At 44.3% G+C, this 115,343-nt stretch carries 93 protein-coding genes, 1 tRNA gene, 1 pseudogene and 1 riboswitch (2 of these 96 cut by a window edge); of the genes and pseudogenes, 44 read left to right on the top strand and 51 right to left on the bottom strand.

Translation table 11 applies throughout. The features are described from left to right. Positions 1-317 carry the 3' portion of a YgiQ family radical SAM protein gene (locus AB6D93_RS01265; RefSeq protein ID WP_017067347.1) on the top strand. It extends 1,981 nt beyond the left edge of the window, so 317 of the gene's 2,298 nt are visible here — the last part of the coding sequence; the start codon falls outside the window, past its left edge; it ends in the stop codon at positions 315-317. A gap of 85 nt (positions 318-402) precedes the next feature. On the opposite strand, the gene AB6D93_RS01260 is transcribed toward AB6D93_RS01265, so the two are convergent. The 3 genes from AB6D93_RS01260 to AB6D93_RS01250 are packed head-to-tail and all read right to left on the bottom strand — an operon-like array spanning position 403 to position 3,357. Continuing rightward, a complete protein-coding gene (locus tag AB6D93_RS01260; RefSeq protein ID WP_017062031.1) occupies positions 403-867 on the bottom strand; it encodes a GtrA family protein in 465 nt (154 codons plus the stop codon). After that, positions 854-2,341: a glycosyltransferase family 39 protein gene (locus AB6D93_RS01255; protein ID WP_017063527.1), complete on the bottom strand. Its 1,488-nt coding sequence runs from the start codon at positions 2,339-2,341 to the stop codon at positions 854-856. The genes AB6D93_RS01260 and AB6D93_RS01255 overlap by 14 nt, the downstream gene beginning before the upstream one ends. After that, the gene (locus AB6D93_RS01250) at positions 2,338-3,357 is read right to left on the bottom strand and encodes a glycosyltransferase family 2 protein (protein ID WP_017062033.1); all 1,020 of its coding nucleotides are present in this window, start codon (positions 3,355-3,357) and stop codon (positions 2,338-2,340) included. Before AB6D93_RS01250 ends, AB6D93_RS01255 begins: the two co-directional genes overlap by 4 nt. Positions 3,358-3,482: 125 nt before the next feature. On the opposite strand from AB6D93_RS01250, the gene AB6D93_RS01245 reads away from it, so the two are divergent. The 4 genes from AB6D93_RS01245 (at position 3,483) to AB6D93_RS01230 (ending at position 7,480) form a co-directional block, all read left to right on the top strand. Beyond that, entirely contained in the window at positions 3,483-4,160 is a 678-nt protein-coding gene (locus tag AB6D93_RS01245; RefSeq protein ID WP_017062034.1) for a response regulator transcription factor, read from the top strand. Continuing rightward, positions 4,157-5,443, top strand: coding sequence for a HAMP domain-containing sensor histidine kinase (locus AB6D93_RS01240; RefSeq protein ID WP_102332476.1), 1,287 nt, complete (start codon positions 4,157-4,159; stop codon positions 5,441-5,443). Before AB6D93_RS01245 ends, AB6D93_RS01240 begins: the two co-directional genes overlap by 4 nt. A 138-nt stretch (positions 5,444-5,581) precedes the next feature. Next, positions 5,582-6,517, top strand: coding sequence for a pyridoxal-phosphate dependent enzyme (locus AB6D93_RS01235; RefSeq protein WP_102332477.1), 936 nt, complete (start codon positions 5,582-5,584; stop codon positions 6,515-6,517). A 225-nt stretch (positions 6,518-6,742) separates the two neighbouring features. Continuing rightward, complete coding sequence (locus tag AB6D93_RS01230; RefSeq protein WP_102332478.1) at positions 6,743-7,480, top strand: dienelactone hydrolase family protein; 738 nt, start codon at positions 6,743-6,745, stop codon at positions 7,478-7,480. 75 nt (positions 7,481-7,555) lie between these two features. Here AB6D93_RS01230 and AB6D93_RS01225 read toward each other — a convergent pair whose 3' ends face one another. The 6 genes from AB6D93_RS01225 to AB6D93_RS01200 all read right to left on the bottom strand — a co-directional run bounded on the left by AB6D93_RS01225 (position 7,556) and on the right by AB6D93_RS01200 (position 15,104). Continuing rightward, the gene (locus AB6D93_RS01225; protein ID WP_102332479.1) at positions 7,556-8,809 is read right to left on the bottom strand and encodes a D-amino acid dehydrogenase; all 1,254 of its coding nucleotides are present in this window, start codon (positions 8,807-8,809) and stop codon (positions 7,556-7,558) included. Positions 8,810-9,034: 225 nt separating this feature from the next. After that, positions 9,035-9,961 carry a LysR family transcriptional regulator gene (locus AB6D93_RS01220; protein WP_017062039.1) on the bottom strand — a complete coding sequence of 309 codons (927 nt, stop codon included), beginning with the start codon at positions 9,959-9,961 and terminating at the stop codon, positions 9,035-9,037. 251 nt (positions 9,962-10,212) lie between these two features. Then, entirely contained in the window at positions 10,213-11,427 is a 1,215-nt protein-coding gene (gltS, locus tag AB6D93_RS01215) for a sodium/glutamate symporter (RefSeq protein WP_017072261.1), read from the bottom strand. 254 nt (positions 11,428-11,681) lie between these two features. Then, positions 11,682-11,772 (bottom strand) — tRNA-Ser (locus AB6D93_RS01210). Between the two features lie 180 nt (positions 11,773-11,952). Then, positions 11,953-12,402 carry an L-alanine exporter AlaE gene (locus AB6D93_RS01205; RefSeq protein ID WP_017062062.1) on the bottom strand — a complete coding sequence of 150 codons (450 nt, stop codon included), beginning with the start codon at positions 12,400-12,402 and terminating at the stop codon, positions 11,953-11,955. Positions 12,403-12,650: 248 nt separating this feature from the next. Further along, complete coding sequence (locus AB6D93_RS01200; protein WP_102332480.1) at positions 12,651-15,104, bottom strand: hybrid sensor histidine kinase/response regulator; 2,454 nt, start codon at positions 15,102-15,104, stop codon at positions 12,651-12,653. A 171-nt stretch (positions 15,105-15,275) separates the two neighbouring features. Between AB6D93_RS01200 and AB6D93_RS01195 the strand changes: the two genes are divergently transcribed. Next, positions 15,276-15,848 carry a UPF0149 family protein gene (locus tag AB6D93_RS01195; RefSeq protein ID WP_102332481.1) on the top strand — a complete coding sequence of 191 codons (573 nt, stop codon included), beginning with the start codon at positions 15,276-15,278 and terminating at the stop codon, positions 15,846-15,848. Between the two features lie 75 nt (positions 15,849-15,923). Here the strand turns inward: AB6D93_RS01195 and AB6D93_RS01190 are convergent, their stop codons facing one another. The 17 genes from AB6D93_RS01190 to aspS form a co-directional block, all read right to left on the bottom strand. Further along, positions 15,924-16,955, bottom strand: coding sequence for a potassium channel family protein (locus tag AB6D93_RS01190; protein WP_017063519.1), 1,032 nt, complete (start codon positions 16,953-16,955; stop codon positions 15,924-15,926). 175 nt (positions 16,956-17,130) lie between these two features. Then, on the bottom strand, positions 17,131-18,192 hold the full coding sequence (gene nadA, locus AB6D93_RS01185; RefSeq protein WP_017062067.1) for a quinolinate synthase NadA: 1,062 nt from the start codon (positions 18,190-18,192) through the stop codon (positions 17,131-17,133). A 209-nt stretch (positions 18,193-18,401) separates the two neighbouring features. After that, entirely contained in the window at positions 18,402-19,184 is a 783-nt protein-coding gene (ybgF, locus tag AB6D93_RS01180; RefSeq protein ID WP_102332482.1) for a tol-pal system protein YbgF, read from the bottom strand. Positions 19,185-19,217: 33 nt separating this feature from the next. Then, positions 19,218-19,760, bottom strand: a complete 543-nt coding sequence (gene pal, locus AB6D93_RS01175; RefSeq protein WP_017062069.1) for a peptidoglycan-associated lipoprotein Pal — start codon at positions 19,758-19,760, stop codon at positions 19,218-19,220. A gap of 113 nt (positions 19,761-19,873) precedes the next feature. Further along, positions 19,874-21,226 carry a Tol-Pal system beta propeller repeat protein TolB gene (gene tolB / locus AB6D93_RS01170; RefSeq protein ID WP_017062070.1) on the bottom strand — a complete coding sequence of 451 codons (1,353 nt, stop codon included), beginning with the start codon at positions 21,224-21,226 and terminating at the stop codon, positions 19,874-19,876. Positions 21,227-21,238: 12 nt separating this feature from the next. Next, entirely contained in the window at positions 21,239-22,306 is a 1,068-nt protein-coding gene (gene tolA / locus AB6D93_RS01165) for a cell envelope integrity protein TolA (protein ID WP_017062071.1), read from the bottom strand. Positions 22,307-22,319: 13 nt separating this feature from the next. Beyond that, a complete protein-coding gene (gene tolR / locus AB6D93_RS01160) occupies positions 22,320-22,763 on the bottom strand; it encodes a protein TolR (RefSeq protein ID WP_017062072.1) in 444 nt (147 codons plus the stop codon). A gap of 3 nt (positions 22,764-22,766) precedes the next feature. Then, the gene (gene tolQ, locus AB6D93_RS01155) at positions 22,767-23,450 is read right to left on the bottom strand and encodes a protein TolQ (protein ID WP_017063515.1); all 684 of its coding nucleotides are present in this window, start codon (positions 23,448-23,450) and stop codon (positions 22,767-22,769) included. Beyond that, positions 23,440-23,877, bottom strand: coding sequence for a tol-pal system-associated acyl-CoA thioesterase (gene ybgC / locus AB6D93_RS01150; protein ID WP_017062074.1), 438 nt, complete (start codon positions 23,875-23,877; stop codon positions 23,440-23,442). Before ybgC ends, tolQ begins: the two co-directional genes overlap by 11 nt. A 172-nt stretch (positions 23,878-24,049) precedes the next feature. Further along, positions 24,050-24,352, bottom strand: coding sequence for a cyd operon protein YbgE (gene ybgE, locus AB6D93_RS01145; RefSeq protein WP_017067532.1), 303 nt, complete (start codon positions 24,350-24,352; stop codon positions 24,050-24,052). Beyond that, positions 24,345-24,452: a cytochrome bd-I oxidase subunit CydX gene (gene cydX / locus AB6D93_RS01140; RefSeq protein WP_000270284.1), complete on the bottom strand. Its 108-nt coding sequence runs from the start codon at positions 24,450-24,452 to the stop codon at positions 24,345-24,347. The genes ybgE and cydX overlap by 8 nt, the downstream gene beginning before the upstream one ends. 31 nt (positions 24,453-24,483) lie before the next feature. Further along, positions 24,484-25,620, bottom strand: coding sequence for a cytochrome d ubiquinol oxidase subunit II (gene cydB / locus AB6D93_RS01135; RefSeq protein ID WP_017067531.1), 1,137 nt, complete (start codon positions 25,618-25,620; stop codon positions 24,484-24,486). A gap of 13 nt (positions 25,621-25,633) precedes the next feature. Then, the gene (gene cydA, locus AB6D93_RS01130; RefSeq protein ID WP_102332483.1) at positions 25,634-27,220 is read right to left on the bottom strand and encodes a cytochrome ubiquinol oxidase subunit I; all 1,587 of its coding nucleotides are present in this window, start codon (positions 27,218-27,220) and stop codon (positions 25,634-25,636) included. Positions 27,221-27,772: 552 nt separating this feature from the next. Then, complete coding sequence (gene ruvB, locus AB6D93_RS01125) at positions 27,773-28,789, bottom strand: Holliday junction branch migration DNA helicase RuvB (RefSeq protein WP_017062078.1); 1,017 nt, start codon at positions 28,787-28,789, stop codon at positions 27,773-27,775. Between the two features lie 103 nt (positions 28,790-28,892). Then, positions 28,893-29,504: a Holliday junction branch migration protein RuvA gene (gene ruvA, locus AB6D93_RS01120; protein ID WP_017062079.1), complete on the bottom strand. Its 612-nt coding sequence runs from the start codon at positions 29,502-29,504 to the stop codon at positions 28,893-28,895. Between the two features lie 153 nt (positions 29,505-29,657). Continuing rightward, entirely contained in the window at positions 29,658-30,179 is a 522-nt protein-coding gene (gene ruvC, locus AB6D93_RS01115) for a crossover junction endodeoxyribonuclease RuvC (RefSeq protein ID WP_008219936.1), read from the bottom strand. 159 nt (positions 30,180-30,338) lie between these two features. Further along, a complete protein-coding gene (gene aspS, locus AB6D93_RS01110; protein ID WP_065585130.1) occupies positions 30,339-32,111 on the bottom strand; it encodes an aspartate--tRNA ligase in 1,773 nt (590 codons plus the stop codon). A gap of 314 nt (positions 32,112-32,425) precedes the next feature. Between aspS and AB6D93_RS01105 the strand changes: the two genes are divergently transcribed. The 6 genes from AB6D93_RS01105 (at position 32,426) to AB6D93_RS01080 (ending at position 38,893) form a co-directional block, all read left to right on the top strand. Then, positions 32,426-33,331: a DUF72 domain-containing protein gene (locus AB6D93_RS01105; protein ID WP_102332484.1), complete on the top strand. Its 906-nt coding sequence runs from the start codon at positions 32,426-32,428 to the stop codon at positions 33,329-33,331. A 139-nt stretch (positions 33,332-33,470) separates the two neighbouring features. Further along, a complete protein-coding gene (gene cmoA / locus AB6D93_RS01100) occupies positions 33,471-34,199 on the top strand; it encodes a carboxy-S-adenosyl-L-methionine synthase CmoA (RefSeq protein WP_017062083.1) in 729 nt (242 codons plus the stop codon). Positions 34,200-34,385: 186 nt separating this feature from the next. Continuing rightward, positions 34,386-35,357 (top strand): tRNA 5-methoxyuridine(34)/uridine 5-oxyacetic acid(34) synthase CmoB, encoded by a 972-nt coding sequence (gene cmoB, locus AB6D93_RS01095; RefSeq protein WP_017062084.1) that lies wholly within the window; start codon positions 34,386-34,388, stop codon positions 35,355-35,357. A 288-nt stretch (positions 35,358-35,645) separates the two neighbouring features. Beyond that, a complete protein-coding gene (locus AB6D93_RS01090) occupies positions 35,646-36,386 on the top strand; it encodes an ATP-dependent zinc protease (RefSeq protein ID WP_065585129.1) in 741 nt (246 codons plus the stop codon). Positions 36,387-36,403: 17 nt separating this feature from the next. Next, complete coding sequence (locus AB6D93_RS01085; protein WP_065585128.1) at positions 36,404-37,909, top strand: inactive transglutaminase family protein; 1,506 nt, start codon at positions 36,404-36,406, stop codon at positions 37,907-37,909. A gap of 3 nt (positions 37,910-37,912) precedes the next feature. Beyond that, on the top strand, positions 37,913-38,893 hold the full coding sequence (locus AB6D93_RS01080; protein WP_029235672.1) for an alpha-L-glutamate ligase-like protein: 981 nt from the start codon (positions 37,913-37,915) through the stop codon (positions 38,891-38,893). A gap of 124 nt (positions 38,894-39,017) precedes the next feature. Here the strand turns inward: AB6D93_RS01080 and fdhF are convergent, their stop codons facing one another. The 5 genes from fdhF to cmoM all read right to left on the bottom strand — a co-directional run bounded on the left by fdhF (position 39,018) and on the right by cmoM (position 51,114). Beyond that, positions 39,018-43,247: a formate dehydrogenase subunit alpha gene (gene fdhF / locus AB6D93_RS01075; protein ID WP_102332485.1), complete on the bottom strand. Its 4,230-nt coding sequence runs from the start codon at positions 43,245-43,247 to the stop codon at positions 39,018-39,020. Between the two features lie 374 nt (positions 43,248-43,621). Beyond that, positions 43,622-48,082: a chromosome partition protein MukB gene (gene mukB, locus AB6D93_RS01070; protein ID WP_102332486.1), complete on the bottom strand. Its 4,461-nt coding sequence runs from the start codon at positions 48,080-48,082 to the stop codon at positions 43,622-43,624. Beyond that, complete coding sequence (mukE, locus tag AB6D93_RS01065) at positions 48,079-48,885, bottom strand: chromosome partition protein MukE (protein WP_017067527.1); 807 nt, start codon at positions 48,883-48,885, stop codon at positions 48,079-48,081. The genes mukB and mukE overlap by 4 nt, the downstream gene beginning before the upstream one ends. Continuing rightward, positions 48,866-50,203: a chromosome partition protein MukF gene (mukF, locus tag AB6D93_RS01060; protein ID WP_017055049.1), complete on the bottom strand. Its 1,338-nt coding sequence runs from the start codon at positions 50,201-50,203 to the stop codon at positions 48,866-48,868. Before mukF ends, mukE begins: the two co-directional genes overlap by 20 nt. Positions 50,204-50,328: 125 nt before the next feature. After that, positions 50,329-51,114 carry a tRNA uridine 5-oxyacetic acid(34) methyltransferase CmoM gene (gene cmoM, locus AB6D93_RS01055; RefSeq protein ID WP_017063509.1) on the bottom strand — a complete coding sequence of 262 codons (786 nt, stop codon included), beginning with the start codon at positions 51,112-51,114 and terminating at the stop codon, positions 50,329-50,331. A 115-nt stretch (positions 51,115-51,229) separates the two neighbouring features. On the opposite strand from cmoM, the gene elyC reads away from it, so the two are divergent. Beyond that, positions 51,230-52,081 (top strand): envelope biogenesis factor ElyC, encoded by an 852-nt coding sequence (gene elyC / locus AB6D93_RS01050; RefSeq protein ID WP_102332487.1) that lies wholly within the window; start codon positions 51,230-51,232, stop codon positions 52,079-52,081. A gap of 166 nt (positions 52,082-52,247) precedes the next feature. Here elyC and torR read toward each other — a convergent pair whose 3' ends face one another. Next, positions 52,248-52,961 (bottom strand): two-component system response regulator TorR, encoded by a 714-nt coding sequence (torR, locus tag AB6D93_RS01045; RefSeq protein ID WP_017067841.1) that lies wholly within the window; start codon positions 52,959-52,961, stop codon positions 52,248-52,250. A 285-nt stretch (positions 52,962-53,246) separates the two neighbouring features. Here torR and torD point away from each other — a divergent pair, with 285 nt between their 5' ends. The 5 genes from torD to AB6D93_RS01020 all read left to right on the top strand — a co-directional run bounded on the left by torD (position 53,247) and on the right by AB6D93_RS01020 (position 57,368). After that, a complete protein-coding gene (gene torD / locus AB6D93_RS01040; RefSeq protein ID WP_102332488.1) occupies positions 53,247-53,894 on the top strand; it encodes a molecular chaperone TorD in 648 nt (215 codons plus the stop codon). A 315-nt stretch (positions 53,895-54,209) separates the two neighbouring features. Further along, positions 54,210-55,214, top strand: coding sequence for an HTH-type transcriptional repressor PurR (gene purR / locus AB6D93_RS01035; RefSeq protein WP_102332489.1), 1,005 nt, complete (start codon positions 54,210-54,212; stop codon positions 55,212-55,214). 170 nt (positions 55,215-55,384) lie between these two features. Then, positions 55,385-55,470: riboswitch (cyclic di-GMP riboswitch) on the top strand. Between the two features lie 127 nt (positions 55,471-55,597). Next, entirely contained in the window at positions 55,598-56,188 is a 591-nt protein-coding gene (locus tag AB6D93_RS01030; protein ID WP_019820997.1) for a TfoX/Sxy family DNA transformation protein, read from the top strand. A 134-nt stretch (positions 56,189-56,322) separates the two neighbouring features. Continuing rightward, positions 56,323-57,003 (top strand): TVP38/TMEM64 family protein, encoded by a 681-nt coding sequence (locus tag AB6D93_RS01025; protein WP_059020315.1) that lies wholly within the window; start codon positions 56,323-56,325, stop codon positions 57,001-57,003. 47 nt (positions 57,004-57,050) lie between these two features. Then, a complete protein-coding gene (locus AB6D93_RS01020; RefSeq protein WP_102332490.1) occupies positions 57,051-57,368 on the top strand; it encodes a DUF2007 domain-containing protein in 318 nt (105 codons plus the stop codon). 131 nt (positions 57,369-57,499) lie between these two features. Here AB6D93_RS01020 and AB6D93_RS01015 read toward each other — a convergent pair whose 3' ends face one another. The 4 genes from AB6D93_RS01015 to topA form a co-directional block, all read right to left on the bottom strand. Next, positions 57,500-58,297 carry an alpha/beta fold hydrolase gene (locus AB6D93_RS01015; RefSeq protein ID WP_017062100.1) on the bottom strand — a complete coding sequence of 266 codons (798 nt, stop codon included), beginning with the start codon at positions 58,295-58,297 and terminating at the stop codon, positions 57,500-57,502. Positions 58,298-58,582: 285 nt separating this feature from the next. Then, positions 58,583-60,037 carry a glycogen synthase GlgA gene (gene glgA / locus AB6D93_RS01010; protein WP_102332491.1) on the bottom strand — a complete coding sequence of 485 codons (1,455 nt, stop codon included), beginning with the start codon at positions 60,035-60,037 and terminating at the stop codon, positions 58,583-58,585. Then, entirely contained in the window at positions 60,027-61,256 is a 1,230-nt protein-coding gene (glgC, locus tag AB6D93_RS01005) for a glucose-1-phosphate adenylyltransferase (protein WP_080582251.1), read from the bottom strand. The genes glgA and glgC overlap by 11 nt, the downstream gene beginning before the upstream one ends. A 525-nt stretch (positions 61,257-61,781) precedes the next feature. Continuing rightward, positions 61,782-64,412 carry a type I DNA topoisomerase gene (gene topA, locus AB6D93_RS01000; RefSeq protein ID WP_048612738.1) on the bottom strand — a complete coding sequence of 877 codons (2,631 nt, stop codon included), beginning with the start codon at positions 64,410-64,412 and terminating at the stop codon, positions 61,782-61,784. Between the two features lie 439 nt (positions 64,413-64,851). On the opposite strand from topA, the gene AB6D93_RS00995 reads away from it, so the two are divergent. Further along, entirely contained in the window at positions 64,852-65,097 is a 246-nt protein-coding gene (locus AB6D93_RS00995) for a YciN family protein (protein WP_017062104.1), read from the top strand. A gap of 61 nt (positions 65,098-65,158) precedes the next feature. Here AB6D93_RS00995 and aroA read toward each other — a convergent pair whose 3' ends face one another. Further along, the gene (gene aroA / locus AB6D93_RS00990) at positions 65,159-66,439 is read right to left on the bottom strand and encodes a 3-phosphoshikimate 1-carboxyvinyltransferase (RefSeq protein ID WP_017062105.1); all 1,281 of its coding nucleotides are present in this window, start codon (positions 66,437-66,439) and stop codon (positions 65,159-65,161) included. Positions 66,440-66,601: 162 nt separating this feature from the next. Beyond that, positions 66,602-67,057, bottom strand: a complete 456-nt coding sequence (locus AB6D93_RS00985; RefSeq protein WP_050634895.1) for a glycine zipper 2TM domain-containing protein — start codon at positions 67,055-67,057, stop codon at positions 66,602-66,604. Between the two features lie 53 nt (positions 67,058-67,110). Between AB6D93_RS00985 and aat the strand changes: the two genes are divergently transcribed. From aat to infA, 3 genes are all read left to right on the top strand, one after another. After that, positions 67,111-67,821 carry a leucyl/phenylalanyl-tRNA--protein transferase gene (aat, locus tag AB6D93_RS00980; RefSeq protein ID WP_017063504.1) on the top strand — a complete coding sequence of 237 codons (711 nt, stop codon included), beginning with the start codon at positions 67,111-67,113 and terminating at the stop codon, positions 67,819-67,821. Next, positions 67,821-68,519 (top strand): arginyltransferase, encoded by a 699-nt coding sequence (locus tag AB6D93_RS00975; protein WP_017062107.1) that lies wholly within the window; start codon positions 67,821-67,823, stop codon positions 68,517-68,519. The genes aat and AB6D93_RS00975 overlap by 1 nt, the downstream gene beginning before the upstream one ends. A gap of 81 nt (positions 68,520-68,600) precedes the next feature. Beyond that, positions 68,601-68,819, top strand: coding sequence for a translation initiation factor IF-1 (gene infA, locus AB6D93_RS00970; protein ID WP_001040192.1), 219 nt, complete (start codon positions 68,601-68,603; stop codon positions 68,817-68,819). 187 nt (positions 68,820-69,006) lie between these two features. Here the strand turns inward: infA and clpA are convergent, their stop codons facing one another. Both clpA and clpS read right to left on the bottom strand, forming a co-directional pair. Next, the gene (gene clpA, locus AB6D93_RS00965) at positions 69,007-71,280 is read right to left on the bottom strand and encodes an ATP-dependent Clp protease ATP-binding subunit ClpA (protein ID WP_017062108.1); all 2,274 of its coding nucleotides are present in this window, start codon (positions 71,278-71,280) and stop codon (positions 69,007-69,009) included. A gap of 39 nt (positions 71,281-71,319) precedes the next feature. Then, positions 71,320-71,640, bottom strand: coding sequence for an ATP-dependent Clp protease adapter ClpS (clpS, locus tag AB6D93_RS00960; protein WP_004737430.1), 321 nt, complete (start codon positions 71,638-71,640; stop codon positions 71,320-71,322). Positions 71,641-72,225: 585 nt separating this feature from the next. Between clpS and cspD the strand changes: the two genes are divergently transcribed. Continuing rightward, positions 72,226-72,447, top strand: a complete 222-nt coding sequence (gene cspD / locus AB6D93_RS00955; protein WP_004736548.1) for a cold shock domain-containing protein CspD — start codon at positions 72,226-72,228, stop codon at positions 72,445-72,447. A gap of 326 nt (positions 72,448-72,773) precedes the next feature. Here the strand turns inward: cspD and AB6D93_RS00950 are convergent, their stop codons facing one another. Further along, the gene (locus AB6D93_RS00950; protein WP_017067848.1) at positions 72,774-74,999 is read right to left on the bottom strand and encodes an NADP-dependent isocitrate dehydrogenase; all 2,226 of its coding nucleotides are present in this window, start codon (positions 74,997-74,999) and stop codon (positions 72,774-72,776) included. A 321-nt stretch (positions 75,000-75,320) separates the two neighbouring features. Here AB6D93_RS00950 and AB6D93_RS00945 point away from each other — a divergent pair, with 321 nt between their 5' ends. After that, positions 75,321-76,049 (top strand): pseudouridine synthase, encoded by a 729-nt coding sequence (locus tag AB6D93_RS00945; RefSeq protein WP_102332492.1) that lies wholly within the window; start codon positions 75,321-75,323, stop codon positions 76,047-76,049. Between the two features lie 58 nt (positions 76,050-76,107). Here AB6D93_RS00945 and AB6D93_RS00940 read toward each other — a convergent pair whose 3' ends face one another. Both AB6D93_RS00940 and AB6D93_RS00935 read right to left on the bottom strand, forming a co-directional pair. Then, entirely contained in the window at positions 76,108-76,815 is a 708-nt protein-coding gene (locus tag AB6D93_RS00940) for a DUF2057 family protein (RefSeq protein ID WP_017062111.1), read from the bottom strand. Positions 76,816-76,892: 77 nt separating this feature from the next. Next, positions 76,893-77,885: a porin gene (locus tag AB6D93_RS00935; RefSeq protein WP_102332493.1), complete on the bottom strand. Its 993-nt coding sequence runs from the start codon at positions 77,883-77,885 to the stop codon at positions 76,893-76,895. 513 nt (positions 77,886-78,398) lie between these two features. On the opposite strand from AB6D93_RS00935, the gene dinG reads away from it, so the two are divergent. The 5 genes from dinG (at position 78,399) to AB6D93_RS00910 (ending at position 83,276) form a co-directional block, all read left to right on the top strand. Continuing rightward, on the top strand, positions 78,399-80,474 hold the full coding sequence (gene dinG / locus AB6D93_RS00930; RefSeq protein ID WP_102332494.1) for an ATP-dependent DNA helicase DinG: 2,076 nt from the start codon (positions 78,399-78,401) through the stop codon (positions 80,472-80,474). A gap of 128 nt (positions 80,475-80,602) precedes the next feature. Continuing rightward, positions 80,603-81,382, top strand: coding sequence for a TSUP family transporter (locus AB6D93_RS00925; RefSeq protein ID WP_017062114.1), 780 nt, complete (start codon positions 80,603-80,605; stop codon positions 81,380-81,382). Positions 81,383-81,404: 22 nt separating this feature from the next. Further along, positions 81,405-81,953 carry a primosomal replication protein gene (locus AB6D93_RS00920; RefSeq protein WP_017062115.1) on the top strand — a complete coding sequence of 183 codons (549 nt, stop codon included), beginning with the start codon at positions 81,405-81,407 and terminating at the stop codon, positions 81,951-81,953. Next, positions 81,943-82,113 (top strand): pleiotropic regulatory protein RsmS, encoded by a 171-nt coding sequence (rsmS, locus tag AB6D93_RS00915; protein WP_017055021.1) that lies wholly within the window; start codon positions 81,943-81,945, stop codon positions 82,111-82,113. The genes AB6D93_RS00920 and rsmS overlap by 11 nt, the downstream gene beginning before the upstream one ends. A 29-nt stretch (positions 82,114-82,142) precedes the next feature. Continuing rightward, the gene (locus AB6D93_RS00910) at positions 82,143-83,276 is read left to right on the top strand and encodes a cupin domain-containing protein (protein WP_102332495.1); all 1,134 of its coding nucleotides are present in this window, start codon (positions 82,143-82,145) and stop codon (positions 83,274-83,276) included. Between the two features lie 112 nt (positions 83,277-83,388). Here the strand turns inward: AB6D93_RS00910 and AB6D93_RS00905 are convergent, their stop codons facing one another. Continuing rightward, positions 83,389-85,506, bottom strand: a complete 2,118-nt coding sequence (locus AB6D93_RS00905; protein WP_102332496.1) for a methyl-accepting chemotaxis protein — start codon at positions 85,504-85,506, stop codon at positions 83,389-83,391. Positions 85,507-86,005: 499 nt separating this feature from the next. Between AB6D93_RS00905 and emrD the strand changes: the two genes are divergently transcribed. From emrD to xthA, 3 genes are all read left to right on the top strand, one after another. Beyond that, the gene (gene emrD, locus AB6D93_RS00900; RefSeq protein WP_017065927.1) at positions 86,006-87,211 is read left to right on the top strand and encodes a multidrug efflux MFS transporter EmrD; all 1,206 of its coding nucleotides are present in this window, start codon (positions 86,006-86,008) and stop codon (positions 87,209-87,211) included. Between the two features lie 348 nt (positions 87,212-87,559). Further along, positions 87,560-89,650 (top strand): S9 family peptidase, encoded by a 2,091-nt coding sequence (locus AB6D93_RS00895; protein ID WP_170967425.1) that lies wholly within the window; start codon positions 87,560-87,562, stop codon positions 89,648-89,650. Positions 89,651-89,819: 169 nt separating this feature from the next. After that, positions 89,820-90,626 (top strand): exodeoxyribonuclease III, encoded by an 807-nt coding sequence (xthA, locus tag AB6D93_RS00890; protein WP_010437369.1) that lies wholly within the window; start codon positions 89,820-89,822, stop codon positions 90,624-90,626. A gap of 71 nt (positions 90,627-90,697) precedes the next feature. Here the strand turns inward: xthA and AB6D93_RS00885 are convergent, their stop codons facing one another. The 4 genes from AB6D93_RS00885 to AB6D93_RS00870 form a co-directional block, all read right to left on the bottom strand. Beyond that, positions 90,698-91,375 (bottom strand): ABC transporter permease, encoded by a 678-nt coding sequence (locus AB6D93_RS00885; protein ID WP_017063494.1) that lies wholly within the window; start codon positions 91,373-91,375, stop codon positions 90,698-90,700. A 2-nt stretch (positions 91,376-91,377) separates the two neighbouring features. After that, positions 91,378-92,118 carry an ABC transporter permease gene (locus tag AB6D93_RS00880; protein ID WP_017063493.1) on the bottom strand — a complete coding sequence of 247 codons (741 nt, stop codon included), beginning with the start codon at positions 92,116-92,118 and terminating at the stop codon, positions 91,378-91,380. 79 nt (positions 92,119-92,197) lie between these two features. Further along, positions 92,198-92,968 (bottom strand): ABC transporter substrate-binding protein, encoded by a 771-nt coding sequence (locus AB6D93_RS00875; protein ID WP_010437364.1) that lies wholly within the window; start codon positions 92,966-92,968, stop codon positions 92,198-92,200. Positions 92,969-93,104: 136 nt separating this feature from the next. Continuing rightward, complete coding sequence (locus AB6D93_RS00870) at positions 93,105-93,875, bottom strand: ABC transporter ATP-binding protein (RefSeq protein WP_004736532.1); 771 nt, start codon at positions 93,873-93,875, stop codon at positions 93,105-93,107. A gap of 799 nt (positions 93,876-94,674) precedes the next feature. Between AB6D93_RS00870 and AB6D93_RS00865 the strand changes: the two genes are divergently transcribed. From AB6D93_RS00865 to AB6D93_RS00845, 5 genes are all read left to right on the top strand, one after another. Beyond that, a complete protein-coding gene (locus tag AB6D93_RS00865) occupies positions 94,675-96,216 on the top strand; it encodes a DUF3360 family protein (RefSeq protein ID WP_008220142.1) in 1,542 nt (513 codons plus the stop codon). A gap of 307 nt (positions 96,217-96,523) precedes the next feature. Next, the gene (gene pflB, locus AB6D93_RS00860) at positions 96,524-98,800 is read left to right on the top strand and encodes a formate C-acetyltransferase (RefSeq protein WP_017063492.1); all 2,277 of its coding nucleotides are present in this window, start codon (positions 96,524-96,526) and stop codon (positions 98,798-98,800) included. A gap of 200 nt (positions 98,801-99,000) precedes the next feature. Continuing rightward, positions 99,001-99,990 (top strand): lipid A deacylase LpxR family protein, encoded by a 990-nt coding sequence (locus tag AB6D93_RS00855; RefSeq protein WP_102332498.1) that lies wholly within the window; start codon positions 99,001-99,003, stop codon positions 99,988-99,990. 164 nt (positions 99,991-100,154) lie between these two features. Further along, positions 100,155-100,895, top strand: a complete 741-nt coding sequence (pflA, locus tag AB6D93_RS00850) for a pyruvate formate lyase 1-activating protein (RefSeq protein WP_010437353.1) — start codon at positions 100,155-100,157, stop codon at positions 100,893-100,895. Positions 100,896-101,118: 223 nt separating this feature from the next. Further along, the gene (locus AB6D93_RS00845) at positions 101,119-101,619 is read left to right on the top strand and encodes a YfbU family protein (protein WP_017066932.1); all 501 of its coding nucleotides are present in this window, start codon (positions 101,119-101,121) and stop codon (positions 101,617-101,619) included. Positions 101,620-101,727: 108 nt separating this feature from the next. Here the strand turns inward: AB6D93_RS00845 and AB6D93_RS00840 are convergent. After that, positions 101,728-101,868 (bottom strand): annotated as a pseudogene (locus tag AB6D93_RS00840) (MipA/OmpV family protein); the annotation flags it as partial. A 379-nt stretch (positions 101,869-102,247) separates the two neighbouring features. On the opposite strand from AB6D93_RS00840, the gene AB6D93_RS00835 reads away from it, so the two are divergent. The 3 genes from AB6D93_RS00835 (at position 102,248) to AB6D93_RS00825 (ending at position 107,155) form a co-directional block, all read left to right on the top strand. Then, positions 102,248-104,182 carry a PrkA family serine protein kinase gene (locus tag AB6D93_RS00835; RefSeq protein WP_017062132.1) on the top strand — a complete coding sequence of 645 codons (1,935 nt, stop codon included), beginning with the start codon at positions 102,248-102,250 and terminating at the stop codon, positions 104,180-104,182. A 127-nt stretch (positions 104,183-104,309) separates the two neighbouring features. Then, positions 104,310-105,581: a YeaH/YhbH family protein gene (locus tag AB6D93_RS00830; RefSeq protein ID WP_017062133.1), complete on the top strand. Its 1,272-nt coding sequence runs from the start codon at positions 104,310-104,312 to the stop codon at positions 105,579-105,581. A gap of 11 nt (positions 105,582-105,592) precedes the next feature. Continuing rightward, a complete protein-coding gene (locus AB6D93_RS00825; protein WP_050634858.1) occupies positions 105,593-107,155 on the top strand; it encodes a SpoVR family protein in 1,563 nt (520 codons plus the stop codon). Positions 107,156-107,299: 144 nt separating this feature from the next. Here AB6D93_RS00825 and sohB read toward each other — a convergent pair whose 3' ends face one another. Then, positions 107,300-108,367: a protease SohB gene (gene sohB, locus AB6D93_RS00820; protein WP_065583981.1), complete on the bottom strand. Its 1,068-nt coding sequence runs from the start codon at positions 108,365-108,367 to the stop codon at positions 107,300-107,302. Positions 108,368-108,504: 137 nt separating this feature from the next. On the opposite strand from sohB, the gene AB6D93_RS00815 reads away from it, so the two are divergent. The 4 genes from AB6D93_RS00815 (at position 108,505) to AB6D93_RS00800 (ending at position 114,786) form a co-directional block, all read left to right on the top strand. Beyond that, positions 108,505-109,245 carry a YciK family oxidoreductase gene (locus tag AB6D93_RS00815; protein WP_017629695.1) on the top strand — a complete coding sequence of 247 codons (741 nt, stop codon included), beginning with the start codon at positions 108,505-108,507 and terminating at the stop codon, positions 109,243-109,245. A gap of 154 nt (positions 109,246-109,399) precedes the next feature. Next, on the top strand, positions 109,400-110,107 hold the full coding sequence (gene imuA, locus AB6D93_RS00810) for a translesion DNA synthesis-associated protein ImuA (protein WP_102332499.1): 708 nt from the start codon (positions 109,400-109,402) through the stop codon (positions 110,105-110,107). A gap of 3 nt (positions 110,108-110,110) precedes the next feature. Beyond that, complete coding sequence (locus AB6D93_RS00805) at positions 110,111-111,580, top strand: DNA polymerase Y family protein (RefSeq protein ID WP_102332500.1); 1,470 nt, start codon at positions 110,111-110,113, stop codon at positions 111,578-111,580. A 113-nt stretch (positions 111,581-111,693) separates the two neighbouring features. After that, entirely contained in the window at positions 111,694-114,786 is a 3,093-nt protein-coding gene (locus tag AB6D93_RS00800; protein ID WP_102332501.1) for an error-prone DNA polymerase, read from the top strand. 333 nt (positions 114,787-115,119) lie between these two features. On the opposite strand, the gene AB6D93_RS00795 is transcribed toward AB6D93_RS00800, so the two are convergent. Next, positions 115,120-115,343 carry the final stretch of a chemotaxis protein CheV gene (locus AB6D93_RS00795; RefSeq protein WP_017062139.1) on the bottom strand. It continues 718 nt past the right edge of the window, so 224 of the gene's 942 nt are visible here — the last part of the coding sequence; its start codon lies beyond the right edge, outside the window — the gene reads right to left on this strand; the stop codon is at positions 115,120-115,122.

Here is a 115,343-nt window from a genome sequence, read left to right as displayed (position 1 = left end):
AACGCTTTGCGACTAAGCACAGTAAATCTCAGCCAGGTCTTGGTGGCGAAAGCCCACGTAACCACTCTGGTAAGAAACCGGGTGGCAAGAAGCCGAATGGTAACGGCAACGGTAGCCAAGGTAATGCTAACCAAGGTGGCGGTAATGGCAATGCTCGTAAACCAGCGACTGGCTTCATTAAGAAAGGTCCTGGTGGTCAGCAATCACAAGGTAATGGCGGCGGAAATGGCAAACCAAACCGTAACAAAGCGGGCAATGGTCAAGGTGGCAAACCTGCAAGTAACGGCAAGAACCGCCAGCGCGCAGCACAACGCTAATATCGCGAACCGATTGACTTCGCTATCGTAAAAACACAAAGCGCAGCTATTTAGCTGCGCTTTTTTGTGTCTGTTACAAGATAGCCTAACGAGCAAACACCCAATACTGACTAAGCAAATAGTTACTGACCATGCCCACCAAGATGCCAACCGCCATTGCGATAAACACTGCCCCAGTAAATGCAGGCAGCAATTCAGTCATCAACTTAAAGCACAGCAAATTAGGTATCGCCGATATTGATGCAGAGAACATGAACTTTTGCCATTGAATCAGCTTTTCGGACCAATTCCCCTGCCCTTTGAATTCAAAGGTCAACACTCGATTTCCAAACCAAGTTGTCGTTGCTGCAACGATGAAAGAGCCAATTCGAGCACTCATTAACGGCAGCCCAATAACGTAATGCAGCAACGCAAACACGGCACAATCGACAACAAAGCCACCCGACCCCACCATAGCGAATTTAATCATCTTATGATGAGGTTGTAGTTTTTGGTTTAGCACGTCGAACTTGTGGCTAAACAGTCTCGATGACGAGTTAAAATTGAACATCGCCATCACTTCGAATATGGCTCAACGATAGATTTGGTTTGATGTTTTGGCTATGACAACTAAATAGAGCGCGCTTGATCTTCACCGTCGGCTCTAAAATACAGGTCAACGCATTGTCTTTAATCTTGGTTTCCACTTCCGCTCTTTTACCAATCAGATAGAACTTGTCGATACCATCTAACTGCTTAACATCAAGTAGCTTTTTCGCTTGTCCATGACTGTAAAATTGCCCAGAGAACGGTCGTTTACCGATGTAAAAGCTCGGCGCTTCATCCGTGATCTGCTCGAAGATAATACGGTCACTTTTCTCGTTCGCTTTGCCTAGGTTGAGGTAGACCATCGCAATCATTAACAGCACAGGTAGCACCAAAGCCACACTCGAGAACCACTTCTTATCTTTTTCTACCACAAGCGTTGCCACCAGCAAGCCAAGGGCTGGAATACCCGGTAGGACGTAAGCTGGAAGAATATTACCCGCCATAGTGAAAAGAATTAGAGGAGAGACCAACCAACACACAAGGAATGAAAACAACCCACTATGTTCAGCGTTAACTTCTGCGATTTTCTTACGACGGGCGAAAGTCAAAATAGGCAACACAATCGACCACGGCGCAGCCGCTTGAATCCAGAAAATCCAAATCATGCCTCTTGCTTGGTCATGGGCAGAACCGTATAAATCGCCCTCCCAACCACTCACAACAAAACGCTTAAAGTGCTCGCCAACAATAAAGTAATCAATAAAACCCGGTGTTGCCATTTCAGCCATGATGTACCACGGCAAAGCAATCGCTAGCATCACGCCTAAGCCTGACAACAGTGGAAAGCGTTGCCATAACACTTTAAAAGCGCCAAAAAATCCATGTTGCAATACTAACCAAGGGAAAACGGCGATACCCATAATCACAATCGCTACCGGCCCTTTTGCCAGCAAGCCTAGTGCTAAGCCAATGAAACCGACATAGCCCCAAGACCGATTAGTCTTCGCGCTCCCTTCTCCCTTCGAACCCTCTCCTCCTAACCAACATAGGTAGAAACCTAACATGGCTATGGTCATCGCTAACGTTAATGCCATGTCAGTCATAACAGCACCCGCCGCGATAGAGAAAATCCCACATGTCGCCAATACCACGGCCGCCACCAAGGCACTTTGTCCGGTGCGCTTAGCCATGTACGCAACCAACAAAATCGTCGCAAAACCTGCTAACCAGTGTGGCGCACGCACAGCAAACTCACTCAAACCAAACAGCTCAATGCCAATCGCGCTCATCCAGGTAAACATCGGAGGCTTACCCCAGAAAGGGATGCCGTAATCAAATTGAGGGGTTAACCAATTGCCGGTTTCTACCATCAAGCGAGCCATCTCACCGTAGCGCGCTTCCGTAGTGTCCATTAAAGGGTATGTCGCCAGAGATAAGAGCCTTAGAACCAATGCAAAAGCCAACAAATACCATAGGTGCGTTCGGTTCAGGCTCATGCTGACTCCTCTAATTTAAAATGTGTTTTTAATGCTGGGGTATCGACCACCGATTGAATCAGATACAAAGGGCGGTTCTTGGTTTCAATGAAAATACGACCTATGTATTCCCCCATTAAACCAATACTCAGAAGTTGAATGCCGCCAAGGGCAAGTTGAACCACCATCATGGATGGGTAGCCAGTAATAGGCTCACCAAACATCATGGTTTTGAACACGATGAAGACGCCATACACAAAAGCGGTAAGCGCCACTAATCCACCAACGGCCGTCGCAATACGCAGTGGGCGGATAGAAAATGATGTGATGCCATCCATCGCCAATCCGATGAGTTTCAGGTAGTTCCATTTCGTCTCGCCACAGAAGCGAGCATCGCGCTTAAACTGAATCGTTGCTTGTCTAAAACCTGGCCATGAAAAGATGCCTTTCATGTAACGGTTACGTTCAGGCAGTTGGTTGATATGGTCGACAACCTCTCGGCTTAACAGTCGGAAATCACCGACATTTTCTGGAACATCGATCTTCGCTGCCACGTTCATGACTTTGTAAAAGCTTGCTGCTGAAAACTTCTTAAACCACGTTTCACCATCACGCTGGCTGCGCTGCATATTCACAACGTCATAGCCTTCGCGCCACTTGGCAACCATTTGTGGGATCAGCTCCGGCGGATCTTGCAGGTCTGCGTCTAACAAGATCACCGCTTGTCCTCGGCAATGCTCAAGACCAGCACTCATGGCTGACTCTTTACCAAAGTTACGGCTTAAACCAATCACAGAAATTGAGCTATTGATTGAAGTGAATGAACTCACCAAGTCCAAGCTGTTGTCTTTGCTGCCATCGTCGACATAAACAATCTCACTCGTGATCGGTAAGCTATCAAGCACCTTGGTAAGGCGAGAGTGGAACTCTTCCAATACCTCTTGTTCATCGTAAAAAGGCACAATGATAGACAAAGAGACCGCAGGATTGATCTGCGATGTAGATATCTTAGGGCGGCTAATATGAAGTTCAGACATAATACGTTCTTCTATTTTTTAATCTGAAGCCAATCTACCCTCCCATAAGTGAAAGTTATGTTATTGACATATTTTTCACGCTCACTCAGGATAATGTTACTGTCTATTTCTGTATGAGAATCAAAATGAAACGAGTTCTATTAGTCGAAGATAACCGTGAAATTGCAGGTGTCTTGTTTGATTATTTTGAGTGTATTGGCATGGAACTCGATTACGCAGACAACGGTGAACTTGGCCTACAACTCGCGTTGGAAAACTCATTTGATATCATCATATTGGATCTAATGTTACCGAGAATGGACGGCCTAACGGTTTGTAATAAACTGCGAGACCAAGGTAACGCGACACCTATTTTGATGCTGACCGCCTTAGATAGCCGAGAAGATATGCTGAAAGGCTTTGAACACGGTGCCGATGATTACCTCACCAAGCCATTTGATTTGGATATTCTAGAAGCAAGAATGAACGCGTTAGTCCGTCGTTACCGCGGAAAAGTCGCCTCTTCAAAACTTCAGTTCGATGAACTCACCATCGACCAAAAAACCCGTAAAGCTTACCGCCAAGATAAACTACTAGCGCTCAACCCAACCACTTACACCATACTTGAGATGCTGTGCCAAAGCGCACCTGAAGTAGTCACTCGTGAAGCTATTTCCTACAAGTTATGGGAAGAAAACGAGCCCAACAATGATGTGTTGCGCAGTCACATTTATCAGTTACGTAATCAACTCGACAAGCCTTTCGACACTCAGATGTTAATTACGGTGCCTAAAGTTGGCTTCCGATTGGAGCCATCGAATTGATTTCAAATGTTCTTACAAGCACAAAAACCCTAACGGGCCGCTTAGCGGTTTTCTTTGGGTTAATGGCCGTAATTGTGTCGGCATTTGTCTATGTGGTATTTATCACAGCCCTGTACTTGTCGGAAGACCGCGTGGGTGAAAGACGCATCCTAATTGACCGCAACTATGCAGTCGGGTTATTCCAGTCAGGTGAAAGTGGAGAGCTTCGTATTGATGACCTGACTATCGCTTACAACGATCTTTCCTATCTACCGAAAAAGTATTTAAAGTATATTGAAGGCAAAGAAAATTTCATTGGTGAGGTCGGTGAAGATCCAGAATCTCGCATGGTCTATGTAGGCGAGTATACTCATGAAGGTAGAACTCACCCTATTGTTCTGCTTTCTGAAATAGACCGTGTCGAGCTTAGTGTCTTTGAGCTCGTTTATGCCACCACATTTGTATTAGCCCTTCTCTCTATTCTAATATTCAGCTTCGGAGCTCTGCTCTATCGGTTGTCTAAACGGCTGATTGAGCCCTTCAACTCCCTGTCTGAACAGCTTGAATCCAATAAGCTCAATCTAAACGAAGAATTTGGAGTGAATGACGATGCGGCGGTGGAGTTTCGTCAGTTGACGGATCAACTCAATCAATACAGAAGAGAAATCAATTCTCTAGTAAAACGCGAGCAAGCTTTCGCACGCTACTCAAGTCATGAACTAAGAACTCCGTTGACTGTTGCTCGTGGTGCGAATAAATTACTTTTAAGAAGCGAAACCACGGAATTTCAATCTCGCCAGGTTGAACGTATTGATGATGCTATTGTTCAGATGTCAGAGATGGTCGACGCCCTGCTCGGTTTAGTCCGTTATGAGAGAGACAGTGACGACGCACCTCTGCGCTTGTTTAGCCAGCAAGAGCTAGAAGCCATCATTTCCAAGAACTCATTACAAGCGGATGAAAAGGAAATCGAGATATCCTTACACGTTCAATCAGAACCAACTATTCAAGCCACCAGCGCAATAATGAATATGTTGATCGGCAACTTGTTGAGGAACGCCATTGCAGCGACTAATAGTGGCACCGTAACGGTCACTCTGTCCCACGAGAGTGTTGTGATTGAAGACCAAGGAGAAGGCCTCCAAGAACAATACAATCCAAATGGGCATGGGTTAGGTTTATTGATTGTCGAGGACTTATGTCAACGCTTCCAATGGGGCTTTGAATTGGTCAATCGCAGCTGTGGTGGATGTACCGCTAAGATCACCTTTCAAACCGATCTATCCGCATCCACCCCAGAGTAAATGAGTTCATAGTTCGAAGCTCAATATCGAACGAAAACTTGATTTAGTTGGTTTACAGCGGTCCCTAGCTACTAGATACTCGTCAGTCCTATTTGAACTATAAATGCTGGCTCTGAGTCAGCATTTTGTCTAAGTGCGATGAAACTAAATAATAGCCCTGTAACTCAACATCAATACAACGAGCACACCTTTTTCTTAAAGCGTGACGATCAGCTTCACTCCCACTTTTGCGGCAACAAAGCCAGAAAGTTCATGAAGCTACTGGAAGACGATAGCCCAAACACCACCACTCTAATAAGCTATGGTTCCGCTCAGGCTAACTCCTTGTTCTCACTCGCCGCACTTGCGAAAATCAAAGGCTGGACGCTTGAGTTTTACGTCGACCACCTGCCTCAATGGCTACAAGAACGCCCACTCGGCAACTACCGTGGCGCTATCGATCTCGGGGCTAAGGTTATTTCAGTCAAAGAAACAGGCTCTGAGCTTCATCCACACGAGTATATTGAGCAAGTAAGACAACCTGACTCACAATGCATTGTGTTACCAGAAGGTGGACGCTCTCAGCTTTCTGAATACGGCGTGAAGCAACTGGCGATTGAAATACTCAGCTGGACGCGTTTCGAAAACAAACACGATTTCGTGGTAGCACTTCCAGCAGGCACAGGCAGTACTGCTCTCTATCTTCATAAGCATTTAAAACTGCACAACATCCCGGTCTTAACGTGTGCTTGTGTCGGTGGTAGCGACTATTTAACGCAGCAATTTAATGAGCTAGGTGAAACCGAACATCCACAGATCTTATCGCTCGAAACCAAACACCACTTTGGAAAATTGTATCAACAGGATTATCAAACTTGGTTGGATCTACAAGAGCAAACCGACATCGAGTTTGACCTGCTTTACGACCCATTGATGTGGCAATGCTTAGAACAATGGCAAGAAGATAACCCAACTAAAACCATTATCTACATTCACCAAGGCGGCATCTTAGGTAATGAGTCGATGTTGCCGCGCTATCAACGTAAGTACCCAGAACTTCGAAGTAGTCACACCGCTGATAACGCTACTTGGTAGTAATCCGTTCTTTTCTACTCTAATACCCCCCGCGTTTCTGCGGACCTGAGAATTTCTCAGCACATCATGAACAGCCATCGCACTCCCTTTCGATGGCTGTTTATCAGTAATCGCCACCTGCTATCCCTGCCATACATTTCAAGTTAGAGACATAAATCTGGCGAGAATCATCGCGTTATCTATACTTTCGATTGGAACGTCAATTGTCATCGAAAGGAATTACGCATGCGAAAACTCACTACGCTCGGCCTGTTTTCAGTTTTACTGCCCTTCTCTGCGATTTCAGGAGAAAACGTCACTTATCAAGTCGATGGGATGGATTACGAAGGTTATTGGAGTGAAGCCAGTGACCAAGCGCCTTTGGTACTGCTAATACACGATTGGGATGGCTTAACCGATTACGAAAAGAAACGTTCTGAGATGCTCAACGAACTCGGTTACAACGTGTTCGCCATCGATCTATTTGGTAAAGGCATTCGCCCGACCGAAGTGAAAGATAAAAAGCAACACACAGGCGAGCTGTACAAAGACAGAGAGAAAATGCGTGCGCTACTCAACGCAGGAGCCATGGAAGCGAAAAGGCTTGGTGGTAACTTAGATAACAACGTGATGATGGGTTACTGTTTTGGTGGCGCAGCCGTTTTAGAAGCCGCTCGTGCGGGTATCCCATCGAAAGCTTATGTTACCTTCCATGGCGGTTTATCGACACCAAAAGGGCAAGACTACTCTGAGACAAAAGCTCCTGTTGTCGTGTTCCATGGCACAGCTGACGCCATGATCTCAATGGAAGATTTTGGCAGCCTCGCCGCTCAACTTGAAACAACCAAGGTTCCGCATGAAATGATCACCTACAGTGGGGCGCCGCATGCCTTTACCGTGTTCGGCTCTAATAATTACCAAAATGAAGCTGACCAAAAATCGTGGGAACGATTCACTCATGTGTTAGAAACCACCACCCGATAAGCCGCGACACTCAAACCAAATTAGCCCATGCTTAATAAACATGGGCTAATTCGTATGACCAAGGATTTGGATGAACTACATGTAACGATGGATGCTCAAGTCGTCTGCTTTTATATCGCAATCAGAGCCACTGACCACGCTTGCCAAGATCTTTCCTGAGCCACATGCCATTGTCCAACCTAATGTCCCATGTCCAGTATTTGTAAATAGGTTCTTGATAGGCGTCTTACCGATAATAGGCGTACCATCCGGCGTCATTGGTCTTAACCCAGTCCAGTATTCAGCCTTAGAAAAGTCACCCGCTTGTGGGAAAAGATCTTTAATCACCATATCAATCGTGGCTTTGCGTTTTTCAGGGATAAGGTAATTAAACCCCGCAAGTTCTGCCGTCCCTGCAATGCGAATACGATCATCAAATCGCGTCATCGCTACCTTGTAAGTTTCATCCATCACAGTCGAGGTTGGTGACTTATCTACATTCACGATCGGCAGTGTTAGCGAATAGCCTTTCACTGGATAAACCGGGATCGACAAATCGACTTGCTTCAACAGTTCTCGAGAATAGCTTCCTGAAGCGACCACGTAAGCATCCGCTTTGAACTCGCCTTGAGTCGTTGTAATACTCTCAATGGTTTGATTCTGATGATTGAGCCTAACCACTTCGGTATTAAACACGAACTGAACGCCGAGTTGCTTGGCTTTTTCGGTCAAGGTTAAACAGAACTGATGACAATCACCGGTTTCATCGTGTGGTAAATACAGGCCGCCCACCAGCTTGTCTTTAACGTCTGCTAAACCAGACTCCACTGACAGACACTGTTCAACATCAAACAGCGAGTGTTCGATTCCACTCTCTGTTAATAGCTTCATATCCTGCTGAATAGCGTCCAATTGTTTTTCGCTTCTGAATACTTGCAAGGTGCCTTTCTGCCGGCCCTCATAAGCCAAATCTTCACTGATTCTTAGATGAGTCAGGCAATCTCGGCTGTAGTTAGCGACTCGTAACATCCGCGATTTATTCTGTGCGTACTTGGCTTCATTACAGTTGGCGAGCATCTTAGTCGCCCAAGACATTAACTCTGGAGAAAGAGAAGGCTTCACTTTAAGTGGCGCATGTTCTTGGGTAAGCCATTTCATCGCTTTCAAAGGGATGCCCGGTGCCGCCCATGGTGATGAATAACCGTAAGAAATTTGCCCGGCATTCGCAAAACTGGTTTCTTTGCCACTGCTATCTTGACGATCAATAACCGTGACCGAGTGACCTTCTTTTGCCAAGTACCATGCGCTGGTCAATCCAATAACACCACTGCCAATTACAATAACTTCCATTCTCTTCCCCTAATGCCTGACAAAGCCAAATCTGTCGAACACAGCTGTCAGTCTAAAACTCGTTTCGTTAATAATTTGTAACTTATTCCGCACGTGTTGACTTAACAATAGAGAGAGCGTTGACAAAAACTCAATTCGACTTAAAAACGAATTCGGCAGTTTGAAAGTGTGATATTGGCGGTATTTGAAAGCTTAGGTAGGAGTCGCTAAGTAAATCAACTAAGCCTAGATATTGTAAGCGTCATGGCTCAAGAAAGTGGCGTTCTCGAGTAAGAAATCCAACAAGGTTTCGGCTTGTAGCGTAAGTGCACGGCCTTTCAAAGATTGAACCTTAACCGTCGCCTTCGATAGCATCTCCAACTCGGTCGCAACCACTTCAATCTGCCCTGACTTTATTTCATCGATCACAGTGAGCTTAGGCATAAAGGTGACGCCCAACCCTGCTGAAACGAAGTTAGTCAGTGCCGTGACTGAGTTAGTTTGAAGTTTTGGCTGCAAGGTAAGATGGGAAATTTGTTCAGCCTGCTTTACTAGCCTCCCCATACCGGTCGAGTTATCGATCAAGGCGAGAGAAGCGTCTTGAATATCTTGCATTACCACTGGTGCTTCTTTCATCGTAAGGAAGTGCCCCTTCGGAGCAATCAATTCGAGCGGATGGCTGCGTTCAACGTGGGAGTGCAGTTTAGGGTGCGGTGCAGACGCATAGGTTATCGCAAAGTCTATCTGTTGATCTTCCAACATCTTGACTGCATCCAATGCCCCAGCGATCTCAATAGAAAGATTGATATCAGGATAACGAGTCATGAAGGTTTGCATCGGTTTTGACACCAAGTTGGTAATAAATCCTTCACCGATAGCAATGCTGACATTGCCTCCTTTGAGGTTTTTAAGCTTAGTTAGTCGAGCAAGTACAGCGGCCTCTCCACGAACAATGGAACGGTAGTAATTCAGCAGTTCATTACCCGCTTCGGTTAACAGTGATTGGCGGTTGTTGCGCTCCCATACTTTCATTTCCGCTTGCGCTTCTAACTGTGTCAACATCCGACTCATCGCGGCAGGGTCAACGTTCATCATCTTAGATGCCTTACGTAACGACCCATATTTTGACAACGCATTTAAATACTCAAGAGCACGGATATTAAAGTGGTGCATTCAACTTCCTTGTAATTCAACTGACACTTAATCAAGCGTCTCACAAATTTGCTGCGAACATTTATCCCAATTTATCAAGATCGTAATTGCTCTTACTAACTTGTGCACCGAGTCACTTCAAGACATCACATCAAAGGCTGATATACGTGTTTTAGCTTGCTGTCGATAAAACAAAGGCGACGACTTTCGTCATCGCCTTTGTGGTCATTATCCCGATGTAAACCTCAAGCAGTCAATAACCGGTCACTTCACTACAGACCAACAAAGAAACTGATCACCAATGCGTTGATCAAATCAACAAAGAAACCACACACTAATGGCACCACAATGAACGCTTGTGGGCTTGCGCCATAGCGGTGAGTTACTGCGGTCATGTTCACAATTGCTGTTGCGGTCGAGCCTAGAGTGATACCACCAAAGCCTGAACATATCACCACAGAGTCGTAGTTTCTTCCCATCAAGTAATAAACGACAAACACAGTAAACAGCAGCGAAAGTAAGATCTGGATACTCATGACAACAGAGATATAGCCAAACAGTCCATCGAGGTCCCAGATACGTAACCCCATCAATGCCATGGTTAAGAACATGCCTAAGCAGATATCAGAGATCATCGCTAAGCCTTTTCGGCCTTGAGCGATTTTCTCTTGTGTACGACGTTTCTTAAACAGTGCGCGACCAACGTTTCCGATTAGGATACCTGCGATCAAACAGCTAACGAATAACGGCAGTTTCAAACCCATTGAGTCGATAACTTCACTCAAGCTGTAACCCAGCATCAGTGTTAAGTTAAGAATCAACCATGCCCACAGAACGCCGTAGTGGCTTAGCTCTGTTTTTGTTTCACTCTCTTGGAATGCACCAACCGTAACCTCTTCTTCATTAGAAGGGCTTACTTTGTGTTTATTGAGCAGGTAGTTGGCAATCGGGCCACCAATCACACACGCTGCAATTAAACCAACCGTGTTTGAAGCGACACCAAGTTCGAGCGCGTTAGCAATACCAAACTCTTCCACAAACATTGGTGCCCACGCTAACGTTGTTCCTACGCCGCCTATCAAACTAACAGACCCAGATAGCAAGCCTGCTTTAGGATCCATTCCAAAGCCAGAAGCGACTGCCATTCCGACTACGTTTTGCAACACGATAAAAATGGCAGCAAGACACAGTAGGATGAACAACGGTCGCCCACCTTTAATCAGTGTTTTAATATCCGCTTGTAGCCCGATGCCAGCAAAAAAGTAGAGAAGCAAAAAGTCTCTGACATCTAGGCTAAAGGTGATTTGGATTTCAAAAATATAGTAAAGCGCCGCTACGGTCGCTGCGCAGACAAAGCCACCAATCACAGGCTCTGGCAGTGAATACTTTCTTAATACTTCAGATCGCTCAATCAAACCTTTACCGATAAACAGTAATGAAATCGCGATCGTAAAAGAGAGCATTGGAGAAACTAGGGTTTCTGTCATGAGGCTATGGGTTCCTAATAGTTAGATTATTCATAATATTGCGTACTATTAATAATCTAGATTCAGGCCAAAAAATCAAGCGATTATCGATGATAAAAACATCTAATATGGTTAATTCTGCGACGGTATTAATAGAGGTAATAACTATAAAGAAATGATTAAAGGAACGGATACTAGGGAGATATACAGATGAGGTGGAATATAGGGGCTCTAAAACGAGAAAACCCCAGCATTTCTGCTAGGGTTTTGAATAGTGGTGGAAGGATGGGGATTTGAACCCCAGATACGCTATAAACGTATACTCGCTTTCCAGGCGAGCGCCTTAAGCCACTCAGCCATCCTTCCACAAATTGTGTGTTGAGCATGTCACTCAACGAGGCGCTACTTTATTGATTCTGCTTGCTTTGGTCAAGGGGCATTCTCAAAAAAAGTGCCTTTTTCGGTTTGTTCGATTACAAATTAACTCATTAGATCAAAAACAAACCAAATTTCATTCTTTCGCTGCACTTACGCTTGTTGCTTTTCTTAAGCTTGTTGATAGTAGCCAGGAACTCGAAACCATTTACGACACATATCGAGGAAGTAGCCGTAAAGTACGCCCATACCGCACGAGATAACTGCATTACTGGTGACAGCCGTAACGATCTGGTCGCCTGAAGCACCCACTGCCAACAAAATACCCGCATACACTGGAGACTGGAATAACACGTATGCCATCAAATCAGACAAGTTTTTCATCAATGAGCTTTCTGAAAGTTTTGCACCATTGCGTAAGAACCAATCACGAAAAACGCCATAAGGCCAAGCGATAGCAATGTTTACAGGAATAGATAACGTTCGAGAAGCAAGAGATTGCTCAAACGTCATACCAGAAATAAACACTTCTACGATCATGCCAGAAATAAAACAGAAAACGACCATAGCAAATGTATCCGCAGCTGCGTTTCGAATACAAAATGGACCACGAGACTTCATTGACGACAAACCTAAAATATATCACTGCTTAATTAGTGATTTAGTAACATATAAACAAGGCACATTTGCACCTCACCAGATAATGTCACTATTAAATCACAAGATTAGTAGTCATACACTCCAAATTAAAAATCAAGTTGTAAATTAACAACCAAAAACCACTTTAAAAGCAGTCACTTTCACCAAAAAATCCAACCAAGGTCAAATATTGGACAGTTCGTCATTTACTTACCGTAATTAAACAACATTTAAGCCATAGGTAGATTTACAGTAATGATATTAATGACATCTTGTGTAGGTGGTGATCCTAAAGCAACCTGCTCTAACGCTTTATCGACTTGTTCAGTAAGTTCCGCGTTGTTCATAGCTTCAACGTGGACACGTAGGCTCTCTAGTGCAAATTGAATCAGTTCTAGGTTGTTGTCTTCTAGCGCCACATACAACGTCACTAACAGCTCTTCAGTGTTATCTTTGTTGCGAAGATCAGGTTTAGGCAGTGACTCGCTTTTACTTTTCGAATCGTGTGGTTTTACGTCTTGGCTTTCGAGCTCATCCGCTTTTACTTCATGGTATTGATAAAGCTTATTTGAATAGCGGAACAAGGCATCATCCAGTTCACGCTCGTCAATCGGCTTAGCAATAATATAATCCACACCTGCCCCCAACATACGCTCACGAGTCTCTTTAAAGACATCAGCCGTACAACCAAACACCAATACCGATGACACATCGCCTATCAAAGCACGAATAGCAGTGGTTGATTCAACGCCATCCATCACAGGCATATGGTTATCCATGAGCACCAAATCAAAGCGCTCAGCAACCACGGCTTGTATCGCAAGTTCACCGTTTTCGACGCTCTTACAGGTAAAGCCTTTACTGCTCATGAAGGCTTCAATGATCACCGTGTTAGTTCGGTTGTCCTCGACGATCAGTACCTTTAAGCCAGAGTAGTCCAACTTCTTATGTGGCAAACTCTCGATTTCTCCTGGCTGACATGGCTGAATCTTCAAGCGAACATCAAAACTCGTGCCTATCCCTTCTTCACTGGTGACGGTAATACTGCCATCCATCAACTGGGCAATTTTCTTCACAATCGCGAGGCCAAGGCCAGTACCGCCAAAACGCCTTGTGGTCGAAGACTCCGCTTGTTCAAACGGTTTAAAAATACGCTTCTGAGCTTCTTTAGAAATACCAATTCCGGTATCACGAACTCGAATGCTCAGATAGGTGTCACTCCCCTCTACAACTTCTTTCAGGTACACCTCAACAAAGCCTCTGGAGGTGAACTTCACCGCGTTGTTCAATAGATTAAACAAAATTTGGCGAAGGCGAGCTTTATCTGAGAAGTACCAACGACCCGAAGTCACCTCAGAGTACACTTTGAATTGAAGCCCTTTCTCGGAAGACAATGTGTAGTAAACACTGTTAATACTGCCGATGATCGAATCAAGCGGGAAACGCGTTTCATCAAGATCCAACCTGCCCTGCTCGATCTTCGAGAAGTCTAAGATCTCGTTGAGTAGAGTCATCATATGATCGCCGGACTCATACAAGCTCTTAAGATGCTTCTCTTGTTCAGAATTTAGAGGCGTTTTTAATAGGATTTGAGCGGTACCCAATACCCCATTCATCGGAGTGCGAATTTCATGTGACAAGGTCGCAAGGAAAGCGGTTTTTGCATTGGTGGATGCTTGAGCTTTAACCTTTTCCGCTTCGAGATAAATGGTCTTTTCGTTGAAGGTTTTAATCAAATGGCCGATTTCGTCATCACTCGGGTAATCCACATCAATGATTTCGCCGGCTTTCGAGCTATCAACCTGTGCTGCAATCCTTGTGATTGGACTAATCAAATAACGGTTCAATAAGTAATACCCCGCCATGACACAAAGTAGCAATAGCGGAACAATACCGCCTTCAATGCTCATCACCTGACGAAACACTTCGTCTTCTACTCGTGATTTGGAGTTCACCACATCCACTTGCCAGCCGAAATCACCAAATTGATTGCTACTGATGTAAATGCCTTCAACGAGATTAAAGTTATGCGAAACCAACACTTGGTTAAGCTTATCTCTGAGCGTAATGCCAAGGTTGTATTCTTCGGCGTGGTTCTTGATAAAACCAAGCAGCTCTTCGAGCGAGAGATCCACCGTGGCAACACCGGCAAAAGTACCGTCGTAATAATAAGGGGAAGACGCCGTAATCATTCGAACGTGTGTGTATGGATCGATATACACATCGCTCCAAGAGATCGTGCCTTGTTTTTGGTTGACGACAGAGGTGTACCAATACTCTTCTTGATAAGGGGCATTTTTGGGGTTGTTGTAAGAATATATCTGATCGATTCTTCCATCGTCGGCTTTATTAAAAAAGTAACTGTTGAGAAGCTTTTTAGAATCGAGCGCATAAGGTTCAGGCCAAATACCGGCACTGACAATTGTATCGTCGCTCGCCGCCAACATGGACTTAAATAGCGGAATAACATCATCACCGTTACGATGCGCTTGAACAAACCCAACGAGACTGTCTACGAAGCCTCGAGAACTACTGAGTGGCTCTGTAATCAATGCGGATAACAGTTGCGTACGCAAGTCGAGGTTTTGTTGTAATTTGGCGCGCACAGGGGATTCTACGACGTAATACGTCACACTACCGACAATGGCAATAAACATCGCAAGGTATAATCCAAGCGCTACCATGCTTTTTTTCTTTAAAGACGACCGTATCTGCATAATTCTTTTATTGTTTTCTTTTCTGTTAAACCTAGTGTTTATCATCCATGACATCAAGCCTTTTTAGATTGAAGCTTGATTGGCACAAGTTCATTGGTACTATAAGCGCAAATATGTTCCCTTTTACGGTACCTCACTTTGACTTTACAAGATATTCTTGCGCTTCCAGAGTTGGAAGGAAAGCTAATCACAGAACACAAAACAATGGGCTTTGTCACTGCAATGGCAGCGGCACCGAATGTGTTAACCCCGCATGAGTGGCTACCGTTCTTATGGGGTGGCGAAGAAGTCGCACCTTTTACGGATGGTGAACAGCTAGAAAGCTACATTGAAGTTATCATCGAGCTTTGGAATAAAACCCGCCCAGAACTGATTGAAGGGACTTGGGTTTGGCCTGAAGCTTGTCAATTAGACGACGAAGAAGAAGTGGTGAACACTGCCGCTCGTGATTTTTGTGAAGGCTTGCTTCAAGGCTGGCAGATTGCTCGCGACGATTGGGAAACACTAATGCCTGAAGAGAGCGAAGATAACGCACTCGTTGGCGGTGTCCTGCTGTCACTGAGCATGCTTTACGATCCAGAAACGTCAATTGCTACGCTTGCAGAGCAAGGCATCGAAGGCCTAGAGCAGTTCGAAGAGATCTTTAACGCTGTTCCTGTGATGCTTTGCGGACTAACGCAGCGTGGCATTGCACTGGCTGAAGCTCAATAACAGTTAGCTTTATACAAGCCAAAAGGCCTCATTATGAGGCCTTTATTAGTTTTCAGACGAAATAAAATAGTCGCTTTAGAAGCCTTTCCAATCGAAGTCATCAATTCGCTCATCAGCAATATAAAACAGCTTAGTGCCACTGCTGACCACTTGATCTAACTCTGGGTTGAGTTCAATACCGCTCCCCGTATCAATGGCGATCAGAGTTGCTTGATACTTCTCTTTAAACACTGAGAAAATAGGCGCGACGGTGACAGACTCAGCGTCTTCAGGGAAATACGTTGAATACTGTGTCATGCCTCTTGTTGAGCTCAATAATTCTTGGTGAAGCGCACTGGAACCTGGGTCTACCGCAGCCTTTGCTAGCATCTCAGCACCCACCGCTGGAATACATTCTGAGTTAGGGCAATGCTTGTGTAACAAATCGCTCAGCGCTTCATCTTTAAAGTAAACAAGAAGGTGCGCTTTAGGGTTTCGGTTGGCACAGTAAAGCGCCGCAGATAACGTAATGTCGTCTTCTGGGTTATCAATCAGGATGCAACTTGCAGACTCAATGCCCGTTTTCTCCATCTCTTTGCCATCGGTGTAGCTGTTTACTTTGACGAAATTGATTTCACCGGGTAACGGGTTCTCGATATCTGAACGCGTACATAGCACGATTGGTCGTTTACCCGTTTCTTCGTGTTGTAGCATGCGGATGAGATGAATGGTTCTTTGCTCATTCCACCCCAACATCAAAATGTGGTTGTCCACTCTAACTCTCCTTTTTCCTAGCAAGCCCGCTCGCCAATATTCAACACCTTCTGTCGCCACTTTACCGAGCAACGCGGCAAAAAGGCTCAACCCGCCTGGAATCACAAATAGAATAACGATCCACTGCCCCGCTACCGTGGTCGGTGATAAATCACCATAACCAACCGTAGAAGCCGTCACCACCAAGTAGTAAGCGAATACGGTAACCGAACTGGTTAAATCTGTTTCACCCGCCAAATACAGCATCGACCACGATAAAGCGATGTAGCCAAGAAAAGTGAACAGTAAGTTTTTGCCATTCAAAACAAAGATGTTTGCTTTGATCCAGCGTTTGAGTTGTAACCAGATTATCATTCGAGCCTCTAATCTTTTCCTCTTACTTACATGCTAGAAAAAATACGCGATATCAACAAGATGTATCATCAGAAAAAGATACATGACCACAAGATTGATATTGGCGGCCTATACGCAGATACAAAAAAACCAGCACTATTGGCTGGTTTTTTTATTGGTTAGATAAAAGAACGACTTACGCGTTACCTTTTACCTGCACATTTAACTGCTCTGCAAAATCTAGCATGCGGTTCAATGGAATAAGAGACTTCACGCGTAATTCGTCAGAAACGAAGATTTCGTGTTGCTCACCACCATTCTCAAGCGCGTTTTCAATCGCTTCAAGGCCGTTCATTGCCATCCAAGGACAGTGTGCGCAGCTACGACACGTTGCACCAGCACCCGCTGTCGGCGCTTCAATCAGCTCTTTTTCAGGAACCAATTGCTGCATCTTGAAGAAGATGCCTTTGTCTGTCGCAACAATCATCTGTGGATGAGGCAGCTCTTTTGCTTTCTTGATCAGTTGGCTTGTTGAGCCTACAGCATCAGCCAGTTCAACCACGCTTGCTGGTGATTCTGGGTGAACCAAGATAGCCGCTTCTGGGTATACCGATTTCATTTTCTTCAAAGCATCAGCTGAGAACTCATCATGAACGATACACTCACCTTGCCAAAGCAACATGTCAGCGCCAGTTTGATTTGCGATGTAAGAACCTAGGTGACGGTCTGGCCCCCAAATAATGGGTTTGCCTTCAGCGTCTAGGCTTTCAACGATTTCTAAAGCGATGCTCGACGTAACTACCCAGTCTGCACGAGCTTTAACAGCTGCAGAGGTGTTCGCGTATACAACCACAGTGTGGTCAGGGTGAGCATCACAAAATTCTGTAAATTTGTCAGCTGGGCAGCCAAGATCAAGCGAACATTCAGCTTCAAGTGTTGGCATTAAAATGCGTTTTTCAGGAGTAAGAATCTTTGCAGACTCACCCATGAAACGAACACCAGCGATGATCAAAGTGCTTGCTGAGTGACGGTTACCGAACTTAGCCATCTCTAATGAATCGCCAACGAAACCACCAGTTTCTTCTGCCAGAGCCTGAATTTCAGGATCGGTGTAGTAGTGTGCAATTAGAACTGCATCTTTTTCTTGAAGTAGTTTTTTGATGTTTGCGATGTGGGCCTGTTTCTGAGCGTCGCTCAATGGAACTGGCTTAGGCGGAAACGGGTAAACTGTATCGATTTTATCTAGTATATGACTCATTGCTCTTGCTCTACGCAACTTCTTCCGAGAATCCGAGTATTCTACACAGGACAGCGATTGGGATCAAAAAGGATTGGTTGCAAGCGGTGACTAGCTAATGCTTAAAACGCATAAACAAGGCGATGTGTTGTCATCACTAGCAAGAGAAGTAAACACTAAACGGAAGTGAACAGGTATAAAAAAGAGGCGCCTAAGCACCCCTATTTTGGTTATAAGTGGGTTTTGGCCACTTTAGCCGAAGCACTGTTTGGGTGCTCGGTTACGACTTGTTGGTAATATTTCTTAGCTTGCGTCGCGTTGTTGTTGCGCGCTGCTATGTCACCAAGCTTAACCAGTGCATCTGCTCGCTTGTTTGAGTCTTTGTACGACACAACAGCAGCGAAGCTCTTCACGGCTTCTTTATCTTGCTTCTTAGCGAAATAAAGCTGACCTAACCAGTAATGTGAGTTAGGTGTGAAGGTAGAATCTGGGAAGTCTTTTTGAAACTTTTGGAATGCAGCGATAGCACCCGTGTAGTCTCGTTGCTTTAGAATCATATCTACAGCATTTTGATAAGCAGTTTGCTCATCCACATCAGTACTGAACGTACCAGAAGCGTCTTTAGAGCCTTCGCTCGCCGCCACTGCTACCGTTGCTGTTCCTGCTGCTTTCACCTCGCCTCTTACGCGATCCAGTTCAATGAACAGTTCACGCTGACGCTCTAGCATTTGCTTCATATCGTAGCTGTTTCGTTCCAGATCACCACGAAGTTCACTGATCTCCAGTGCCATGTCGTCGATTTGCTGTTGCATTTGAAGCTGAACGAGATTGCGATTTTGAAGCAGGCGCTCTAAACGCTCAATATCTGATTCGTTAGATGCTGTTCGAGAGGAAGATGATGAATTGGTTGCGGTGCTATTGAGATCGGATACTGGAGCTGGTGCAGCGAACGCGGTGTTCGCTGCACTTGCCAGTAACGAAAGCAAAATGACTCGCTTTGTGTTACTGAACATGAGGCAATTCCTCAATTATATAGTCTACTAAAATTAGTAAACTAGTACTGCGCGACGGTTTTTAGCGTACACATCTTCAGATTGACCTAGAAGAAGTGGCTTCTCTTCACCGTAGCTTACGATAGAGATTTGGTCAGCTTGAACACCTAGAGCTTGTAGGTATTTCGCTACAGCTTGTGCACGACGCTCGCCAAGTGCGATGTTGTACTCAGGAGTACCGCGCTCATCAGCGTGACCTTCGATAGTAACGTTCATGTCAACGTTCTTAACTAGGTATGCTGCGTGAGCTGCTAGCATTTCTTCGTAATCGCCAGCGATAGTAGAGTTATCGAATGCGAAGTAGATTGTTTGAGTTTCACGTAGCGCTTGCTCTTTAAGCTCTTGCTCAGACAGTTGACCGTTAGCGTCAATTGGCGTTACAACAGTTGTGTCTACATTGCCTTCTGAACCTGAAGTTGTTTGGTTGCTTTCAGTACCAGATGTTGCAGATGTTGCTTCATCAGTTGAGCTACATGCCGTTACTGCCATCACTGGTAGTGCAATCATCAAGCCTTTAAGAACTTTGTTAAGTTGCATCTTTTTTTCCTTACGTTATCAAACTTAGTTTCTACAGCGACTAAGAGTGCTATAGATAGTTAAATGCCACAATAGTTAACACTATCAATAGCTAAAAGAATATGTAATTTTCCCTAGAGGAACGGTGACCATGCAGGCGCTCTTACGCGTCCGTTAGTTGCCGGTAATCTAGCTTTAAAACGTCCATCGATAGAAACCATCGATAGTACATTTGTTTTGTTGTAAATAGAGCTATAGATAACCATACCTCCATTCGGTGCAATACTTGGAGACTCATCTAACAATGTTTTTGTTAGTACCTGAACCGCACCGGTTTCCAAATCTTGCTTAGCCAAGTTAAAACCTGAGTTGCTGCGATTCACCATGATCATGAATCGACCATCAGGAGTGATCTGGCCACCTAAGTTTTGGCTACCTTGCCAAGTAATACGAGAAGTCGAATTATTGGACAAATTTACATTATAAATCTGTGGTTTACCACCACGATCCGATGTGAAAATAAGAGACTTGCCATCTGGGTGCCAGAATGGTTCAGTATTATTCGAACGGCCGCGGGTAATTTGAGTCAGCTTACGGCTAGCAAGGTCAAGTGTGTACACCTGAAGGCTGCCCGTTTTCGACAATACCAATGCCAATGTTTTACCATCTGGCGAGAATCTTGGCGCACCATTGTGACGAGGGTATGACGTCACTTTCTCACGTTCACCCGTGTAAATATTCATGATGAATATTTCAGCTTGGCCATTCTGGAAGCTCACATAAGCTAGCTTTTTGCCGTCTGGTGACCATGCTGGAGACATGAGAGGCTGCTTAGAACGAAGTACTAAACGCTCGTTAAAGCCATCGTAGTCAGCAACACGAAGTTGATAGGGGTACTTGTCTTTATCGTTCACTACCACGTAAGAGATACGAGTTAAGAACGCGCCTTTCTCACCAGTTAGCTCTTCATACACTAGGTCTGAGATACGGTGTGCGTACTCTCTCAAGCGATTACCAGGAACCGTAGCCTTCTTATTGAATAGAACGTGATCTTTAGAAAGCACTAATTGGCCTTCATCACTCAGCGCACGACTTTGTCCTTTGGTCAGTTGACCACGAACAATGTCGATCAATTGGTAATTCACCACATACTGCCCTTCGGCATTTTTAGTGATACTACCGGTAAGCAATGAGTCAACACCTAGGTTAGTCCAAGCATCAAAGTTAACCTCAGTTTCGCTGTAAGGCGTTTGAGGCATTTTGCTTGTCGCAACTGGGCTGAATTTACCACTGCGCTGTAAGTCAGAAGCGATAACCGCTGATACATCGTGTGGCAATGGCTCTGAGCCTTCCCAACGGAAAGGTACAATAGCGATAGGTCTTGCAGAGTTAATACCGTCTGTAATAACCAGCTCCAGCGCTGCATGTGCAAACTGGCTGCTTGTAGCTATTAAGAAAACAAAACTCAGTAATAGTTTCTTTAACACAAGTTCGTCCTTTTACTCTGGTGATACAGTTAAGTTAATGTCTTTCAGTGAGTTCACAATGTCTGGGTCTTTAGGCAACGGGTAAGATTGTACTTGTGCCACCGCACGCTTGGTTGCTGCACATAAACGGCTATCGCCATCTAAGATACTCAAACTACCCAATATCGCGTTAGAGCCCGTTGGAATCAGCTTAAGGTTCACTCGACATGAGCGTCCTCGATAGCTGTCTTCTAACAACAGGTTCTGTTGAATCAGTTGGGTATAGATAGCCCCGTAACGTTGCGCTTCATCAGTGATAAATTGTTGTCTTGCTGAAGAGTTTTGAGTCGCTTCCGTTTCAAGCCCAGCAAAGATATCGTTCAATGCGGCTTCTTGTTGTTTACGCTCTTTTTCTGCTTTTGCTGCAGCTTCTTTTGCCTTACGGGCTTTCTCTGCTGCGGCTGCCGCTTCTTTCTCTTTCGCTATGCGTTGCTTTTCCGCGAGTTCAGCGGCTTCTTTCTCTTTACGAGCTTTGTCTGCTGCCTCTTTCGCTGCTTTTTCTTTTGCCACGCGTTCTTGTTCAGCTTTTGCGATTGCCGCTTCTTTGGCTTTACGCTCGTTCTCGGCTTTCACTAACGCAGCTTCTTTTAGCTTACGGTCAGCTTCGGCTTTAGCGGCTTTCTTTTGCTCTTGCTGTAAACGCGCTTCTTCAGCTTTGCGTTGTTTCTCTTTCTCAACTCGACGCTTTTCAGCTTCACGAGTTGCTTTAGCTTCTTTCGCTTGCTGTTCTTTTAGCTTGCGAATATTTTCTTCTTCAGCTTTACGATTCTTTTCAAGTCGTTCGCTTTCACGTCTTAGTTTGTCAAGACGCTCTTGCTCTTTCTTGCTTGCCGCTTCTCTTTGTTGACGAATCTGTTGAGCTTGCTGGCGAACCAACTGAGGATCAATCACCACTGCTTGAACCATCTGCCCTGTAGGCTTTGGCTCTGACATCGTGAAATCCGCCCCCCAAATGAGCGCAACGAATAAAATGACGTGCAGCCCAAGAGAAATAAGAAGCGGTGATCTGAAATTATTGGATTTTTTATTATTCGCTTTCATGAATGCTACGGAGCTATTCCCTTATATCCGTTAAAAGGCCAACCTTTGGCACACCTGCACGGCTTAATTCATCAAGTAATAAAACCACTTCAGCGTATGGCGTTGCGGCATCACCGCCAACCGCCACTGGAGAATTCGGCTTCAAAGACAACTCAGCTTTTACTCGGACGATAATATCTTCCATGGATAAGCCACGTTGTACTTCTTCGTCATTCACGCTCAAACCAAGCTCACCGTCTTTGTTCACTTCAACGATAATAAAGCTCGCGTTGTCGTCACCCAGTAGGTCTTGTGCCGATTTAGCCGTTGAAGCCTGAGGCAATTCAACGTCGACACCTTGAGTAACAAACGGCGAAGTCACCATAAAAATGATCAGCAAAACAAGCATAACGTCGATGTAAGGTACAACGTTAATCTCTGCTGTCATTTTGCGTTTTTTAGGTTGGTATCCAGCCATCTATTATTCCCTGCCAGCCATCGCTTGACGGTGAAGAATACTGTGAAACTCTTCAGAGAAAGTCGCGTAGTTGTGTTCTAGCTTGCCTACTCGGCTGCTGAAGCGGTTGTACGCCATTACCGCTGGAATCGCAGCGAATAGACCCATTGCTGTTGCGATCAGTGCTTCTGCAATACCAGGAGCAACCATTGCGAGCGTCGCTTGCTTCACTTCACCTAATGCGATGAATGAGTGCATGATGCCCCAAACCGTACCAAATAGGCCGATGTATGGGCTGATAGAGCCAACGGTCGCCAAGAAAGGTAAGTTAGTTTCTAGTTCATCAATCTCACGAGCAACGGCAACGCGCATCGCACGGCCAGTGCCTTCCATAATGAAGTCAGGTGATGTTGCATTCGATTTACGAAGGCGAGCGAACTCAGTAAAGCCTGCGTAGAAAATTTCTTCAGTACCAGAAAGCTCGTCTTTGCGTTTGTTGCTCTCTTGGTACAGTTTTGCAAGATCAACGCCTGACCAAAATTTGTCTTCAAACACTTCTGTTTGTTTAGAAGCTTGAGATAACACTTTACTTCTTTTTATGATCATCGCCCAAGAAACAACAGACATGCCCATAAGAGTCAGCATGACCATCTTAACTAGTAAACTAGCTTCTAAAATTAGGCCTAAGATTGAGATTTCAGCAGTCACTATTCGTTAGCTCCGTGAGAATAAATGTTGGCATTGCTTTGGGTTTCATTTTTTGATTATCGATACATGCTACCTTAACCATTGCTTTACACAATGCCTTGCCATCAGGATTTACGATCTCTTGACAGAAGACCAAGGTAGCTCGCTTCAACTCGTAAATATTTGTAATGACTTGTAAAGAATCATCAAGACGCGCGCCTTGAATAAAATCAATGTCCATATGTCGGACTACAAAACCGATGTTTTGTTCTAACAATACTTGCTGAGAAACGCCAATTGAGCGCAACATCTCAGTTCGAGCGCGTTCGAAAAACTTAAGATAGTTTGAATGGTATACAACGCCACCCGCATCGGTGTCTTCGTAATACACAGTCACTGGCCACGTAAATAGCTTAGATAATCCCTGCAATTTGCTACCACAATCCAAAACGATAAAGATCTCACTATAACCTAACTCCTTATCATTAATAGTATATCGCTGTGAATTTTTTGATTTGAGAGACGAAAAAAAAGGCCATCTGTATAAGATGACCTCTTTTTGGCTAAAAACCCAACAAGTATAAAGGCTCACGTTGTTATGAACCTAAATCCTTTGCCTTTTATAGAAGGCGCAGCGTCGTTAGGTAGAGCAAAATTGTGAGTGAAACATATGGGCTAAACAGTAGCTGCCACATCCAAGCTCTTGGCTTAAATCCGATACCGTAAACCATGCTTGAGCATACTGCCCAAATGAACATTGGCCCGATGATCGCGTTAAAGCCACCGATGCTTGTCGCATACGCTTCAGGATCCCACATCACTAAACCCACATGCATGAAACCCAATACTAGGGATAAGGCTCTAAGCAGAGTCTTATCCATTGGTTGATGCAGCTTAGCGATTTGCTCTGCGAGATTACTCACTGTCTTTGTCCATCATTTCTGAATGCTCTAGCCATAGAGCATTGATGATGCCGAATGCACATGCTAGAAGTACACCCAAAATCCATGCGAAATACCACATAAAATTTCTCCTAAGTTATTTAACTTCTAGCTTAGTAAGCTGAAACGTCGTTATCTTCGATGTGTTTCTTATCTAGACGACCGAACATTTTGTAGTATGTCCAAGTTGTGTAGCCAAGAATCACAGGAACCATTACCGCCGCAACGACAGTCATAAGACCAAGCGTTAGCTCACTCGCTGTTGAATCCCACATAGTCAAGCTTTGGTTAGGGTTCAGGCTTGATGGCATTACGAATGGGAACATTGCAAAACCAGCCGTTAGAATAACACCAGCGTTCGATAGGCTTGAGAACAAGAATGCGAAACCACCACGCTCAAAGCGAGATGCAATCACAGCAAGCAGTGGCATTGCTACACCAAGGATCGGCGCAGCCCACATTGCTGGATAAGTTTCGAAGTTTGTCATCCAAGCACCCACTTGAAGTGATACTTCTTTGTTTAGTGGGTTTGAGTCAGCAAACGTATCGATAGTGCTCGTAATTACATAGCCTTCGATAGATTGAACCCAGAAACCACCAATAACGAATAGAGCAATAGCAATTAGGCCAGTGATCTGAGCAACGTTACGAGCACGAGCGTGCAGCGCTTCTGTTGTCTTCATTTGAAGCCATGTTGCACCTTGCATCACGAACAACATCAGAGCCAACACACCACAAAGCAATGCAAATGGGTTAAGCAGAGCGAAGAACGTACCATGGTACTTAGACATCATAAATTCGTTCAGTTCAAATGGAACACCTTGTAGTAGGTTACCAAATGCCACACCGAAAATGATTGGTGGTACTGCGCCACTAAAGCAAAGTGCATAGTCCCAAGTTTTGCGCCATTTTGGATCTTCGATCTTAGAGCGGTAGTCAAGTGCAAGTGGACGTAACCAAAGCGCTGCTAACGTCGCGTACATTGCGAAGTAGAAGCCAGAAAACGACGTTGCGTAAACCAGTGGCCATGCAGCAAACAATGCACCACCCGCAGTGATAAGCCAAACTTGGTTACCATCCCAGTGAGGGGCAATCGTGTTTAGCATAATACGACGTTCAGTGTCGCTCTTACCGATAACAGGTGACAGAGCGGCAACACCCATATCAAAGCCATCAGTTACGGCGAAACCAACCAGTAGAACACCGATCAATACCCACCAAATAAGTCGTAAGCTTTCGTAATCAAACATAATATTCCCTCACTTATACTTCAACTGAACGGCTAACTTTGTCTTCAACAGAGTTATCGTTTTGTTCGAAGTGGTAACGGCCTGTCTTCAAGCTACTTGGACCTTTACGTGCGAATTTCAGCATTAGGTAAACTTCAGCAATCAAGAACACTGTGTAAAGTGCCAGGATAGCGAATAGAGAAGTCCAAAGCTGTTCAATAGTCAGTGCTGATGCAGCAACGTTAACCGGTAGGATTTCACCAACCGCCCATGGTTGACGACCAAACTCAGCAACGAACCAACCTGCTTCAATCGCAATCCAAGGAAGTGGGATTGAGAATAGCGCAGCTTTAAGTACCCATGGTTTCTGTTCGATTTTCTGACGACACGTTTGAACAAACGCAGCACCGAATACAAACAGCATGATGAAGCCACAAGCAACCATCAGACGGAATGACCAGAATAGAGGCCAAACTGTTGGGATAGAATCATCCGCAGCCATTTGGATTTGGTCTTCAGTTGCATCAACAACGTCGTCTGTGTAGCGCTTAAGAAGCAAGCCGTAACCTAGGTCACCTTTCACTTCGTCGAACGCAGCCATGTTTTCTTCAGACTTATCGCCTGCACGTAGATTTTCAAGCAGCTCGTACGCGTACATACCAGTACGGATACGATCAACGTGGTCATCACGTAGGTCACGTAGGCCCGTTACTTCAGTATCAAGCGAACGCGTTGCGATGATACCCATTACGTAAGGAATTTTAATTGCGTAGTCAGTATTCATTGTCTCTTGGTTTGGAATACCAAAAACAGTAAATGCGGCTGGTGCTTCTTCAGTGTGCCATTCCGCTTCTACAGCAGCGAGCTTCACTTTTTGAACTTCACCAAGCTCGTAACCAGATTCATCACCTAGTACGATTACTGACAAGATCGCCGCCATACCGAAAGACGCTGCAATCGCGAAAGAGCGACGAGCAAAGGCAAGGTCACGACCTTTAAGAATGTAGTATGAGCTGATACCAAGGATGAACATTGCACCCGTTGTGTAACCAGAAGCTACTGTGTGTACGAATTTAACTTGTGCTACTGGGTTTAGTACAACTTCAGCGAAGCTCACCATTTCCATACGCATAGTTTCAAAGTTAAATTCCGCACCCACTGGGTTTTGCATCCAGCCGTTTGCTACCAAGATCCAAAGCGCAGAGAAGTTAGAGCCAAGTGCTACTAACCAAGTTACCGCTAAGTGCTGACGCTTTGACAGTCTGTCCCAACCGAAGAAGAATAGGCCAACAAAAGTAGACTCTAGGAAGAATGCAACAAGCGCTTCGATAGCTAGCGGAGCACCAAAAATGTCGCCAACATAGTGAGAATAGTAAGACCAGTTAGTACCAAACTGGAACTCCATGGTTAAGCCTGTCGCTACACCAAGAGCAAAGTTAATACCAAACAATTTACCCCAGAACTTGGTCATGTCCTTGTAAATTTGCTTGCCAGTCATTACATAAACTGACTCCATAATGGCAAGTAGAAATGCCATACCTAAAGTCAGTGGAACAAATAGGAAGTGATACATCGCTGTAAATGCAAACTGCAATCGCGACAGATCAACAACATCAATCATGGTAACTCCTTTGTGTCGGCTGAATGACACTTGTGTGATTATTCACCGCAAAAATCCATGTTAAAACAATTTATGTAATTGTTATTACAAATTGAAATTTGTAGCAAAAACGTACCGTTATAGTTAGATTATTGTTAAGCATGAGCTAATATAGCTGGCGCTAATATTACTGGTAAAATCAGTATGTTTCAAAAGGTTTATGGGAGAACCCTGCGTTGATTTGTATCAAATTTATTTGAGCAAATTAGAGTTATTTTTGTACAATTATGATTAAAATCACACCAATTATGCTTATCTTAATAACAGCGCATGATATCTGTGACAAATGCTCAGCACCGCCTCAACATCCGAATTACAACTACCTATAAAGTATTAACAAAAAATATGACAACTTATTTCATTTCCTGTTATCTAAATCAAACCTGAAATCAAAGTTTCCATTTTTGAAGCTCCCTTTTCGATCTTTTTATCGACTCGCTCAAAGAGTTGTTATTCAGTAAAAAGCAAAAAAAACCAGCGCTTATGCAACTGGGATCTTTAAAAATGAATAATTTAACGATTGGAGGGTTTATCTATTCCAAAGTGTAAATACGCTCTGTCGGTCGCGATTCGACCTCTTGGCGTCCTTTGTAGGTAACCTTGTTGAATCAAGTAAGGTTCTAACACATCTTCAATAGTGTCTCTCTCTTCACCAATCGCGGCAGCCATGTTGTCGATACCTACCGGACCACCACCAAACTTCTCCATAATCGCCAGCAGAAGCTTTCTATCCATGTAGTCGAAACCTTTAGCATCGACATCCAACATGTTTAGCGCTTTGTCAGCAACCTCCGGACAAATATGCCCGTCGCCTTTTACTTCCGCATAATCACGAACACGGCGCAGTAGACGGTTAGCAATACGTGGCGTACCACGAGCTCGGCGAGCAACTTCTAGCGCCCCTTCGGACTCCATAGAAAGACCAAGGCAATCTGCACTGCGCTGAACGATGTTTTGTAGATCTTCAACCTTGTAGTACTCAAGACGCTGAGTAATACCAAAACGGTCACGTAACGGCGATGTCAGTGAGCCAGCACGAGTGGTTGCGCCAATCAAAGTAAAAGGAGGAAGGTCAATCTTGATAGAGCGTGCCGCTGGGCCTTCACCAATCATGATATCTAATTGGTAGTCTTCCATTGCAGGGTACAACACCTCTTCAACCACAGGGCTTAAACGGTGAATCTCATCAATGAACAGGACATCATTTTCTTCGAGATTGGTCAGTAACGCCGCTAGGTCGCCTGCTTTTTCTAGAACAGGGCCTGAAGTCGTACGAATGTTGACATCCATCTCATTGGCAACAATGTTCGCCAACGTGGTTTTACCCAAGCCTGGAGGGCCAAATATCAACAGATGGTCGAGCGCCTCGTTACGCAGTTGTGCCGCTTTGATGAAAATCTCCATCTGGCCACGAACGTGATCCTGACCTTGATAGTCAGCCAGTGCTTTAGGGCGTATTGCACGATCAATGACATCTTCATCTTTGAATACTGGGTTATCCGGTGCAATAAGGCGATCGGCTTCAATCATAAATTCTGCTATTCCTAACTATGCTCTTGTTGACTCTGCGCTTCTTGACTCTGTGTAAAGGCAAAGTGAATGAGTCTATTTTGTCGAACAAGTATATTGGGTATTAAACCATCGATTTCAGAGCTTCGCGAATCAACTGTTCGCTGGTCATGCCATCTTTAGCCACTTGAGAAACCACCTTGGAAGCTTGAGTCGGCTTGTAGCCTAATGCAAGTAGCGCACTTACCGCTTCTTCTTCCGCGTCGTGAACGGTTGGCATAGAATCAATCGGAGCTGCATCTGTCGCTGGAGTAAACAAGTCACCCGCGCCCCACCCTTTCAGGCGGTCTTTCATTTCAACAACCAGACGTTCAGCGGTTTTCTTACCCACACCCGGAAGTTTAACCAGCGTCGAGATGTCTTCACGTTCAACACTTTGAACAAACTGGCTAGCCGTCATGCCTGAAAGAATGCCAAGGCCTAGCTTAGGGCCCACACCGTTCGCTTTGATCACTTCACGGAACAGCGCACGCTCTTTAACCGTGTTAAAACCATAAAGTAGCTGCGCATCTTCACGTACAACAAAGTGCGTGTAGATGATTGCCTCTTCGCCCACGTTTGGTAATTCGTAAAAACAGCTCATTGGCATTTGAACTTCATAGCCAACGCCACTCACTTCGATTAGTAATTCTGGTGGCTGTTTTTCTATTAATGTACCGCGTAGACGTCCGATCACAATTCACTCTCTTGATGGAATATAATTTGAGGGACAGAATATAAAAGAACTGGATGCTTATCCAGTTCTTTGTGTTTATTAAGATGATTTATTTAAGCTTGCTTAGCTTAAGAAACCGAATGATTCTGTCTTCAGAAACGCCATAGCCTATGGTTATCGGTAACGCCCTTTTCTTGCTCCTGTTGCTTTACCCGCAAGCGCTATCAAAGTTTTATTGGTGTTGGCGTGAGTGATCGCTACGCCTAGAGCATCGGCAGCATCGGCCTGTGGTTTAGCGGGTAACTTAAGCATGCTCATCACCATGTTCTGAACCATCGACTTATCTGCACCACCATTACCCGTCACCGCTTGCTTAATTAAACGAGCCGCGTATTCATGAACAGGCAAATCCGCATTTACAGCCGCTACGATCGCGCTGCCCCTAGCTTGCCCAAGCTTAAGCGCTGAGTCTGCATTCTTAGCCATGAAGACCTGCTCTATCGCAAACACATCCGGTTGGAACTGAGTAATAATTTCGCTCACACCTGCATAGATCTGCTTGAGTCGACCCGGCAACTCTTTTTCTGAGGTGCGAATGCAACCACTCCCTAAGTAATATAGGTGGCGGCCATTTTGACGAATAACACCGTAACCGGTAATGCGTGAGCCAGGGTCAATCCCTAAGATAATAGACATAACTTCAAATACTGATTATTTATACATGCTTTATGAGCTTAGTATATCGAACGCAAAAAAAAATGCCCGTCAAATTAACGGGCATTTTATTGTTCTACTACAAAATTTAGCTCTATCGAAAACTCAAAGCTTCAGTAGAAAGTTAGGCTAATCGCTTGATTAGTCTTCTTTCTTCGCTAGTTTAACTGCGATTGCTAGCTCTTCCAGTGATGCTGGGTTCGCTAGGCTTGGCGCGTCTGTCAGTAGACATGCTGCAGCTGTTGTTTTCGGAAATGCGATAACGTCACGGATGTTCTCAGTACCACAAAGCAGCATTGCTAGACGGTCAAGACCGAATGCTAGACCAGCGTGCGGTGGCGTGCCGTACTTAAGCGCTTCAAGTAGGAAGCCGAACTTCTCTTGTTGCTCTTGTGCTTCGATACCTAGGATACCAAATACCGCTGTTTGCATTTCTGCGTTGTGGATACGTACAGAACCGCCGCCTACTTCGTAGCCGTTGATTACCATGTCGTATGCATCAGAATTTGCTGCTGCTGGGTTCGCTTTTAGCTCTTCCGCGTTCACACCTAGTGGTGATGTGAATGGGTGGTGCATTGCGTGTAGGTTACCTTCGCCGTCTTCTTCGAACATTGGGAAGTCAACAACCCACAGTGGAGCCCATGCAGATGTGTCTGTTAGCTCTAGATCCGTACCTAGTTTAAGACGAAGTGCGCCCATTGCTTCAGCAACGATGCCCGCTTTGTCTGCGCCGAACAGAATGATATCGCCAGATTCAGCTTGAGTACGATCTAGAATACCGTTGATTACGTCTTCGCTTAGGAATTTAGCAACTGGAGATTGAATACCTTCCATGCCTGCAGCACGGTCGTTAACCTTCATCCAAGCTAGGCCTTTCGCGCCGTAGATGTTTACGTGTTCAGCGTAGCCGTCGATTTGCTTACGAGTTAGCTTAGCACCACCTGGAACACGGATAACTGCTACGCGACCTTTTTCGTCGTTAGCTGGGCCAGAGAATACCTTGAATTCAACATCTTTAACCAAGTCAGCAACGTCCACTAGCTCTAGTGGGTTACGTAGATCTGGCTTATCAGAACCGAAACGACGAATCGCTTCAGAGAAAGGCATTACTGGGAATTGACCTAGTTCAACATCTAGAAGTTCTTTCCACATATCGTGAACAAGCTTCTCAGTCACGTTACGTACTTCTTGAGAAGTCATGAAAGATGTTTCGATATCGATTTGAGTAAATTCAGGCTGACGGTCAGCACGTAAATCTTCATCACGGAAACATTTAACGATTTGGTAGTAACGGTCAAAACCAGACATCATCAGCAGTTGCTTGAAAAGCTGAGGAGATTGAGGAAGTGCGTAGAAGCTACCTTTGTGAACACGGCTTGGTACTAGGTAGTCACGAGCACCTTCTGGTGTCGCTTTCGTTAGTACTGGCGTTTCGATGTCTAGGAATAAGTTCTCATCTAGGAAACGACGAACGAAGCTAGAAGCACGTGCACGAAGCTTAATACGGTCGCTCATTTCTGGACGACGAAGATCGATGTAACGGTACTTAAGACGCTGCTCTTCAGAGTTCGTTTGGTTGAAGTCTAGTGGAAGCGCTTCTGAACGGTTAATGATCTCTAGACCCGTCGCGTAAAGTTCTACTTCACCAGTAGCCATGTCTTTATTTACTTGGCTGTCCGGACGAACTCGTACTTCACCAGTAAACTTGATACAGAATTCATTACGCAGTTGGTTAGCGATCGGGAAGATATCTTTCATATCTGGATCGACAACAACCTGAACGATGCCTTCACGATCACGCATATCAATAAAGATAAGACCGCCTAAATCACGGCGACGGTTTACCCAGCCGCACAATTCTACAGTTTGTCCCGCCAGGGACTTGTTCAGGTTACCACAGTAATGGGTACGCATAATGAATTTCCCAATCTCTTAATTATTTACTAATTTCCAAGCTGTCAGTGGTCATTCCACACAACAGAGCAAAGGAACATTTATACGCGGAAACTCGCTTAAAATCGACCTTCCACATTCGAATTTATTGTGTTTTATCTGGCTTTGCTGCTTTTTAGCCCATCAAGTGCGCAAAGATTCATCAAAACCGAAAAAATTGCGATAATTATATCTCGAAAGTACCTTAATCAGCAAAACTCTCGTAAAGTAGATTTTCGTTTCAACCCAAAAACTTTTTGTAATGACTGATGGCGTGATGGATAACGGTGTAATAGATGGATAATCGTGTAATAACAACAGAAACTTTACCTCTAAGACTTGGATTAACTATGTGGTCTCATTCTGAGTGGCAAAATCAGTTCTACGGTAAAGGCACCAAGCCTGCCGAACGCTTGGAAAAATACACCCAAGTTTTCCATACCGTTGAGGGCAACACCACCTTTTACGCTACGCCAAGTATGTCTACCGTTCACAATTGGAAAGCCGCCAGTCACGATGATTTCAAGTTCACCTTCAAATTGCCCAAATTCATCACCCACCAGCAACAACTGAGACACTGCCAAGCCGAACTCAAAGAGTTCTTGATGACGATGTCGCCACTGCATGACCGTATTGGTCAATGGACGATTCAGCTGCCGCACAGTTTTGAGCCCAGCATGCTGCCTGCCCTACAAAAGTTTTGCACCTTATTCCCAAAAGATATGCAGCTTGGCGTCGAAGTTCGACACTTAGGTTTCTTTGATAAGGGCGATGCGGAAAAACGCTTCAACCAATGGCTGGTTGAGGAAGGCATCAATCGCATCATCATGGACAGCCGCCCCGTTTTCTCTGCGCCACCCACCACAGAAGCGGTGATCGATGCGCATCAGAAAAAACCGCGTGTTCCTGTTCATGCAATTGCTACCGCCAATAACCCGATGATTCGATTTATTGGTCACCCAGACCAAGAACCTAATATTGAGTTTTTTAAGCCTTGGTTTGCCAAAATCCCAAACTGGCTTAATGAAGGCAAGCAGCCCTATTTAATGATCCACACCCCAGACAATAACCACGCACCTGAACTTGCGATTGCTATTTATAAGAGGCTACAAAAGCAAGTCTCTGAAAATACATCATTATTACTGCCCGAACTGGCTCAGTTTCCAGCTCAAAAAGGCAATCACCAAATCTCGATGTTTTAACCTCTCACTTGTAAGTAGCTTCGAACCTTGAGCTAAATCTCAGTTTTCGTGACAGTGGCGTTTTTTTTACGTAAAATACGCCCCCTTTTATTTGGTACGAATTTTGTGCCAATTACGCTGACTGTCGAGAGAAAATGCTATGAGCAACACAGACAATATCTTTTCCGCTCCTATTGATAAAATTGGAGACTTCACCTTTGATGCAAGGGTTGCTGAAGTATTTCCGGATATGATTCAACGTTCGGTGCCTGGCTATAGCAATATCATCTCTGCAATCGGCATGCTGGCTGAGCGCTTTGTAAAGCCACACTCAAATATTTACGACCTTGGCTGCTCGCTTGGTGCTGCGACACTTTCTATGCGTCGTCACATTCAGCAAGAAGGCTGCACGATTTTCGCGATCGATAATTCAGAAGCCATGGTTGAGCGCTGCAAATTGCACGTAAATGCTTACCGCAGTGACACACCGGTAGAAGTGATTGAAGCCGACATCCGTGAAGTGGAAATCAAAGACGCTTCTGTTGTGGTGCTTAACTTTACGCTGCAATTTCTTTCTCCAGACGATCGATACGCTCTGCTTGAGAAAATTCATGCTGGCTTGCGCCCAGGCGGGATCTTAATCCTGTCAGAAAAATACGTATTCGAAGATGAAAGCTCAAATGAACTGCTTATCGACCTGCACCATGATTTCAAACGTGCTAACGGGTACAGCGAGCTAGAAGTAAGTCAGAAACGTAGCGCAATTGAAAACGTGATGCGCCCGGATTCGATCCCTGTTCACAGAGAGCGATTTGATAAGATTGGCTTCTCAAGCAGCGAAGTCTGGTTCCAATGTTTCAACTTTGGTTCAATGTTCGCGATAAAGTAAACATTTTAGATTACGTAACCGTCGCGACACCGTTAGCACGTACTAAAATGTCATCCTCAAGAGCGAGGAACAAACGAATTGGGGATCTCTTATCAAACACGATAAACGAGATTCCCTAGCATGTTTGTCCACACTCTTAATGGAGTGACAAATTTAATTTCTACACCACCAACTCAGTGAAAACCTATGTTTAATTTTGCCAATTTTTATCAACTTATTGCCCAAGATACTCGCCTTCAGCCATGGCTAAATGTCCTGCCACAGCAACTGACCGATTGGCAAAATGCAGAGCACGGTGACTTTGACCGCTGGCTACGTGCACTAAACAAGATTCCACAAGACGTGCCAGATCAAGTTGACCTGAAAAATTCAGTGACGATTGGTAGTTCTACGCCATACCACACAGGCGAACTGAAAAAGCTAGAAAGCTTATTGAAGACTTTCCACCCGTGGAGAAAAGGTCCTTACACGGTTCACGACATTCATATCGATACAGAATGGCGCAGTGACTGGAAATGGGATCGTGTGCTTCCACATATCTCACCACTTAAAAACCGTTCTGTGCTCGATGTAGGTTGTGGCAATGGTTACCACATGTGGCGCATGCTTGGCGAAGGCGCTCGTCTTACAGTAGGTATCGACCCTTCTCACCTTTTCTTGGTTCAGTTTGAAGCGATCCGTAAGTTGATGGGCGATGACCAACGTGCGCACCTTTTACCTCTAGGTATTGAACAACTACCAAAACTGGAAGCGTACGACACTGTATTCAGCATGGGCGTGCTATACCACCGTCGCTCTCCGCTTGATCACTTGATTCAACTGAAAGACCAATTGGTGTCTGGCGGTGAATTAGTGCTTGAAACCTTAGTGATTGAAGGCGATGAAAATGCAGTTCTGGTTCCTGTTGACCGTTACGCGCAGATGAGAAACGTGTACTTCTTCCCCTCTGCTCGAGCTCTGAAACGCTGGCTTGAACAGGTCGGCTTTGAAGACGTGCGCATCGTGGATGAGAATGTCACGACAATCGGCGAGCAACGCACGACAGAATGGATGACACACAACTCTCTACCAGATTACTTAGACCCGAATGATCCAAGTAAAACGGTTGAAGGTCACCCAGCACCAAGACGTGCCATTCTTGTGGCGACCAAGCCATAAATGTGATGCCCGAAAGCCATTATTTAGCCGATAACAGAGTAATGGCTTTTTGGTGGCTACAGCGCCACCTTTTGCTTCGCTGTGAGCTTTCACAAAAATGCGCGCAAATTGAACAAAAATTGACTTATGCTTAATAAGCGAGCTATTTAAAATTACAATAATTGGCGTAGCGCTCACATTGCGATTCAATATGACCAGACTCTTACAATAGGATGCTTCACGCATCCTTTTTTGTGGGCTAAACTTCTAAATAGTCTGAACTATTCTCTAATTTCCAAAGGTTTTTTTATGTTTAAGCGATTATCGCCTATTGTGGCGGTTGGTTTGCTCTCTGGTTGTACCCTTACTAACGGTGCTGCCTACCACCAAGAAACTCTCGATGCTATTGCCCGCTCAGAGACAAACATCGCAAATAAGGTTCAAAATCTTGAACTGCAAGTCAGTAATCAAAGTGATTACATTGAAAGCTTAGAAGACGAAATCATCACCCTTTCAAATCAGTTAGATGTTCATCTAACAAGCATGGAACACAAAGTCATTGAAGAGCTAGAGGAAGAAGAACCCGTGGCAGTTGCAGCGGCTCCTATCGCTCCTACCTCACAACCGACTATCCTTGGCGGAATCGAAAAAGTGTCTATCGACTCAATCAAACAAAGCTTTGATGCGCGAGTGGATACCGGCGCAACAACCTCTTCTTTGAATGCCGTCGATATTAAAGAATTCGAACGAAATGGTAAGAACTGGGTTAAGTTCCACCTAGAAGACCAAGGACAAGCGGCAGAAGACCAAAAATGGATTGAAGCGCCTGTTGTACGTTATGTGAAAATCCGCCAATCAACGAATGATCAGACAGAACGTCGAGCTGTGATTGAATTATGGGTTAAAGTTGGAAAAATCCATGAAAAAGCGCAATTTACATTGGCGGATCGCTCTCAAATGAGTCACCCTGTATTACTAGGGCGCGAATTTATCAAAGACATAGCGCTAGTAGATGTAAGTAAAAAGTACGTACAAACGGAAGTTAAATAACAATAGTAGGGTAAGCTATGACGTCAAGAATTCCATTTTATATCTCTATATTCCTGCTTATCGTGGCAGGCATAACACTGAGTATGTTCAGACATACGACCTACGGTGTACCTTGGACTCCAGGGGAAACCAGGCAGGTTTGGGACGTTGAAGCTCGTATTGAGTTCAACGCAGTAGGCAAAGAAGCAAAAGTTTCCTTAGCGGCTCCTCATACTCAGTCTAACTACACACTTATCGGCGAATCGGCTTCATCACCAGGTTACGGTATTTCTTACTTAAATACTGAGTCAGGTCGTCGTGCAGAGTGGTCTATTCGTTACGCAGATGGCCCTCAAACCATCTACTACAAGACACAATTCCTAGTCGACAACCAAGCTAAAGTGAACGACACACCACCAGAAGGTGAAGTGGTTCAACCAAGCTTCGACGGCCCGGAAGAAGCGGCGTCTCTAGCTCTTATTGACAGAGCAACAAAGCGTTCTGCAGACAATCTAACGTTCACTCGTGAGCTCATCAAAACACTTAATGATCCAGACAGTCAAAACTCTGCGCTGATTCTGAACAACATGACCAAAGTGGAAGCGACACACAAGCTACTTTCAGCAGCGAAAATACACAACAAAGTGGTTGGTGTTATCGAGCTAGAAGATGGCCGTCGTCGTCAATCAATTCAGAACATGATTCAGATTTGGGATAACGATGAGTGGATCCTATTCTCTCCTGAATCCAGCGAACAGCAAGTTCAACCAAACCTACTTATCTGGGACGAGTCAAACGTTTCTCTACTGGATGTAGTTGGCGGTCAAAACAGTAAAGTTCACTTCTCTATGATTGCTCAAGAGGTTTCACCAACTGAAGCAACCAACAGTAAAGTCTCGGCTGACCAGCTGTTAAACCTATCGATTCATAGCCTACCGCTAGAAGAGCAAGCGATGTTTAAAACCATCATGCTGATTCCTATCGGTGCACTTATTGTTGTGTTCTTGCGTGTCATCATCGGTTTGAAAACGTCTGGTACCTTCATGCCAGTTCTGATTGCGGTAGCCTTTGTACAAACACAACTGGTAACGGGTATTGTTGGCTTCCTGCTTATTGTAGGTACGGGTCTGATTATTCGAAGTTACTTGTCCAAACTCAACTTGCTCTTGGTAGCCAGGATATCCGCCGTAATCATCACGGTAATCATGATTATCTCTGTGTTTACTGTAGTCGCGTTTAAAGTGGGTCTGACTGAAGGTCTATCTATTACGTTCTTCCCTATGATTATCCTATCTTGGACTATCGAACGTATGTCTATCCTATGGGAAGAAGAAGGCGCGAAAGAAGTAATGCTGCAAGGTGGTGGTTCTCTATTCACTGCGGTTCTTGTTTACTTAGGCATGACTAACCCGTTCATTCAGCACTTAACGTTTAACTTTATTGGTTTACAACTTGTTATTCTAGCGACCATCTTGCTACTAGGTAACTACACAGGCTACCGTCTAACTGAGCTTCGTCGCTTTAAACCGCTAGCGGAGGACTAAGTTATGTTTGATCAGTTTACTTCACCGTTTAGGTTGAAAGACAAAGGCATAATGGGAATGAACAAGCGTAACCATAGTTACATTGGTCGCTACAATGATCGTTCCAAGTATCCACTCGTTGATGACAAGCTTAAGACTAAGATCATCGCTGAACAGGCTGGCGCTACGGTGCCAAAGCTGATTGGCGTTATCGGTCACCAAGCTGAAGTAAAAACAATCCACAAGATGGTAAAAGAGTGGCCGGGTTTCGTAATCAAGCCAGCTCAAGGCAGTGGTGGTAAAGGTATCCTTGTTGTGACTTCTCACAAGGACGGCGTTTACACTAAGCCATCGGGTTCTACTATCAATGAAGAAGACGTAGAGCGTCACATAAGTAACGCTCTCGCGGGTCTTTTCTCACTCGGTGGTAAGAACGATGTTGCTGTAGTTGAAAACCTCATCAAGTTTGACGAGTGTTTTGACGGCTTCAGTTACGAGGGTGTACCAGATGTACGAATCATTGTATTCAAGGGCTACCCTGTAATGGCGATGATGCGTCTATCGACTTCGGCTTCTGATGGTAAAGCTAACTTGCACCAAGGTGCTGTGGGCGTAGGTATTTGTATCGCTACGGGTAAAGCCGTTCGTGCGGTTCAATTTGACCACCCAGTGACTCACCACCCAGATACGGGTAAAGAGTTGGCGCTACTACAAGTACCCCATTGGGAAAAGCTGCTGACACTTGCATCAAGTGCTTGGGAAATGACAGGCCTTGGTTACATGGGTACGGACATGGTTTTAGACCAAGAAGAAGGCCCGATGGTACTGGAGCTAAACGCTCGCCCTGGATTAGCAATACAGATTGCAAACGGCGCAGGTTTATTACCTCGCTTGCATCATATTGAAAACCTGGGCACACCGGCTGAATACCCAAAACCAGCAGAGCGCGTTGCCTACGCTGCTAAGCAATTTGGTGTTCACGGTAGCGAAATTGTTCAAAACTAAGCTCATCTAAATTAAAGCGAAACGACTCAGTTATTGATACTGAATCTAGCTCGATAAAAAGGCCGCATAACTCTGAGAGTTACGCGGCTTTTTAATGCCAGCCGTCTTCACCGAGCTAATATGATTAAGCCTCTGTTACTTCACACTCAGGCTCACGAATAGGATCAATACGCACAGCCGCCACCTTAAATTCAGGGATCTTCGCGTGTGGATCAGTCGCTGTGGTAGTCAAACGGTTAACTGGTGATTCAACAAAATGGAATGGAATAAATACCACACCCTTTTGCATTCGTTTAGTCACAAAGGCCGCGATTTCGATTTCACCACGACGTGTTGAGACCTTAAGCATCTGACCATTCGAGATACCTAGCGCTTCAGCATCATGAACACTCACCATGGCACGCGGCCCTGCTAAGTTATCCAACCCTTTTGTTTTACGTGTCATGGTTCCGGTGTGGAACTGTTCTAGAATACGGCCTGTCGTTAATACTAACGGGTATTCCGCATCCGGTAGCTCAGCAGCGTATCTAAACGGAATCGCCTCCATTTGACCACGCCCACGCGTAAATTGGGTCTGGTGCATGATACGTGTGCCATCAGGGTTGTTCTTATTACTTGGCCATTGCACGCCGTTCACCGTAATGTTCTCCCAACGTAAACCACCATACTGTGGCGTGACACGTGCTATCTCATTGGTGATATCAGCAACGGTTTTGTAGTCCCAACCGCCGCCCATTGCATTGGCTAGCATTTGAATAATCACCCAATCTTCTTTCGCGTCACCGGGCGGATTAACAGCAGGATTAATACGTTGGACTCGTCGCTCTGTATTGGTGAAGTGGCCAGACTTTTCAGCAAACGAACAAGACGGCAGAACCACATCGGCATACTGAGCGGTTTCGGTTAAGAAAATATCTTGAACCACTAGGAAATCTAACGCTTCAAGGCCTTCAATCACATGCGCTTGATTTGGGTCGCTCAACACTGGGTTCTCACCCATGACATACAGACCACGAACATCTCGATGGCACGCTCCATCAATAATTTCGGTGAGCGTTAACCCCGCTTCCGCTGGTAAGTCAGAAACACCCCACTCCATCGCGAATTTTTGACGAACTATCGGATTATACACTTTCTGATAACCTGGAAGGTTGTTCGGCAATGCCCCCATATCACACGCGCCCTGAACATTGGATTGACCACGTAATGGGTTGATACCACCGCCTTCGATACCAATGTTGCCACACAATAGTTGTAGATTAGCGATTGAACGTACGTTGTCGTGGCCAGTGGTGTGTTGCGTAATACCCATAGAATAATACACTGCGGTGCGTTCTGCAGTACCAATCAAGCGAGCCATCGCGAAGATATCTTCCGCTTTCACGCCAGTCACCAATTCGACTTTATCAAGTGAGTAGCTTGGTGACATGACTTCTTGCAATAAGGTATCAAAGCCGTCAACACGATCATCAATATAATCTTGATCGTACCAACCGTGTTTGATGATCTGCTGCATCACACCATTAATCAGCATCACATCGGTGCCCGGTCGGTGCGCTAAATAAAGCTCAGCGTGGTCAGCAATATCGATTCGTTTTGGATCAGCAACGATCAATCGTGCTCCACCATGCCTCACCGCTTGCTTGATGTGCGAGCCAATAATTGGGTGTGCTGAAGTAGTGTCTGAACCGATAATAAAGATCACATCTGAGTGCTTGATACTTGGAATATCATTGGTCATTGCACCGCTGCCCAGCGAAGCCTCTAAACCGGTAACAGTAGAAGCATGACAAAGACGTGCACAGTGATCGACGTTATTAGTGCCTAATTCACGGCGTATGAATTTTTGGAAGGCATAATTGTCTTCATTGGTAGTTTTCGCCGACGAGAAGCCCGCCAAAGCATTGCTACCAAAGCCCTGTTTAATCGCGGTAAATTTATCAGCAATGAGCTTAATCGCTTCTTCCCAACTTGCAGGTTGCAACCAGCCATCTTTACGAATTAATGGTGTGGTTAAACGCGCATCACTGCCCACAAAATCGAAGCCGAATCGCCCCTTAACACACAACATGCCTTCATTAACCGGAGAGTCTCCGCCTTCGATATAGCGGATTTTGTTTTTCTGCTCATCGATATGCATGGTTAGCTTGCAGCCGACACCGCAATAGGTGCAGATGGTATCGACTTTCTTGAGTACGTCTGTGTCTCCCTGCTTTCTGTCGCGAGCATCCACCATTGCACCGGTTGGACACACCTGAATACACGATCCACATTGAACGCAGTTTGAGTCGCCCATTAAGGTCTTATCTGCCCCAAAGTTAGGGCGACATTCAGGTCTTGATGCAGGTTTGCCATCCGATTGATTCATGAAGCTTAGAACGCCATGAACATTCTGTTCTCGACATGCTTGAATACACTGGCCACAACTAATACAGCGGTTGGCGTCAAAGATAATGAACTCAGAACTGTCATCGACCGAAAATTTTTGCCTTGTTAACCCGACCTTCGCTTCTTCAGCACGAATCGCCTGCCAACTCTCATTCGAAGCCACATCGATTTTGTACTCTGGATGCGTTTGCGTTGCTTTGTATTCAGTCGAGTAGTCTCGTAGGTCGCAATCTGTATTAGCTTGGCAGCCACACTCTAAACATCTTGCAGCTTCAGCGATTGCATCGGCATTATCAAACCCTGTTTCTACTTCATCAAAGCTTTGTTCACGCTGCTCGGGCGTTAGTTCTGGCATGATCTTACGAGCCATGCGTTGTATCGACTGGTATTGCTCAGGATCCACCGCTTTGAGCTGTTTGTGCTTTCTTGAGTTAAACGGTTTGGCTGGAATATTGTCCATATCACCATGGAAGAAGCGATCGATCGCTTGTGCAGCAATACGCCCATCCCCCACCGCTTCGACTGCGGTTGCAGGGCCGCGTCGGAAATCACCAATACTGAAAATATTTCCGGTTCCGGTATGCATGGTTTGTGGATCAGCATCTGCGGTATTCCAACGAGTAAGAGGAATATCAATCGCTTCATTGTCCATAAAGCTCAGATCAGGCTTTTGCGACACGGCAGCAATAACCGTATCAAACGCTTCAACAAAGAACTCGCCCGTTGGTTTAGGGCTGCGGCGGCCTGAAGCATCAGCAGGACCCAAAGCCATTCGTTCTAATCGTATTTCTGATACATGACCATTTTCATCGGCTATGTTTTCTGCAGGGTTGGTTAAGAAGTGGAACTTCACACCCTCATGTTCAGCTTCTTCGATTTCGTAATCTTCTGCTGGCATCTCATCTCGAGTACGACGATAAATCAGCGTAGTATCCGCGCCATCACGAACTGCGGTTCGAGCACAGTCAATCGCTGTATTACCGCCACCGATCACGGCAACCTTTTTACCAGTGACGTACTGCTGATCGGTCACGTAATCTTTCAGATAATCGACACCCAAATAACAACCTCCGAGTTCGCTACCCGGGTAATTCATCTCGACCGCTTGCGATGCACCAACGGCTAAACAAACCGCATCAAAATCGTTACTTAAATCAGACAGTGTAAAATCAACACCGAGTTTTTTACCGCACTCAACCACCATTCCGTTGCGACACATCAACTCGATTTCTTTATCTAGAATCGACTTAGGTAAGCGATATTCAGGGATACCGTAACGCAGCCAACCACCCGCTTGCGGCATCGACTCATAGACACTGACATCATAGCCTTCGTTAGATAGGTAATAACCCGCCGTAAGCCCACCGGGGCCACTACCAACAATAGCAATGCTCTTGCCTTTATTTGGCTTCTTCGCTGGCATGTAGCTCTCTTGAGCCGCTAGATCCGCATCGGCAGCGTGTCGTTTGAGTTGGCGAATCGCAATGGATTCATCGACCAAGTTACGACGACATTCGGTTTCACAGAAAGCAGGACACACACGACCAATTGAAAGCGGCATTGGCAATGTCTTTTTGATCACTTCAATCGCTTTAATGTGATCATTTTGAGCAATATGGTGCAGGTAAGATTGGATGTCGACCCCAGCAGGACAGGCTGTTTGGCATGGCGCCTCACAGTCAGCGTAGTGATCGGTCATGATGCGATTCAACGCTTCTTGTCGATGATTCGTTAACTGTTTTGACTGAGTGGTAATATTCAGCCCATTAGACACTTCAAGCTCACAAGAGCGAGTAACACCAACGCCATCAACTTCCACAACACACAAATCACACGGCACTTTATCCGCTGTTTTATTCAAACCACATAAAGATGGGATTTCCAAACCACATGTTTTTGCCGCTTCAAGAACGGTTTGTCCTTGCTCGACGATTCGATATTTCCCATCAATAACGATTTGAATCATACCTAAGTCCTACCTTTACCTTTCGCACACGCGAGTTATCAACAATTAAAATTTAAGTAATACAATATTATTAATATTATTAAATCTATGTCATTACCATACATTATTTGTGGTTTTGTGCGTGTGACCTCAAACAAGTTCCATTGATAATAACCATAATGTATGAGTGGTCTTATCAGTGTCGACGAAAGGATTAAGCGGGAGGGGTTCTGCTGTAGAAGTAAGAAGTAAGAAGTAAGAAATTAGATTCAAGGTACAAAAAAGCCCCTAATGATTAGGGGCTTTGAACAAATATCATTGAGTCGCTTTCGAGCTTATAGCTAAGCTATCAAGGTTATTGCTCGGCTATCAAGATTATAATTCGGCTATCAAAGTTATTGCTCAGTTTCTTCGATAAGCTCTTGCACCGGAGATGCTGGTTTGTTTTGAGCAAAACCGCGCAGGCCAACAACATGTACGTGTTCGTGGTCTTTGAAGACCTTACGAACCAGTTTGTAGGTTGTACCTTTCTCTGGGCTAATGTTTTCAGGTGCTGCAATCAGAAGTTGCATACCCAAACGGTCACACAGTTCAAACAGCGTAGAGATCGACTTAGAATCCAAACGTGCTGCTTCATCAAGGAACAACAAACGACATGGAACGATGTCTTTACTGCGAAGTCGACGAGATTCCTCTTCCCAGCTCTGAATAACCATCAATAGGATTGACTGACCCGTACCGATCGCCTCACCCGTAGACAATGCGCCCGATTCAGCTTGTAACCAACCATCTGAACCACGGTTAACTTCAACACTCAGCTCTAGGTAGTTACGGTAATCCAGTAGCTCTTCACCAAGAACCTGTGGAGAACGTTGACCCATATCGATATGCGGGTTCACTCGTTGGAACAACTTCGCCATCGCTTCTGAGAAGGTAAAGCGCGTTGATTCAAACAAGTCTTTGTGTTGCTCTTGTTGAGTTGCTAGCCCTGATAGCAAGATCTCGTGGCTTTCACGGATCTTAACGTTCAGACGTACGCCTTTAACCTGACCAAAGTAAATGTTAGACAAACCTTGGTTCAGCATTCGAATACGGTTCTGCTCGCGCTGAATCGTTTTCTTGATGATGCTTGCTACGGACTCAGAGCTGATTGCCAGGCGATTTTCACGCTGCGTCAACTCTTCTGTTAGTCGAGCTAGCTCCACTTCCATCTCTTCGATTGCTTCAACCGGATCATCCGTGTGAATAATATCTTGGCGAATACGCTCACGAAGGTGTTGGTAAACCGCAATGTAGAACAGAACTTTACGCTCTGGATGCGCGTTGTCTTCAGATAGACGCAGCGAATCACGCAGGTCGTCATTGTCGGCTACCGCCAGACGTAGCGCACCCAGTGATTTATCCGACATAGAGCGAAGCTCGCCTGCCGTTAGATAAGCCAGTTCACGTTTATGCAGACGACGTTCAACATCATTCTCACGCGCTAAACGAAGTACTGAACACCAACCCGCTTTCGCTGCAACAACGAAGGTACGAAGCTCTGTGTACTCTTTCTGAACTTTCTTAAGACGCTTAGCCAAAGCTTTCATCTCAAGTTCAGTTGATGTAATCGTACGCTCGTATTCACTCTTACGGCTGCGAGATGTGTGCAAACGCTCTTGAAGCTCGTCACGACGACGTACAGCACGCTCTTCAGCGCCTTCATCAGCATTGACACCAAACTCTTGCAGCTCTTGTTTGAACTCTTGAACCGTTTCTTGCTTCGCTTGATGTGAGCTCTTCAGTGCTGCCAAAACTTGGTTGTATTGGTTCATCTGTTCGCGAGCTTGCTTCAAGCCATCACGGCCTTTAGTTCGAGCTTGTTCAGCTTGAACCAATTTCGCTTTTAATTGCTCGCTCAGTTCGCTGCTCTTGTTTAGAAGATCAACAGAATCCGCATAGGCAAAGTAGTGACGACGTTCAATCAAGTCAGACAGAGCAAACACTTTACCTTTCAGGCTTTGTAGAGCTTGGTCAGCTTGTTGGTATTGTGCTTCTAGTGTCTCGAACTGTTCAGGGTCTGCGTCTAGTGCAGAAACAATCTGCTCTAACGAAGCAAGTGCTTTGCCATGGTTGTTCAAGTACGACTTAGCTTCGCTCAAGCGCTCTAGTTGCGCTTCTAATTCAGCTAGGCGTTCAGCCAATGTTTCGTCTTCTAAAATACGAACCATTGGTGCTAATTTGTCTAGCGCACCAAGTGCCTGCTTGCTTTGTAGAAGCTGACTGCGTTGCTGCTGCTCTTTAGAGTTAAGCTCAGCCAGAGAACGAACAATTTGATTACGCTTATCACGAATCGCAGCAAGTGCTTGCTCTGGGTCTGCGTTAAACGCAACGTGCAGGTGCTTCGCAACAAAGCTGTTGAATGCTTGGTATAGGCGATTCAGTTTTTGAGAGTCAAACGCTGCCTTCGCGTGGTTTTCAACCACAACGTCACGCTCTTCGCGCAATTTCTCTAGACGTTGTTCACGAGCCGCACGGCCAAACAGTGGGATCTCAGGGAAACGAGAGTAACGCATTTGGCGATCGTTCAGCTGAACACACACTGCGCCTTCAAGCTCATCGGCATTGAATGAACTGTCATCAAACGCGTCGACATCGCCTTCTAGGATGTAAAGGTCTTCTGGACAATCATCAAGATCCACCAGCTTCTCTTTAATACCATCAAGATCAGAAACCACAATTGCGTGACGAGCCGGGCCGTACATCGCACTGAAGTACGGCGCATCACCAATAGTGATATCATCGTAGATCTCAGAAAGCAGCACGCCACCAAGCGTATCCGCTAGGCCTTTGAGGCGAGGATCGTTAGAACCACCTGGAGACGCTAAACGCTCAATTTCGTGCTCAAGTTCAGCTCGGCGCGTAGCCAACTGATCTTTTGCTACCGCTTGAGATTTCTCATCTTCAAGCACTTGTTGCATTTGAGTCATCACCGCTTGGCTATCTTCTAGCTCAGCGTCGGTTTGATCTCTTAATGCTTCAAGCGCATCGTTTGCCGTGATCCATGCTGGAGCAATAGACTCAAGTTTTTGAATCTCTTGATCGTGGTTTTGTTGTACACGACGTTGCTCACTCTTCGCTTCACGCAGCTCTTCTTGAGCGTACTCAAGAGACTCGATCTGCATAGCATGACGTTCACGTTCTTCATCGAAAACCGCTTCGTCAGTCAGTGAGATGTTGTGTTGCTTTTGGTATTCAGTCGCTAGCTCTTTTGCTTGACGCTGCTGAGCCACATCACGAGCCATATCGCGGTGCTGAGCACGCCACTGCTGTTCATTTTCAACAACGTGTTTTGCGTTACGGCCTTTTTCTAAAGCTTGCTTAGCGCTTTGAGACGCTTCTTTACGCTCAACGTCACCCACAATACTTTTAACAAGAGCGAGCGCTTTGTCGAACTGCGCAGAAGCAGCAGAAGACATGTCTAGTTTATGTTTAGTAGACAGCAGCGTTTGAGTGCTTGATTCTTCTTGTGCTTTTAGCTCAGAAACCAGAGTTAGTGCGCTTTCTGCCGTAATAGACTCATCACCAAGTAGCTGCTTAGTTTTCTCTAATGCTTGAACCGCTTGCTGGTATTGAAGTGCACGAGTCTGCTGAACATCCAATGCTTGTTGGTAATCAGCAAGCTGAGTTTTCAGGCTATCCACTTCTTCTTCAGTGATGGTTGCCTGCTCTTCAGCAAGAAGTACTCGTTCTTGAGCTTCTTCAACCACCATAATCTGCTCTTCTAGACGCTCATTCAGCTCTTCTAGATCTTCGCTGTAGCGGGCAATTTTCTCTTGCTGACGAAGTGCAGTTTGAACTAATTGCAGATGATCCGAAGCCGCTTGGTAATCTTGCTCTAGTGCTGATTCTTGATCGACAAGTAACTCTAGTTCTTCTTGAACGCGGTTCAACAAGTTGTTTTGATCAAGCAAGGTTTCACGAGAACCAAACAGCTCACCACGGAACTTCATGGTTTGATCAAGCTTGTTGCGACGATCGTTAGCATGGCGCATGTAATCTGCTGCCACGTAGTTCGTAGATTCAGTGATCAAGTGCTTAAACAAATCACGATCCGACTGAGTCGTTTTGATCGCTTCTAGCGTCATACGGTTTTCGCGTAGTGCTGATTCCATGTCTTGGAACGCTTTCTTCACACCACCATTTTGCGGTAACAGATAATCACGCAGAGAACGCGTAATCGCACTTGAGATACCACCGTAAAGTGATGCTTCAATTAGGCGATAGAACTTAGAACGGTCGCTGCTGTTACGTAGTTTCTTCGGTACCACACCGTATTCAAACATTTGCGAGTGGTAATCAACAATCGAAGAGAAGGCCTTAAAATGCGTGCCTTCGTATTGTGCAACCGCCGCTTTCACGTCGTTCAACTGACATACGCGAGCGTGGCTGTCTGAAACGTTCTGAATCAACACATCCGTTGGTTTCACATGGCTTGGAAGGCCTTGGATAACGAACGGTTTAATGTCGACTTTCTTATCACGACCCGCGACTTGCTGCAGTTTTACTGCAAACAATAGACGCTGATTACGAGAGTTCACAACATCTAGTGCGGCATAACATGCGCCTGGCTGAAGCTTACCGTAAAGGCCTTTATCACGAGATGACTGTGAGCTACCCGCTTCCGTTGTGTTACGGAAATGCAGAAGGCTTTGGTCAGGGATCAGTGCTGTGATGAATGCCGCCATTGTGGTCGACTTACCCGCACCGTTACCGCCAGAAAGCGTTGTAACCAATCCATCAATATCAAAAGTACGCGCAAAGAAGCCGTTCCAGTTGACCATGGTTAATGATTGATACTTACCTCTTTCAATCATGCTTCACCTTCTACTTTTGTTTGTTCGCCAGCATTTGACTCAAGGTCAAAGTCAGCTTGATCGTTAAAAATGTCTTGTTGACCGTTTTCGTCTACGTCTGCATCTACTTCTGATGTGGCTTCCGCTTGTTCTTCATTCAACAAGCTACCTTGGTTAGGCTCTTGGGTATGCACCACAGCTTCACCATCACGGATAAGACGTAACTGCGCTTCTTTCATATCATCGCCAACACGAACGTCAGCGCCAAAACGGAATACCGCTTCGCTGATACGGAACTTGCCGGTTTCACCAATCGCAATCAGCATGCCGATACGGCGTAAACGACGTAGAGAAGTACGTACTTTTTCGAACAGCTTTTCTTTATCTAGGTCAGAACCAGACGCACGGTTGGTTGCTAGCTTCATGAGTTTTTTCTCATCCGCTAACGACATCAACTCATCAAACAGTTCTTGGTTGGTGAAGATACCTTCATGAGCAAGACGTTCTGGGCTTAGGTATAAGAAACACAACACCTTTCCAACCAACATGTCGAGCTCAGACAACACACTACGACCAATCAGAGACGTAGAACGCGGACGCAGGTAATAGAAACCTTCCGGCGCTTTTACCAATTCCGTATTGTAGCGTTGATAGAAATGCTGAAGCTCAACTTCAAAATCAGACAGCAACGCGTGGTTATCTAGGTCTTCTGTTGAAACATGCTTACCTGAACGCAGCATGCTATCTAGCGCAGGGAACAGTGGGTTCGCTATCGCTTTTACCAGTTTCTCTGGCATGTAATCATCAGTACTTGTTAATGACATTTGCTTGTACCTTTGCACCGAAATCGTTAATTGCCTGCCAATCTGGCTGAATAGCCTGATAGTCAGACTCTGAGTAACCTAAGCGCACGGCTTGGTCGACAACAATTCTGGCTAAATCAAAATGGTGTGTGCGAGGGTGTGCAGCGAGGTAATCGCGTAACACAAGGCCAAGATCAATTGGCGCGCCTTGCTGTTTGTGAGCTTTTAACATCTCTGCAATTCGATCTGAAAGCAGGTCATTTACTTGCTCAAATTCTTCGTACTCTACGTCGATTGGTGCTTGTCCCATCACTTCGTCATCACGAAGCACGAGCGCTTCATCACGAAGATCCGTCAGCTTCTCAGCATCGGCGTAGGTCAATAACCAAGGCGCATCAAAGTAGTCAGTGACTGACTGACGCAAGCGCTGGCTAAAGGCGCGGTTTTTATCCATATCAATCGCGGTACGGATGAACTTGTGAACATGGCGGTCGTAGCCGATCCATAAATCGATGGCTTGTTGGCCCCAACTGGTGATTCGGTCTAGCTTCATCTGCAAGCCGAACAGGGTTTCGCCAACGAACTCGAGTTCATCGTCACCGTAAACAATTTCTTGAATATCGAGGATCTGTGTTTGCAGTTCATCCCCCGCCGCTTGCAAGGTGTCTTGCAATTCTTTTAGTGTGGACGAGGTTTCTGAAAGCAAGGTTTCACAGTTGTTAATCGCCTCTCGCCAATCCTTGTTTAAAAGGTCGGCAATTTGCTGTTTAACGGTTTGCTGCTGCTCATCCATAACACGTTGGTTAAGATCAATCTGATCGAAAATTTCACCAACAGAATACTTGAGCACGCCGTAAACATTCTTTCTCCAATGTCCTGGAGTTCCGCCTTTTTGTGCTGCTTCAATGGCTTTTGCCATCTCGTCCGCAACCATAGAAAGCTGGATAGACAGTTTTAACTTAGAGAACTGACGGTGGCGTAAGTAATAATCTGAAATACCAATCGCCAATGGTGATAAGCGATAAATACTCGCACCATCGGTGATTTCGCTGGTAAAGCGGCTAATCAACTTCTGTTTAACTAACTCGTTGATGGCATTGTTGGCACGAAACGCGGACGCTTCGCCAGTATCTTCAAACAGTCGAGTGACGATGGTAAATGCATCGTGCAGTTCACCCTCGCCCAACTCTTCATCGAACCTTTCATTGCTTAGTACTGCGATAGCAATCAAAAATGCTAAGCGCTCTGGTGGCAAGTTTAATGAAAAATCATGCTGCTTGACCCAGCCCACCAACTCATCAATTGGCTGCTCTTCGGCAGTTTGAGTCATTTCACTCATTGTGGTTCCTGTTACTGTTCTTCGTCATATCGAATGTATTAGATATGACGCCTATTTCTTTATGACGCGGGCTTCTTACGATTGCATAGCGCATGTTGTGGCTTCTTTTACCACATTCACCGCTGTTATTGCGCAGGTTTTTGAGCCCAAACGTGAATATAACGGCCTAGTGACAGATATGGCTCTTGACGACATAGCTGTTTTTCCAGTTCCAATACATCTTCAAATTGGTAATCGCCCATGTACTCCATATTACCTATGTAGTCACTGAAAGAGCGAATGCCTGATTTACCACAGATTTCTAGACCAGCGTCTTCTATCCATTGATAAACCTCTTCCGGCTTCAAGCCTTTTTGTGGTTGCAGCTTAAACCGTTTTCGATGTGGCATCCCATTCAATACATGAGGAATGTTGCCACAAATCACATTTTTCAGGACTAATCCGTGGTGGTTGTAAAACATTATCGAGGCAACACCACCTGGCTTAACTTGTTCAAGCAATAAATCAAGCGCCTCTTTAGGATCGGCTAACCATTCCATTACGGCATGAAACATCACAAAATCGACTTTCTCATCGAGATGTTCTGCGACTTTTTGTACCGGTGAATGAATAAATCGATATTGCTCTAGCAAACCCGCTTCGCTGATACTTTCTTCGGCGAGCTTCAGCATTTCAGAAGAGAGATCACACAGAGAAACGTTATGCCCAAGCGACGCAATTTTTTGCGACATCTGCGCAAGGCCGCCTCCAGCATCAAGCACATGCAGCGGCGAAGCTGATTGCTCAAACTTGCTCAAAGCTTGTTCTAAATCTTCCCATACGATGATCTGACGGATCTCTCCTTTGTCAGAGCCGTAAATATTTTTTGCAAATTTGTGGGCAATATCGTCGAAATTACGGTCTTCAGTCACGGCTACTTGAGTTATTATGTCCTATCGTGCCTGCTATTCTGTCACAGGAATTTCAGGAATAAAGAGGCGATGTCTCTTTTTACTACTAAGTGATGTTTTTTCGGACTATTCGGATATGTTTGAGCTGAAAAAAGTAGTGTCTTCGCTATTGATGCCACTGCCAGCAATGTTAATTCTCGCTTTTCTGGGTTTAGCCCTAGTGATGTTTACTACCAAAAGGAAGACTGGTTGCCTAATCACCCTCTCAGCCCTATGTGGTATTTTCCTAATCGCTTTCCAGCCAGTTTCTAGTCAACTTTTAATGCCAATGGAAAGGCAACACACCGCATTTTTACCTGTCGATGAAACCGTCGATTACGTGATGGTTCTTGGAAGTGGTCACGTCGTAGACGACCAAATTCCACCGACATCAGAACTTAGCCGCACCGGCCTGATGCGTTTAAGTGAAGGGATTCGTATTCTACGCCTCTACCCTGGTGCAAAACTCATTTTGTCTGGCTATGGCGCAGGCACTGAAGTAAGTAACGCAAGAATGATGGCTAAAGTGGCTTTAGCACTTGGCGTAGCAAAGCCCGACATCATTCTGCTTGAAACCGCAAAAGACACTTGGGAAGAAGCCCGCCAAGCCGCTGCGTTCGTTAAGAATAAAAGAATGGTGTTGGTGACTTCAGCGAGCCATATGACTCGCGCACTGAACGAATTCAATGCTGCTGGAATGAAACCACTGCCGGCACCAACTAACTACCTTGCACAAGAAGGTATAGTTGAGCCGTGGGAAAAGTACATGCCGAAAGCGCTATACCTTGAGCAGACTGAGCGTTACTGGCACGAAACCATGGGATTGGTTTGGCAAAGCCTGCGTGATTGGCTAGATACAAGCAATGACATTGTTGAAGAGCCTGTTATTCCAGAAGCTTCCAGCTTAATTGAAGATGACGGTGAAGTTTCCGCGGCTCAGCCTCAATAAGCCCATTGAATCTTTAAACTCATCTTAAGCATACAGAGTCGCCAAGTATTTGTAGATTCTCTGGTTGTTAACAGTAAAAGCTGAGTAATAAAAAAGCCGATACATCAATGATGTCTCGGCTTTTTACGTTTAAATGTCGTTGTTAATTAATCACTCCCGAAGGAAATCAATCACCAGCGAACATGTAACCTTCACCGTGAACCGTCACAAAGATTTGTGGGTTCTTAGGATCGAACTCCATTTTTGCACGCATACGACGAATCAGCACGTCGATAGTACGGTCATTAGGCGCGTCCACTCGGTGGCTAATCATATTCAAAATACGTTCGCGGCTTAATACTTGATTAGGGTAAGAAGACAAAGCCACTAGCAGTTCGTATTCTGCTTTGGTCAGTTTCACTGGTTCGCCGTTCTTGCTTAACGCACGACGAGGGATATCAAATGTCCACTCACCAAAACGAACCACAGACTCATCTGATGTTTCTTCTACAGCGCCCGCTGCTGTTTTACGAGCAGCAGAGATACGCCAAAGTAGGTTTTTAACTCGAACTAATAACTCGCGAAGTTCGAAGGGTTTAGTAACGTAATCGTCAGCGCCCATTTCAAGGCCTACGATCTTGTCGATGCTATCCGTGCGTCCAGTAACTAAAATAATTCCAATGTCTGATTGACTGCGTAATTCGCGAGTTAGCATCAATCCATCTTCGCCTGGTAAGTTGATGTCCAGCATAATGAGGTCAACGTTGTTTTCTTCTAACACGTTTCTCATTTGAGCGCCGCTTTCTGCTTCGCTCACTGTGTAACCCTCGTTCTGGAAGTATCCAACCAGTTTACTGCGGGTTACCACATCATCTTCTACGACTAATACGTGATAGCTCATCTACACCACTTTTCTTATTTAATAGTTTCAGTGACTATTCTATTCATAACTAGTAACAATTCTAGTGGTACAGAAGATAAAAGCCAGAAACATGGATTTTTTTTGATACAAGACAATCTTAAACCTTGCTATTTATCGTCCATCGCAATTCAATATAGGCATTACTACTAACGAGTAACTTTGCGTTTCGCAAATAACCTTGTTATTCAGCCTTGGTGTGCTTATGCCCAAGTGACTTCAAGATGCATATAAGCAACATCACAAGACTAAGTCAGGATCTAACAAATGAAAGATACGAAAGCGTTCAACGAGCAAAGAGCAGAAATATACTGGTGGCTATCAAGCTTATTTGCCAAAGAGCTCACTCAAGAAGAACTCGATCACTACCACTCTGTTGAAATTCGTTCTTTCCTAACTGGTTTAGGCGAAAATGAGACACTAAAGCCAGCGATTGATAAGTTAGTGGATGCGCTGAACCGCCTACAAACTCGTGAAGATGCTCAGCTAGAACTGTCTGCAGACTTTTGCGATCTTTTCTTAAAGACAGATAAGCACGGCGCTCTTCCTTACGCTTCTATGTATATCGGCGAAACTGGCCTTTTGAATGATAAGCCAGCAAAAGATATGGAAGAGATCATGGCTAAGCACAACTTAATCGTGAACCAAGATCTAAAAGAGCCAGCAGACCACATTGCTATTGAACTCGATTTCCTTGGTAACTTGATCATTCGTTCAAACGAAACAGATATTGAAGAAGAGCTAGAGAAATTATTTGCCGTTCAACAGCAGTTTATCGAACAACAACTGCTGACTTGGGTACCAAAGTTCAACGTAAAATGTCATGACGTTGATGAATTCGGTTTCTACGCTAGTGTCTCATCTTTGCTACTCGCATTCTGTCAATTAGACACTCAATATTTAGCTGGTGAATAGCTTCTTGGATGACTAGGTAAATAAATTCAGTAGAATGTGACAATTCACCCGGATTTCTGGGTGAATTTTATTGCGAGTAATTTCTAGTCAGTCTAAAATTGTGACCGCAAACGATAAAATATGAAACATTCACGAAATGCTATGCTTATTAAAGTTCAGAGCATTTCGGTGTTAAGACAAGCCGCTCAATAGCGGTTTTTTGTTTTTTAGCACTTTAGTACCCAAAGAGCCCTACAAATTTAAGCTCTTAGTTAGGTAGCTTAACGGCTACTTTATTCCGTACTTTGGGAAAGTAGCTTCTAATAGGATAAAACCATGGCCACTATAAAAGATGTCGCTCGCTTAGCCGGCGTATCAACAACAACCGTTTCTCACGTAATCAACAAAACTCGCTTTGTTGCAGAAGCAACTCAAGAAAAAGTAAACAAAGCCGTAGATGAACTGAACTATGCACCAAGTGCTGTTGCTCGTAGTTTGAAGTGTAATACAACACGCACCATCGGCATGCTAGTGACTCAATCAACTAACCTATTCTTCTCTGAAGTTATCGATGGTGTTGAGAGCTACTGCTACCGTCAAGGTTACACTTTGATCCTGTGTAATACGGGCGGTATCTATGAGAAGCAACGTGACTACATTCGAATGCTTGCAGAGAAACGTGTAGATGGCATCTTAGTTATGTGTTCAGACCTAACTGAAGAACTAAGAGAGATGTTAGACCGTCACGCTGACATCCCTAAAGTTATCATGGACTGGGGTCCTGAGAGCTCTCAGGCTGATAAGATCATCGATAACTCAGAAGAAGGTGGCTACCTAGCGACCAAATACCTTATTGAACGCGGTCACTCTAAGATTGCATGTTTAAGTGGCCACTTAGACAAAGCAGCATGTGTTGAACGTATTGCCGGTTACAAGCGCGCACTCAACGAAGCAAAGATTGCTGCTGATGAAAATATGATCATCGAAGGCAACTTTGAGTGTGATACGGCTGTTCTTGCTGCAGAACAAATCGTTGAGATGGAAGATCGTCCAACAGCGGTATTCTGCTTTAACGATACAATGGCACTCGGCTTAATGAGCCGCCTGCAAGAAAAAGGCATTCGCATTCCAGAAGATATCTCAGTGATCGGTTACGACAACATCGAACTGGCTGAATACTTCTCTCCGCCGCTAACGACCGTTCACCAACCAAAACGTCGTGTTGGTAAGAATGCATTCGAAATTCTATTAGAGCGCATCAAAGACAAAGACCACGAAAAACGCGTCTTCGAAATGCACCCTGAAATTGTTGAACGAAGTACAGTTAAAACGTTAAATTAGTTGATAATTCGAGTTTAATTTCATCAAGCGCACCTTTAGGTGCGCTTTTTTTATCAGCAACTATAATGAACCCTTATGCATAAATGAAAGATCATTAATTGAAGCAATGTCACATTTTGAAATATCAACTGTGAGCTTCATTCAACAAAAACTTTATTCTATTCAATCAGTCACGCACAGGGCAAACCACTCGAAAGAGTGAGACGCAAAGCTTCCGGCCTAAACCACTCGTTGGTATGGTAGCGGGGTTACCGATGGCAAAATGCAGTAACTACTAATAATTTAGTAATTTACGGCTTATTGACAATTTAATTGCAACATTTTGCTAATCTCTCGGACCTGCTTATTTGGTGGCGTAGTTCAAATACACCGAGATAAATAACATGGATAAACCGATACTAAAGGACTCGATGAAGTTATTTGAGTCCCTAGGAAAAATAAAATCACGCTCAATGTTTGGTGGCTTCGGTCTTTTTGCTGATGACACTATGTTTGCTCTGGTTGTAAATGACCAGTTGCACATACGCGCAGACAAAGGCACAACGAAACAATTCGAACAACAAGGGTTTCAACCGTACGTCTACAAAAAACGTGGTTTCCCTGTCGTTACTAAATATTTCGCTTTACCTGAAGGCCTCTGGCAAGACCAAGAGAAAATCTTGCAGCTTGCAACCACGTCTCTAGGTTTTGCTAAAGAAGAAAAAGCTGAGCAGTCTTCTGCTAAGCCGACCCGACTCAAAGATCTGCCTAATCTTCGACTCGCTACCGAGCGTATGTTGAAAAAGGCAGGGATCGATTCTGTAGAACGTTTATATGAATCTGGCTCTGTAAACGCATTTAACGCCATCAAAGAATCGCATGCGTCTTCTGTCAGTATTGAACTACTTTGGGCGCTAGAAGGCGCGATTAATGGTACACATTGGTCTGTTATACCGCAGCAGCGTCGCGAAGAGCTTATCAATCGCGTCAATTAACATTGTCAGTGCAATCTATATACATAACTAAGCCGCATTTACTGCGGCTTTTTTTATATCTGCTGAAAGTTAATCTATGCTTTGCCTGTCTATCTATACTATCGGTATGCATTGAAAATTTAGAGGAAGTATCAATGAGTAAGAAAATGATATTGGGTATTGTGTTGGTCGTAACCATCGTCTTGTTAGGCATCAATTTCGGCCAGTACTTAACGCTTGAAAATGCTAAGGCCCAACAAGCTGTGTTAAATGACTACATTGACAGCAACTTTATTGCGGCTGCCGCTATCTATTTTGTCGCGTATGTAATGATTACAGCTTTCTCCATTCCCGGTGCCGCTGTTGTGACCCTATTAGGGGCCGCGCTATTTGGCTTCTGGAACAGCTTGCTGCTGGTATCTTTCGCAAGTGCGATCGGTGCGACCTTAGCCTTCTTAAGTAGCCGTTACCTGTTGCGTGACTGGATTCAAACCAAGTTTGGTGACAAATTGGCGACGATTAACAAGGGGGTTGAAAAAGACGGCGCATTTTACCTGTTTTCTCTGCGTCTGATTCCTGTATTCCCATTTTTCCTTATCAACCTATTGATGGGTCTAACACCCATGTCAGTGAGTCGTTACTACCTTACGAGTCAAATCGGGATGTTACCGGGGACGGCGGTTTTCTTGAATGCTGGTACTCAGCTCGCAGAAATTGATTCACTTTCGGGCATCGTCTCCCCTTCAGTACTATTGTCATTTGCGTTATTGGGTATATTCCCAATAGTGGCTAAATGGTTGATGGGTAAGTTTCGTTCAGCGCCCGTAGCTGAATAATTTATAATAACTAAATAACACAGATAGCCGAATAAGGTTCTAATTCAATGAAAATCTTCAGTGCATCGAATCCGACAGAAGCTCATATCATCTGTGGGTTGTTAGAAAGCGAGAATATTGCCTGTGAAGTCCGTGGCGAGGGGTTGTTCGGATTGAAAGGGGGAATCCCATTCACTGAAGAAACTGACCCTTACGTATGGTTATATGAGCCAGAATTGGCCAGTAAAGCTCGCATGCTTGTCAATGACTACCAAAAGCAGCAAGATTCGATCATCTATGAAGAGTGGCGTTGTGGTGAGTGTCATGAAGTCAACGAAGCGCAATTCGGCTCTTGCTGGCAGTGCGGTGCTGCCTCACCTGAATAGCAGGGTTTCAGTGACCTGATAGAACGATTCGGTCAGATACCTCCTCCAATTAAAAACGGGAAGCTAAAGTTAGCTTCCCGTTTTTATTTCAATTCGATTAACTCATCATCTTTGATTTCACGCCTAGAAAATCACTGAATTTGTTTTTGAATAAACGCAATCGAACGCTGATTAAACTCTTCAGGGTTTTCCACGTTACACACGTGTCCACAATTCGGAATTTCTACTAGCTCACTCGACTCATGCGCTGCGACCATTTCTTTTACAGGCTTGATGAACATGTAGTCACGTTCTCCCATTAAATAAAGGGTTGGGATCGGCAATTCTCTGTCTTTGAAATACTTCATCAATGGGTTTACATCAGCCGTTAAGATAAACCAACGCTTAAACTCTTTTTGACACAGCTTTTTAGCTTCGCGGATAAAAAGATGACGAGACTCTTTTTGGCTCTTTTGTGGCATCACAACATAAGCAAAAAGGCTGTATAACCACATGTAAGGAATGATGTGCTTGCTGAGGTTACCCAACTTGATTAACACTTGAGAGCGAGTATTTAGCTTGGTGACAGCGCCACCCAGTACCATTGAACGTACACGGCCAGCCGCTAGTTCCGCAACGTTACGCACAATAATCGTGCCCAAAGACATGCCAACGAAATGTGCAGAACGGATTTTAAGATGGTCTAACACTTTAAGAATATCAAGCGTCACCGATTTGAACGTATAGCGATTCGAAATCAGCCCTTTAAGTATATTGTCTGATTTACCGTGCCCTCTCAGATCAATGAGAAGTAAGTTGAAATGCTGTTTATACGCTTTGATCTGCTTGAACCAGATGGAGGAACTGCCTCCTGCGCCATGCACAAATACAACCCACTCATCGCTCGTAGGGTGAGTAAATGTTTTATGAAATAGTAAACTCTCAGACATACCTATCGCTTTAATTATTGGAATGGAGCTATGCCTCATCACGAGGCGATGACTAAGGATATCACGCTATTAAGAACTTTAAGTGATAATAGTGTCAAACCTATCATTAGTCATGTGAATACCTACCTCACCTTTTCTACCTGACTAAAATGAGTTTGCAAGCTTTGTCTTCGTAAACGTGATGTGCTCTGACCAGGAAACAAAAAGGCACTCTACAATTAGAGCGCCTTCATTTATTACGAGCGGTTGTTGCTCGCCAGCTAATTTTAAGACTAAGTCAACAAGTTAAAGTGCTGAATGGTACATATCCAAGTATTCTTTAGCCGCATCTTCCCAACTAAAATCTTGCTGCATAGCATAAAGCTGAGCACGCTTAATTTCAGATGGGTTTTGTGCGTAAAGCAGTAATGAACGATGTAACACAGCCAATAACGCCTGCGGTGTTGGCTCTTCAAAAGCAAACCCAGTCGCGACTTCAGGATCCTCATCGTAATCATTCACACTGTCTTTTAAACCTCCCACAGAACGAACAATCGGCAAAGTACCGTAAGCCATGCTGTAGATTTGGTTTAAGCCACACGGTTCAAATTCCGAAGGCATCAAGAAGAAATCAGAGCCTGCTTCAACCAAGTGCGCAAGTTCATTATTGTACGCTTCCACGAACGAGAACTTATCTGAGTGAAGCGCTGATAGCTCTTTCAATTGACTCGCTAAAACCGGATCGCCAGTACCGACAATCACGATCTGCAGATCATTTTTCAAAAACTGTTCGATGATAGGCAGTAAGTAATGAACACCTTTTTGATTCGTCAAGCGACAAACCATGCCATAAACCGCGCAGTCGGCAACGGGTAAACCTACATCTTGTTGCAGTTTTTGCTTACAAGCTGATTTTCCGCGAGCCATGCTGTGCTTGGTCGCTTTGTATTTACGAGGCAGGAAAGCATCAGTTTCCGGATTCCAAGCCCCGTAATCACACCCATTCAAAATGCCGAACAGATCAGCCGATCTGTGTTGGAATTCTGCAGCCATACCGTGGCTACCTAATTCCGTTTTCAACTCTTCTGCATAGGTAGGACTTACTGCGTTCACTTTATCCGCGCACATCACACCAGCTCTTAGCATAGTGACATGAGTGTCACTCACTGAAGCTTCAGGCGCATGGTAACTGTGCATCTCTGGCAGGAATTGAAGTTCATCGTATGCGAACACACCTTTGAAAACCGCATTGTGGATCGAGATAACACTGCGCGTATTTTCAAAGAAATCGTGTTCTTGATAACGCGATTTAAGCAAGAAAGGAACGAAACCAGTATGCCAGTCATTTGCATGAATGATATCCGGTTGAAAACCAAGCTTAGGAAGCATATCAAGACAGGCTGCACTAAAGAACGAGAAGCGCTCTCCGTTATCAGCATAAGCTTGATTGTTTTCTGCGTACATTTCCGGGCGGTCGAAATACTTGGCACATTCAATACCAAAAACTGGAACGCCTTCTACGCTCAGTTTTTTAACTTGATAAGCCGTATGAGGCCAATGATCGAGTTCAGTCGATAAAATAACTTCTGCTGAATCAATGTTTGGAATGTTTCTATATGCGGGGATAGTCACTCGAACGTCCTGTTCGAGTGTTTGCAACGCTTTCGGCAGTGCCTTGGCTACATCAGCCAAGCCACCACTTTTAATCAAGCCTTCAACTTCAGACGCTACAAAAAGTACCGAGAGAGTCTTAGTAACCAACTCGTGCTCCTTTAGAAATCACTACAACACCATCGTCAGATACGTGGTAATGCTTTTTGTCTTCTGTCAGATTCACACCAATCTGTGTACCCGGTGCGATGTCTGCATCTTTATCAATGATAACGCGGCGCAAGATACAACCCTCACCCACTTTTACATCACCGAGTAAGATACTTTCGCTGATATCACACGCTGATGCGATATTGCTGCGGAAGCCCAATACACTCTTTTCAATACGCGAACCACGTACATAACTACCGCTACACACAAGGCTATCAATGATCTGAATTCGACCATTTGCCGAATCAGTAAACGTAGCTGGTGGTAGTGGCGGGTAATAAGTGTGTAGAGGCCATTTACGGTTGTATAGCGAGAATGGCGCATCTTTCTTAAGAAGGTCCATGTGCGCTTGCCAGTACGCGTCAATCGTACCTACATCGCGCCAGTAAACTTCTTCTTTCTCACCAGTAATACGGTTGGTGCTGAAATCATAAACAAACACATCACCACGTGGGAACATGTTTGGAATAATGTCTTTGCCGAAATCGTGTGTCGAACCTTCTCTATCAGCATCTTCCGTTAGTTCGGCAAAAAGCTCTTTCGCTTCGAACACGTAGTTGCCCATTGAAACGAGCGCTGATTCTGGATCGCCCGGGATCGACTTCGGATTTGCAGGTTTCTCTTCAAAGCCAATCATACGGCCGTCAGCATCAACCTCAATAACACCGAATTCTGATGCTTCAGCTAGCGGCATGCGCAATGCTGATACTGTTAGAGCCGCTTTCTTCTCTTTATGGAAATCAAGCATCTGTTTGATGTCCATCTTATAGATATGGTCTGAACCAAAAATACATACTTGATCAGGTTCTTCCAACTCCATAAAGCCCATGTTTTGGTAGATAGCATCTGCTGTGCCTTCATACCAACGCTTTCCTTTACGCATTTGCGCAGGAATTGGGTCGATAAAACGGTCTGTTATGCCACTGATATTCCAGCCTTTTTTCATATGGTGGAACAGTGACTGTGACTTAAATTGTGTTAATACGTAGATCTTCATTAGATCAGCATTAACGAAGTTGTTCAAAGCGAAATCAATTAAGCGGTAACTACCACCGAAAGGAACCGAGGGTTTGCTGCGAGATTCAGTTAAAGGTCTTAAGCGAGAGCCTTCACCACCAGCAAGAATCATTCCCAATACACCAGCCATTTTATTCTCCATATATCTATAGCTTGTCGATGTTAGTACTCGTAGAGGTATCTTCCTCTGGGGGATGAGCACCAACACTTATTTCGGTATTTAGCGAATATCCATTCACATACAGTGACAATATCCTAAGCCAAACGTTGTTATGTGTGCACTATTCTTTGCACTTGGTTTTATATACGTTATCGACTTTTCGGCCGAATTCAATTTTTAATACGCCATTCTGTGGTACGTAAGCTGATTGCTTTCCTAAGACTTAAAGCAGCTCACACTACACCGTCCAGACGAAACATTACATTAACACCCGACACACATCAGGTATACAACTAAACGCTGATCTGTGAGTTACAATATTTTAATTAAGTTACATTCTCGTTAAAGTTGCATAAGAAGATATGATTAATTACCGCCATTAATTTCGCGGTGTGAATTTAATAAATTCCGGCCGACGAAATACTAAGTCAACAAGTCGCATATTTAGTCATATTGAGATCAAAAAAAAAGCAGCCATTAGGCTGCTTTTTCATCAATAACGTTCAGTTACTTCTCTTTAGGCTTTTTACGCTTATCCGTAACTTCCCACTTACCGTCGATGTACAACGCAGTCCAACCGGACGGTTTTCCATCTACTTCAGTACGAACGTAGTTTTCTTTAGTCTTACGACTAAAACGAACCACTGTCGGCTTACCATCAGGGTCAGCAACTGGCGCTGATGCTAGGTATTGGAACTTAGGTGAGATACGGTCTTTAAAACGAACCAACTCTTCCACTAATGGTGCACGTGTTTCACGTGATTTAGGGAAGTTGCTCGCAGCCATAAATAGACCAGAAGCACCATCACGAAGAACAAAGTACGCGTCTGAATTTTCACATGGAAGTTCAGGGAAATGTACCGGGTCTTCTTTCGGTGGCGCAACTTCGCCATTTTTTAGAATCTTACGAGTGTTCTTACAATCGTCATTGGTACAATCCATGTATTTACCAAAACGACCGTTCTTCAGAACCATGTCAGAACCACACTTGTCACACTCAACAAGTGGACCATCATAGCCTTTCACTTTAAATTCGCCGTGCTCAACCACATAACCTTCACAGTTCGGGTTGTTACCACATACGTGCATCTTACGCTTATCATCGATTAGATAAGCATCCATTGCCGTTTCACAAATAGGACAACGCTTTTTAGCTCGAAGTGCTGCTGTTTCAACGTCTTCTTCAAGCACGTTGATAATGCCTTCTTCATCACCAAGGTTGATTGTTGTCTTACAACGCTCTTTTGGTGGAAGTGCATAGCCAGAACAACCAAGGAATACGCCTGTCGAAGCAGTACGAATACCCATTTTACGACTACAAGTCGGACACTCAATATCGGTTTCCACGATATGATTTGGCTTCATGCCACCAGCGTCTTCGTCTAAATCTGCTTTTTCCAAATCGCCAGTAAAGTCTTCGAAGAAGTTATCTAGCACGCCTTTCCAGCTTGCTTCGCCTTCTGCGATTTGGTCCAACTTCTGCTCCATACGAGCAGTGAAGTCGTAGTTCATTAGGTCGTTGAAGCTGCCGTCTAGACGGTCAGTAACAATTTCACCCATCTTCTCAGCATAGAAACGACGCTGTTCAACTTTTACATAACCACGATCTTGAATCGTCGAGATGATAGATGCGTATGTTGAAGGACGACCAATACCACGCTTCTCAAGCTCTTTAACTAGCGCCGCTTCAGTGAAACGAGCCGGTGGCTTAGTGAAGTGCTGTTTAGGGTCTAGCGCGATCAGGTCAAGCTTATCGCCGATCTGAACTGCTGGAAGGATCGTATCTTCGTTCTTACCCATTGGACGCTGAACACGAGTCCAACCATCAAATTTAAGGATACGACCTTTCGCTTTTAACGTGTACTCATCGGCTTTAACGCTTACTGTCGTTGAATCGTATTGAGCTGGTGTCATTTGACACGCAACGAATTGATTCCAAATTAGCGAATAAAGCTTGTGTGCGTCTGCATCTACGCCGTTTAGGTCTTCCGACTTAACATCTACACTTGAAGGACGAATCGCTTCGTGGGCCTCTTGAGCGCCCTCTTTGCTGCCGTATACAAGTGCTTTAGGTGGAAGGTATTGCGCGCCGTACTCAGAACCAATGTATTCACGAGCGGCTTCTACAGCTTCTGAGCTCAAGTTAGTTGAGTCAGTACGCATATAAGTGATGTAACCCGCTTCATACAGGCGTTGAGCCAGCATCATGGTTTTCTTTACGCCATAACCAAGACGCGTACTCGCCGCTTGTTGCAGCGTCGACGTGATGTAAGGTGCAGACGGCTTACTCTTTGTTGGGCGGTCTTCACGTTTACATACTTCGTATTGCGCTTTTTCTAAAACGCTAACAGCAGCTTGTGTTTGCGCTTCATTTTCAGGTTTAAACGCAACACCGTCTTTCTGTGCAACTTGCAGTCTAAAGTCGGTTTTCTCTGCTGTTTTAGTATCAGCATGCACATCCCAGAACTCTTCAGGGATAAAGGCGTTGATCTCGCGCTCACGCTCTACCAGTAGTTTTACCGCTACTGATTGAACACGGCCAGCGGACAGGCCTCGTGCTACTTTTTTCCAAAGCAGAGGTGACACCATAAAGCCAACAACACGGTCCATAAAACGTCGTGCTTGTTGTGCGTTTACGCCATCAATATTTAGCTCACCTGGCGTTTCGAAAGCTTGTTGAATAGCATTCTTGGTGATTTCGTTAAAAACCACTCGCTTGTATCGCGTTTCATCGCCGCCGATGATCTCACGAAGGTGCCATGCGATAGCTTCTCCTTCGCGGTCCAAATCGGTTGCGAGATAAACATGGTCTGCGTTCTCAGCCAGTTTTTGCAATTCAGCGACGACTTTCTCTTTACCAGGTAGGATTTGATAGTTCGCTTCCCACTCTTTATATGGGTTGATACCCATCTTTTTGATAAGAGCTTTGCGATCTTTTTCTTTTTTGATACGAGCTTTGTCTTCTGGGCTCATACCCTTGGTTGAAACTGCAGCAGCCTTTTGACCAGTACTTTGACCTGCCGTTGGTAAATCACGTACGTGACCTACACTCGACTTAACGACAAAGTCTTTGCCAAGATATTTATTGATAGTTTTAGCCTTGGCTGGCGACTCCACTATAACGAGCGATTTACCCATATTGACTCTAACGTCCTTAATCACGATGCTTCAGCACCAACAATTTAGCTTGTGGGCTTTTACGCATGATATTCTAAATTCATTGCTTCTTTTTTTACTATTGTGCGAGATTACTAGAAGATCAACCGCTTTTTTCAAAATTGGATCTGATCGCTCGACAATTCGACGACTCATAGATAAAAGGGTCACAATATAAAGAAGCTATAAAGTACTCACTAAGAATACTTGCAAGAGCCTATTCATCAGGCATTACGTCTAAACGGGCTCATACTAAGCTTGTCCGCGAATCTAACGCGAGCCCCATTCAATTATTTTTGCCGTAAATCACAAAATAAATTGTGGATGTTTGAAAAGACTCTCTTAATCGGTTGTGAAATCATTGAATTTCTAGTTCGACACCATAAACTCAACGTTATATTCAGTTATCAGAGATAAACTCATGACAAAGAAAGTAATAGCAGAATTTGATTTACTGCTTATCGCAAACCAAATTATCCAATCACATGATGACTACATTGAAGGCATGCGCGCAAACAGCGTAGTAGAAAAAGACGATGTACTCGTCTTCAAAGGTGAATACTTCTTAGACAGCAATGGAATGCCGACCGAGAATACAACCGCGGTATTTAACATGTTTAAATACTTAGCGCACCACCTTTCGAAAGAATTTACAATTCAGCAATAATTAAAAAGCTTGCCACTTAGGCAAGCTTTTTTGTTCCTAAACCTTTACATACTAAGCATTTTTATAGACTTAGCATTTTCAGCTTGTCGAAGTAATCAGGGAATGTCTTTGACGTACAACCTGGATCATTAATCGTCACAGGCGTATCGCTCAAGGCAACCAGCGAGAAACACATCGCCATACGGTGATCATCGTAAGTATCAATCGCCGCATGGGTCAGTTCAGCCACAGGGTTAACAATAATGTAATCTTCACCCTCTTCCACTTCAGCGCCGACTTTGCGTAGCTCTGTTGCCATTGCAGCCAAGCGATCTGTCTCTTTCACACGCCAGTTGTAGACATTACGGATTGCCGTTGTGCCTTTCGCAAACAATGCGGTTGTCGCGATAGTCATCGCAGCATCTGGGATATGGTTATAGTCCATATCAATGCCTTTCAGCTCGCCACAACGAGAAATAACGTAGTCGTCACCCCATTCGATTTCCGCACCCATTTTCTCAAGCGCATCAGCGAATTGGATATCACCTTGGATACTGTTTTTACCAATACCAGTGACCTTAATCTCACCACCTTTGATAGCAGCGGCTGCAAGGAAATATGACGCAGATGATGCATCACCTTCAACCAAGAAATCACCCGGTGCCGAGTAAGATTGCCCGGTAGGAATCACAAACTCTTGGTAATCATTATTGATCACGTCCACACCAAATTGCTTCATGATGTGCAGCGTAATATCGATGTAAGGTTTAGAAACCAATTCACCGTCAATTTTAATGGTCACTTCACCTTCAGCTAAAGGCGCAGCCATCAAAAATGCCGTCAAAAATTGACTAGATATCGAACCGTCGATAGAAACCGTACCGCTCTTCAAACCGGTACCTGTGATCTTCAATGGCGGGTAGTTTTCGTTCTCTAAATATTCAACGTCGGCACCGGCTTCTCGTAGTGCTGTTACTAAGTGGCCAATTGGGCGCTCTTTCATGCGAGGCTCACCAGTAAGAACGTATTCACCGCGACCTAAACATAGTGCAGCCGCCAACGGACGCATCGCCGTACCCGCGTTACCTAAGAAAAGCTCTAGGGCTTTGTCACTTGAGAATGCACCACCAACACCTGTCACTTCACAAACGGTTTTGTCTGCAGACAACTGATAATCAACACCTAACTGAGTCAATGCATTCAACATATGACGAATATCATCACTGTCTAGCAAGTTTGTTAGGCGAGTGGTTCCCGTAGAAAGTGCAGCCAAAAGAAGTGCACGGTTGGAAACGCTTTTTGAACCAGGTAGGTTAACTTCCCCGTTCACTTTTTGAATTGGTTGTAACGTAAGGCTTTCCATTAAATCTTATAGTCCTTGTACCACCCGAAGTCACTGGTGCGTATTTATTTTCGGGTGATGAATAATTCTTCGTACTTGCAGACTAACGAACTTTTCCAACGAACTCCAGAGCTAATCCGGCCCAAACCGGTGATTAATTAGCCAATCAATCGTATTTATATACTAGTACGCGAGATCAACTCGAACACCATCTGAAAAATAGAGAATTCGTACATCATCGCCTCGGTTGAACAGCATCGAGTTATCGACATCTTGGATAATGTTGACCAACTTGTCGTCTTTGGTTTTGACCAATAACTCGACCAGTTTGTACTCTACTTTATATTGTGTGTTACCTCGGTTACGAGCAATACCCGCACCTGCTACTGCACCTACAGCTGTCGCCACTTCTTTACCAGTGCCGCCGCCAAACTGGTTACCAATCAAGCCACCAATCGCCGCACCTAACAAGGTTTCCCAACCATTCGCTTTCGACTCAACGATCTCTTGCTGAGTGATGTATCTGACCGTATCAATCTCACCATAAACCACCTCGTTTACTGGTCGAGCTTGGTTTCTGTTGTAAGCTGCATTTGCCAACATGGGCAAAACAAGTAAAATCCAAAGCAACTTCTTCATGGTAAAACTCCTAAAGACCTCTTGGTCAGTGATTAATCTGTAATGCGGTACTTATGACTATATACCTAACCGAACTTGATACTACTAGTATAGAGTTTCCTTCGCCTTTCGACGCGCTTGATGACCCCAACGGTCTGCTCGCCTTCGGTGGTGATTTATCACCAATGCGAATTTTAAACGCTTATAGCCAAGGTATATTTCCATGGTATGGCCCAGGTGAGCCTATACTTTGGTGGAGCCCTGCACCGCGAGCGGTATTTAATCCTAAGACATTCGAACCGTCAAAAAGTCTTAAAAAGTTTCAAAGAAAGCACAATTACCGAGTCAGCATCAACCAAGCGACGGACAGAGTAATTGGTTATTGCTCTTCACTAAGACCCGAAGAAGAAACCTGGCTAAACAGCGACATGCAGTCAGCCTACCGCAAACTCGCTTCATTAGGTTTCTGCCACTCGGTTGAGGTTTGGCAAGATGATGAACTGATCGGTGGACTTTACGGCTTACAAAGAGGCCAAGTCTTTTGCGGTGAATCGATGTTCAGCCTAAAGACCAATGCCTCTAAAATTGCGCTGTGGTACTTTTGTAAACACTTTACCCGATTCGGCGGACAACTGATTGATTGCCAAGTCATGAACCCTCACTTGGAATCCTTGGGCGCTATCGAGGTTGATAGGGATGAATTCCTAGGCTCTCTGCAATTACTCAAAGAGTTCTCCGTTGACGATGCATGCTTTAAAACCCAATGGCTAAAGGAAATGCCTTAATGAATCCAGATTTACAACAAATCAGAATTGGATTAACAGACAATCACGCTTGCAGCTACTTACCTCACTTCGAAGAGAGAGTGGCGGTCACGCTTGACGAACACATGCACACCTCAGATAACTATGAAGTTCTGCTTGCGAATGGATTTCGCCGCAGTGGTTCAACCATTTATAAGCCACATTGCGATAATTGCTCAGCATGCCAAGCGATTCGGCTTTCAATTCCTGAGGTTAAGCTTTCCAAAAGCCAACGACGGATCCTTAACAAAGGAAAATCACTACGTTGGGAACTGAAAGATGAGATGGATGACAACTGGTTTGACTTATACAGTCGCTATATCACCGCTCGTCACCGTTCGGGAACCATGTACCCACCCAAGAAAGAAGAGTTTCTACAATTCTCTAAAAATGAGTGGCTTACTACAAAGTTCATGCACATCTATGATGAGAACAAGTTGGTTGGTATCGCCGTAACCGACATCATGGCTCACTGTACGAGCGCGTTTTATACCTTCTTCGCTCCTGATATAGACATTTCGATGGGAACACTTGGCGTTCTATTTCAGATCCAACATGCCCAGAAAGAACAAAAACAATGGTTATATTTGGGTTATCAAATCGATGAATGCCCTGCGATGAACTATAAAGTACGATTTCAACGTCATCAAAGGCTAGTAAATCAGCGGTGGCAAGGGTAGAATACGCGACAACTTTACATATTTTGATTTTAACGGCACAATCAAGCCGTTGAAAACCGCCAAATTTCGAAAGAGGATTAGATGGCTAAAGAAGACGTAATCGAGATGCAAGGCACTGTCCTTGATACTCTACCAAACACAATGTTCCGTGTTGAGCTTGAAAACGGTCACGTAGTGACAGCACACATCTCTGGTAAAATGCGTAAGAACTACATCCGTATTCTTACTGGTGATAAAGTAACTGTTGAGATGACTCCATACGACCTTTCTAAAGGCCGCATCGTCTTCCGTGCTCGTTAATTTTTAATTAGCGAATACAATAAGAAGCGGAGCTTAAGGCTCCGTTTTTTATTGCCTGAGCTTTTTACTACACAAGCACATCAATCTCGCATCTCGCATCTCGCATCTCGCATCTCGCAAGCATAAAAAAACGCACAACCTAAGTCATGCGTTTTATATTTAAGCCTTTGATTTATCAATCACTTCGTTAGTGCATGACCTCTTCTTTAGCACCAACATAGATGAAATCCAATTCGTCTTTTTTCAGGGATACTTTAACCGTACCGCCATCAACCAAGCTACCGAACAGTAACTCGTTAGCAAGTGGTTTCTTAAGCTTCTCTTGAATAACACGTCCCATTGGACGAGCACCCATGGTCTTGTCATAGCCTTTATCAGCTAACCAGTGACGAGCATCCTCAGAAACCTCTAAAGACACGCCACGAGCGTCCAGTTGAACCTGAAGCTCGACAATGAACTTATCAACTACTTGGCTAATCACACTTGGGTCAAGGCTGTTGAACCAAATGATATTATCAAGACGGTTACGGAACTCAGGAGTAAATACCTTCTTGATTTCGCCCATCGCATCTGGCGCATGATCTTGTTGGATCAGGCCGATCGATTTCTTCTCGGTTTCAGCCACACCTGCGTTGGTCGTCATCACTAGAATCACATTACGGAAGTCCGCTTTGCGACCATTGTTGTCAGTTAGCGTGCCGTTATCCATTACCTGCAGTAGCAAGTTAAAGATATCTGGGTGAGCTTTCTCGATTTCATCCAGTAACACAACAGAGTGCGGGTTCTTGATTACGGCATCCGTTAGCAAACCACCTTGGTCGTAACCAACATAACCAGGAGGCGCACCAATCAAGCGGCTCACTGAGTGTCGCTCACCGTACTCAGACATATCAAAGCGCAGAAGCTCAATACCCATCAACTTAGACAGCTGAACAGTCACCTCTGTTTTACCGACACCAGTAGGACCAGCAAACAAGAATGAACCAACAGGTTTATTGTCTGCACCCAATCCAGCACGGGTCAGCTTAATTGCTTCACTCAATACATCGATTGCAGGGTCTTGTCCGAATACCAACATTTTCATGCGCTCATCCAGTTTCTGGAGTGTATCTTTGTCTGAAGACGATACTGACTTTTCAGGAATACGCGCCATTTTCGCAACCATTGACTCAATATCAGCCACGCTTACCGTTTTCTTACGACGGCTTGCAGGTGCCAAACGACTACGAGCGCCCGCTTCATCGATTACGTCAATGGCCTTATCAGGAAGGTGGCGTTCATTAATGTATTTAGCTGACAGTTCCACAGCGGCACGCAACGCTTTGTTGGTGTAGCGCACTTCGTGGTGAGCTTCGTATTTTGGCTTCAAGCCAATCAGGATCTTGGTCGTATCGTCTAGCGATGGTTCAATAATATCTATTTTCTGGAAGCGACGAGCTAAAGCACGCTCCTTCTCAAAAATACTGCTGTACTCTTGGTACGTTGTTGAACCGATGCAACGTAATTTGCCACTGCTTAGTAGTGGTTTAATTAAGTTTGCCGCATCAACCTGACCACCCGATGCAGCCCCGGCACCGATAATGGTGTGGATCTCATCGATGAACAGAATCGCGTCTTCTTCTTTCTCCAGTTGCTTAAGAATCGCTTTAAAACGTTTCTCAAAGTCACCACGATATTTGGTTCCGGCTAACAGTGAACCGATATCTAGAGAATAAATTACGCTGCTCTGAATGATTTCAGGCACTTGTCCTTCAACGATGCGCCATGCAAGACCTTCCGCGATGGCAGTTTTACCTACCCCCGCTTCACCCACTAACAGAGGGTTGTTCTTACGACGACGACACAGAACTTGGATAGTGCGTTCTAGCTCTTTGTCACGACCGATTAGTGGGTCAATATTGCCCTGCTTTGCGACTTCGTTAAGGTTAGTAGCAAAATTTTCTAAACGGTCTTCAGAGTTAGCTTCTTCAGCATTTTCTGCACCACCAAATGAATCGGATGATGAAGGACTGTCGCCTTCGTTGCTCGCTTTGGTAATACCGTGTGAGATGAAGTTAACAATATCTAAGCGACTAATGTCGTTTTTCTTAAGAAGATATGCCGCGTGAGATTCTTGCTCACTAAAAATAGCCACAAGTACGTTAGCACCTGTTACTTCGCTGCGACCTGAAGATTGAACATGAAAAACAGCGCGTTGAAGTACTCGTTGGAAGCTCAACGTAGGCTGAGTTTCGCGAGTTTCGTCGCTTTCAGGGATAAGTGGGGTCGTTTGATCGATAAAAATATCGAGCTCATTGCGAAGAGCATCGAGATCAGCCTGACAAGCTTGGAGCGCTTCCTTGGCCGCATCATTTTCTAATAATGCTAGTAGGAGGTGTTCGACAGTCATGAATTCATGTCGCTTGTCTCGCGCACGAGCAAATGCGCCATTTAAACTCGTCTCTAATTCTTTATTTAGCATAAGTACCTCCTAAGGGAACAACAGTGTTGTTCGAGCAATTTATACTTGCTCCATTGTACATAGTAGCGGATGCTCATTTTCCTTTGAGTACATCGTGACCTGCGCTACCTTTGTTTCCGCTATTTCAGCACTGTATGTGCCGCATATAGCTTTACCTTCATAATGAACCTTGAGCATCACTTCCGTTGCTTTTTCGATATCTAGTGAGAAGAATCGCTCTAGGATCTCGATTACAAAGTCCATGGGCGTGTAGTCATCGTTATTCAACACAACGTTATACATCGCCGGTGGCTTTACTTTTGTTGCTTCTTTCTCCAGTAAATCTGAGCCTGGAGATGCCCATTCAAAGTTTCTGCTCATATCGCTTTGCTAAGGGTTATTTTTCGGAAGTCGTGAGTGTTTACCTAACTCAAATTTACCACATTCACGCTTTACCGTGTACTAAGAAACTGCACCTAGAAACAGTACCAAAAAATATTCCTCTATACTGAGCCTAATCCACCATTTCCATCGCTGCAAATAAAAGATCTCGATTAACAAGATTAACATATGTGATTGATTAAAAAGACGCCATAACTATTGATACTAACGATAAGATTACCGCTAAGTTACTATTTGGTTAATAGTTTGCGGTTAATCTCGAATGTGATTTGTTATTAAAATTGATCACTTTTATACCAATTTACTATTGACTGTGCTCAATCATTAGCTACATTGGAGCTAAAAGGTTTTTTAATACACTTTTGCAACATGAATTAAAATCAGTAACACGCTTCAAAAATTAACAATAAGGAATAATTACGCAGGGTAGCGTTAATTTCCGTAAGCAATGTACGAGATTCAAGCTATTAGCTGAAATTCTTTAGCTGGTAGGAATGATATCAATCGCACTTACAACAATTGATATAACAACGTTAGTAACAAAATGCATGAGGGATGTATAGCATGGCTACAGGTACAGTAAAATGGTTTAACAATGCCAAAGGGTTTGGCTTTATTTGTCCAGAAGGTGAAGACGGCGATATTTTCGCGCACTACTCCACAATACAAATGGAAGGTTATCGAACCTTAAAGGCTGGTCAGCAGGTCGACTATGAAGTAGAAAGTGGACCTAAAGGCTCGCATGCTAGCTCCGTTGTTCCTGTAGAAGGCAGCGCCGCAAAATAGGCGAATGCAAACTCATGTTAACCTCCATCAGTCGTCATTAACGGTGACAGGTAAACAGAATATTGAAACCGCTCATTTAATACCTGTAACACAGGATTACGTGAGCGGTTTTTTTCGTTTTGGGGGCTCTAAAGTTGCTCACTGGACAATGAGCTCGAAGAGCTACTCCCCTTAAGCTAGGTCTTAAGAAGTATTAGACAGAAAAAAGACGCTTTAACATTATCGTTAAAGCGTCTTTCGTTTTGACTTTATCTATAACTTAGCTATCAGCCTAAGCAACTCGTTAGCAAATCACGTTCATGAGTGACTAACGATGAGTCCAATCACTATGCATCAATAAACGCGTTTAGCGTTGAGCTTGGGCGCATTAGTGTTGAAACCAATGCATCGTCAAGTAGGTAGTAACCACCTAAGTCGCCAGCCACACCTTGAGCGTTGTTCAGCTCTGCAACGATCGCTTCTTCACTTTCAGCCAGTTGACTTGCCACACCTGCAAACTCAGCAGCAAGATCAGCGTCAGCCGTTTGCTCAGCAAGCGCCTTAGCCCAGTATGCCGCTAGATAGTAGTGGCTACCACGGTTATCAAGCTCACCTACTCGACGTGAAGGAGACTTGTTGTTATCAAGGAACTCACCCGTCGCTTTATCAAGCGCATCAGCTAGAACTTGTGCTTTAGCGTTACCTGTTACTACGCTCAGGTGCTCTAGAGATGCCGCTAGTGCCAAGAATTCACCTAGAGAATCCCAACGCAGGTGGTTTTCTTTCTCTACTTGTTGAACATGTTTAGGAGCAGAGCCGCCAGCACCTGTTTCAAACAGACCACCACCGTTCATTAGTGGAACAATCGATAGCATCTTAGCTGATGTACCAAGCTCTAAAATCGGGAACAAGTCAGTTAGGTAATCACGTAATACGTTACCAGTAACCGAAATAGTATCTAGGCCTTCTTTGATACGAACCAGTGAGTATTGAGTCGCTTCAAGTGGAGCAAGGATCTTAATTTCAAGACCATCGGTATCGTATTCAGGAAGGTATGCTTCAACTTTCTTGATAAGCTGAGCATCATGTGCGCGTGACGCATCTAGCCAAAATACCGCTGGAACACCCGATGCACGAGCACGCGTTACCGCAAGCTTAACCCAGTCTTGGATTGGTGCATCTTTAACCTGACACATACGGAAGATATCGCCTTCCTCTACGTCTTGCTCAAGAAGCACAGCGCCTGAAGCGTCAACAACTTGAACCTGACCAGCAGCTTCAAGGATGAAAGTCTTATCATGAGAACCGTACTCTTCCGCTTTTTGAGCCATCAAGCCAACGTTTGGTACGCTACCCATCGTTGTTGGATCGAACGCGCCGTTCTCTTTACAGAAATCAATAACCGCTTGGTAAATGCTCGCGTAGCTACGATCTGGGATCATTGCTTTGGTATCTTTTTGCTTACCTTCTGGATCCCACATTTGACCAGAAGAACGCAGCATTGCAGGCATAGATGCATCCACAATGATATCGCTTGGTACGTGTAGGTTAGTAATGCCACGGTCCGAATCAACCATCGCTAGTGGTGGCTGAGTCTCGTATACCGCTTGCAGGTCAGCTTCGATTGCTTCTTTCTGCTCTTGAGGAAGCGCATCAATCTTCGCGTAGACATCACCGATGCCGTTATTTACATCAACGCCTAGCTCTTCAAACAGCTGACCGTGTTTAGCAAATACGTCTTTGTAGTAAACCTTAACCGCGTGACCAAAGATCACTGGGTCAGATACTTTCATCATCGTCGCTTTCAAGTGAAGAGAAAGCAGTACACCTTGCTCTTTAGCCGATGCGATTTCTTTTTCGAAGAATGCAACCAAAGCGGCCTTATTCATCACTGACGCATCAATGATCTCTTTATCTTGCAGTGCAAAAGCTGGCTTCAATGTTTTCTTCGCACCATCTTTGCCAACGAATTCAATGCTAACTTCTGTAGCACCTTCAATGGTTACTGACTTTTCGCTACCGAAGAAGTCTTTGTCGTCCATACTTGAAACGTGCGACTTAGAATCTGCAGACCAAGCACCCATTGAGTGTGGGTTCTTCTTCGCGTAGTTTTTAACAGAAAGTGGAGCGCGGCGATCCGAGTTACCTTCACGCAATACTGGATTTACTGCACTGCCTTTGATTTTGTCGTAAGTCGCTTTTACTGCTTTCTCTTCGTCAGTGTTTGCTTCTTCTGGGTAATTAGGAAGTGCGTAACCTTTTGACTGTAGCTCTTTGATTGTTGCTTGAAGCTGAGGTACAGATGCAGAGATGTTTGGAAGCTTGATAATGTTTGCTTCTGGTGTCTTAGCCAATTCACCTAGTTCTGCTAATGCATCACCAATACGTTGCTCTTCGTTCAAATAGTCAGGGAAGTTGGCAATAATACGCCCTGCAAGTGAAATGTCGCGAGTATCAACGTTAATACCAGAAGAAGCTGTAAAAGATTGAATGATAGGCAGCAGAGAGTATGTTGCTAGCGCCGGAGCTTCGTCTGTAATGGTATAGATGATCGTTGGTTTTTCAGTAGGCATGAAATTTCCCTATAGTTCTTACAAGCTCATTTAAAGTAGTGAGCGTGTTATAAATTGACCAGTAAGCCACTCTAAGAGTGAAAACTGCTTACTCGATAGTCGTACTCTATCTTATTTTTCATACAATCTTGATGACAGCATGAACCAAATCCGTGAGTGCGTTGTTATAATAAAACACGAAGGTATAATTAAACAAATCAGGCTTAAGAGTCCATCAACTTGTTCTATTTTGTGTCTTTTAGGCGCGCAAATGATAGCTCAATTCCGTTTCAGTGAAAACTTTTCAGCACACTTCGTTTACATTTTTGCAAGGTAGTTAACATGTCTACTCGCTCACGCAGCGCATCTCGTTCAGACAAACCGGCTCGTTCTGGTGCAACATTAAAACAAAGCGGTAATAGACAAAGCCGAAGCAGTGATAAGAATAACACTGGCAATTCGCACAACAAATCTCACTCAAGCAAGCACCGATATAAAGGCAAGCCTACCAATGCAAAACCTAAGGTTGCGCTCGAAGATCGCAAAGTAATTCTGTTCAACAAGCCTTTCGATACTCTAAGCCAATTTACAGATGGCGAAGGGAGAAAAACGCTAGCGGACTTTATTCCAGTGAAAGACGTTTATGCTGCAGGTCGCCTTGACCGCGACAGCGAAGGGTTAATGGTCTTGACCAACGATGGTATTTTTCAAGCTAAGCTAACTCAACCAAACTCAAAATCCCCAAAGACTTACTGGGTACAGGTTGAAGGCGTACCTTCTGAGGAAGATTTAGATAAATTGAGAAAAGGTGTCGAACTAAAAGACGGCATGACACTGCCCGCTCAGGTTGAGGTGATGTCTGAACCTGTTGTGTGGGATAGAACCCCTCCAGTACGCTTCAGAGCCGCGATACCGACAACATGGTTGGCTATTACAATCATTGAAGGACGTAACCGTCAGGTAAGACGAATGACAGCCAATATCGGCTTCCCTACCCTGCGTCTTATCCGTTACTCAATGGGTAATATGAATGTGGGGCAGCTGCAGCCTGGTGAGTGGAAAGAGATTTAACTCATAGCAATATATTAAAGCGAGATTTACGTCTCGCTTTTTTGTACGTGAAGATTGATTACTCTTGGTCAATCATCCATTTACGGAATACTTTACGGTCTTCTTTTGAAGTGCTCAGATACAAAGCTTTAAGTTGTTTCAAAGACTCCGATTTATCTACAACCTGAGCTGATGTGTTAGCCGTTAAACCTTCAGCGTTTACTAGCGTGTTTTCTTCTAAACTTGTAGCATTAACCTTAACTGCAGGACGAACTTGGTTTTCTACAACTAAATAACTCATGGTTACAGCAGCAGCACCACCAACTTTATTATATTCTGTAGCTTCTTCAGAATAACTTCTATTTAGTTGAACTCCGTCACTAGCTAAAATGTCTTCATTTTTGATTAAGGCTTGTCCTTGCTTGTTTTTAATTTCCCAATTCAAGTTTCCAATGTTTTCTTGAGCAGAACGCAAGTTTTTAAACTCAGGCATAGATAAGGTAAGTTCTTCGTTTTTTGCCTCAAATTTAGCGATAATAACAGAACTGTAGACTTTCCTTTGATTATCTCTTTCATCAAATACTGGTTCATATTGAAAAACGATTTGGTTTTCACCGTCAGGTAAAAGCACTGTCTTATCTGCAGAAAACAACCCTTGTTCAAAGTCAGGAACACTCATGTTTACTGAAAGTAAATTTACATTTTCAGGGACATCCAATATTACTTCGGCATCAACTACTGTAGAAGCAACTAACAGCCCCAAAAAAGAATATTTGAAACTTTGCATTATTGTATCCATCCTTATAAAAAATAGGCAAAAAAAAGCCCAACTCTATGTTGGGCTTTTTCTAACAATATATCAAATTACCAGTAAACACGAGCACCGATACCGAAATTGTTTTCGCCCTCAACAGTCTGAGGCGCTACAACCATATCACTACCTTGAGCGGTGAAACCTAGAGTACTACCGTCTGCATAACCATACTCAGCATAGACACGTGCCCAGCTAGCGTACTTGTATTCAGCACCAACGTAAACAACGTTGCTATCTTCTAATAAATCGTGATCTTGAGACACGAACTCATAACCACCATATACTGTTGTTTTATCAGCAACGCCATACGTAGCAGCTACTGAGAAACCTGTTTGGTCTGCTTTATCAATAGCAGATTCAACAGAAGATGCCGCAACAGTTGCACCAACTGTTAGAACATCTTTAGAGTACTCAACAGTACCTTCGTAGTATGTGTTCTCAAGGCCTGTAAAACCAGAACCAGCTACATCATCAGTTGTTTGACCACCACCAACGTGGATATTTACGTCACCAACAGAAAAACCAACGTAAAGTTCAGCTAGCTCTTGATTAGAATCATCTTCTGCTAATCCGTATCCTGCTTTTACCCAGAAGTTGTCAGAATCGTAAGAGTACTTTACTTGTGAGTCATGAAGAGCACTGTTCAAAGCAGAGTAAAGCAGTGCAGAACCACCAAAGAAGTATGAGTAATCAGCGCCGTATACATCATCTGATGTAGTCCATTGCTTACCAAATTTGATTGTTCCCGCTTGATCGCTGCTAAAGCCAAAAATGTGGTTACGTACATACATGTCGCCACTGTCTTTCAATGCAAATTCTACTTTACCAAGAACTTTAAGATCATCAGATACATTATATTGAGCGTCAACACCAGCACGCGAAGAACCTGAACCTAATTTGGCATCTTGCCCGTCTAGGAACTTAAGCTCTGTACGTAGTTGACCGTAAAAGTCTACTGCGCCGTCTTCTGATTTATAAATTTCCGCTGCGTTTACTGAGCCTGCTGCTGCAACAACTGCAAGTGCTAATAGAGTCTTTTTCATAATAAATCCACTGCCTTTTCTAAGAATGGGAGATCCTTGCCCGGTTCCCTTTTATTTTTATGACTGGTCATTACCACTCTTTGTTGGTTAATCACCGTCACTAAATTTCGAGGTCTAGATTGCAAAAGATTATCCTGCGTGTCAAATAAACTAAAAACAAACCTAAAAAAAACACAAAGCAATCAAAATCAACCACTTACATTTTTTTTCATAGTTTTACGAGCAGCTTATCCTTAGTTTTATCAGGAAATATAATAATCCAAAAAAAGAACAAAACAGCATTTAACACCACAAACAACTTGTAAAAACGCCACATCTCAGGATTTAACACCTACAAGCAAGTCTTTTTTAATATTTATATTTCGCAACATAAATAAAATAGTTAAGTTCCTGATGGTTCAGTTTTTTTTTGTGAACAAGATCTACCTTTGATTCAAAAGCAAGCTATTTCACCGTAAATGTACCGACTAGTGATATGTGCTACTATCCTCGCTCCGTTACGTAGGTCACAGTATGCTAACTACTAAAATTCAAAAATCTATTCGCACCAGTTATCAAAACCTCCAAGATCAGTTGGACAACTTTGTACCTAGACGTGCTCAAAATTACCTTGTTGCAGAAATAGCGAAGACACTTTGTGGTCAATACCACAAAAGTAATCGCATGATTGTTGCAGAAGCGGGAACCGGGATCGGGAAATCACTGGCTTATTTAATGGCAACTATTCCTGTCGCTGTGCTCAATAACCGAAAAATAGTCATATCAACGGCGACGGTTGCGCTACAAGAACAGCTCGTCAATAAAGATCTCCCTCTATATAGAAGACTGACTGATCGAGAGTTTTCTTTCATATTAACGAAGGGCAGACAGCGTTATTGTTGTTCCGAAAAGCTAGCCGCTGCCTGCGGGGTTGATGGCGGACAAATGGCCATGTTCGAATCTAAGCCAAAGAAGAAGGATATCGACCAACTTCAAACCATGTATCGTAGCCTAACCCAAGGTAAATGGGATGGTGACCGTGATTCGTGGCCAAAACCCATCGACAACATGATTTGGCAGATGATTGTCAGCGATAAGCACAGCTGTAATAACAGTATGCCTACTCATAGAGACTGCCCTTTCCAAAAAGCGCGCTCAGAGCTAGATAAAGCAGACGTGATAATTGCCAATCACAGCTTGGTGATGGCGGATGCAGACCTAGGAGGCGGTGTGATACTGCCTGAGCCAGAAAATAGCATCTATATATTCGATGAAGCTCACCATTTACCGCATGTAGCCAGAGATCACTCTTCTGCGGCTGCGAGCTTAAAAGGCGCGGCGTCATGGTTGGAGCGTTTGAACCAATCCATCACTAAGCTTTCAGGCCTCGCTGACGAGAAACGTGTCCACCGGTTTCGAAATGAACTGCAAGACTCAGTGCAACAGCTGATCCCTACCCTGACTCAAATGAGTAAACAGTTTGACGCTAACCACTTTGAAGACGGCTTGTATCGCTTCGAACATGGCGACTTACCTGAGTGGCTAGAGAATGAATCTAAAGATCTTAAGCAACTCACACAAAAGGCGAGCCAAGCTGTTGCGAAGATTGCAGACCTGATAGCAGAACGAGTTAAAGATGGGGAGCTTTCAGCAAAACTTGCAGAGCCTGCGTTGGCAGAAATTGGCTTCTATATACAAAGAACAGAAAACCTTGCTCAAGTTTGGCGCTTAATGGCTGAACCGAAGAGAGAAAAAGGTGCTCCTTTGGCTCGTTGGCTCGAACTGAATAAAGAAAGCGAAGGCGATTTCGTTGTGAATGTTTCGCCACTAGAGGTAGGTTGGCAACTGGATCAACAAATCTGGAGCCGCTGTGTGGGTGCCTTATTAGTATCTGCGACCATGAGGGCGCTCAACTCTTTCAGCTTTTTCTGTCATCAAGCAGGTATCAGCCAAAAAGCAGAAGATGGAGTACAATTTTTGGCTTTGGCATCACCGTTTGATTACCAGAATCAGGCTGAGCTTATCGTTCCAGCAATGAAGTACGAACCACAAGCACCTCAGTTTACCGAATATCTTATTGAAATTTTGCCTAAGGTAATAGAAGACAAAAAAGCCAATCTCGTTCTATTCTCTTCTTACTGGCAAATGAACAAAGTTGCAGAGGCTTTAGCAACAGATTTCGTTAAAAAATCGTGGGCATTGCAGGTTCAAGGTGATACTTCACGAACTGAAATCCTAAAAAAACATAAAAAGCTAATAGACCAAGGTAAAACCAGCGTTCTTTTTGGAACTGGCAGCTTTTCTGAAGGTCTTGATCTACCGGGTGAGCTTCTTGAAAACCTCGTGATTACCAAGATTCCTTTTGGTGTTCCTACCTCTCCTGTAGAGCAAGCACATTCAGAATATATTGAATCACGCGGTGGCAACCCTTTTATGCAGATTACTGTTCCAGATGCGAGTAAAAAGCTTATTCAATCTGTGGGTAGACTACTGCGTAAGGAAAGAGATTCTGGTAAAGTCACGATCCTTGATAGACGCATAGTAACGAAGCGATACGGAAAGTCCCTACTCGATTCACTACCGCCTTTTAAAAGAACAATAAAATACTAATATCCCCTGCCCTTGAGGTAGTTATGGGCCTTCATCGCTAGGCCCTTGCATTCACAACCCAACATGACTAATCCATCGGTTTTTCATGTGGCTGCCCTATCAGCCGATAACGAGAACACTAGCTATTTATGGAAATGATTGAGCCAACCATGTTGGTCATACTTGCTCTGGTTGCATTTGCAGCAGGCTTTATTGATGCTGTCGCAGGTGGCGGAGGGATGTTAACCGTTCCAGCTTTGCTATCGCTTGGTTTACCGCCACACATCGCATTGGGTACTAACAAGCTTGCAGCAACCTTCGCTTCATCTACAGCTGCATTCACTTACTACCGTAAAAAGCTGTTCAAGCCTGAGTGTTGGGTCAATGCATTCATATCTACTTTAATAGGTGCGACCATCGGCACACTCACTGTTGATGCCATTAGCACCGAGTGGTTAGAGAAGGTATTGCCGTTAGTCATTCTTGCCGCAGCGGTCTATACCATTTTTCATAAGACTCCAGATGTGAGCCATAATGTGTCTCCTAAGCCATGCCCTGTGCTTAAGAGAAAACAAAAGTACCAAGGATTCATTCTTGGCTTTTATGATGGGGTTGCTGGCCCAGGAACTGGCGCGTTTTGGACGGTAAGCTCTATGGCGCTTTATCGCTTAAACATCTTACTTGCCTCTGGTCTATCCAAAGCCATGAACTTTACCAGTAACTTTACCTCTTTGGTGACCTTCGCGATTCTTGGTCATATTGATTGGGTTCTAGGTTTAACCATGGGCCTTTGTTTGATGGCCGGTGCATTTGTTGGCGCTCACTCTGCTATTCGGTTCGGTGCAACATTTATAAGACCTGTGTTTGTTACAGTTGTAAGCGTACTTGCAATTAAACTGGCATACGAAGCTTGGTTTGTGAACTTATAGGCAGTAGCCAACGGGAAGTGAAATGAATCAATTTTCAAAGCTAAAAAGTGTTATTGATACCTTGATTGGCCATTGCTCGCAGGTTGACAAATCTCGAGGGGCTTATCATCAAGCCTTGTTTGACCGAGCCTTATTTAAATGCGGCGCCTCTGTTTTGCTTCCCTATGCACTTGAAACTCAGGCAACGTACCGCACCATTGTACGTGAACAAACCTCAAATCAACTGACCGCGTCCAGAGCCAACTACCTGACAGAAAAGCTGACCAATCAGATTGCAGCAATCCAAAGAGAGTTAGCCAACCACGATTTACGCTTGGACCGAAAAAGCAAGTCAGGGAAAACCCTGAACGACCTATACAACGAACTCGCCCAGCACCAAGACTGGCAAAAGCGATTGGTCGATTTAGTACGAGTACGAAAGTTAACGTTTGATTCTGCGCCTCGCCACAGTAAGAAAAAAGCGGAAGAGGCTTGGCAGTTAGCAAAAGAGCGATTAGAACGCTGTGAAGACTCAATGAAAAATATTGAGAGACTGATTAACTTAGAGAACCCTAAGCGAAATGAACACTGATAACACACCATCACCACTGGATAACGCACCAGAAGAAGTTAAGTTAGCTGTCGACCTGATCTATCTGCTCGAAAGCAACGAAATCGATCCAAAAGTCGCGTTAGAAGCAATCAAAATTGTCCAGCAAGATTTACAAGCCAAACTAGCATCTAGCATCTAGCATCTAGCATAAAAATATACAGGATTCACATGTACCAACTCAGCTTTTCTATGCCCGAGTTTCTTGAAAACTACTGGCATAAAAAACCAACCATCTTAAAGGGTGGCTTCCAAAACTTCGTCGACCCAATTTCGCCGGAAGAACTTGCTGGTTTATCGATGGAAGAAGAAGTGGATTCTCGCTTTGTCTCTAACCTCGACAATCAGTGGACTGCAGAACACGGCCCATTCTCTGAAGAAAAGTTTGGCGAATTAACCGAAACTCATTGGCAACTGATCGTTCAAGCAGCGAACCACTGGCACCAAGGCGCAAATCAGCTGACTGAGGCGTTCCAAGCGTTACCAAACTGGTTATTCGACGATCTCATGATCTGCTACTCAGCACCTGAAGGCGGCGTAGGCCCACATATTGATCAATACGATGTCTTCATCATTCAAGGTCAAGGCAAACGTCAATGGAAGGTTGGCGCTAAAGATGTTGGCCAATACAAAGAGACTGTTCAAGCGTCTGCACTTCGTCAAATTGAAGGTTTTGACCCAATCATTGATGAAACTTTAGAGCCGGGCGATATCCTTTATATCCCACCAGGTTTCCCACATGAAGGGAGCACGTTAGAGCCGTCAATGAGCTACTCTATTGGCTACCGCTCGCCTAAAGAACAAGAACTGATCAGCAACTTTGCCGATTTTGTGCTTGCTCATGATATGGGTGACGTACACCTGCACGATCCAGAATTCAAAATGCAAGAAGGCTACGGAAAAATTCGTTCATCGGATTTAAGTAATCTCACAGGCATGTTGAAATCTGCACTAGAGCAACCTGAAACCATCAGTGAATTCATGGGTTGTCTGCTAAGCCAATCACGCCACCAGCTTGATATCGTTGCTCCAGAGCCACTATGGACTCAAGAAGAGATCGCTCAACACTTAGAGTCTGAAGGTGAGATTCACCGAGTATCAGGCTTAAAGGCGCTCTACCACGAAAATGAAAGCAACACTGCTTACATCAATGGCGAAGTGGTTAAGGTGGATGAAGCGGATTCTTCGTTACTCAACATACTTTGCGATGAGACCATGATTACCTCGGCTACTGCCCTATCTCCTTCGGGCATAACTGTCGTGACTGAATTGGTCAACAAAGGCTACTGGTTTATCGAAGAGTAAGCAGCGTCAACCGCTGGTTATTGCATAGCCTCTAAATAAACAATTAAAAAAGGGACAAATGAAATCTTCATTTGTCCCTTTTTCTATTCAAGAACTGGTTAAGGCTTAATGCTTATACCTTGAACTGATTGACCAACTTCTGTTGTTGTTGAGACAGTTGGTCAATTTCATTGCCGACTTGCTCAGAAGCCGCGGCTTGCTCCAAGATCTTCGCACTCAAATCGCGAATATTAACCACGCTTTGATTTACTTCACCGGAAACCGATTGTTGCTCTTCGGCTGCTCGAACGATCTGACTGTTCATATCACTGATCGCCTCAATAGAAGTAAAGATCGACCCCAGATCTTCAACTGCTTTCTGAACGTGTAGTGCTGTATCGTTAGCTAGGATATTGCCTTCTTGTATTGCTTCAACGACATCTTGAGTTCCAGCATGAACCTTGTCGATCACCGCTCTGATCTCACCAACCGATGACTGGGTGCGACTTGCGAGGTTTCTTACCTCATCCGCAACAACAGCAAAACCTCGACCTTGTTCGCCAGCACGAGCCGCTTCAATCGCCGCGTTCAATGCCAGTAAGTTAGTTTGCTCAGAGATCCCTTCAATCACACTTAAGATCTCGGTGATGTTTCCGTTATTTTTTGCCAATTCTTCAACAATAGGAACAGCACTCGACATACGCTCAACCAGCTTTCTCATTTCACCGGCTGAAAGTTCGATGACTTGTTGCCCTTGTTGAGCAGAACGATTCGCTTCACAAGCAGCATCAACGGCCACTTCTGCGTTTTGTACCACTAAGCCCGCAGTTTGAGTCATCTCTTCTGCCGCTGTCGCCACAAGATCCACTTCTTTAAATTGAGATTCACTGCTTTCTCGAGTGCTTGATGCCGATGCTTTAGCCTGGCTTGTCGTGCTCGCCACTTGCTCAGTGGTGTGAATCACTTCTTTGATCGTGTGTTGTAGCTTGTCTAAGAATAAGTTGAACCCTTTGGATAGCTGACCAATTTCGTCTTGAGATTTCACTTCCAAACGTTGGGTCAAATCACCTTCACCAGAAGCAATATCATTAAGTCGCTCAACCACTTGTCGAATAGGCTTCACAATTGAAAGGGAAGCAAATGCGATAATGGCTAAGCCAAAGATAATAAACACTGTACCGGCGATCACTTCTGTTTTGATGCCTTCACTTAGCTTAGTGCTAATGATGGAATCCAATTTATTTGCGTCAGCGACGACACTGTCTCTTGGGATCTCAAACAACACCCCCCAAGTTTGGTTAGCTGCAACAACAGGTGCAAAGGCAAGTAACCACTCACCGTTCTCGCTCCATTGCGTTGTCACTTCACCACCAAAGATAAAGTCGGTCATTAAATCACTGTTTGTATTGCCACTTTGGAAAGTTGAACCGACTGCAATGCTTGAATCATCAGAAGCGATGACCGAACCATCTAGACTAACCACGTAAGCTTTACCCGCACCGTTAAACAAGCTCTGGTCAGATTGAGTAATCACACTGGTTAAACCATCAAGTCTTAGATCAATACCAAGAAAACCAATAGCAACGTCGTCAACCAAAATAGGGACTGAAATAGAGGACGTAAGTAGTGCTACACCACCGCTGTTCAGGACTCTCGGCGTACTAATACACGTTTGCCCTGAAGACAAAGGACAGTAAAAACGTTCGCTATTGCTGTCATCATTCAAGATAGATTCTGAAAGAACGTTCGCTAGAACATTTTCACCGTTATCTGCCACCTTCCAGTAAGGAGCAAAACGACCTTTTTCGTTAGAACCAACATAATCAGCATCGACATAATTCGCATCTTCACTATCGAGCAAGTCAGGCTTGAAAACTAGATACGCTCCTTGAATAGAGTCGAAGTTTAAAACCGAGCGACGAACCATTTCATCCAAGGCGGTACGAAGCTCTTCACTTGGTGTAAAGTTTTCGTCTGCATTGTTTTTTAGAAACTGAGCACTGGCCGCAAGCATCTCTGCGCGGTAAATAGCTTCGTCTACATAACGTTGAGTTTCTTGAGCGTTTAGCTGAGAAACAGACGCCAGCAACTGCTGAGTTTTATTGATAACTGATTCTGAACTTTGAGATTTGATGACTTGTTGATTGCTCGTCGCGTTGTAGATCGAGAAACCAATAAGAGACAGTGACGTAATGATTAAACAACAACCTGCTAAGAGGGTTATTTTCCACTGTACCGATAGAGAGCGCATTTAATATCCTTATTTAAGCCAAAAGACTTCCATAACCATAACTATCACATCGACAACGAATTGCTGTACACAATGTAAATGAGTTAGACGAATAGCTTAGCGGATAATTACAGCACAAATTGCTTACATATAAAACGAAAGTTTATACAAATGTTAATAGAGCGTGTTTTCTTCCTTTTTTCTGTGATTTCAAATGATGTACTCATATAATCATTAGCTGTGTTGCTTAGGTTTTAGCGCTTTGGACATAGCCAGAACATCGATATTTAAAGGAAGCCCACTCCACCCTCTCCCTCTTTAAAATGCAGTAACTTCGGATTAGTTTTTGTAATCCAAGTTATAGATTTTTATCTTGCTCAACTTCACACTTTTTGATTGCTAAGCCCGCAATCAAGATCTAATATCTCGCGCCTAGATTCCCTGAACACTTTATTCATTTGGCTCTCCTTTAATGGAGCGCTAAGGCTTTTTACGTCTTAATTTTTGGAGAGATACGCAAATGTCCGCCTCGTTTCCATTAGCGAAACTTACCTTTTTAATCGCTATTCTGACTGCCGTAGGTCAAATGACTCAAACGATGTACGTGCCTTCTATCGGTCATATGGCAGGTGAGTTCTTAGTTTCGGCATCTTCACTGCAGGCAGTGATGGCGTGTTACTTGATCCCTTATGGTCTGTCGCAATTTGTTTACGGCCCACTTTCAGATCGCCTAGGTCGTAAACCGATCATCGTGATTGGTTTGATCATCTACATCATCGGTACTTTGGTAGCATTGTTCGCTCACGAATATGAATGGTTCTTAGCGGGCAGCTTTATCCAAGGTTTGGGCATCGGTTGTGGTGGTGCGATGTCTCGTACATTGACTCGCGACTGTTTTGAAGGCGCAGAGCTGCACCGTGCAAACAGCTTGATTAGCATGTGTGTGATTTTCTCACCATTGATGGCTCCTGTACTGGGTGGTTACCTAACAGAAGTTTTCGGCTGGCGTTCTAGCTACTTATTCCTTGCGCTGTTTGGTATTGCTGTTGTGATCACTATGATGACGAGCATGATGGAAACACTGCCGAAAGAACGACGCAAGCATGAATCGGTTGCCAACAGCTACAAGTTCGTTCTGTCTGATAAACGTTTCCAAGGTTTCTTATTGGTATTAGTCGCAACCTTTGCTGGTGTAGCCGTATTTGAAGCAGCGGCAGGTGTGTTGCTTGGTGGCGTACTTGGCTTACCGGCAACCACAGTAAGCTTGCTGTTTGTCTTGCCTATTCCAGGTTACTTAGTCGGTGCAGGCTTATCTAGTTACATCGCACAACGTCGCTCTGAGCGCCGTGCATTGAATGTTGGTCTGGTTGCGATATTGGTAGGCTCAACAGTGGTATTGATACCGGGTCTGTTTGGTCAAACAACAGCATTAACTTTGATTGGCGGTGCCACAATTTACTTCTTGGGCGCTGGCATATTATTCCCAGCAGCAACAACAGGGGCACTTTCGCCATTCCCGTACCACGCTGGTACTGGAGGTGCGATTTTAGGTGGTATGCAAAACCTAGGTGCTGGCATCGCAACACTATTGGCATCGTTCTTCCCAGCTCAAGACCAACTGCCACTCGGTTGCCTGATGATTGCTATGTCATTCATCGCTATGCTTGGTTTACGTTGGGTTAATCGTAAACCTGACCACTCAAACGAAATGCCATTGGCTATTTAACGTAAAACTCGAATCTTGCTAAACAAAGGAAAGGGACATACTGAAAAGTGTGTCCCTTTTTGTTGCACATTTATTCCTTCCACTCTCACGTATCAGTAATTTCATTTAACATTGCTTTGATTTTTTGAAAACAATAACAGACACTTACGATGAAGGTGCATATCCAGAATCCAATTATAAATAATATCACTGGAAGAACACCAACGTACCTGAACTCTCACAACAAAGGATGCTGGCATTAAAACGAGTAAGGTACACACTAAGGATATACAGATGCGTATCGCTTTAACCACATTAGCCGTATCAATAGCGCTTGTCGCCGGATGCAGCAATCAAGGAATCTCAACCATGAACCACTACTCTCAATCACAGCTCGTCGCTCAGCAAACCCAAGCACCCGTTGCTAAGAAAGTCCCTCACGCAATGACGATTCATGGTGACACCCGAATCGATGATTACTACTGGATGCGCAACGATGCACGCCAAGATCCAGAGATTTTGCAACAACTTGAGCAAGAGAATCAGTACGCAGATACAGTGTTGAAACATACAGAAGCAGCACAAAAACAATTATTTGAAGAGATCAAAGGCCGAATCGCAAAAGACGACAATTCGGTACCGGTTCGCAAAGGCAGTTACTACTACTCGAATAAGGTCACAGGTGACAACGAATACCCAGTTCACCTGCGTGAAAAAAACTTTTTAGGCACAGACAAGCAAGTCATCTTAGATGTTAACGAGCTAGCAAAAGAACATGAATTCTTCAGTATTGGTGGCTTAACGATCAGCCCAGACGAAAACTTGTTGGCCTATGGCGAAGATACGCTAAGCCGCCGCATTTACACCATCAAGATCAAAGACCTCACAACAGGTGAATACCTAAAAGATGAAATTGAAGGCGCTTCGAGTGCAATCGCATGGCAAAACGACAACCAAGCCTTCTACTACATCAAAAAAGATCCACAAACATTGCTGGGTTATCAAGTTTACCGCCACGTATTAGGCACAGATCAAGCAAGCGATGAGTTAATCTACGAAGAGACCGATAGCGCTTACTACACCTCTTTGAGCAAAAGCAAAGATGGTGAACAGGTCTACATTTGGCACTCGAGCACAGAAACCAGCGGTGTTTCAGTCATCGATGCCAACAACCCAAAGGCTACAGCTGAGGCTTTCTACCCAAAAGAGACCGGCATAGAGTACAGCATCGCTAAGCTAGGTGATTGGTATTACATCTACACCAACTACCAAGCGGTCAACTTCCGTTTAATGAAAGTCACCGCCGAAGAGATGCATGATCGCTCAAAATGGGTCGATGTCATCCCAGCAGACGATAATACTCAGCTTGTAGATTTCGAGTTGTTTGATGACCATCTTGTTTACGAACAACGCGCGGATGGCTTGTCTACAGTGAAAGTTCGCCAACTCTCAACAGGCAACGAGTTCCCACTTGAATTTAACGACACCGCATTTGCCGCTTACCTAACGCGTAACTATGAATTAGATAACGCAAAAGTTCGTATCTATTACAGCAGCTTAACCACGCCAGGTACTTACTATGATTTCGACCTAAGTACAGGTGAATCCGAACTCATGAAGCAAACACCCGTATTAGGTGGTTTCGAAGCGGATAACTACCAATCAGAGCGAATCATGATTACGGCTCGCGATGGTAAGCAAGTTCCTGTCTCTTTGGTTTATCGTAAAGACTTATTTAAGAAAGACGGCACTAACCCAATCTACCAATACGGCTATGGGTCTTACGGCTCTACGATTGAACCTACCTTCAGCTCAACTCGCCTAAGCCTACTGGATAGAGGTTTTGTTTATGCCATCGCACATGTCCGCGGTTCAGAAATGCTTGGTCGCCCTTGGTATGAAGATGGCAAAAAACTGACCAAACAAAACACGTTCAACGACTTTATTGATGTAACCAAAGAGCTTGTTGAAGAAGGCTACGGCGCGAAAGATAAAGTGTTCGCCGTTGGGGGGTCTGCTGGCGGTCTATTGATGGGAGCAATCATCAACCAAGCACCAGAACTGTACCGTGGTATTGGTGCACATGTTCCGTTTGTAGACATTGTGACAACCATGCTCGATGAATCGATCCCTCTAACCCCCAATGAGTATGACGAATGGGGTAACCCGAACGATAAAGCCTACTACGATTACATGCTGGGGTACTCACCGTACGACAACATTAAGGTACAAAACTACCCGAACATGTTGGTAACGACAGGCCTGCATGACTCACAGGTGCAGTACTTTGAGCCAATGAAATGGGTTGCGAAGCTGCGTGAAATGAAAACAGACAACAACGTATTGCTGTTCAAAACCGATATGGAAGCCGGTCACGGTGGCGCTTCTGGCCGATTTAAACGATTAAAAGAAGACGCACTTGAATACGCGTTCTTTTTGGATTTACTTAAGACTCAATAGATTCTACGTAACTGTAAGTATTCACATCATTTAATGTCGCCATTTTGTCTCTACAAAGTGGCGACAGAAATTATTAAGCATGGTTAAATACGATGAACCATGAAATCCACCAAATCAAAAACCTTTAAAAACAAGCAGTGACAAAGGTTTACGAGAGGTATAAAAACAAATGAAAGTAATTAGCTTCAACATCAACGGTCTTAGAGCCCGCCTTCACCAACTGCAAGCTATTATCGACAAACACCAACCCGACGTGATTGGTCTGCAAGAGATAAAAGTGCACGATGAAGCCTTCCCAATTGCTGATGTTGAAGCAATGGGCTATAAGGTTTACTTCCACGGTCAAAAAGCCCACTACGGTGTGGCAATGTTGTGTAAGCAAGAGCCTATTTCTGTGCAGAAGGGTTTCCCAACAGATAATGAAGACCATCAAAAACGCATGATCATGGCGACGTTTGAAGATGAAAATGGTGAAAAGGTTACCGTGCTAAATGGCTACTTCCCTCAAGGGGATAACATCAAGCATGAAACAAAATACCCGTACAAACGCCAGTTCTACAAAGACTTGATGACTTACCTAAATGACTACCACAACAAAGACGAACAAGTCATTGTGATGGGCGACATTAATATCAGCCCTATCGACGCAGACATCGGCATCGGTGAACCTAATGCGAAACGTTGGTTGAAAACAGGTAAGTGCTCTTTCCAACCAGAAGAGCGAGAATGGTTGAAAACACTGATGGATTGGGGTTTTGTGGATAGCTTCCGCTTACTGCACCCTGAAGTAAACGACCAATACTCGTGGTTTGACTACCGCTCAAAAGGCTTCGTAGACAACCGCGGCCTGCGTATTGATGTAGTCCTAGCGACTCAAAAGCTTGCCGATAAGTGTACTGAAGCTGGCATCGATTACGAGCTACGCGGCATTGAAAAACCGTCAGATCACGCTCCGATTTGGTCAACGTTTAAGTAATCAACAGCAACAGAATCTGCTCATAAAAAACGGCGCTATAGAAGCGCCGTTTTGTTAATTATGATGTGTAATTAGCTAAGTGGTCTTAAGTAAGCTAAGAAACGTTTCTCTGCGAATTTGAAAATCGCAATGATGATAAACGTCAACCCCATGTAAAACAGACCTGCTGTTAGGAAAGATTCAAACGGAGCATAGTAGCGAGAGTTAACCAAACGAGCTGCACCCGTTAGATCCATAATCGTCACAATACCTGCAACGGCTGAGCCGTGAAGCATAAAGATAACTTCGTTACTGTAAGCCGGTAATGCACGACGTAATGCACTTGGCAGAATGATACGTCGGTATGTCTTAGGTGTGCTCATGCCATACGCTTTTGCTGCTTCAACTTCACCTTTTGGTAAGCCGTTAATCGCACCGCGAATGATTTCAGCTGTGTATGCCGATGTGTTAAGGATGAATGCCACCAAAGCACAAAACCATGCATTTTCCCATAGTGTATCTTTTACAGGGAAGAACTGATCCATTCCGTAGTAAATCAGGTACAACTGCACCAATAATGGCGTACCACGGAAGAAATAGATGAATGACCAAGCCGGAGCATTAATCAGCATATTTGGACTGTTACGAGCGATAGCTAGTGGTATGGCGACGAATAAGCCAATGATCAAAGCAACGCAAACCATCCAAGCCGTTGTCCATAAACCACCAAGGTAAATCGGCAGGCTTTCAATTATCAATGAAAAGTCCATAACTACCTCGCGTGGATACTGAATTTACGTTCAACCAGCTTAAGTAAGCCCGTTGAAACACTGGTGAAGAATAAGAAGATAATCGCCACAGTCATGTAGAAAGTGAATGGCATTTTGGTTGAACCCGCCGCCAGTGCACTAACACGTACCATGTCTTCTAGGCCAATAATCGAAACCAGCGCAGTGGTTTTAAGTAATACCAGCCAGTTATTCCCAAAACCCGGTAATGCGTGACGAATCATCTGCGGTAGCAGTATGCGGTGAAACGCCTTTACAGGGCTCATACCATAAGCTTTTGCCGCTTCCATTTCACCGCTGTCGACAGCCATGATGGCACCACGGAACGTTTCTGCCATATAGGCACCGAAAATAAAGCCTATGGTTAAGACACCAGCAACAAATGGGCTGACATCAATATAATCAGGTAGGTAAGAGGTCCATTCGTGGTTAGGATCACTGGATGCAAACCACTCGTTGAGCCACTCGTTGATGGAATACAAACTGTTGTTTAAAAGGATTTGTCCACCAAAGAAAATCAGCATCATCAATACGAGATCGGGAATACCTCGAATGACGGTTGTGTAGAGGGTTGCAATAGCACGAGCCCAGCGATAAGGCGCGAGTTTTGCTAAGGCACCTAGCATACCAAGAACCATAGCTAAAATTAGCGACAGCAAGGCAACTTCGATTGTGAGCACCGCCCCTTTCAGGATCGACGCTTCATATCCTTGTAAATCAAACATAATGGATTCCAACAGAACTGCGAAAAAGTTGGTAAGACAGGGAGAGGAGAACCTCTCCCTTAAGAATTGACGCTAAAGATTACTGACCGTATACGTCGTAGTTGAAGTATTTAGCCGCGATATCTTGGTAGATGCCTTTTTCACGTAGTGAAAGGATTGCCGCATCTAATTGCTTAGTCAGATCTTTGTCTTGCTTACGTAGAGCAATACCAAAACCTTCGCCGAACCACTTAGGATCAGTTAGTGATGGACCAACGAACTCGTAGTCTTCACCACCAGCTTTGTTTAGCACGCCTTCTTCTAGAGCAGATGCATCACCTAGTACAGCAGCAACACGACCGTTTGCTAGATCAAGGTAAGCTTCGTCGAATGAACCGTAACGAACGATCTCTACTGTATCGCCGTAGTTGTCTGTTAGGTATTTATCGTGAGTTGTTGCACGTTGAACGGCAATCTTTTGACCGCTTAGATCATCAAAGTTAAGGCCTGCACCTTTCTTAGCGATGAACTTGTTTGGGATAAGTGCGTATTTACCTGTGAAGTCGATTTTTTTCTTACGTTCTTCCGTGATAGACATTGCCGCAATGATCGCATCATATTTACGAGCAAGTAGAGAAGGAATGATACCATCCCAGTCTTGTGCAACGATCTTACACTGCACCTGCATTTCAGTACAAAGTGCGTTAGCCATATCGACATCGAAGCCTTTCAGTGAACCATCAGCTTCTGTCCAGCTAAATGGAGGGTAAGCACCTTCAATACCAAAGCGTACTGTTTTCCATTCTTTTGCTTGAGCTACGCCCGTTGCAGCAGTTGCAGCAAGTGCCGCGACTAATAACCACTTTTTCATATCCCTACTCCTGTGATTTAGGTTTTTATGTTTTGCTAGTTTTAATATTGTGTTTGTTGTTGCTTATTAACTTACTTGTTGTGTTTTATTGTTCACACCGTCGCTGTTTACCTTGGCAACGGCGTTTCAATTCTGATTAGTAAATCGATGAGATAAATTGTTGTAAACGTTCAGATTCAGGTTCCGTAAACAGTTTAGCTGGATCGCCCTGTTCTTCCACTAGACCTTGGTGCAGGAACATCACATGGTTTGATACGTCACGAGCAAAAGCCATTTCATGTGTTACCACAAGCATGGTTCTTCCTTCTTCTGCTAGATCTCGCATTACACCAAGTACTTCCCCTACTAACTCAGGGTCAAGTGCTGATGTTGGCTCATCAAACAGCATCACTTCCGGATCAACCGCTAACGCTCGAGCAATTGCCGCTCGTTGTTGTTGTCCACCGGATAAATGACCTGGGTAGTAATCTTTGCGCTCATACAAGCCTACTTTTTTAAGTAGTAGCTCTGCATTTTCAATCGCTTGTGCTTTAGGTACACCTAAGACGTGAACAGGCGCTTCGATAACGTTTTCGAGAACGGTCAGGTGAGACCAAAGATTGAAGCCTTGAAAAACCATCGCTAAGCGAGAACGGATTCGCTGTACTTGTTTTTCATTAGCAGGAACAGATACGCCTTGGCGGTTGTTTTTCATTTGAATTAATTCGCCATTAACCCAAATCTCGCCTGCAGTTGGTGTCTCTAAAAGGTTGATACATCTAAGGAAAGTACTTTTACCCGACCCTGAAGATCCGATAATCGATACAACATCGCCTTTGTGCGCAGAAAGTGAAATTCCCTTTAAAACTTCATTTTGACCAAACGTTTTGTGTAGATCCTTTATGTCCAGCGCTGGTACATCTTTCATGCGCTTTCTCTCCCAAGTTTGTGAAAATGCAAGGTACTCCGACCTTTTCATGCGATACAAACTAGCACCACACGAAACAACATGCAACAAATTATTAACCTAATAAATTGGAATAAATAGCGATTCACTCTGACTTATTATGCAAAAGGTAGCGTTTTCGCCTCAATTTAATGAATGAGTTCTATCAATAAGCTGTAATTACACCCTTTACATTGTTTAAATAAAGTTAACCAAAATGAGATTCACGTAGCTTGATGTCTCACAAGAAAAACAAGTTTTGTGAACTTAGATACGCCGAGATCTGCAAAATATAATCTGCACGCTCAACACTACATACACACCGTAAGGCACAATTATTTTAAGGTTATTACATTGTAAGCATTTCACTCGGAACAGTTGGGAAGCAAGTAATAGTGAAATAACTCAGTAAGAATTGAGTATTGAACTCAAGCCATGACGACAAAGGCTCGAAGAAGATAGGTAAACGTCAATTTGTGAAAACTAATTACACGATTCATCAATGGGAAGTTAATGAATCGCTGCGTTTTGTAGCTTTCTTTCACATATACTCATAAAGTGATCAAGATCAATCACCCTAAAGGGTAAGCTTGTTAGACTCCTCAGCAAAGAATAAGGCATTAAAAATGCCAAACATTTCTTTTAACTTAGCTGCATAAAGCACATCAAAACCGTGCAACATGATGTTAATGAGTTATAACTAAGAAATAACGCAATTACGCAATTACGCGAACTTATAGAATTCAATTTTAGAATTACTAACATAAAATATGAGGAATCTATGTCAGACGTTGTGAACAATGCGAACTCTGAAGTAGAAGAGAAAAGCTATAAAGAGCTACACCGCCCTGCTTCTGAATTTGAGAACCGCTCAGATTATCTAGATCACGAACTTCAAATCATGAAGCCTCGCCGCTTTGGCCTAAACCTTCCTGGCCGTGACTTCCGCTTTGAACTAGAAGACCTTGTTCCTGCACTGGCTGGTACCATTGGTATCATCGCGATGTACTCTGCAGTAATGATGTCTTGGGCTGAAGGCCTAACTCAAGCTTGGGATCACGTAAACCTTGGTAAAGACTTTGCGATTGAAGTCGCTCGTGTAGAAATGCTTATCCCTGCACTGCTGTTCTGTATCCTTGCTTCTGGTTTCTTTAACCCTAAAGCTAACCTTGCCGGTAACCACGGCCCAATGATTCCTCTTATTGGTACCATCGCTCTTGCTGGTGCTCACCCTCTTGCATTGGCAATCCTTATCGGTGTCTTCGGTCTTATCCTAAGCTTCCTAAAAGGTGGGTCTAAACTTGTTAACCTTACCTCTGAAGGTACGGCGGGTGGCTTGCTCATCTTCTTGGGTCTAACCGGTACAATGAGCCAAATCAACTCAATTCAAGCTTGGGCTGTTGGTCTTCAGTCTGACACTGTCGCTGCTGGTAGCATGGGTTACATCGGTTTGATTGTTCTAGCCGTTACCATCGGTCTATATGCATTCCTTGCTAAAGTGAACAAGCGTTGGTTAGCAATCCCTGTTTGTGCTTTCACTGGTCTAGCTATTGCTCTAGTACTTGGTGCTGGTTTCGATATCAAATTCGTAACTGAAACAGGCATTCCAAACCTAAACCCAATCTACTGGTGGGGTTCTACTGAAGAAGGTTGGATGCTTGGTTTACCAAACGTTGAGCACTTCATCGCTTCTCTACCATTTGCAATCCTAGCAGTAGCAATGTGGTCACCTGACTTCCTAGGTCACCGTATCTTCCAAGAACTGAACTACCCTAAAAAGTCTGAAAAAGTACTGATGGACGTAGACGACACAATGACTATGTGTTCAGTTCGTCAAATGGTAGGTACAGCAGTTGGTGGTGGTAACATCACTTCATCTTGGGGTACTTACATGATCCCAGCAGCAATCGCGAAACGTCCAATCCCTGGCGGCGCAATCTTGCTTGGCTCTCTATGTATTATTGTTGCGATTCTTGGCTTCCCAATGGACGTAGCAGTATGGCCACCAGTGATGCGTGTTGCGCTACTTGTAGGTGTATCTCTACCTCTACTTGAAGCGGGTATGCAGATGGTTAAAGATTCAAAAGACTCTCAAGCAGCTGGTATCTGTATCTTCGGTTCAGCGGTTGTTAACCCAGTATTAGCATGGGCACTGACTATGCTTCTAGATAATAACGGTCTAATTGGTGATAAAGAGCGTGCGAAGCGTCTATCATTTGTAGATAAGATTGTTATCCCAGTTGGCGTTTTAGTTATCTGTCTAGTAGCAATGCTTGCAGTTGGTATGCTAGAAAGTCAATATGGCCTAAAAGCTTGGCTATAATGGTCCTTACTACACAAAAGTAGTATTAGGATTAAAAAAAAGTTTGGGTGGCAACCCCTGCCACTCAAATTTTTTCAACTTTTTTTGGCATTTATTGATTTAGTTTAAGGTTTACAGAAATTTTTTAGCGTAGTCTTGAATTCATAGAGTAAAGACAACATATAAAAGGTAGTGACAATATATATAACCATATGACGCTTATATGCTCATATATATTGTTATTAATAAGAGTGTACTACCCTTACGAGGGGCGCTGGCTCAACAGTGTTAATGTACGTATTTTTTCTACTAAAAAGGTAGGTATGTCATGGCAGAGCAATTTGCTAAAGCTTGGGAAGATTTTGCTGCAGGTGAGTGGCAAAGCGAAGTAAACGTTCGTGATTTCATTCAAAAGAACTACACGCCGTATGAAGGCGACGAGTCTTTCCTAGTTTCTGAGGGTACTGAAGCAACTAACAAGCTTTGGTCTTCGGTAATGGAAGGTATCAAACAGGAAAACGCAACTAAAGCACCTGTAGATTTCGATACTTCTGTTATCTCTACCATTACTGCTCACGATGCAGGTTACATTGAGAAAGATCTTGAGACTATCGTTGGTCTACAAACTGAGAAGCCACTAAAACGTGCAATCATCCCTAACGGTGGTGTGCGTATGGTTGAAGGTTCTTGTAAAGCATACGGTGAAACTCTTGACCCAATGGTTTCAAAAATCTACTCAGAATACCGCAAAACACACAATGCTGGCGTTTTCGATATCTACACTCCTGATATCCTAAAATGTCGTAAGTCTGGTGTTCTGACTGGTCTTCCTGATGCTTACGGCCGTGGTCGTATCATTGGTGACTACCGTCGTGTTGCACTTTACGGTATTGATTTCCTAATGAAAGACAAGCAAGCTCAATTTGCTTCTCTTCAAGAGCAATTCGAAAACGGTGAAAACCTAGCAGAAACAATGCAACTGCGTGAAGAGATCTCTGAGCAACATCGTGCTCTAGGTCAAATCAAGCAAATGGCTGAGAAATACGGTTTCGATATCTCTGAGCCAGCTCAAACAGCTCAAGAAGCTATCCAGTGGACTTACTTCGGCTACCTAGCTGCTGTTAAATCTCAAAACGGTGCTGCAATGTCTCTAGGTCGTACTTCGACTTTCCTAGACATCTACATCGAGCGTGATATCGCTGCTGGCAAGATCACTGAAGAACAAGCACAAGAAATGATCGACCACTTCGTAATGAAACTGCGTATGGTTCGTTTCCTACGTACTCCTGAGTACGATGAGCTGTTCTCTGGCGACCCAATCTGGGCAACAGAGTCTATGGGTGGTATGGGTATCGACGGTCGTACGCTAGTAACGCGTTCGAACTTCCGTTTCCTAAACTCTCTATACACTATGGGTCCTTCTCCAGAGCCAAACATCACTGTTCTTTGGTCTGAGCAACTACCTGACGGCTTCAAGCGTTTCTGTGCGAAGGTATCTATCGATACTTCTTCTATCCAGTACGAAAATGATGACCTAATGCGTCCTGACCTAGAGTCTGATGATTACGCTATCGCTTGTTGTGTATCTCCAATGATCGTTGGTAAGCAAATGCAGTTCTTCGGTGCTCGTGCTAACCTTGCGAAAACAATGCTTTACGCAATCAACGGCGGTGTGGACGAGAAACTTAAGATGCAAGTTGGTCCTGTTTCAGACAAGATCACTGACGAAGTTCTTAACTACGATGACGTAATGGGTCGCCTAGACACATTCATGGACTGGTTAGCTAAGCAATACGTGACTGCACTAAACAGCATTCACTACATGCACGACAAGTACAGCTACGAAGCGTCTCTAATGGCTCTTCATGACCGTGATGTTCGTCGTACTATGGCTTGTGGTATCGCTGGTCTATCTGTTGCAGCTGACTCACTGTCTGCAATTAAGTTTGCTAAAGTGAAGCCAATCCGTGACGAAGACGGTATCGCAACTGACTTCGAAATCGAAGGCGATTACCCTAAATACGGTAACAACGACTCTCGTGTAGATGATATTGCTTGTGAACTAGTTTCTACGTTCATGAACAAGATCCGTAAGCTTAAGACTTACCGTAACTCTATCCCTACACAGTCAGTTCTTACTATCACGTCTAACGTTGTATACGGTAAGAAAACTGGTAACACTCCAGACGGTCGTCGTGCTGGCGCTCCTTTCGCTCCTGGTGCAAACCCAATGCACGGTCGTGATGAGAAAGGTGCTGTAGCATCACTAACGTCTGTAGGTAAACTACCATTTGCTGACGCACAAGATGGTATCTCTTACACGTTCTCTATCGTGCCAAACGCACTAGGTAAAGAACAAGACAGCCAACGTGCTAACCTTGCAGGCCTAATGGATGGTTACTTCCACCACGAAGCTGGCATTGAAGGTGGTCAACACCTTAACGTTAACGTTCTTAACCGCGAAACTCTTGAAGACGCAGTTAAGCACCCTGAGAAATACCCTCAGCTAACAATCCGTGTATCTGGTTACGCTGTTCGCTTTAACTCTCTAACTGCAGAGCAACAAGCTGACGTAATCGCACGTACATTTACTGAGTCTCTATAAGCTCACGCTCAATAGACAGTAAATAATATTAGCCTCGCCAATGTGCGGGGCTTTTTTATATCTGAAATAAATCGCACTACACTCACCTATCCCGCGAAATGTTAGGTTGAGCAAAAAAGCACCCTGCCATTCACTTTTTTTCCACAAATTCTGTCAAATTACGGTAATATCGCGGTTCATAATTTAAGAGTAACTGCTCCATGAAATACCTGCGTTGTTTACCCCTGATTCTTCTCTCTTTCTCATCTTTAGCCTCTGAGCGTTCTACGTTAACTTTTGCTTTAGATAATGATGGTATTTTTGGTGTCGACCAAGACTATACCAACGGCTTATTTCTGGGTTACACATCATCAAGTATTACGCCATATAACTGGGTAAAACCATTGAGTCTTTCCTACTGGGGCGCAAGCTCTCTAGACAAGTGGGAAATCACCATTGGCCACAAGATGTATACGCCTTCTGACATTGAGTTAGAAACGCCATCGCCTAATGATCGCCCATACGCAGGTTACCTTCACACTGAATTCAATTACATCAGCTTAAACCCACAGCAAGCCCAGCGTTTTAATATCACGTTTGGTACTACGGGCGAACGTGCACTGTCTGAAGATGCTCAAAAGCTGGTTCACTCAATCACTAAGTCGGATGAGCCGATGGGTTGGGAATACCAAGTTGATGATGAGTGGGCGGGAAGCGTTGGTTACCTAAGCCATTTCAACCTAATGCGTAATCAAGCTCTTGCGAATACTGACTACGAAATCTCTAACGTTTCTGAAATCAACGTCGGTAACTTTAGAAGTGATATCTCGACTGGTTTTATGTTCCGTTGGGGTACGGACTTAGGCGGTAACTTTGGTGCAGCTAACATCACCACAGAAAACCCATTCAAACCTGGCATGATCGGCGCATCAAACGCTGGTTGGTTTACCTATGCCGGCCTTGAAGGTCGCTACCGATTCAACGACCTGACTATCGAAGGTGATCGTTCTGAAATCGAAGATAATTGGCCGAATCCAGAACAATACGATGTGACTTTAGAGAACATTCAGGCTACTGCTGTGCTTGGTGTGGCTTGGTATAACCAATACGTTGGTGCATCTTTCGCGCTAACAGCAAAAACACCGGATTACGAAGAAGCGAAAGAGTCAGTGTACACCACTGGCGGTATCACAATGTTTGCTTTCTTCTAGCCACCAGTAAGGGCTTTCGTCCTTTACTTTTCAAGTTTAATAAAGGCAATCATCTTCACAGGTGGTTGCCTTTATTTTTAAAGGTCTCGTTACCATTTGACCCTATTTTATGTACCGATTTTGTAATAAAATAAACGGTATAAATTCCTCTACGAGAATAGCTCATGTCTACAACTGGTCGCATTCACTCATTCGAATCTTGTGGTACTGTCGATGGCCCTGGTATCCGCTTTATTGTGTTTCTTCAAGGCTGCTTAATGCGTTGTATGTACTGTCATAACCGTGATACATGGGATCTTCATGACGGAAAGGAAGTAACGGTCGAAGAGATCATCAACGAAGCAAAATCATACCGTCATTTCATGAAAGCTTCGGGCGGTGGTATCACCTGTTCTGGTGGTGAAGCGATGCTACAACCTGAGTTTGTTCGTGATTTTTTCCGCGCAGCTCAAGCTGAAGGCATCCACACTTGTCTTGATACTAATGGCTACATTCGTAAGCACACTGAAGTGGTTGACGAAGTACTAGAAGCCTCTGATCTAGTGATGCTCGATCTTAAGCACATGCGAGATGAGATTCACCACGATTTCATTGGTGTATCAAACAGACGTACTCTGGATTTTGCGCGCTACCTACACAAAATCGGTAAGAAGACGTGGATTCGTTATGTGATTGTCCCTGGCTACACGGACACGCCTGAAGATGCTCATCTGCTAGGTGAATTCATCAAAGACATGGATAACATCGAGAAAGTAGAGCTGCTTCCATACCATAAGCTGGGTGCACATAAGTGGGAAGCACTTGGTTTTGACTACCCTCTTGAAGGTACAAATCCGCCAAGCAAAGAGAAAATGGATGAGATTGTTGCTGTTCTTAGCCAGTATCATTCAAACGTAAAATACTAATACTGCAGACGATGCTCAACCTCTATTTTAAACGCCTTATTTTCGATTGGGGCGTTTTCTTTTCTAGCGCTAACTATCCTTTCACTTTTCTTTACAACTTTTTTTTATCAACTCAAAAAATCATATTAAATCCGTGTTGAGATCATGTTTCCACTCGTAGGAATGCTGTTACTCTTACTGCAACAAAAGAATACAACATTTAGTTTTTAGTGAGGCTCCTCCCATGGAAATGACCAATGCTCAGCGTCTAATTCTATCAAATCAATACTACCTAATGTCTCAAATGGATCCTGAGAACTCCGCGAAATACCAGCGTCTACAAACGATTGTAGAACGTGGTTACGAACTCCAAATGCGTGAACTTAACAAAGAGTTTGGTTGTTTGACTGAAGCAGAATGTCGCGAAATTATCGACATCATGGAGATGTACCATGCAATGCAAGAGTCGAACAAAATGCTTGCAGAACAAGAGCGTGCTGAAGTAGACCAACGTCGCCTGCAGTTCTTAGGTTTTGATATCGCTTCTGAAGCGCAGATCGTACACTACGTGCGTTTCCTTGTTGATTCTGAAGGTCTTTACCCTCAATTCGACAAAGCCGATCACCACTTCAATAGCCAGATGCCAATGCTAGAGAAGTACCGTCGCATGCTAACAACATGGCGCAACTGCCCTCGTCAGTACCACCTATGTGCGACAGAGCTATCTCAAATCTTTAGCGCTTAATTCGTTAATAGATCAGCGATAACTTTTAAAAAGTTTCAAGAAAAAGGGTTACTCATCATGAGTAACCCTTTTTTTAATGTTCGCACACAAAGAGAAAAACCAAAGCAACTAGAAAACGTAAGCAACACCAACGTTCGCGGCCATGTTGATACCACTTTCAAGTATTGGGCTATTCTCTATATCACCTTCAAGGTTGGTATAACGAACGCCACCAGTTACTCGAACATTTGGCGTAACATGCAGATAGCCACTATTTTGAACCCATTATTCTTCACTACATCTACCTATTTATTGAGCAATTTTTGATAACTTAGCGCATTATATGGTACCCCATTCCAAAAATCAATAGAGCCCAGTTATACATCTAATGCACATAAATCCATTGTGAGTATTGTTAAGCGACCTAAAATCTCAAAACAAACGGCCAGATCCCCTCGAATGTAAAATAATTTGATTCTACGCGCCTCAAGTTGCCTATTGCGCTCGCCACGTTTTTCACACGCAAAATTGTAAATAAATACATAATTGTTAAGCAAAATTGTGGAAGCGGGTCTAACCTTAAAATGTAGGGAGAGCCTATTTTTCAATCGCTCGTCAGTTTTGACTGGTTAACAAGGGGAATGTGACTATGAGTATCTTTGACCACTATCAATCACGTTATGAAGCAGCCAAGGAAGAAGAGCTGACATTGCAGGAGTTCTTAGGGCTGTGTAAAGACGATAAAAGTGCTTACGCTAATGCTGCCGAGCGCTTATTACTAGCCATTGGCGAACCAGAGGTTATTGACACTGCTCAAGACCCTCAACTGAGTCGTATTTTCTCGAACCGTGTCATCTCACGCTACAGCGAATTTAAAGATTTCTACGGTATGGAAGATGCGATTGAACAGATTGTTTCTTACTTAAAACATGCTGCGCAAGGTTTAGAAGAACGTAAACAAATCCTTTACCTACTTGGCCCTGTGGGCGGTGGTAAATCTTCTCTCGCTGAAAAACTCAAAGCCCTGATGCAGAAACTACCAATCTATGTATTGTCTGCTGACGGTGAACGAAGCCCAGTAAACGATCACCCATTCTGTCTATTCGACGTTAACGAAGACGGCGACTTATTGAAGAATGAATATGGCATTGAGAAACGCTATCTTCGCTCAATTATGTCTCCGTGGGCAGCGAAACGTCTGCACGATTTTGGTGGTGATATTTCCAAATTCAAAGTCATCAAACTGCGCCCTTCTATTCTCGATCAAGTTGCGATCGCGAAAACGGAGCCAGGTGATGAAAACAACCAAGATATCTCGTCTCTGGTTGGTAAAGTTGATATTCGTAAACTTGAACACTTCTCTCAAGATGATCCTGATGCCTACAGCTACTCTGGTGCGCTTTGTAAAGCCAACCAAGGTGTGATGGAATTCGTGGAGATGTTCAAAGCGCCAATCAAAGTATTACACCCTCTACTTACGGCAACACAAGAAGGTAACTTCAACGGTACCGAAGGGCTTTCTGCACTGCCATTTGACGGTATGATTCTCGCTCACTCGAACGAATCTGAGTGGCAGACCTTCCGTAACAACAAAAACAACGAAGCATTCCTCGACCGTGTGTACATTGTAAAAGTCCCTTACTGTCTGCGTGTGTCTGAAGAAGTTAAGATCTACAAGAAACTGCTTGAGCACAGTGAGCTATCCCAAGCGCCTTGCTCACCAAGCACACTCGATCTGCTATCGCAATTCAGCATTCTTTCGAGACTAAAAGAGCCTGAAAACTCATCTCTATTCTCTAAGATGCGTGTTTACGATGGTGAGACTCTAAAAGACACCGATCCAAAAGCGAAGAGCTACCAAGAGTACCGAGATTATGCTGGCGTTGACGAAGGCATGTCTGGGCTATCAACGCGTTTCGCCTTTAAGATCCTGTCTCGTGTGTTTAACTTCGACCAAGCCGAAGTGGCCGCGAACCCAGTGCACCTGTTCTACGTTATTGAGCAGCAAATCGAACGGGAGCAGTTCCCTCAAGAGACCGCCGAGAAGTACCTAGAGTTCTTGAAAGGATACCTAGTGCCACGCTACGTAGAGTTCATCGGTAAAGAAATTCAAACCGCTTATCTAGAGTCTTACTCTGAGTACGGTCAGAATATCTTCGACCGCTATGTCACCTACGCAGATTTCTGGATTCAAGACCAAGAGTACCGCGACCCAGAAACAGGCCAACTATTTGACCGTGCTTCTCTGAATGGCGAACTAGAGAAAATCGAGAAGACAGCCGGTATCAGTAACCCTAAAGACTTCCGAAATGAGATTGTGAACTTTGTGCTTCGTGCCAAAGCCAACAATAACGGTCAAAACCCAGTGTGGACGAGCTACGAGAAACTGCGCACTGTGATTGAGAAGAAAATGTTCTCTAACACAGAAGAGCTACTTCCTGTTATTTCGTTCAATGCTAAGACCTCAACGGATGATCAGAAAAAACATGACGACTTCGTTGCTCGTATGATGGAAAAAGGCTACACCGAGAAGCAAGTGAGACTGCTATCTGAGTGGTACCTAAGAGTTCGTAAATCCTCATAACTAAACGGTATTGAGCTGCTCAACTGAGCAGCTCGTATAAACCAATAACTTTTATACCTTAGTAAATCAATAACTCTTATACCCGAATAAAAAGTAGGATCGCGACATCAGCTGAGAGGGAGTTCTTATGGCACAATTTATCGATCGGAGGCTCAATGGCAAAAATAAGAGTGCTGTGAATAGACAGCGTTTCTTACGACGCCATAAAGAGCAAATCAAAGAATCTGTGGCCGATGCAGTTAACCGACGCTCAATCACCAATACAGAAACAGGTGAAGACGTCACTATTCCCCATAAAGACATCAAAGAGCCGAACTTTCACCAAGGTCAAGGCGGCGTAAGAGAGCGCGTTCACCCAGGTAATGATCAGTTCATCACTGGCGATAAAATCGAACGCCCTAAAGGTGGTGGTCAAGGTGGTGGCTCAGGCCAAGGCGACGCAAGCCCTGACGGCGAAGGCCAAGATGAATTTACCTTCCAAATTTCAAAAGATGAGTATCTTGATATTCTCTTTGAAGATTTAGCTCTACCTAATCTAGAGAAAAATCAGGTCAACAAAATCACCGAATGGAAAACTCACCGCTCTGGTTACCAAAGCGCGGGGATTCCATCCAACATCGCTATCGTTCGTTCACTACAGCAATCTCTGGCTCGTAGAACCGCGATGACAGCAGGTAAAAAGCGCGAGCTTAACCTACTGATGGAACAGCTTGACCAAGTTAAAATGACGGAGCCGGCACAACCTTTTGAGGAAGGTCGCCTCAAAGAAGAGATTGCCGAGTTACGTAAAAAGATTGAAAGCGTGCCGTTCATTGACACCTTCGACTTACGTTTTAAAAACTACGAGAAGCGCCCTATTCCATCTAGCCAAGCCGTGATGTTCTGTCTAATGGATGTATCGGGCTCTATGGATCAGGCCACAAAAGATATTGCGAAGCGCTTTTATGTTCTTCTGTATCTGTTCTTAAATCGCACCTACGAAAACGTCGATGTTGTGTTTATTCGTCACCATACTCAGGCTAAAGAGGTCGACGAACATGAGTTTTTCTACTCACAAGAAACGGGTGGCACCATTGTTTCGAGCGCACTGAAACTGATGAAGGAAATTGTCGCAGACCGCTACCCTGCTAATGAGTGGAACATCTATGCAGCACAAGCCTCTGATGGCGATAACTGGGCTGATGACTCTCCTCGTTGTAAAGAGTTACTGGTCAATACGCTTCTGCCAACTTGCCAATATTACTCTTACATCGAAATAACACGCCGCTCTCATCAAACGCTTTGGCACGAATACGAAAAACTCGAGAGTAGCTTTGACAACTTCGCCATGAAAAACATTAAAACGGTGGATGATATTTTTCCTGTGTTTAGAGAACTGTTCCAGAAAGAGACAGCGTAAGGGAGTTTGCCATGACAGCGAAATCAAACGTTGCAGAGAAAGACAAAGCTGCAAAGAAGAAAAACGACAAGATGCTGCCTGATGGTCCAGATTGGACATTCAACCTCTTGGAGAAATACCACGTAGAAATTAAGCGTGTGGCGCAGCATTACCGTTTAGACACTTACCCAAACCAGATTGAAGTGATTACTTCAGAACAGATGATGGATGCCTACTCGAGCATTGGTATGCCTATCAATTACAACCACTGGTCTTTTGGTAAGAAATTCATTCAAACCGAGCAAAACTACAAGCATGGCCAAATGGGCTTGGCATACGAAATCGTAATCAACTCCGATCCTTGTATCGCTTACCTGATGGAAGAGAACACGGTCACAATGCAGGCGCTGGTAATGGCTCACGCTTGTTATGGCCACAACTCTTTCTTTAAAGGCAACTACCTGTTCCAAACATGGACCGATGCCAGTTCCATCATCGATTACTTGTTGTTTGCTAAGAAGTACATCAGTGGTTGTGAAGAGAAATATGGTGTTGCTGAAGTCGAGCAGCTCCTTGATTCTTGTCACGCACTGATGAATTACGGCGTAGACCGATACAAACGCCCTGAGAAGATTTCCATTGCAGAAGAGACAGCAAGACAAGAAGAACGCGAAGCTTATCTGCAATCTCAAGTGAATGAGCTATGGCGAACCGTTCCTCAAAATAAAAGTAAGGAAGAAGAGACCAAGATCCGCTTTCCTAGCGAGCCTCAAGAAAACATTCTCTACTTTATCGAGAAGAACGCACCACTGCTTGAACCTTGGCAACGAGAGTGTGTTCGCATCGTTCGCAAAGTGAGCCAATACTTCTACCCTCAAAAACAAACTCAAGTGATGAACGAAGGCTGGGCAACCTTCTGGCATTACACCATTCTTAACCACCTTTACGACGAAGGCTTGGTGAGTGATAAGTTCATCTTAGAATTCCTACACAGCCATACCAGTGTCGTCGCACAACCCGCCTACAACAGCCCTTATTTCAGCGGAATAAACCCTTATGCGCTTGGCTTTGCGATGTTTAGAGACATCCGACGCATCTGTGAAGAGCCAACCGATGAAGATAGAGAGTGGTTCCCTGAGTTAGCAGGAAGTGATTGGTTAGAAGCGGTGCACTTTGCGATGCACAACTTCAAAGATGAAAGTTTCATCAGCCAATACCTTTCTCCAAAAATCATTCGAGACTTTAAGCTGTTCTCTGTACTCGACGACGACCGTAAAAATACCATTGAGGTGAGTGCTATTCATGATGATCCGGGCTATCGCCTGATTCGTGAGAAGCTTGCGGCGCAATACAACCTAAGTAACCTTGAACCAAACATTCAGGTGTTTAATGTCGATGTTCGTGGTGACCGCTCAATGACACTGCAATATGTGCCTCACGACCGCATCCCGCTTGATAAAGGCTACGACGAAGTGATGAAGCATCTCTATCGCTTGTGGGGCTTTGATGTGATTTTGGAAGAGCTCAAAGACACGGGTCATCGAGAAATCCTGACGACTTGTCCGAAACGCAATGACTATGGAGCCAAGATTTAATACCCATCATAGTAAGTAGATTATGGGTATAAAACTCCGCTCCCCCTACAACATAGTGGTCACCCGCTCGGAAGTGGAGCAATAAAAAAGCGCATAAGTCTGATGACTTATGCGCTTTCTTTTTAAGGCTCGAACTAAATAAGCTTAAACAATCGGCTTTTGACCGCGTTCAATCAGCTTCATCAGCACGCTGTCTGCAGATTTACCTGCCACGCCAGCTAGCTTGTCTGACAGCTTTTTCTTCTGTACATAGTGAATCGCTAAAACCGTCTTGTCTTTGCATGCTTCAACAACTAAGTCATCAGAAGTACGGATCTCATCCACCAGCCCAAGTTCATGTGCTTGTGTACCAAACCAGTGCTCACCCGTTGCAACCTTATCAAGGTCTAGCGCTGGACGATGGTCACGAATGAAGTCTTTGAATAAGCCGTGTGTCTCTTCTAGCTCTTCTTTGAACTTCTCACGTGCTTTATCGCTGTTCTCACCAAACATAGTCAGTGTGCGCTTGTACTCACCCGCAGTTAGCTGTTCAAACTCAATGTCGTGCTTTTTAAGCAGTTTATTGAAGTTTGGTAGTTGAGCAATCACGCCAATAGAACCAACGATAGCAAACGGTGCAGATACAATTTTGTCTGCGATACATGCCATCATGTAACCACCGCTTGCTGCTACTTTGTCTACCGAGATAATCAAAGGCAGGCCAGCCGCTTTGATACGATCAAGTTGAGAAGACGCCAGACCATAGCCATGAACCATGCCACCGCCAGATTCAAGCTTAAGTAAGACTTCATCGCCTTCACGAGCCACAGCCAGAACCGCCGTTACCTCTTCACGCAATGAAGCCACTTCTTTCGCATCAATGCTGCCGTTAAAATCAAGAACGAATAGATGTGGTTCACGCTTGCTATCAAGCTCACCCTCTTTCGCTGCTTTCTTCACTTCTTTACCGCGTGATTTTACTTTCTCTTTTTCCGCTTTCTTTTCTGCTTTATCACGGGCTTTGATGAAAGCATCATCATGTAGATGGTGCTCTAATTGTTCAATCGTCTGTTTATGGTGTTCAGATAGGTTCGTGATTTCCAGCTCACCTTTAATCGCGCTTGATTTTCCACCCACAGATTTAGCAATGACTAAAATTGCAATGATGGCGATTACAACGGTCGCAATCTTGGCTAAAAACAAGCCGTAGTCCAACAAAAATTCCAATGTCATATCCCCTATTGTATGAATTAGTGTATTGTAACCATCTTGTCACGATTACCAAGAATTTCTCATCATTCCTGCGGTTATCTGTGTGATTAAACATCAATGGAATGACGAACATAATAAAAGAAAGAAGGATAAGCACAGTGGATTACCCAATCTCTACAGATGCCCTCAAAGATAAAGTAATTTTGGTTACAGGTGCCGGTGCTGGCATTGGTCGCCAAGCTGCACTAAGCTTCGCTCAACATGGCGCAACTGTCATTCTGTTAGGCCGCAATGTTAAAAACCTAGAATTCATTTACGATGAAATCGAAAGCGCTGGTTACCCGCAGCCTGCAATTATCCCATTGGATTTAAAAGGCGCGACAAAACAGAACTACATTGATATGGCTGAAACCATTGAATCGCAGTTCGGTCGTTTAGACGGTCTACTTCATAACGCTGGCGTTTTAGGTACTCTGAGCCCGTTTGAGCAGATTGATGAAGAGACCTTTGATGATGTTATGCAGATCAATGTGAAGTCTGAGTTCTTGATGACTCAAGCTCTGCTACCTGCACTTAAAAAAGCAGAAGCAGGTCGTATCGTATTTACCTCTTCAACGGTTGGTCACTCTGGCCGTGCATTCTGGGGCACTTACGCGATTTCTAAGTTTGCTACCGAAGGTATGATGCAGATCCTAGCGGACGAGCTTGAAGACACGAACATCCGTGTTAACGCAATCAATCCAGGCGGCACTCAAACACGTATGCGTGCAAAAGCGTACCCAGGTGAAGATGCGAACAAGCTGAAAACGCCACTCGACATCATCCCACTGTACCTACACTTAATGAACCCAAGTGTGACAGACATTAATGGCCAATGTATCGACGCTCAACCTAAGTAGTTGATATTATAACCAATAACAAGAAGCCGCTTCCATAGCGGCTTTTTTTGTATCTAAATCAACTACCTAATACTTACTTCCGCTAATTTTCATCATTTTGCTTTGCATCTTTTCCATTGTTAAATATACTGTATAAATATACAGGTATTTAATTATGCATGAACTCATAAAAAACTTACAAGACCGCCAGCTAATCTGGAAAGGGCTACAATCAACAACGCAAGGAAGTACCACTTCGACAGGCTATCCGCAATTGGATAAACAGCTTGATGGTGGCTTTCCTACACACGGCGTTATTGAAGTTGAATCACAACAAGGGATTGGCGAACTGCGCCTTCTTACCCCCTATTTAGCTCAGCAAAACTCACAGAAGCTGGCCATATTCATTCACCCGCCAGGGAAGATCTGTGCCGAGTTTTTTAGCAGCCAAGGGATTGAACTCGATAACATCTTAGTAATCGAGCCTCAACGCGATCTCGATGCGTTGTGGGCAGCTGAGCAGTGCCTCAAAAGCGGCGCTTGTCACTCTGTATTGCTATGGGGAGTCGATCTAGAAATACACCAAACAAAGCGCCTACAAGCAGCCAGTGAAACCGGTAAGTGCCTGCAGTTTCACTTTAAAGCCACCAGCCATAATCAATTATCCCTGCCCGTTTCCTTAAGCATGAAACTCTCTTCTCACGCGCAGGGATTAAAGGTTGAAGTGACTAAGAGAAAAGGCAGCTGGTCGTATGGCGGCTTTATTCTAGACATGACACACAACTGGCCGTTACTCACAGAGAACGTCATTCATGAAGACAATTTAGATCGTGCTTTGTCAGGTAACACTGTGCTGGCTTTTCCTATTGCGAAGCAAGGCTAGCGTATGTTGTGGCTTTATCTGCACTTTCCGTCCCTGCAGTTGGATACCTTGTTTAACTCTAATGAATTGGGTTCGAGCGAAGACTCACGCGAACAACCCATTATCATCGTGGATGAAAAAGATCACCGAGTACTGCAAGCAAACCCAGTTGCGTTGCAATCGGGAATTTCACTTGGTACGGGCTTAGGATCTGCGGCGGCGCTGTGTCACAACTTACACGTCCACCCTTACAGTATTGAACTGGAGAAAAGTAAGCTCAAAGAGATCGCTCAATGGGCGTATTTGGTCACTTCCGACATGGCGTTATTGCCACCTAATGGTTTGTTGATTAAAGCCTCTAACATGCTGTCACTTTACGACGGGCTAGATAACTACTGGCATGAGCTCAAAAGCCACTTAGAAACGCTCAATATCCAGTTCAGCTTCGCTACGGGTTATTCGCCGCTTTCTGCGATCCTTTTGGGTAAGCAAGCGATCAACCAAGCAACAAACAATATTGAGCAGATGAAAACTTGGGTCAATCAACAAGCATTGAATTCCAGTGAGCTACCGACCAAGCAAGTTGAACGCCTGAACCGTGTCGGTATCAACATCGTTGAAGATCTATTAAAGCTGCCTTTGCAAGAGGTCGCACGCCGCTTTGATATCGACTTGGTCAATTATATCGGTCGCCTAAACGGCCAGTTCAAGCACCCAATTGATTTCTATCACCCACCAGAGAATTTCCAGCAATATTTGGAGCTGTTGTTTGATATTGAAAACATCCTATTTATCGAAAAGCCGTTGCTGAAATTACTAAATCAACTCGAGTGTTTTTTGAAGCTACGCGACCGAGTGGCTTTCGAGTTAACACTGACTTTGCATCTAAGAGATAAAGACGAACACCCTGTCTCTTTTTATTCGGCACAAGGTGATTACCTTGCTGGAAAATGGGCGAACCTTACCCATCTAACTTTAGAATCACTAAAGCTCACAGCACCGGTTCAGGGCCTAACCCTCAGCTTGATTCGTCATGGAGAACCGCAAATGGCCTACCATGATCTTTTTGATGGCAATACCGGAACACTTGCTGCGCTAGACCTGCTTTCACTGTTACAAGCGAAGCTTGGGCAGGCCAGTATTCAAACACCGAAAATACAGCATGACCCAAGGCCAGAAAAAGCCAATCAGTACTCGATCCCAACACTGAGTAAATCTGTGTCAAAGAGTAAAACTCCCTCAGAGTTCGAGCAACAAACCACAGATCTCAGCGTCAATCAGCAGCGACTCAGGCCCAGTATTTTGCTGCCAGAGCCCGAAGCCTTAACCGAAAGCGTCACCTTATCTCAAGGCCCAGAGCGCATTGTGTCTGGCTGGTGGGACGGAGAGAAGGTCATTCGTGACTACTTTATTGCTCACAGCGAAAACGGTCGGTGGCTCTGGATATTTAGAACGCCAGATAAACAGTGGTTTTTGCACGGCTTATTTAGCTAGTCGGTAAGAACGTAAGTCAGCAAGAAACTTTGTTAGCTCCTCCGTTCTACTTATTCAATTTCAGCGTCCCTTTTCAATCATGTTCACTCGCAATGGTTAAGTGAGATTACGTTATGTCTCAGCAATACTCAGAGCTATTTTGCCAAAGCAATTACTCCTTCCTTGAGGGAGCCTCACACGCAGAGGAGCTTGTTTTACAGGCCGATTTCTTGCGTTACAAAGCACTCGCGGTTACTGATGAGTGCTCAGTCGCGGGCATCGTTAAGGTTCACTCTGCGATCAAGCAACATAAACTATCACTCAAGCAAATTGTCGGGAGCATGTTTTGGCTAAATGAAGAGTGCCAAGTGGTCTTGATATGCCCAAACAGACAAGCCTACGCCGAGCTGTGCCGTATTATTACCAACGCGAGACGTCGTAGCAGCAAGGGACATTATCAGCTCTCTGAGTGGGATATCATGTCGGCTAAGCACTGCTTTATTCTTTGGCTTCCTCAACAGAAAAATGAAGACGCGCACTGGGGGCAATGGCTATCTCAGCACCATTCAGGTCGGCTTTGGATCGGCTTACAAAGACACCTAAAGCAAACCGACCAGCAGTACACAGATTACTGCGTTGAGCTGTCACAACATCATCAACTGCCGATAACAGCTTGTGGTGGCGTGCTAATGCACAATGCTAACCGCTTACCCTTACAGCACTCACTCACTGCGATAAAGTACCAAAAGCCCATTACCGAAGTGGGCAGTCACTTACTCGCTAATGCCGAGCGCTGTTTACGGAGTATCAATAAGCTCTCTCATATCTTCAAAGCGGAGTGGCTAGAAGAGAGCAACCGTATCGCTGAGCTGTGTGAATTTGATTTAAATAGCTTGCGATACGAATATCCCAGTGAGCTGATTCCTCAAGGGGAGACACCCATGAGTTATCTGCGCATGTTGGTCGAAAAAGGAAAACAGACTCGCTTCCCACAAGGTGTACCTAACGACATCCAACAAATCATAGATAAAGAATTGGGATTAATTGACGAGCTTGACTACCCTTTCTTTTTTCTCACCATTCATGACATCGTGATGTTTGCCAAAAGCCAAGGCATTCTTTACCAAGGTCGAGGTTCAGCGGCCAATTCCGTGGTCTGTTACTGCTTAGAAATCACCTCTGTCGACCCAAGACAGATCTCGGTGCTGTTTGAGCGTTTCATCAGTAAAGAGCGCGATGAGCCGCCTGATATTGATGTCGATTTTGAACACGAACGTCGTGAAGAAGTCATCCAATACATCTATAAAAAATACGGTAGAGAACGGGCTGCACTTGCTGCAACAGTCATCTCTTATCGCTTCAAAAGTGCGGTGAGAGATGTCGGGAAAGCATTAGGGCTACAAGAAACTCAGCTCGACTACTTCATCAAGAACACCAATCGCAGGGACAAAAGCTTAGGTTGGCAGGCTCAGCTCACTCAATTAGGGCTACAACCTGATTCTTTGAAGGGGCAGCAGTTTATCCACTTGGTTAATGAGATTATCGGCTTCCCACGTCACTTATCTCAACATGTCGGTGGCTTTGTCATATCCTCAGGGCCTTTGTATGAGCTGGTTCCCGTCGAAAATGCAGCGATGCACGATCGAACCATTATCCAATGGGATAAGGATGATCTAGAAACCTTAGGCTTGCTGAAAGTTGATGTGCTCGCGTTGGGTATGCTCTCTGCGATTCGTAAATGTTTCGACCTGATCAAACGTATTCACGGGCGATCACTGACCATTGCTGAGATCACTCGCCTTAAGGACGATCCTCAGGTTTACGGCATGATTCAGCGAGCAGACACAGTCGGGATATTCCAAATTGAGTCACGCGCACAAATGAGCATGCTGCCAAGGCTTAAACCGAAGACTTATTACGACTTGGTGATTCAAATCGCTATCGTACGCCCAGGCCCTATTCAGGGTGATATGGTGCATCCGTTTCTCAAGCGTCGAGATGGCATTGAGCCAATCAGTTATCCATCTAAAGACGTGGAATCAGTACTGTCGCGCACCTTAGGTGTACCGATATTCCAAGAGCAAGTGATCAAACTCGCGATGGTCGCTGCAGGGTTCACAGGCGGAGAAGCAGATCAACTCAGACGGGCAATGGCCGCTTGGAAGAAAAATGGCAACGTCTTTAAGTTTAAAAACAAACTCATCGAAGGAATGCAAAAGCGCGGCTATGAGACAGAGTTTGCTGAGCAGATCTTTAAACAGATATGCGGCTTTGGCGAGTACGGTTTTCCTGAAAGCCACTCCGCTTCGTTTGCGGTGTTAGCGTATTGCTCCGCTTGGTTGAAATGCTACTACCCAGAGTGCTTCTACGCTTCTCTGTTGAATAGCCAACCGATGGGGTTTTATAGCCCTTCACAGTTAGTACAAGACGCACAACGACACAATGTGGTGATACTTCCGGTATGTGTGAACGCTTCTCAAAACGACCACACGGTTGCCCCTCATCAGAATGGTCTAGCGATTCGCTTAGGGCTGCGACAAATCAAAGGATTCAGCGAGCATGGAATTCAAAGCGTGCTCGCCAATCGTCCACCATCCGGTTATCGCCACCCTAGTCAGGTGAAACAGTTATCGATGAATAAGAAAGATATCGAGCTACTGGCATCGGCCAATGCGCTACATAACGTTTCTGGAGACCGCTTCCAGACTCGCTGGGCGATCATGGACTCGGCGTCGGATTTACCTCTGTTTAGCCAAGCCTATGACGATGCTGAGGCAGGACATGACGAACATGTACTGCACAAGCCCAATGAGATGCAAGATCTACTCGAAGACTTCACCAGTGTCGGAATTTCATTGAACAAGCACCCCATCACTTTGCTCGAAGAAGCAGGACGATTAGGTCGATTCACACACATGAAAGATTTAATACAGCAAAGACACAAATCTATGGTCACCGTTGTCGGATTAGTCACAGGTAAACAATCTCCCGGCACCGCGGCAGGTGTCACCTTTGTTACGCTGGAAGATAGCACTGGCAATATTAATGTCGTGGTATGGGGAGCAACCGCACGCGCTCAACAGCAAGCTTATCTCACAGCCAAGGCGTTAAAAGTACAAGGGATATTAGAAAAAGAAGGTGAAGTCGTGCATGTTATCGCGGGAAAACTTATCGATATTACCGATGAAATTGTTGGCTTGAAAACCAAATCTCGGGATTTTCATTAGCGAAGTACCAACTGTTCTCAATCGATCATTGGCTAAAGAAAAGAGAGAAAGAAAAACGAAAAAGGGAAGCATCCGCTTCCCTTCAATTCCAGTTGTTGGGTTATGACTCAACTTCAGCTTCCGTACGTCTTTTCTTAAATTCCCTATACAGTAATAAGCTCAAAGTCATGACGACTTTAGACGTTAACCATATCATTAAGAGGAACTACCTTAGATTGTGTGTGAAAAATTACGCTAGTAGTTGAGCATATTTCGTTAAGAAAAATATGCTGCGTGAATATTAGCAAGCGTTTTCTATAAGGTCACTCAAAACAAACCGTACAGCAGCATTAATTATAAAATCTGACGCATTCGCTCTTGAGTCACTTCAACCAAGAGGTCTGGCTGGAACTTAGAAATAAAGCGGTTACACCCTACTTTCTCAACCATAGCTTCATTAAAACTTCCACTTAATGAAGTATTTAGCGTGATGAATAGGTCATGCATTCTTGGGTCAGTACGTACTTCGTGTGTCAGCTTGTAGCCGTCCATTTCAGGCATTTCAGCATCGGTGATCA

The organism is Vibrio sp. 10N.247.310.23 (genome assembly GCF_041467155.1).
Classification (GTDB): Bacteria; Pseudomonadota; Gammaproteobacteria; order Enterobacterales; family Vibrionaceae; genus Vibrio; species Vibrio crassostreae_C.
Note: the sequence above shows the minus strand (reverse complement) of the source record. Positions and strands in the feature narration are given on the sequence as shown.

Coding starts and splice junctions, on each gene's coding strand:
- cmoB (WP_017062084.1), top strand. CDS start 34,386: ATGTTTAATTTTGCCAATTTTTATCAACTTATTGCCCAAGATACTCGC.
- rsmS (WP_017055021.1), top strand. CDS start 81,943: ATGAACACTGATAACACACCATCACCACTGGATAACGCACCAGAAGAA.
- pflA (WP_010437353.1), top strand. CDS start 100,155: ATGTCTACAACTGGTCGCATTCACTCATTCGAATCTTGTGGTACTGTC.
- tolR (WP_017062072.1), bottom strand. CDS start 22,763: ATGGCTGGATACCAACCTAAAAAACGCAAAATGACAGCAGAGATTAAC.
- aspS (WP_065585130.1), bottom strand. CDS start 32,111: ATGCGTACCCATTACTGTGGTAACCTGAACAAGTCCCTGGCGGGACAA.
- imuA (WP_102332499.1), top strand. CDS start 109,400: ATGCATGAACTCATAAAAAACTTACAAGACCGCCAGCTAATCTGGAAA.
- AB6D93_RS00975 (WP_017062107.1), top strand. CDS start 67,821: ATGAATCCAGATTTACAACAAATCAGAATTGGATTAACAGACAATCAC.
- glgC (WP_080582251.1), bottom strand. CDS start 61,256: ATGGAGAATAAAATGGCTGGTGTATTGGGAATGATTCTTGCTGGTGGT.
- cmoA (WP_017062083.1), top strand. CDS start 33,471: ATGAGCAACACAGACAATATCTTTTCCGCTCCTATTGATAAAATTGGA.
- AB6D93_RS00880 (WP_017063493.1), bottom strand. CDS start 92,118: ATGTTTGATTTACAAGGATATGAAGCGTCGATCCTGAAAGGGGCGGTG.
- AB6D93_RS01235 (WP_102332477.1), top strand. CDS start 5,582: ATGAAACTAAATAATAGCCCTGTAACTCAACATCAATACAACGAGCAC.
- AB6D93_RS01190 (WP_017063519.1), bottom strand. CDS start 16,955: ATGATAATCTGGTTACAACTCAAACGCTGGATCAAAGCAAACATCTTT.
- mukF (WP_017055049.1), bottom strand. CDS start 50,203: ATGAGTGAAATGACTCAAACTGCCGAAGAGCAGCCAATTGATGAGTTG.
- gltS (WP_017072261.1), bottom strand. CDS start 11,427: ATGACAGAAACCCTAGTTTCTCCAATGCTCTCTTTTACGATCGCGATT.
- ybgF (WP_102332482.1), bottom strand. CDS start 19,184: ATGTTCAGTAACACAAAGCGAGTCATTTTGCTTTCGTTACTGGCAAGT.
- dinG (WP_102332494.1), top strand. CDS start 78,399: ATGCTAACTACTAAAATTCAAAAATCTATTCGCACCAGTTATCAAAAC.
- AB6D93_RS01245 (WP_017062034.1), top strand. CDS start 3,483: ATGAAACGAGTTCTATTAGTCGAAGATAACCGTGAAATTGCAGGTGTC.
- torR (WP_017067841.1), bottom strand. CDS start 52,961: ATGAGCTATCACGTATTAGTCGTAGAAGATGATGTGGTAACCCGCAGT.
- purR (WP_102332489.1), top strand. CDS start 54,210: ATGGCCACTATAAAAGATGTCGCTCGCTTAGCCGGCGTATCAACAACA.
- AB6D93_RS00920 (WP_017062115.1), top strand. CDS start 81,405: ATGAATCAATTTTCAAAGCTAAAAAGTGTTATTGATACCTTGATTGGC.
- AB6D93_RS01090 (WP_065585129.1), top strand. CDS start 35,646: ATGTTTAAGCGATTATCGCCTATTGTGGCGGTTGGTTTGCTCTCTGGT.
- ruvC (WP_008219936.1), bottom strand. CDS start 30,179: ATGTCTATTATCTTAGGGATTGACCCTGGCTCACGCATTACCGGTTAC.
- AB6D93_RS00945 (WP_102332492.1), top strand. CDS start 75,321: ATGTCTACTCGCTCACGCAGCGCATCTCGTTCAGACAAACCGGCTCGT.
- mukB (WP_102332486.1), bottom strand. CDS start 48,082: ATGATTGAAAGAGGTAAGTATCAATCATTAACCATGGTCAACTGGAAC.
- AB6D93_RS00895 (WP_170967425.1), top strand. CDS start 87,560: ATGAACCACTACTCTCAATCACAGCTCGTCGCTCAGCAAACCCAAGCA.
- AB6D93_RS00825 (WP_050634858.1), top strand. CDS start 105,593: ATGACAGCGAAATCAAACGTTGCAGAGAAAGACAAAGCTGCAAAGAAG.
- AB6D93_RS01080 (WP_029235672.1), top strand. CDS start 37,913: ATGTTTGATCAGTTTACTTCACCGTTTAGGTTGAAAGACAAAGGCATA.
- AB6D93_RS00925 (WP_017062114.1), top strand. CDS start 80,603: ATGGAAATGATTGAGCCAACCATGTTGGTCATACTTGCTCTGGTTGCA.
- AB6D93_RS00870 (WP_004736532.1), bottom strand. CDS start 93,875: ATGAAAGATGTACCAGCGCTGGACATAAAGGATCTACACAAAACGTTT.
- AB6D93_RS01225 (WP_102332479.1), bottom strand. CDS start 8,809: ATGGAAGTTATTGTAATTGGCAGTGGTGTTATTGGATTGACCAGCGCA.
- AB6D93_RS00905 (WP_102332496.1), bottom strand. CDS start 85,506: ATGCGCTCTCTATCGGTACAGTGGAAAATAACCCTCTTAGCAGGTTGT.
- cydX (WP_000270284.1), bottom strand. CDS start 24,452: ATGTGGTATTTCGCATGGATTTTGGGTGTACTTCTAGCATGTGCATTC.
- fdhF (WP_102332485.1), bottom strand. CDS start 43,247: ATGATTCAAATCGTTATTGATGGGAAATATCGAATCGTCGAGCAAGGA.
- AB6D93_RS00805 (WP_102332500.1), top strand. CDS start 110,111: ATGTTGTGGCTTTATCTGCACTTTCCGTCCCTGCAGTTGGATACCTTG.
- tolA (WP_017062071.1), bottom strand. CDS start 22,306: ATGAAAGCGAATAATAAAAAATCCAATAATTTCAGATCACCGCTTCTT.
- AB6D93_RS00800 (WP_102332501.1), top strand. CDS start 111,694: ATGTCTCAGCAATACTCAGAGCTATTTTGCCAAAGCAATTACTCCTTC.
- AB6D93_RS00830 (WP_017062133.1), top strand. CDS start 104,310: ATGGCACAATTTATCGATCGGAGGCTCAATGGCAAAAATAAGAGTGCT.
- AB6D93_RS00835 (WP_017062132.1), top strand. CDS start 102,248: ATGAGTATCTTTGACCACTATCAATCACGTTATGAAGCAGCCAAGGAA.
- AB6D93_RS01025 (WP_059020315.1), top strand. CDS start 56,323: ATGAGTAAGAAAATGATATTGGGTATTGTGTTGGTCGTAACCATCGTC.
- mukE (WP_017067527.1), bottom strand. CDS start 48,885: ATGTCATTAACAAGTACTGATGATTACATGCCAGAGAAACTGGTAAAA.
- nadA (WP_017062067.1), bottom strand. CDS start 18,192: ATGAGTCATATACTAGATAAAATCGATACAGTTTACCCGTTTCCGCCT.
- AB6D93_RS01030 (WP_019820997.1), top strand. CDS start 55,598: ATGGATAAACCGATACTAAAGGACTCGATGAAGTTATTTGAGTCCCTA.
- AB6D93_RS00845 (WP_017066932.1), top strand. CDS start 101,119: ATGGAAATGACCAATGCTCAGCGTCTAATTCTATCAAATCAATACTAC.
- AB6D93_RS00995 (WP_017062104.1), top strand. CDS start 64,852: ATGACAAAGAAAGTAATAGCAGAATTTGATTTACTGCTTATCGCAAAC.
- AB6D93_RS00855 (WP_102332498.1), top strand. CDS start 99,001: ATGAAATACCTGCGTTGTTTACCCCTGATTCTTCTCTCTTTCTCATCT.
- infA (WP_001040192.1), top strand. CDS start 68,601: ATGGCTAAAGAAGACGTAATCGAGATGCAAGGCACTGTCCTTGATACT.
- AB6D93_RS01200 (WP_102332480.1), bottom strand. CDS start 15,104: ATGGTAGCGCTTGGATTATACCTTGCGATGTTTATTGCCATTGTCGGT.
- AB6D93_RS00950 (WP_017067848.1), bottom strand. CDS start 74,999: ATGCCTACTGAAAAACCAACGATCATCTATACCATTACAGACGAAGCT.
- AB6D93_RS01220 (WP_017062039.1), bottom strand. CDS start 9,961: ATGCACCACTTTAATATCCGTGCTCTTGAGTATTTAAATGCGTTGTCA.
- AB6D93_RS01020 (WP_102332490.1), top strand. CDS start 57,051: ATGAAAATCTTCAGTGCATCGAATCCGACAGAAGCTCATATCATCTGT.
- clpS (WP_004737430.1), bottom strand. CDS start 71,640: ATGAGCAGAAACTTTGAATGGGCATCTCCAGGCTCAGATTTACTGGAG.
- emrD (WP_017065927.1), top strand. CDS start 86,006: ATGTCCGCCTCGTTTCCATTAGCGAAACTTACCTTTTTAATCGCTATT.
- pflB (WP_017063492.1), top strand. CDS start 96,524: ATGGCAGAGCAATTTGCTAAAGCTTGGGAAGATTTTGCTGCAGGTGAG.
- AB6D93_RS00885 (WP_017063494.1), bottom strand. CDS start 91,375: ATGGACTTTTCATTGATAATTGAAAGCCTGCCGATTTACCTTGGTGGT.
- elyC (WP_102332487.1), top strand. CDS start 51,230: ATGTTTGAGCTGAAAAAAGTAGTGTCTTCGCTATTGATGCCACTGCCA.
- sohB (WP_065583981.1), bottom strand. CDS start 108,367: ATGACATTGGAATTTTTGTTGGACTACGGCTTGTTTTTAGCCAAGATT.
- AB6D93_RS00985 (WP_050634895.1), bottom strand. CDS start 67,057: ATGAAGAAGTTGCTTTGGATTTTACTTGTTTTGCCCATGTTGGCAAAT.
- aroA (WP_017062105.1), bottom strand. CDS start 66,439: ATGGAAAGCCTTACGTTACAACCAATTCAAAAAGTGAACGGGGAAGTT.
- AB6D93_RS00875 (WP_010437364.1), bottom strand. CDS start 92,968: ATGAAAAAGTGGTTATTAGTCGCGGCACTTGCTGCAACTGCTGCAACG.
- torD (WP_102332488.1), top strand. CDS start 53,247: ATGAAAGATACGAAAGCGTTCAACGAGCAAAGAGCAGAAATATACTGG.
- aat (WP_017063504.1), top strand. CDS start 67,111: ATGACTATATACCTAACCGAACTTGATACTACTAGTATAGAGTTTCCT.
- AB6D93_RS00940 (WP_017062111.1), bottom strand. CDS start 76,815: ATGCAAAGTTTCAAATATTCTTTTTTGGGGCTGTTAGTTGCTTCTACA.
- AB6D93_RS01085 (WP_065585128.1), top strand. CDS start 36,404: ATGACGTCAAGAATTCCATTTTATATCTCTATATTCCTGCTTATCGTG.
- AB6D93_RS01015 (WP_017062100.1), bottom strand. CDS start 58,297: ATGTCTGAGAGTTTACTATTTCATAAAACATTTACTCACCCTACGAGC.
- cydA (WP_102332483.1), bottom strand. CDS start 27,220: ATGATTGATGTTGTTGATCTGTCGCGATTGCAGTTTGCATTTACAGCG.
- cspD (WP_004736548.1), top strand. CDS start 72,226: ATGGCTACAGGTACAGTAAAATGGTTTAACAATGCCAAAGGGTTTGGC.
- AB6D93_RS00865 (WP_008220142.1), top strand. CDS start 94,675: ATGTCAGACGTTGTGAACAATGCGAACTCTGAAGTAGAAGAGAAAAGC.
- xthA (WP_010437369.1), top strand. CDS start 89,820: ATGAAAGTAATTAGCTTCAACATCAACGGTCTTAGAGCCCGCCTTCAC.
- AB6D93_RS01260 (WP_017062031.1), bottom strand. CDS start 867: ATGTTCAATTTTAACTCGTCATCGAGACTGTTTAGCCACAAGTTCGAC.
- AB6D93_RS01250 (WP_017062033.1), bottom strand. CDS start 3,357: ATGTCTGAACTTCATATTAGCCGCCCTAAGATATCTACATCGCAGATC.
- AB6D93_RS01105 (WP_102332484.1), top strand. CDS start 32,426: ATGGATAATCGTGTAATAACAACAGAAACTTTACCTCTAAGACTTGGA.
- clpA (WP_017062108.1), bottom strand. CDS start 71,280: ATGCTAAATAAAGAATTAGAGACGAGTTTAAATGGCGCATTTGCTCGT.
- topA (WP_048612738.1), bottom strand. CDS start 64,412: ATGGGTAAATCGCTCGTTATAGTGGAGTCGCCAGCCAAGGCTAAAACT.
- pal (WP_017062069.1), bottom strand. CDS start 19,760: ATGCAACTTAACAAAGTTCTTAAAGGCTTGATGATTGCACTACCAGTG.
- ruvB (WP_017062078.1), bottom strand. CDS start 28,789: ATGATTGAAGCCGATCGCCTTATTGCACCGGATAACCCAGTATTCAAA.
- cydB (WP_017067531.1), bottom strand. CDS start 25,620: ATGTTTGATTACGAAAGCTTACGACTTATTTGGTGGGTATTGATCGGT.
- AB6D93_RS01230 (WP_102332478.1), top strand. CDS start 6,743: ATGCGAAAACTCACTACGCTCGGCCTGTTTTCAGTTTTACTGCCCTTC.
- AB6D93_RS01255 (WP_017063527.1), bottom strand. CDS start 2,341: ATGAGCCTGAACCGAACGCACCTATGGTATTTGTTGGCTTTTGCATTG.
- AB6D93_RS01205 (WP_017062062.1), bottom strand. CDS start 12,402: ATGAAGTCTCGTGGTCCATTTTGTATTCGAAACGCAGCTGCGGATACA.
- AB6D93_RS00910 (WP_102332495.1), top strand. CDS start 82,143: ATGTACCAACTCAGCTTTTCTATGCCCGAGTTTCTTGAAAACTACTGG.
- AB6D93_RS00935 (WP_102332493.1), bottom strand. CDS start 77,885: ATGAAAAAGACTCTATTAGCACTTGCAGTTGTTGCAGCAGCAGGCTCA.